Raw genomic sequence first — 83,878 nt, forward strand, 5'->3', positions numbered from 1 at the left:
ACGGATCGGTCACCTCAACCACCTGGTTGTCGACGGGGACCGAGTACGTAACACCGCCAGCAACAGGCTGGACGGGAGCTTCGGATCCGGGATCTGCAGCCAGCTCCAGCACCGGGGGCAAGGTGCGGGTTTCAGTGCGTCCCAGTGTATATCCCGGAGCGTCGAAGGCTATGCCTTCAACAGGGCCGATGACATCCAGACTATCGATCTCGACATGGTGCTCACCTTTGAGGAAACGAATCGAATTGTCCCCCGGCTTCAGATGAACTCTGGCGGTGGAGACGCCCCAGTGATTCCAGCCGGAATAGACAGCGTTCAGTCTGCCGCCGGAGCCGCCGTTCACGGACAAGATGAGGTGCGCTGTTCCGCCACTCGCCGAACCGTTGGCCGTGCGGGCGGACATCGTATAGAAGCCTTCGTTCTGTACATTGACGTTGAATTCGACAACATCTCCACCCTGATCGATAGGGGAGATCTTCATCCCGCCGGAAGCGGTGGCCTCCCTGCGGACGGAGGGGCCAGTTCCGCTGAGGGGATCCTTCACCAGCCTCGCTTGCTCGGCCTCATAACGCTGCCGCGATGGCTCGCCGGAGGGGATGGCGATCGGAGCATTGGGATCGACAGGCACGCCCAGGTTCGGTGTATCGTCTGCATTCCAGGTGAAGGCCTGAGCCCGGATGCTGCGGGTCCAGCCTGAGCTCTGCCAGCGTGCGGCGTGGTAGAGAAGCCAGTCCTCGCTGCCATCGGGCGAGGTAGTGAGGCTGTGATGGCCTGGCCCATAGACACCGTTGGCGGTAGAGAAGATCGGTTCGCTCTTCTTGTTCCAGGATGCGGGATCCATCAGATCATCACTGATGTCGGCCGTGATTAGTCCGAGGCAGTAGCTGTCCGTCCAGCTGCCGTTGGCCGAGTAGACCAGGTTAATGGTGTTGCCCCGGATATTGACCTGGGGACCTTCATTAATTCTGGCAGGGGAGCTCTCCCAGTCATATTCGGACTCCGAGATCAGCACGCGCTCCGAGCTGATCGTCCACGGGTTACTCATCTCGGCAATATAGAGATTCTGAAAGCTGCCGTCTGTGTTCTCCCAGCCGGACCAGAGGAAGTACAGCTGATCGGCTACCTCCAGCACGGTACCATCGATCGCCCAGCGATCGGATGGGTCGGTAATCTTGCCCTTGAAGGTCCAGGTACCGGTCAGCGGATTGTCGCTGTCATTTTCGAGGACGTACATGCGGTGGTTGGCATTGGTACCATTGTCGGCAGCGAAGTAAATGTACCATTTACCTTGGACATGATGAATTTCCGGCGCCCAAATGTTGGAGCTGTACATCGTGCCTCTGGGGGGTGTCCAGGCCACCATCCTGTCACCGCCCTCCAGGCCAGTAATGGTTTTGGAGCGCCAGAGTGTAACGTTACCGCCAGTTGTGTGCGTGTAATAATAGTAGCCGTCTGTGTGCTTGTAGACCCAGGGGTCGCCGCCGTTCTGAAAGAGAATATTATAGAAATTCGACACCCCGGGTGCATCCGCTGCCGCCACCGTTCCGCCCCATTGGGGCAGCATGAGTATCACAGCAAGACCTAGCAGCAGAGATCTGAATTTATTTCTCAACATGTACAATCCTCCCTGGAATCATGTCTTGTTTGGTTCAACTCCGATTGCCAAAAAATGTTCCACCTCCTTTAGCCTTAAGCGCCATTTAAACCGCTTTCATATTTCTTTGGACTCAGATGGGATAGGTTTACTGGCTATGGTGCTCATTCTACCTTTCGGATACATGATAAAAAATGTACGATCTTAAATTGTTTTTTGTATCCAGTTTAGGTCGAACTAAAGTGAGTACAAAGATCCATTTAAGATAATCCATTTTTATTGTGGAAGCGCAAGCGTAAACTTAGGTACGAAAGCACGCAACTGCCACTCGTCAGGAGAAGACACCCTATCGAACGAAAAAGGAGGATACTTGTGAAAGCGGTTCCCGAAACGTCCGTCGTCCGGACCAAACGAAAACGAAAGCTGTTCTCCAGCATCAGACGCGACGTGCTGCTCTACGTGCTGCTGCTGGTGCCATTGACGTATATCGCCATTTTCAGGTACGGCCCAATCTATGGTGTATTGATGGCTTTCCAGGATTACAACATCTTCCAGGGCATTAGCGGCAGTGAGTGGGTGGGTCTTGATGTCTTCCAGTTCATCTTCGAACAAAAGAGCTTCTACCGCGCCCTGAAGAATACGCTGGTACTGAATACGCTGGACCTGGTCGTCGGCTTCCCGGCACCGATCCTACTGGCCATTTTACTTAATGAGCTGTGGCACACCCGATTTAAGAAGCTTGCCCAGTCCGTGCTGTATCTGCCGCATTTTCTCTCCTGGGTTATTATTGGCGGGATGGTCTATCTGATCTTCTCCACTGGAGGGATCGCCAATAGTCTGGTAACGAGTCTGGGGTTGAACGAGATTGAATTTCTCTCCCGCAAGAACAATTGGATCGTCCTGTACGTCCTTGTCGGCGTCTGGCAGAATGTCGGTTGGGGCACGATCATCTACCTCGCAGCGCTGGTCGGTATCAATAAGGAACTGTATGAGGCGGCGGCAATCGACGGCTGCACCCGGATCCGCAAAATCTGGCATATCACGCTTCCGGGTATTAAGCCGACGATCATTATTCTGCTGATCCTACAGATCGGCCGGATGGTGTCGATTGGTTTTGATCGTCCGTATGTGTTGGGCAACTCGCTGGTCAGCGAATATTCCGACGTCATCAGTACCTATGTGTATCGGATCGGCATCGGGGCGGGGGACTTCTCCCAGGCGACGGCAGTCGGTTTGTTCCAGTCGGTGGTGGGACTGATCTTCCTGTTAACTGCCAATTACATCACCAAAAAAGTCGGGGAACAGGGCATATGGTAGGAGGCGAGCTATGTTAACTCATCGAAAAACCGGGCTGACGGATCTGGCCATCATTGGTTTTATATCTCTCGTAGCGCTGACTTGCCTAGTTCCATTCCTTTATATGATTGCGCTTTCTTTTAGTTCAAATAATGCAATCATATCGCAAAAGGTCGGGCTGTGGCCTGTTGAGTTCACCTTAGATACGTATAAAGCGATTTTTCGTGATGCCGAGATGCTCTACGCATTGGGGTATACAATTGTGCTAACCGCTTTGTTTACGCTCACGTGTATGGTTGTCACCATCTGCGCAGCGTACCCGCTCACCAAGAAACGGCTGAGGGGACGGACCTTCTTCCTGGCCATCATGGTCGTGACCATGTACTTCAGCGGCGGCCTGATCCCGGATTATATTCTGGTGAAGAACCTCCAATTAATGAATACGATGGGCAGTTTGATTCTGCCTGGGGCAATGAGTGTGTTCTACATGATTATTCTCAGAACGTTCTTCTCCTCCCTTCCTGACAGTCTGGAAGAGTCCGCAGCTATCGACGGCTGCAGTGAGCTGGGCATTCTGGTACGTATCGTCCTGCCGCTCTCGATGCCCGCGATTGCGACCTTGAGCTTGTTCTATGCGGTGGACCGCTGGAACGGTTTTCAGGATGCCCTCTTCTATATCACCGACAAAAATCTGTATCCGATGCAGTTGAAGCTGTACCAGATCATTACCGAGAGTCAGCAGCTAGACAACCAGCAGCAAGGGGAAGGAGGCTTCGGGGCTCATATCGTACCCGAGTCACTCAAGGCAGCCAGCGTAATCTTCGCAACCGTTCCGATTCTGCTGGTCTATCCGAAACTTCAGAAGTATTTTGTCGATGGCATGATGCTCGGAGCCATTAAAGGCTGAGTGTATACAACGAAACCTAAAGGAGAGGGTTATCCATGAAACGAAAATCTTGGTTATCTTACGTACTGGCATTGTCTTTAATGATGAGTCTGCTAGCCGCATGCAGCGGCAATACGGCCAATGAGCCGCAGTCTTCCAACACGCCGCAGACCTCGGATACGCCGTCGGAGCAGTCGGCAGAGCCGCCGGTGACGCTGACGGTTGGCATCTTCGACAGAGGGATCCAGGGGCAGCCGGATCTCAACAATAATACGTGGACGAGATACATTAACGAGAATTTCGGCAAAGCGAATAATGCGATCGTCAAATTCGTGTCCATTCCCCGGTCTCAGGAAGTCGACAAGTTGAACGTTCTGATGGCAGCCGATGAGGCGCCGGATGTGTCATTTACTTATGACGGTGCAACCGTATCAAGATACGCCAAGATCGACGGAATTATGGAGCTGGATGATCTGCTGGAGGAGCACGGCCAACAGCTTAAGGCATACCTGGGTGAAACGGTACTCGCCTACGGCGTATACAACGGCAAGCAGATGGCGATTCCCGCCAAGCGCACGGCGCTGGCCTGGAACGGACTGTTCATCCGCAAGGACTGGCTCGACAAGCTGGGCCTGCCGGCGCCGACCAACCAGGAGGAGCTCTATAATACGCTGGTGGCATTCCGCGATCAGAATCCAGGCGGCGTGGACGGCGTAATCCCTTGGGGCGTGGCGGCTACCGGTATGAACTACACCTTCGGCAACTTGGCGGAGTCCTTCTGGGAGGAGCAGACGGAGGAGGAGTTCGTGACGATCCCCGGCTGGCTGCGCCCGGGCAACAAGGACTATCTCCGGTTCCTTAACAAGCTCTATAACGAGAAGCTCATCAGCCCGGATTTTGCGCTGGACAAAACTGCGCAGCAGGCCGATGCGGACGTCACTAACGGCAAGGTCGGCTTCTTCGGTGCCAACTGGGATTACGCGCTCCGTCAGCATATTAGTGAGCCGCTGAAGGCCAATGTCCCGGAGGCGGAATTCCTGCCGATCGACACCTTCAAAAACTACGAGGGCAAATACAAAAAAGTCGCCTACAACGAAAATGGTATCAATGTGATCATTCCGAAAAGCAGCAAAAACGCCGAACTGGCGATCAAATATTTGAACTGGATGGCCGATCCCGAAGTGCTGTTCTTCCTGCAATTCGGTGAGGAAGGGATCAATCACGAGATGGTGGACGGCATCCCGCAGGCGGTCAATCAGACGGGCGACAACATGCAGACCAGCTATCTGAATCTCGATTATACGCTCGTGGTCAACGGCGTCGAGCTGGGCGATGAGGAGAAGAACGTCAAGGCGCTGGCGATCTCGGCGCCGGGGCTGGAAGGGCTCGCCGAGTTGTCCTACAAGATCAATACGACCGATACGTACACCCATTATTTCTATGAGACGCCCAACGAAGCCAGCATCAAATTCGGCAAAACGCTCGGTGATCTGAACAAGCAAATGACGGACCGCCTCATTGTCGCCAAGCCGGCCGAGTTCGATAGCCTGTACGATCAGTTGGTTGCCGAGTACATGGAAGCGGGCGGGCAGGCCGTTATGGAAGAGAACATCAAGCTGTATCAGGCGCAGGAGCAATCCAAAAGCTAGTAGCCAATGAGTCGCTGCCTTCAGCCAGAATCAGACGTTGGACCCCGCAGCATAGGCGTTGCGGGGTCTAACCCCTTTGAAGAGCACAAATAAATGATTGGGATGATATGGTAATGCGCGCGCAATGCGCGTAAAATGAAAAAGAGACATCCTGATTCTAGAAGGGGGTACTCATGTATCGTGTACTGATTGTCGATGATGAACCTTGGGCGATAAGAGGCATACGCAACGCCTTTAACTGGAGCAAATACGGGTTTGAAATTACGGGTGAGTTCACGAGCCCTCGCAAAGCCTTAGAAGCCATCTCCGAACAGAGTCCCGATCTGGTCATTACCGATATCCAGATGGGCGAGATGTCGGGGCTGGAGCTCATCCGTCTCACACGGGAGCAGGACATGGATGTTGGCTTCGTTGTTGTAAGCGGATACTCTGAGTTCGCCTACGCACAGGAAGCGTTGAGGCTAGGTGCGCTGGATTATTGCCTCAAGCCGATCGACATTGAGATGACAGATCGGTTGATCGACAAGCTGGCGCAGCAGCTCAGCCAGAAGCAAAGCATGCGAAATCATCTGATGCTGGAGGCGCTCACTGGGCCGGACAAAACGGAGCTTCGGCGGTTTACCACGTTTTTTGAAGACGAAGGGAATATCTTCTATCGCGTCGTTATGCTACATGCAGTGGGCGCTGAGCAGCCAAGCTCCGAGCTTGCCGGCTATGACCGGGAGAGAACGCTGGCCGTCGCTTTTGGTGCCAAGAAAGCGCTTTATATTCTAAAGAGCGAAGCTCGGGCCGAACTGGAGCGGGTCAATGAAGCTGCGCTTGCCGGCATGGTGTCGCGAGTGGCAGGAATCAGCAGTATCGGCGACAACAAGGAAGCGATAGCCAAGCTGATTAAGGAGGCGGATCTGGCCGCCTCGTGTTTATTTATTCACGAAGAACATGGAGTCTTCCCCTACGAATCGAGGCTGACGATGGTCAAGCCGTTTATCGACGAGCTCCCTTCGCTTATTCAAGAGAAGACGCAGGAGGATATCGATGCATTCGTCAACCGGCTCCAGGCGCACTTCAGACAGCATGGCTTGGGCATGGGCGAAGCGGTGTACTTGTGGAATCAGACCGTTGGCGTGCTGATGGGCTCCTACACCGAATTATTGGAGGACATGGAGCTAGAATTTTTGAATTATGTCGAGCTTCAGGAGCGTTTTGAGCATTTCGAGTCGCTGTGCGGCTTCATCTATGACGTGCTGGTCTATATCAAGCAGATGAGCCGACCGCTGGACCATGACGGTACCATTCAGTCGTGTTTCCTGCAGATGGTACAGCATATCGACCACAATTATCAGCAACGATTGTACCTGAAGGAGCTGGCTGCGCAGTTCCATGTGAACCAGGTGTATTGCTGCCAGCTGTTCAAGAAGCTGCTCGGCCAGACCTTCTCGGAGTATGTAACCGAGCTGAGAATCCGCAAAGCGTGCGAGTTGCTGGAGCAAAGTCCATTGTCCATTGAAGAAGTGGCGGCCAGGGCGGGGTACATCGATTATTATTATTTCAACAAAGTATTCAAAAAACAATGCGGGATTACACCGGCCAAATATCGAAAAAGACGCCTGGAGGGAGTCGCGTGCAGCTCAGCAAATTAAAACTGAAGCATCAGATTTTATTTATCTTTCTGCTCGCGATTTTCTTGTTTATGATGATGGAGATCTATTTCTACTACAGTTTTTATCATCTGACACAGAAGCGCGCGGCCAATTACGGTCATACCATTATTGAGCAGACGCGCCAGAAAATCGATTCGGTCTTCGATGATATCATTGTCAGCACAAATATTGTGGTGAGCAACAAGAAAATTCAGGAGTTCACGATTGCTGAGGATAATTACAAGCGGAACATCGAGATCGGCACATATGTCATCGATCTGATGGATTATATGCGTTCCTTTAATTCATACGTGAGTGGCATCATTATTAGTGACAGCAAGGGCAGACGTGTGTTCAGCTCGTCGCCCGCCAGCAGCGAGGTTTTTTTTTGAAGCCGTACGATGACTTCATGCGTCATTACAGCCAGCAGGAAGGCTCGGACGGCGGCATCTTCACACCGCTGCTCCGGCACGATCAGACGGAGGCGGAATATTTCTTCTATGTCACGCCGATTATCGAATCCATTGGCGGAGTTCATTTTTTGCAAAAAACCGGTTATTGCTCCGTCATGGTCAATACCAGCAAGCTTCAGGAGCTGGTGGAAAACACGGAGCTGACGCCAAACTCGACGTTGTCGATTCTGAACAGTCACAATGAAATCATTGCTTCCAACCGACCAGCGGAACATGACGGAATGGCCGATGAGCAGCAATGGAAAACGCAGGGCGGAGAGGATGTCATCGTCCAGCGATCCGATCTGGAGCTGGCAGACGGCTGGAGTATTGTGAGCCGGATCCCGGTGCGGGAGCTGACGACGGACATGCAAGCCATCAAGCGAGTCAGCATCATAGCTGGTATCGGTATGACGCTCAGCATGATGCTGCTCGGCTACTACTTCTTGAACAGTCTCACCCGGCCGGTCATGGGATTGGTGGCGGATATGCGCAAGATCGGCGCCCGAGAGCTGGGCTATCGGGTCAAGGTTCGCTCGACCAACGAAGTCGGTGCGCTGGCTTACGATATTAACCACATGATCGAAAATATGGAGATGATGACGCGTGATATCTTCCATACCCAGGCCCAACTCTATGAGTTGAAATTAAGTAAAAAACAGGCCGAATTCTCTGCCTTGCAGAGTCAGATTAATCCTCATTTCCTCTATAATACGCTGAATTGTATTAGCAGCATCGGACTCGAATACGGCAGCCGGGAGATTGCCCAGATCACCTCGTGCATGTCGAGGATCTTCCGATACAGCATCAAGCAGGATGAACTGGTGTCGATCCGTGAAGAGGTTGGGTGTGTCCAGGACTACATGCATATCATCTCCATCCGATATGAGAACCGGTATGCGATGGAGGTGCGGATGGATAAGGCCGTAGCGGAGCTGAAGACGCCGAAGATGATTCTCCAGCCTCTCGTTGAGAATGCCGTCTACCACGGGCTGGGCAGCAAGGAGTCGGGGGAAGGGGTACAGGTGATTGGGAGCTTCAATGAACAAGGTGATGTATGCTTCCGGATCATCGATTCCGGCAGAGGCATCGCCGATGAGGCACTGGCGAGTCTCAGAGCCAAGCTGGCGTCTGCTCCGGAAGCTTCGGAGAGCGCGTCCGGGAATAGCATCGGACTGAGCAATATCCACGCCCGAATCCGACTGCTCTTCGGAGACGCCTATGGCGTGAGTGTCGAGAGCCGACTTGGAGAAGGCACGACTGTCGTCGTCACTATTCCGAGCATTTAGCACGGCTGCGACGCGAGACGGTATCCATTCTATTATTTTGAGGTTCGGGAGCGCATGTCATCATCGCATCGGTCCGATGTGGCCATCTGCTTTCGGTATTCCTTCGGGGATCGGCCTTCCGTTTTGTTGAACACATATGTGAAGTAGTTGGAATCATTAAAGCCTACGGCTTCAGCGATTTCAAAAATCTTCATATCGGTGCTGCCTAGCAGGAGTTTCGCTTTTTGCATACGCAAGGTTTGAATGAATCCGGTGACGCTGTCGCCGGTTTCTTTCTTGAATAGGTTGCTAAAGTAACTGGGATTGAGATGAACATGAGCTGCTACCTCTGCCAAACCGCAGGTCTCCATATATTTCTCCTGCATAAACCGTATGGCTTGTTTGACGGGATTGTCGTTTTTGCTGGCAAGCCAATCCTGATGGGCATTCAGAAACTCGTGGATATAGACGTGTAGCCAACTTGTTAGTCTTTCGGATGTATCGCATACGTAGGCGCTTTCCCACTCGATGGAGCGAGAGGCCATTCGCCATTCGGGAAACTGTACCTGTACGAGCCGAACGAGGGCGGTTGCCAGGAGAATCGCTTGAATTTTGGCATGTTGCAGAGGCAACGCTTGGATGCGCATGGCTTGTTCCTGCAATCCTGTACTCAGTTTGGTGTTATCTCCCGACATGAGCCAAGAGACGATCTGGTTCTCTACTTCATGCAGGGCGGTTGGTTGGAGTATCGAACCATGTATAGATTGGGAATCCATATCTGCGCTCTGGATGGCTCCTACACCATATTGCTCGTATACCTGGTGCAGCTCCTTCGCAGTACGGGAACGTCCTTGCCCACTGCATACGATCGTCAGCTTCAAATAATAACGGACCGACTCGGAGAGGAGCTGCAGCCACGAGGGAGAGAGCGAGGCGGCAGCGCTTCGATCAACAATCAGAGCCCATTGGGAGACGTTCAAAGCAATCAGGCGATAGCCTTCACCAAACCATTGTTGAACATGCTCTCTTACAATATTAACGATGGCAAACTGCAAAAGGGGGATATCCTGAGCGCTGTACAGCTTATCCGGGGAGCTATAGGCGGCAACGGTAAGAAAATAAACCTCCCCCACCTTCATCCGGCCCAGCAAGGTCTCTACCTCGTCGGAATTGTACGAGGTACCGATTATGGCGGATCGCAGCTGACTGTCTTCATGCTGGTGCTTCCATTCCTCCATCAGCCGTTGCGACTGATGCTCTTCGAGTAGACGAATATAGGTCCTGTCGAGAAGGCTTAAGATATCGGCTTCGACGCAGGGCTTTGTAATGAAGTCGAGTACCCCGAATTTCAGGGCAGACTGCGCATAGGCAAAATCCTTGAACCCGGTAATGACAACAACTTTGGTTTTCCAGCCGCGGCTTCTGATTTCTTTGGTCAACTGCAGCCCATCCATACGGGGCATGCGGATATCAGTAATAAGCAAATCCGGAATAGAGCGCTCCATCTCCGACAGGGCCGCCTGACCATTGGCGGCCTCTCCGACCACGATCCACTCGGTGGACCGTTTGTCAGCAAGCTTCAGCAATCCTTTGCGGAAGTTAGGTTGGTCTTCAGCGATAAACAGCGTGCCTTTCATCCCATTTCCTCCCCTGTATCCTCTGACCGTGTCGTTTTCTTGGGAAGCATCATGCGGATGGTTGTCCCCTTCCCCAAGGTGCTGATAATATCTACCCCATAGGGAGCGCCGTAGACCAACTCAATGCGCCGCAGTACGCTTTGCATGCCGATCCCCGTGCGGGAGTTATCCGGTTGTTCTTCCTTGTTCAGCAAGGCATGACGCGTGCTTGCATCAATGCCGCTTCCATTGTCCGTTACTTCCAACAGCAGCAAGTCGTCCCGCAAGACAGCCTTAATAAGCAGCACGCGGTTGCTCTCCATGTCCCTAAAGGCATGTACGAACACATTCTCCACGACAGGAAGCAGCAAGCATCGCATCATCTGCAAAGACAATAAAGACTCCTCGACTTGAATATTCGTCTCAATTTCTCCGGTAAACAGCTCTGTCTGGATGGTCAGGTAATTACGGACCTGATGCAGCTCTTCTCCCAGTGTTGTATCGGTCTGGAGGGGCTGAAGGGAATACTTCAGCATTTCCGAGATGGCGTTAATCAGATGAGCGGATTCCAACTGATCGTCGCTGTACAGCTTCCAGTACAGTTCGTTGAACAGGTTATGCAGATAATGAGGATTCAACTGGGCCTGGATTGCCTTCAATTCCGACTCCCGCTGGCTGATCTGGGCCAGATAAACTCTATTAATGAGGGTACCCACCTGCTCCGCCATCTGATTAAAGCTCTCCCCGATATAGCCCAGCTCGTCGCCGGAGCGCACGTGGATTCTCGCCGAGAAATCGCCCCCGCGCAGCCTGCGCAGCCCCTGCATTAAATCGGCAAGGGGAGAGAGAAGGGTGCGGGAAGAAATCGTAATCAGCAAGGCGCTAAGCACGACGATGCCGATACCGGCCAAGGCGAAAATTTGAATAATATCTTTATTTTTTCTTTGAATCTCCTGCAAGGAAACGCCGCCGAGCAGCGTAAAGCCCGCCGACTCGAGACGATGGCGGACGAATAGATACGTAATTCCTTCCATCGAGGCATATTGGGGATCGGCAGTTCCTATCAGATCCATAAGCTGGTTGGTTTCCTCTGGATTGGTATTGGCATATAGCAGGCTCCCCTCAGGCTCGAGCAAGAGCACCTTGCCGTTTTTTTTCAGATCGGACAACACCTTGCTCACAAAGCTCTCCTCCAGTACCATCATCATGGTCCCATAGGGAACGAGCTTGTCATTGAGCATTCGTCTGGCGGCAATTAGAACCGTTCTGCGTCCGCCCGGATCGATCGTGCTGGGCAGACTGGCCCTGGCCCAGACCAGATTCCCCCGGTGGGCGTGCAGTCGGTCCATGATCTTGGACAGCTGTGCAGCGTCCGGCGTTTCGGAGGCGCCGCTTCTGGAGACAATCGCCAGGGCTTCATTTTCATTGAACAAATAGACGGCGCGAATTGACGGCGCATCCACTTGCAGCGTAGTCAGCTGCTCCTCCACATATTTGCGGTTTTTATATTGCGTAAACAGCTCATCTTCAAAGGAGACACTCTCTCGCACGAAGCTCTCAATCGAAGGGTTCAGGATGATGGACTGGGATACCCGGTTGACTTCCTGTATGGTCAGCTCCAATCGGGCCAACGCCTGCTCGTTGGCAATGGAGAACTGCTTGCTGATTTCATCCTCCATTAATTCTACATTCACCTTATACACCAGCCATCCTGCCAATGCAAAGGCAATGGTGACCATGCAGGAGAGCAGGACAATGAGTTTGATTTTAAAGCTTCCTCTGATGCTCTGAGCAACCGCTCTTGGCCAGCCCGCGGGATTCAACCCGAACACCCCCTCGATTTCATGACGTAAATATAAGCAATAAACTTGGCCCGGCGCATGCCGGACCAAGTTGTATCTGTGCTTATGTCTGGCAGGCGCCGGACTATTTCAGTTGCGAGCGTACCATCTCCAGCACATCCTTGCCCAGGAAGGCCGTGTCTTTATTTTCCTGATACCATTCGTCCATGAAGGCCTCGATCTGTTGGCCGCCGCCTTTTTCCCAAGCCGTCTGTGCATCGGCTATCGCCTGCTCGGCCGAATACTTGGCACCGCCAATGATTCCTTTCACCAGAATATCACTTACTTCTTTCCCTACATTCGTATTGATGACCACCAGCTCGCTTGGCAGGACCGGCATATGCTCATAGTGCGAGAGGGCGGGATATTCGGCTTCGGGATCAAGCAGGAATTGATCAGCTTCCCGCATCATTTCCAGACCTGCTTTCTGGTCGGGATCATTGATGTCGAACGCAGCTTCGGAGGTCAAATATTCATTTTGTGGCAGAGAGTAGAACATGGTATAGTCTGCGGCCCAGTCCACTTCTTTCATGTTCTTATCGTGATCAATGACTTTGAGACGGCCATCGGCTTCCTTGATCCAATGCTCGCCCTCCATGCCTTTTCTCAAGGTCAGTACGTTGTCCTTTTGAAGCATGAAGTTCAGATATTCCATCGCCGCCTGAGGATTTTTGGCAGCTGCATTGATGACGGTAGTCATCTGAATCGGATTGGTCACATGATGTACGAATTGTCCCATAGGCGATACCGGCTGCTTCATCGGGGCAATTTCTGCATCCGGCGCACTTTTCTTGATCGTCCTGATGTCCGTAACCGTTTGCTCGAACCAATTGGTGATTGCCGGGGGGAGATAGACCCCCATTTTGCCATTCAGGTAATCCTGCTTGGCCTTGGCGCCGTTCTGGTCCGCCAGATAATCACGGTCGACAAGTCCTTCCTCGAATAGCCGTTTCTTGAATTTCAACGCTTCGAGCGCATTGTCCCAACTGCGGACAACCCGATCATCTGCTGATATTTTCCACCCGTTTGAGCCGAACATGGAATCCACCATACCGCCTGAGGTATAGCTCATATTAATACCGTAGGTGTCTTTTTTGCCATTGCCGTCAGGGTCCTGTTCAACAAAGGCCTTTAGGACAGTGTACAGCTCTTCTGTGGTCTGGGGAATCTCCAGATTCAGTTTATTCAGCCAATCCATGCGGATAAAAGCTACGCTCTGCAAATGGGGCTCATTGATCTTGCCGATCTCGTAGAGCTTGCCATCCGGCTTGGTGCCCACTTGACGGAGCTGCGGATATTGCTCCAGCAGCTTTTCATATTCGGGAGCGTACTGAAGAAGATCATCCAGCGGCAGCAGCTGCTTCTGCTTATACAATGAGTCTCGGAAGCCGGTGTCATAATCATTGACAATATCCGGCGCAGTGCCCGAGGCGAACATGACGTTCAGCTTATTCACCGCCTCCGAACGGAGCACCGGCACGAATTTCACTTCTACTGGCGAATGCTCGTTCATCCAGGCTGTCCAGCGGTTGTCCTCCAGTGTACCTTCTGATGCGGGAATGTTGCCACGGTCATAGACGGAAGCCGTGATTTTGGGCTTTGCGTCGCTGGTCTGCGCGCCTTCTTTTGGCTGGCTGCAGCCTGCGACCACGCTCATTGCGAGCGCAACCGATACAACAGATGAGCCGATTTTTTTGTACCGTCTGAATGTTGGATTACTCATAGTACGAACACCCCTCGTTATGATATAGGAATACCTGTCTGTCATCCCTTAATGGAGCCAAGCATAATGCCTTTGACAAAATACTTCTGAAGGAACGGATACACGGCCAGCATCGGTACGACCATCACCATGACGCCAACGGCCTTCATCTTCTCGGAGATCAACTGCTGCTGCTGCACCATATCCATAGACATCATGTTGGACATGCTCTGCATTTGCAGCATGCTCTGAACGATGACGGGAAGATTTTGTAGTTCTGTCCGATTGATATACAGGATGACATTCATAAACATGTTCCAGTAACCAACGCCGTAGAACAACGTCAAGGTGGCCAGCATGGGCAGCGACAGGGGCAGCACGATGCGTACAAGCAGCTTAGTTTCGCCGCAGCCGTCCATTTGGGCCGACTCCAGGACTTCAACCGGGATGTTTTCAAAGTAGCTTTTCATAATTAGCATGTTGTAGGTGCTGACCAGTCCGACGAACCACAAGGACCAGAACGTGTTAGTTAAATGTAGGTTGTTCATGACCAGATACGTGGGAATCATGCCCCCGCTGAACAGCATTGTGAACAGAGCCGCCAGAGTGATGGGCTTACGTGCATACAGATAGCGCTTGGATAGCGGGTAAGCGGTCAACACCGTAACCAGCATACTCAAGGCCGTCCCTACCAAGGTGATGATTAAGCTGTTATTGAAGGCGCGCCATGCCGGTGTGTTCTCAAAAAAATAACGGTACGCTGTAAAATCGAGCCCCACCGGCCATAGCCATACACGTCCTAAGTCTACCGCTTGCCCCTCGCTTAAGGATAATGCGATCAAATGCAAGAAGGGAAGAATGCAGGTGAGCGAGATCACAATTAAAACGGTATGAATGAAGGTGCTGAGTAGGCGTTCGCCCATAGATTCTTTCACGACATGTTCCCTCCCCTAGAATAACCCTTGATCGAATTTTCGGGCCAGGGCATTGGCTGACAAGACAAGAATCAGCCCGACAAGAGATTCGAATAACCCCATTGCAGTCGTTAGGCTGAACTGGGCTTGCTGCAGCCCGACTTTGTATACGTAGGTACTGATAACTTCCGCTTTTTCCAGGACGGTGGGATTCTGCAGGTTATACACCTGATCGAACCCGACCTCCATCAGTCGTCCCATACCAAGAATCAGCAGCAGGATAATGGTCGGTCTCAGGCCAGGCAGTGTGATATGCCAGATCTGCCTTAGCTTCCCCGCGCCGTCCAATCCTGCGGATTCGTACAGACTCGGATCGATGGCGGAGAGGGCGGCCAGATAGATAATGGCGCCGAACCCCATTTCCTTCCACATGGCCGACCCGATAAAGATTGTAACCCAGGAATCCGTGCGGTACAGAAACGGGATGGGTTCAACCCCCCATTGCGCGAGCAGCTTGTTGAGGGTGCCGCCATCAATAGAGAACAAAGTGAGGACGATACCTGCTACGATGACCCAGGACAGAAAATGAGGCAGGTAGATAATGGTTTGAATCCAGCGCTTCAACCAGCTTTTCCTCACTTCATTAAGGGCAATGGCAATGATGATTGGCGCTGGAAAGCCGAAGATCAGGTTCAACACGCTCAGGTGAAGCGTATTCCAGATGATCTGCAGCGTGGCGCTGGACTGGAACAGAATCTCAAAATACTTGAGTCCCGCCCAGGGACTGGACAGAATGCCATCGTAAAAATTGTAATCCTTGAAAGCGATGACAAGTCCGCCCAGGGGCAGATACCGAAAGATGAGGTAATACAGAATTCCCGGGACAAGCATGAGAAACAGCGGCAGGTTTTGCCTGAACCGTTTTCTTTCGTAGAAGGCTTGTTTGGCTTGCGGTTCCCTGTCCGTATCGGCAACGGCAGGAGTAGGAGTCATGGTCTCCCCTTCTTCCTCTGGCGTATTTTGGTTGGGATGGAAACAATGTATCATGGACCTTCATAGGCAAACCTTAAGAATCTCTAGGTTTTTCTATAGTATTTTTGTTCTTGGTCTCAGTTGATGCGTCGGGATAGAGGTGTGCAAGTGGGCATGGGGGGAATGGTGCAAAAAAAAGGGGCAAACAAGAGAGATACGAGCTCCGGGGGCCCGGAGCCTTAGGTTTGTGGATGAAGCTTAACCCAGGGTGTTGACAATCACTTCCTCGAAGTGACGGATAAACAACCGATCAATGCTGCTGAGTTCGCCGTCGTGATAAGCGATGTACACCTGACCGGGCGGAAACGGATTGGGATCTACGTCGACCTGGACCAGGGAACCTTCGCGAAGCTCATTGCGCATATACAGCTCTGCCGAAAAATGCACCCCGCTGTTTCGCTGGATAAAGTATTTGATCATGCCCAGGTTATTGGTCTCGTATTTAACATGGAAAGGGAGATTATGCTGCGTGAGAATCATCTCCAGAATTCTGCGGTTTTCCGTGCTTTTCTGGTAAGTAATCATGGGTTCGCGCAGCGCTTCTTCTAACGGGATCATCTTGCGGGAGGCAAATGGATGCTTGGGAGAGACAAACAGCTTCATCTTATCCTGGTAGACGGGCTCGTAGATCAAATCGGGGCTATTGCTGGAGTAGCGGGTAATGCCTACTTGGAACGTACGGTTCTTCATCAACCGAACAAGCTCGGTGGAGCTGTAGCAGTAGATTTTGATAGAGACGTCGGGGTGCTTGCGTGTGAATGTATCGAGCACCTCGGGCATGATGCAGGAAGCGAACGAATTGTTGCAGCCGATGGCCAGCTTGCCGGAAGCGCCGCTTTTTACTTGATCGACCGCCTCTTGGCCCTCCCGCACTGCGCTGGAGACCATCCTAGCATAAGGCAGAAACGCTTTGCCCTCCTCCGTCAGACGAACGGCACCTTTACCGCGGATAAGCAGGGGGTTCCCCACTATTTTCTCTAGCTGATGAATGCGGTGCGACACAGTTGGCTGCGGCAGATACAGCTGACTGGCTGCTTCTTGAAAGCTTCCCACCTGGTAGACCTTCAAAAATGTCAGGATCTGATCCAGATTCATGATGTCTGCGCCTCCCATGGATATTATGTGTTATTTATAGGTTATAAAAACTAACATTAATCTTGCTGTGATAGCTCGTTTGTCTAATTGTATCATATAAAACATCCGCTTACATTCATATTTTTAATGTGGTCATTCAATACCGCTCATTTACGAGTCAGTTTATTTGACATAGTATTGACTCAAGCCAATACAAACCCATGAATAAAAGGAGCGGTTGCCATGACAGCACCAGGTTGGGAAAAGTTTATGACCGAAAGAGACAAGGTACACGATCAGGCACGGGGGAAGAAAGCGCCTTTTGGCTTTGGAAGCAAACCGGCGCTACTGTTGATTGATTTCTATGTAGGGGCACTCGGTTTGACGCGTCAACCGCTGATGGAACAAATCAAGACGCATCCGGGAGGCATGGGCCTGGAGGGATGGGAGGCGGTAGACCGGACCAAGACATTGCTTGAGGCAGCGCGCACCTACGGAATCCCTGTCATTCATGTGACCAAGTTGGATCGCGATAATGTGGTCGGTTGGGCAAGCCGCACCGGGCGCAACAAGCAGGTGGCGCAGTCGGAAGCGAAGATGCCGGAAGAGCTGAAGCGCCGTTCAGCAGAAATCGTATCCGAAGTGGCGCCGATCGACGGAGAGCTGGTTATTCGCAAGGCGGCACCCAGTGCCTTCAACGGCACGGTCCTCCCCTACATGCTCCAGAGCTGGGGCATTGATACCCTCATTGCATGCGGGGAGTCGACAAGCGGCTGTGTACGATCGACCGTTGTCGATGGAACGACACACAGCTTCAAGATGGGCGTGGTAGAGGAATGCACGTTTGACCGGACCGAGATGTCCCACTGGGTCAACCTGTTCGATCTGAATGCGAAATATGCAGATGTCGTCAAATTGAATGAAGCGGTGGCTTACTTTGAACAGGTGGCTGCGGCTCGCGAGGGCTCACTGGCAGGCGCTTAAACAAATTTCAGATCATATTGGGGGGCTGGACCATGCTAAACAAACGGATGGCACCACTAATGCTTTTGTTGCTGGTTGTCTTGGCGCTGTCTGCCTGCGCCTCGGATGGCGCGACGACGACAGGCAACACGACCTCTTCAACTGGGGAGGTTACCTCGACGGCGCCTCCCGCAGAGGGCGAGAAGGTGTTACGAATTCGATTCTACGATGACCCGGCGGGGTTTGATCCGGCGACCGTCTTTCGGGTAGAAAATGAAGCGATCGCCTTCAATGTGTTCAGCGGCTTGACGACCTACGATTCCGAGACTGGCGAGATTCTCCCGGATCTGGCCGAGAGCTGGGAGACACCTGACAATGTGACCTGGACCTTCAACTTGCGGAAAGGTGTGCAGTGGCAAAAAGGCTACGGTGAGTTCACATCCGCGGATGTCATCTACACCTACGAGCGTATTGTCGATCCGGATACCGCATCACCGTATGCTACAGACATGTCCAATATCAAGTCCGTTTCAGCGCCGGATGATTATACGGTGGTCTATGAATTGGAACAGGCCGATGCCAACTTTCTGCATGTGGTGGCGAATTACCATCAGGGGCAGATCGTCAAGCAGGAGGCTGTGGAGGAATTGGGGGACCAATTCCGTTGGAATCCTGTAGGAACCGGACCTTACGAACTGGAGAGCATCAGCACCAACTCCGAAATCGTACTTGCCCGGCATGAAGACTACTACAAGGGGCCAGCCCCCATCTCCAAGCTGCAATTTATCATTATAAAAGATGAAGAGACTGCGACGATCGCCTTGCAGAATGGGGAAGTAGATATCGCCATGCGCATCAATCGTGACGAAGCGCTCGCCCGACTCGAGCGGGACGGCTTCTCCATGAATGAGCGGTTTGATCGTTCCATTCAAGTGAAAGTGTTCAACACGACGCAGCCGCCATTCGATGATGTGCGCGTGCGGCAGGCTTGGGCGCATGCAGTAGATTACGCCAGTATATATGAGACCCTTCAACCGTACCTCGCTAGAGGCACAACGAACATTATGCCTTCCTGGATGGACGGCTACACCGATGATATCCCCGTCTATGATTACAATCCCGAACGGGCGAAGGAGCTGTTAGCAGAAGCGGGCTATCCTGACGGATTCACAGTTAAGCAACCGCTCGTCTCCTCCAACGGGGTCAGGGAGGGAGAGCAATTGGAACAGGAATATCTGCAAGCCGTCGGTATTCAGTTGGAGTTCGAGCTGGTCGATGCCCCTGTCTTCAATCAACGGCGCAATGATGGCGACTTCGCACTCTCATCCAGGGCGCTGCCAGCGATTAACCCGGACACGATTCTCTTCAGCTATCTGCACCCGGACAATAAAGCCCCGCGCGGATTAAATGGCGCAGGATACGACAATCCGGAATTAACTTCCAAGCTGGAGGCGGCGCGGATGGAATTGGACGAGACAGTACGTCTCCAATTGTACAAAGAGGTCCAGCAGATGGCGATGACCGATTTGCCATATCTGCCTACGCAGTCGCTGCACGGGTACTGGCCGAGTCACCCCTATGTGGTAGGTGTCCACTTGAACCCGCTCTCCAAAGTGAACTTCTACGAGGTCGACATCCAAAGATAGGAGGTATGCCTGAATGGCGGACTATGCTTGGCGCAAACTGCTGCAGCTTATCCCGACAGTTATCGGCGTGGTAACGCTGGTCTTCCTCGCCATGCGGATGATCCCCGGCAATGCGACGGGTTTCATGGCCGGTGACAACTTGTCGGGGGATGCCCTGGCAGCCATGACAGAGCGACTTGGACTGGGCATACCGATGTGGCAGCAATATGTCAATTACGTGACCGGACTGCTGCGCTTCGATCTGGGTACGACGATCGTGACCGGTCTGCCCGTATCCCAGCTCATTCTGGAGGCGTTGCCGATCACTGTGATGGTCGCGGTATTGACCGTGCTGATCTCCTGTGTCATTGCCGTTACGATCGGCACAATCGCAGCTTATCTGGCGAACAAAGGAAAGAAGTGGTTCGACCAGCTGATTACTTGGCTGACGATGCTTGTCGATTTGATGCCCTCGTTCTGGATGGCCTTGCTGCTGATGCTGACCTTCACCTTGACGCTTGGCTGGTTCCCCGCATCTGGCACAATCAATTTCAGTGATCCAGGACAGATGCTGCAACGGATCGCGCTACCTCTGATGGTCCTCTGTGCGGGTCAGATTGCGATGATCGCCCGGATTACAAGGACGGCTGTGCTGGAGGTGCTGGGAGAGGATTACATTCGTACCGCGAGAGCCTTCGGGCTCCCGCAACTGCGGGTCGTCTTCCGGCACGCGCTCAAAAATGCGGCGATGCCTGTCATCACGGTGGCCGGTCTGGCCTTTGGCAATCTGCTCAACGGGACGATCATCACCGAGTTCATCTTCTCCATCCCGGGCATCGGCACCTTGCTGATCAACGGCATTAATAGCCGGGATTATACGCTGGTTCAGAGCGTCATCCTCGTCTACGCGTTTCTGTTTATTCTAGTTAATATGCTGACTGATTTTATTTACAAGTACATCGACCCAAGAGTTCGGCTCTAAACGGAAAACTTTTAGAAGGGAGGCGTACGCATGAGACATCGTTTTGCAAACCTGACGTTGGCCTCGGTCAGTTATCCACTGCGCATGATGCCCGGTCTCGGCTGGCTACGGTCGCTGCTGGGCAACCGGATCGGCCTGATCGGCCTCTCTATTCTGGTGCCGGTGCTGCTGCTGGCGGTGCTGGTACCGGTGCTGCCCTTCGCGGATCCGTTCAAGACGAACGTTAGTGTCAGCTTGAATAGCCCGTCGCTGGAGCATCCGTTCGGGACGGATAAGCTGGGGCGGGATGTCTTCTCCCGAACCATGACAGGCTTACAGACCTCGCTATCCGTCGGTTTTCTGGTCGCAGGCATTACCTTGTCTTTCGGTCTGCTGTTCGGGACCTTGTCCGGTTTTTTCGGTGGCAAGCTGGATCGTCTAGTGATGGCGGGGGTGGACATCTTCCTGTCGTTCCCTTCGCTGCTGCTCGCCATCGGTCTGGTTGCCATCTTCGGCGCGGGATTCCTTCCGGTCGTGGTGGCAATTGCGATCGCCGACATTCCGCGGGCGATCCGTCTTCAGCGGTCGCTGGTCCTTGGTATCAAGAGCAGAGCCTTTATCGACGCGGCTCGTATGGTATCGGCTACGCCCGGCTGGCTGATGGCAAGACATCTGGTGCCCAACACGATTGCCCCGATGCTGGTAGCTGCCAGCATTACAGCAGCCAATGCGATCTTGACGGAGGCCTCACTCAGCTTTCTTGGACTGGGAATTACGCCGCCGGAGCCTTCGCTCGGCAATATTATTCGCGAAGGCCAGATGTATCTCCAGGAAGCCTGGTGGATCTCAACGCTGCCCGGGCTAGTCATCCTGTTGATTGCGATCAGCCTGCATCTTGTGTCCGACGGGATTCGTGAAGTGCTCGATCCACGGGCTCGCAAGTCATAATTCATCTACAGAGGAGCGTGGTGACATGACCCCAGGGACTCAAATGAATCCATTGCTGCAAGTCGATCAGCTGCGGACTTATTTTCATACGCGGGAGGGCGTGGTCAGAGCTGTCAACGACGTTTCATTCACGCTGAACAGTGGTGAACGAATGGCGGTGGTTGGCGAAAGTGGCTCAGGCAAAAGCGCGATGGCGATGTCGCTTCTGCAACTGCTCAGTTATCCGGGAAGCGTCGAGTCCGGCCGGGTGTTGCTGGAAGGACGTGACTTGCTTGGGATGAAGGAGGAGGAGTTGAACCACGTGCGCGGCGGCGAGATCGGGACGGTCTTCCAGGATCCGATGACCTCGCTTGATCCCATCATGTCAATTGGTGATCAACTCGTCTCCCATATGATTCGGCATCTCCGTCTGAACCCACGTCAAGCAAGGGAGAGAGCCGCGCAGTTGCTGACGCAGGTCGGAATTCCAGACAGCGAGGCCAGATTGCGCAGCTATCCTTATGAACTGAGCGGGGGTATGCGCCAGCGGGTATTGATTGCGATGGCTCTCTCTTGCAAGCCGAAGCTGATTCTTGCTGATGAGCCGACAACCGCATTGGACGTGACGATTCAGGCTCAGATCGTCGAGCTGCTGAAGGACATCTCTACCGAGACAGGCATGGCGCTGCTGTTTATCACGCATGATCTCGGACTGGTCGCGCGTTTTGCCCAGAAAGTCGCGGTCATGTACGCAGGAAGAATCGTCGAGTATGGCTCCGTGTATGATTTATTCGAGCGGCCGCAACATCCCTATACGCAGAGTCTGCTGCGTACCATTCCGAGCATCAAGGGGCCTCGTCCGAAGCGGTTGATGCAGATTGGCGGGTTTCCTCCGGATATGCGCCAGCCGATTGAGGGCTGTGCTTTTGCGGATCGTTGCCTGGCCGCTGTGCCGCAATGCCGTCTGGAGGCGCCTGAGCTGGAAGTGAAACACGGCAGACAGCAAGCGGCATGTCTCGTGGATGGGGGAATCGAGGCTGTGATCGGTCAGACGATGCCTCTGCACCGTGAAGGGGCAGAGCCTCTGCCACAAGATGAATTAAGGGTTGAGACCCGGCCGGTGCTAGAGCTGCAGCAACTGACCCGGCATTTCAAGACCGATGCCTCCCTCTTCAAGCGCGAGGGCCGGACGGTCCGCGCAGTCGATGAGATCGAGCTGTCGCTGGATCCGGGCCAGACGCTTGGCCTTGTCGGCGAAAGCGGCTGCGGCAAGAGCACAACCGCCCGCATGCTGCTGCGGCTGGATACGCCAACTGCTGGCGAGATCGTAGTGGAAGGGGTGGACATCGCCAAGCTGAAGGGGGAAGCGCTGAAGAGCTTCCGGCGCAAAGTGCAGATGGTTTTTCAAGACCCCTATTCCTCCTTCAACCCGAAGATGAAAATAAGGGATATCATCATGGAGCCGCTTCAGGTGATGGACATCGGCACCAGGGAAGATCGGGAGCTTAAGGTTCAGGATCTGATCCGTACGGTGGGGCTGGATACCGTCTATCTCGACCGTTACCCGAGCCAACTGAGTGGAGGCCAACGTCAACGCATCGGCATCGCACGCGCACTGGCGCTTGATCCGTCCATTATTATTGCAGATGAGCCGACATCGGCTCTGGATGTGTCCGTACGGGCACAGGTCATCAATCTGTTGGCCGATCTGCGTGAGCGGCTGGGTATCAGTATCTTGTTCATCTCGCACGATCTGTCCATCGTTCGTCATATCTCCGACAAGATTGCCGTCATGTATCTGGGCAAGATCGTCGAATACGGCAGTGCGGATGCTATCTTCGAGGATCCCAAGCATCCCTATACCCAAGCATTGTTATACGCTGCTCCCGTCCCTGATCCGGTCGCGGAGGAGAAGCGGACGATCCGGCTGATCGGGGGAGATCTGCCCAGCCCGTCGAATCCGCCGCCGGGCTGCCATTTCAGCACGCGCTGTCCGATGGTCACGGACCGCTGCAAGCAAGACCAGCCTGTACTTGAGCAGATGGCGGATACCAGAAAAGTCGCTTGCTTCCATGCTTCCTAACCCATCGGAGGAATTCTATGCAGCTGAAAACACTTAGCGTTGTCGGCGGCGGTATCCATTTTGCCATCATCGCCATTACCCAGCCTTTTTTCTCGCTCTACGCCGCAGAGCTCGGTGCATCCACGGCGCTGATCGGACTCATGGTCACGCTCAAGGCGTTGCTTCCTTTGTTCATTGCGATGCCCTCCGGGCAACTGATCGACCGGTTGGGCGCTCCGGTTATGCTAACCATCGGCAATGGCGTCACGGTAGCTTCACTTGCCTTGATGGTCTGGAGCCCCAATCTGACGGTACTGTCCCTCTCGCAAATTCTGGTCGGTGCCGGGACCTTGCTAATGGCAGCTTCGCTGCAGGTTCTTGTATCCGATGGGGAGAAGGCGGAGCGCGAGCGCGATATCGCAAGGTATTCGGCCTGGTCCTCGGCTGGCACGATGATCGGACCCGTTATCGGCGGGGTCATCATCACGCTATTCGCCGCGAGCCGATTGTCTGGCGAGGGGGCTATGGAGGGACAAGGATACAGGGCCGCCTTTCTGTTCTCTCTGCTACTGGCCATCGTCTTCATGATGGCAGTACTGTTCCGGACAACACGCACTCCGGGCGCTCGTCTATCGGTATCGGAGCTTGGCGGTATGCTGGGACCCAAGGCCGTCTTGCAGAGCTATACGAGCGGGGCGCATCTTATGAAGCACGCCGGCGTGCAATTTGGACTCGTCAGTACGTTTTTGATTCATTATCTACAAGCCATCTGGATGAGTTTTTTCCCGCTATATTTGGACACAATGGGCTACTCGGCCCTCGTCATCTCGCTGCTGGTAGCGCTTCGCGGGTTTGCCAGCTTTATTTCGCGTGCCTTCTTGCCCTGGATCATGAAGGGGCTGGCACAGACGCGGATCCTGATCTTCGCTGGATGCATCGCGGCCATATCCCTATCCATCCTGCCCCTGTTCGCCAGTCATGTCGTGTGGGTCGGACTCATCAGCTTCGTGCTGGGCTGCGCCGTTGGCGTGAACATGCCCGTCAGTACCATGATTATGGTCACCGATGAGAATCGTGGAGAACGCGGACGGATTATGGGCTTGCGGCTGTTCGTGAACCGCGTTTCACAAATTGTGGCTCCCGCCATGTTCGGCTTAGTCGGACAGGGGATTGGACTGGGCGCCGCTTTCTATGCCAGTGGGGGGGTGTTGTTCGCCGCGATAACGGGATTTGGCTATTGGAAACGGTCATCGCTTCAGGATTCGCCTAATCGGAAGACTGAGGCAGCCAAGGAGGCGAGAGAGACTCTTCAGGCATAGCCTATGCTTCCGAAGCAAGTTTTCCTTCGGAAAACTTAAGTCTATGCTTCCGAAGCAAGTTTTCCTACGGAAAACTTTTAGGGGGGATAATCATGTCCAGGTTCGGCACGAGTGTGTTGCTGTTTGTCCTGGCGGTCATGTATTGGATCGGATTCAGCATGGTGCGTCCCATGGTGTCCTTGTATTTTAACGATGCCGGTTATTCCGTCCCTGTGATCGGTTGGTTCATGGCTCTGCAAGCCGTCATCCCGGTTCTGCTTGCCATGCCAGCAGGCAGTGCCATCGACCGGATCGGCACGAGGCGGGCGACGCTTGTCGGGTCGGCCATGCTGCTTGGCAGCGGGCTGCTCTACTGGGCCGGGGGAGCTCTTGGCCTGGTGGCCTTCATCCTGGCCGGGCAGATCATCAGTGGTTTGGGCAGCTTGATGAGCTGGGGGGCGTTGCAAGCGGGCGCCGCCCAGACTGCTCGCGGTATGCCGGTGGAGCGGAGTAGAGATCGGATGCTGGCCAACTTTGCGTTTGCGAATTCGCTAGCTCAATTTGCAGGACCGATTACCGGTGGCTACCTTTCGGATCAGGGTGGATACGGCTTGGTGTTTCTCATCTTTGCTGGTCTCGCCGGGTCATCGCTTATGCTTAGCTTGTGGCTTCCTGCGCTTCCCATAGAGGGGAGGACAAGTCGAAGCAGCGGAGTGTGGACTAGTTATGCGAGTGGTTTTGGTCTGCTTCGGAGCAATCGCCCTTTTCTGATGGCTATTGCAGTCAACGGCATCTTGTTCGTACTGATTGACATGCAGAGCGCCTTCTTCCCGCTGTATTTATCAGGAGTGGGTCTTAGCAATACGGAAATCGGATGGATGCTGTCGATCGGCGCGATCGCCTCCATTGTAATCCGGCCTTTGGTCGGTTACCTGATTGAATGGCTGGGCCACCGGCGTATTGTCGTATATAGTATGATGCTCGGAGCCATCTGCTTGTTGTCGCTTGTGCTGACGCCGCCGCTTTGGGCACTGGGAATGATTGTTTTTCTGTGGGGCATTTGCTCCGGGATGAACCAACCGCTCGCACTCATCATGGTAGCCCGCACGGTCCGATCTAGCCAGCAGGGCATGGGGATGAGCCTTCGGACCATGTCTAACCGGATTGTCCAAGTGGCTAATCCTGTAGGTTTCGGAATTCTATCGGGCTGGCTTGGGCTAACCCTGGGGTTCGGCGCTGTAGGGTTCCTCATGCTTGGCGCCTCCGTCCTCGTTCAGCGGTTCTACCGTTCCACGACTTGATGCTGATTGTTAATGACAGGCCTACCAGCTGCTGGTTGGTCTTTTTTTATTGCCTGGCAGCCGGCTGGTCGGCCGCTGTAACGCACCTTTGTTCCTCTATTTGCTCGGCAACCCGCTGGTCGGCCGCTGTAACGCACCTTTGTTCCTCTATTTGTCTGGCAACCCGCTGGTCGGTCACTGTAACGCACCTTTGTTCCTTTATTTGTCTGGCAACCCGCTGGTCGGTTGCTGTAACGCACCTTTGTTCCTCTATTTGCTCGGCAACCCGCTGGTCGGCCGCTGTAACGCACCTTTGTTCCTCTATTTGTCTGGCAACCTGCTGGTCGGTCGTCAGAGTAAGGAGAGGGGTCTCTTAGCATCATTTGGCAGGCTCGCTGGAGATGAATCTGACAATCATCAGCCTTGTTCATATCCTGGAAACTTTCTGGATGCGTATTGAGCTTTTCCTTCGGATGGAGACATGGTAAGGTAGAGTACGGAAGAGACAGCAGAGACAGCAGAGATGCAACTACAGAATAATTGGAGGATTACCTGCATGACTACGAAAAAGACTGCGCATATCATCTCGCATACCCACTGGGACCGGGAATGGTATATGCCATATGAACATCATCATATGTTGTTGATTGAATTAATGGACAAGCTGCTGGATACGCTCGATCAGGATCCGGCGTACCGATATTTTCACTTGGACGGACAGACCATCATCCGCGAGGACTATTTGCAGGTTCGACCGGATCAGAGAGAGCGGCTGGATCGTTACATCCGCGAAGGACGCATTCATTTTGGGCCGTGGTACGTGCTCCAAGACGAGTTTCTGACTAGTGGAGAGGCCAATCTGCGCAATCTGTTGATCGGTCATCTGGATGCCAAGCCTTTCGGTGTGATTTCCAAAACGGGCTATTTCCCCGATTCCTTTGGCAATATGGGCCAGGCCCCTCAGATCCTGCAGCAGGCGGGGATAACCAATGCGATCTTCGGACGTGGTGTGAAGCCAACGGGCTTCAATAATACCGTCGGCGAGTCGGATAGCTACGAGTCGCCCTACTCCGAGATGATGTGGCGTTCGCCGGACGGCTCGGAGGTGCTGGGGGTGCTGTTCGCCAACTGGTACTGCAACGGAATGGAGGTTCCCGTTGACCCGGACGAGGCCAGGGCGTATTGGGACAAAAATCTCGCCAGCGCTGAGAAATACGCATCTACACCGCATTTGCTGTTCATGAACGGGTGCGACCATCAGCCGATCCAAACGGATCTGTCCCAGGCGATCCAAACGGCGGCTGCCCTGTACCCTGACATGGAGTTTGTACATTCTAACTTTGATGATTATCTCCAGGCGCTGGAAGCCAACCTTCCTGGGGATTTAGTAACTGTGGTCGGCGAGCTGCGCAGTCAGCATACCGACGGCTGGGGGACGCTGGTCAACACCGCTTCCGCGCGGGTGTATCTGAAGCAGCTTAATCAGGCCGGTCAGACCTTGCTTGAGAAGGTGGCGGAGCCGCTCGCTGCTTTTGCCGAGCTGGCGGGCGTGCAGACGTATCCGCATCATCTGCTTACCTATGCGTGGAAGACGCTCATGCAGAACCATCCGCATGACAGCATCTGCGGCTGCAGCGTCGATGAGGTACACCGTGAGATGGTGACGCGCTTCGCCAAGAGCAGCCAGATGGCAGAAGCGATCGCTGCGCAGAGCGCCGCACTCCTGGTAGATGCCATCGATATTGACAGTGTCGAGGCGTGGGGAGAAGCTGCCATTCCATTCACCGTGTTCAACACAAGCGGCTGGTGCAGAACTGGGAACGTAACGGTGGAGCTGATTACTGCCAAGACGTATTTTGTCCGGGGGCGCACGCCGCAATCGTTGGCAGTCGAGCTGAATGAAGCGCCGCTTGGTGATTTGCAGGTCGTGGATGAAGCGGGTACGGTCTATCCGGCTGAGGTGGAGGATCTTGGCGTCCAGTTCGGCTATGAGCTGCCCAAGGACCGTTTCCGTCAGCCGTACATGGCCCGCAAAGTACGGGTGACCTTCCTGGCGGCTGACGTCGCCGCTCTGGGGTACCGGACCTATGCGTTGGTAGCCGGGGCAGTGAAGCCGTCGATTGACGCGCTGCCGGATAAGGTGCAGGTGCAAGGCCATACGATGGAGAACGCCAAGCTGCATGTGTCGGTGGAGAGCAACGGGACGGTCACGGTGACTGACAAAGCGACAGGCACCGTCTATGCGGGGCTCAATGCCTATGAGAACACCGGGGATATCGGCAATGAATATGTCTATCGCCAGCCGGAGGGCGAAGCCGCGCTGACAACTGAGGAGCTGCAAGCTGAGATCCGCTGGATCGAGCAATCTGCCACCCGGGCGGTAGTAGAAGCCGTGCTCCGCTGGGAGATTCCTGTGAGCGCCGACGAGACCTTTGCCACTGAGAAGCGCGAGATGGTCGCCTTCCGTGAACGCCAGGCCCAGCGTTCCACGGTGATGGTACCGCTGGTCCTGACGACACGTTATACGCTCGAGGCAGGCAGCCGTATGCTCCAGGTCAGCACGAGCTTCGATAATCAGGCTCAGGATCACCGGCTGCGGGCTTTGTTCCCGACGGGGCTGGTCGCCGATCATCACTTTGCTGACTCGGTTTTTGAAGTAGCCAGACGCAGCAACAAGCCTGCGACGGAGTGGATCAACCCAAGCAATGCCCAGCATCAGCAGGTGTTCGCGAGTGTAGCGGATGGCGCCAATGGGCTGGCGATTGCCAATAAAGGCTTGAACGAGTATGAGGTGCTGCAGGACGGCAAGAACACGATTGCGGTGACGCTGCTGCGCGCCTGCTCCGAGCTCGGAGACTGGGGCGTGTTCGAGACGCCGGAGGCGCAGTGCCCAGGTCAGCAGCATGTCGAATATGCCATCATTCCGTATGCCGGAGACGGCGCAGTGTCCGGTGCTTACGCGGAGGCCTATCAGTATCAGATTCCGTGGACCGTTGTGCAGACCCAGGGTCCTGCAAGCGGCGTTGCTCCTTTGTCGACTGACGCTCAGAGCAAGCCGCGGGCCAAGCTGCCCGTATCCGGCCAGTGGCTTGGCTGGAACTCGGATGTGTCCCCACTCGCCTTCTCGACGCTCAAATTCTCGGAGGAGACGGGCGATCTGGTGGCCCGCTGGTACAACCTTGGCGAGGAAGCCGCGAACCTGCGCGTGAGCACGTTCTTTGAGACGGAGGCTGTCTATGCCAGTGATGTACTGGAGCGGCGCGTCGAACGGCACGAAGGGGAGACCTGCGAAGTGGCAGGCTACAAGATTTATACCCAGGCCTATCAAGTAAAACGAGACTAAGCGGTAGACACTGACACAGCATATAACAACACACCTCCAGTCACGTCCATCCTTATCCAGAATAAGGGGACGTGCTGGAGGTGTTTTTTGGTCTGGTGAAAACGACTGACTTGCGCCTACGAGTATTCACATGGGCCCGTTCTCCCGGAAATCGCTTGGATTTTTGATTTTACGACGCATATTTTCCGTTATTAGCCCGAAAAAGCGGCATGATAGCCATCCAACCAGGTTATAACGGAAAATAAGCTCCCTAACCTTATGAGGAACCGTCCTATTGCCCCGATAGCGGAAAAAAGAGGACGTATCCCTACCAAAGTTTTAATTGACTAATACCTTTTTAGGAGTTATTGTAGATATATTAAATCTTTAATAAGAGGGCGTTGACGACAATGAGCGAGATATTACTGAATCCCGGTGCATGGGAAAAGGCATGGCAAGAAGACCCGAACACAGCGGTACGCAAGATGCGGGCAGCGGGCATGGACCCGGCGCGATCCTTTGATAGCAAGGCAGAGACGTTTGACCGGGAAGTGTTCAGCGCGGAGGGGAGACGGCGAGCCAGACGCATTATTGGCTGGCTGGAGGATCAGGGGGTTGTACTGGAAGGCGCCAAGGTGCTGGATATTGGGGCGGCGTCGGGCGGATTTGCGGTACCGTTCGCTGAAAAAGGGGCCCAGGTGACAGCAGTGGAGACCTCTCCGCCACTGGTAGCCATGCTGGAGGCACGTCAGGCCGGTCTCTCCCGCGGCTCGATTGACATCGTTGCCGAACCATTCGAGGATCTTGATTTGCAGGCGAGAGGCTGGACGCAACAATTTGATCTCGTATTCGTCTCGATGTGCCCCGTCATTAACGATTGGGCCAGTGTCCAGCGAATTCTGAGCTGCGCCCGCGAGTTTTGTTACATGAGTATGTCTGTGGGCTCCCGGGAGCATAGCCTGTTGGATGAAGTATGGGCCCTGCTGACCGATCGTCCCCGCCGGAGCGAGCATCTGGAGATGGCTTATCTGATGAATCTGCTGCTGCTCCATGGCTACGCCTTTCACTCACTGGTCACTCGCGAGATGAAGACGACAATTCTCACAAAGGACGAAGCCTTGGCAGAGCTGCTGCCTTTATTGCGCATGTTCGGGACGGACGAAATGATGCGTGTACGTGGATTAGCCGAAGACTATCTGGAGCAGGGCTATCCCTCCGGCCAAGTGACAGTACAACAAGGTGGCCGCTTCGGCAAGGTGCTGGTCAAGCTGGGAGATCAGCAGATGTACAGTCGGGAGGAACGGTAATAGACGGACATGGCTGGTTCCACTTCAGCTTTCCCTTAGTTGCCTGTTCCGCTCGCGGAACAGCTCGTTATGCGAGGAGACATAGGCCATTCCGTCGGCTTCGGGCTCCAGGTAGCTTTTGGCACTGTTGACCGCGAGCACGGCGTCGTTGAATGCGCCAGCAATGAGGCGGACCTTGCCCGGGCGGATCGAACAGTCGCCGGCTGCATAAACGCCGGGTAGACTGGTGACGGCGTGCTCGTCGACACGCAGCATGCCGTCTTCGAGAGGTAGGCCCCAGCGGACCATCGTATCCTCGCTGCGGCTATAGCCGTGGCTGACGATGACATCGTCCACCTCAATCCGCTCCTCGCATCCGGTTGAGGTATGGAGAAGCGTAACGGCATGAACCCGATTCTGCTCCCCATGCAGTCTGACGATCCGGCAGGGCGTAAAAACCTGTACGGCCTGCCGCATCGCCCCGACATTGCGCTCCATCGCTCGGAACTCATCCTTCCGATGGACGACGGTCACGCGTGCACCGCGCTCGGCCAGCTCAAGCGCCCAATCGACCGCGCTGTTGCCGCCGCCAGAGATGAGCACCCGCTTGTCCCGAAACTGGTCCAGACGGGTCACCGTATAATGCAGGTTGGTCAACTCGTACCGTTCCGCCCCTTCGACATCCAATCGCATCAGCTCGGCCACGCCCCGCCCGACCGCAATCAGGACCGTACGCGTCAGATGGCGTGCGCCCGTATGTGTAAGCAGCTCAATCAGGCCATTCGGGTGACGAATCATGCCTTCTATCCGTTGATTGAAGACGAGTGTCGGATCGAAGGTGACGGCTTGTTCGGCTAATTGCTGGATTAAGGCTGCACAGCGGATGGGCGGGATGCCGCCAACATCCCAGATCATCTTCTCCGCATAGGTGTGCAAGAAGCCGCCGAGCTCGTCCTTGCCTTCAATTACTTTGACACGCATTTCCCGCATCCCCGCATAGAACGCAGCGTACATGCCCGCTGGACCGCCGCCGATTATGGTCAGATCATAGACCTGTTCGCCCGACATCGGACCTGTCACCGGCTTACGCATTGTTATCCTCGAAGACCTTCAGAATCGCATCGATTGCGTAGTCGTCCGCAAGCGGCGCCATGCCGACATTAAACCATTCTTTACCGCCGACCATATAGACATGTCCGTTCTGCACGGCCTTCATGTTCTTCCACAGGGAGCTGCTGGACATCTCATCAAAGGCGTTCTTCACTTCTTCATTCTCCTCGTCATCGAGTTGAACGATCAGATGGTCTGCGTCATAGTCGGGCAGAACCTCCAGGGAGATGGACAACGCCGATTCACTCTGCGGGAATGCCTCTAACGGCTTCAAGCCGAGCTGCTTGTGGACCAGGCTGCCACGGGAGATGTTCTCGCCATGAATCACAATTTCCTTGGCCATGATCCGCATATACAATACCGTCTCATCACCGACCAGTTCATCTAGTCGGGCTGTTGCTTGAGCTTCTTTATTCTTCAGATCCTCGATGACTTGCTCGGCCTGTTCGTCCTTACCCAGCACCCCGGCGATGTCCCGGAGCTCATCCTGCCATTCGTCCCGTTCCGGTAGCAGCACGGTCGGCGCAATTTTGGACAGCTGATCGTAATCCTTTTCCGCCCACCACTGTGGAGCAATAATCAGATCAGGCTCAGAGGAGAGGATCGCTTCGAAATTCGGGGTCTTGGCAATGCCTGTTTTGAGAACGTCACGGAAAGGCTCCTCGAGGTAGGCGGGGAAATCTTCATGATAGTTCTGGACCGCAACCGGGACAATATCCAGGGCATACAGCAGCTCGGGATAGACCACAGACAGACCGACAATCCGCTCGGGCTCTGCGGGAATCTCGACTTCGCCCATTACAGTATCGATAGTGCGAAGGGCGGGCGTTTCTGCTGCGGGTTCAGCCGCTTGTTCGTTCGCTACGGGTTCATCTGTCGCGCCACCGGAGGTCTCAGGGGTTGGCGATGCGCCGTTGTTATCTGCTGGGTCCCCGCCACCACAGGCTGTCAATAGTGCTGCAACCAGCACAATCACCGCTATTGTCCATCTGCTTCGTTTCATTGCTTTCTCCTCCTCCTACATCTGTAATGAATGAAAAATCTAATTAAGATTAATAATCATTTTCATTTAGATGTAGTATACGGGAAGCCCGTCCACGAGGAACAGTACCGATTCGGACTTTATTTTAGGTACAATCATGCCATAGCTTTCGTACTTCATCCAGCAACAAATCATGGGTAAAGGCCGTATAGTCATGGAGCAGTGTGGCATCCAGGGTGTTCACCCGCTGATAACGAACGGCAGTCAGCTGTTCCCACAGGGGGCTAATGGCGATGGCATGCCACCGTTCCTTGGCCTGCTCTTCCTCCCCCACGATGACCAGCAGCCGATCAACATTCAGCTCCGCAAGCTGTGGCAGCAGCATGTCCACCGGACCCTTGGACACAGCGAATTCTGCAGGCTTGGTCATCCCCAGATCACCATAGAAGACGTCAGCCATACTATAGTCGCCAGGGACCACCAGGCCGTGTGCAGTCACCTGCAGGAGGAGCAGGCTGTCCCCACCGATGGTAGGCGTGAGCTGTTCCCTGATGGTGGCCGCCTTCCGTTCATAGCGGGCAAGCCAGATATCTGCCATGCCATCCATTCCGAGATAATGGGCAGTCATACGCAGATGCGCTCGCCAATCGTTATTGTCCCATGAAATCTCGCAGATCCGAATATAAGACTGCAACTCCTGTCGCTCCTGCTCTGAAAACTGGCGGTCAATGGCGACAATTGCATCAGCCTCCGCGGTGCGGACCTCCATCAGCTTGGTTTCCGTATCATCGCTTAGCGGAGACACGCGATCCGTATGGTACTTGCGCCGGTAATAGGCTGTCCAGGGATGGGAGTCGGGAGCTGCGCAAGGAATCATCTGCAGGGCCAGCAGGATCCCGATGACCTGGGGATGGTAAGCGACAATCCGCTGACGGCTGTTGCGAATGAAGGCAGCGGGAGCAATGCCTGTGATTTGCCTGAATTTTCGCCGAAAATAACCTTCCTCGGGGTAGCCTACCAGACTGCCGATTTCTTTCAGAGGCGGCGGGGGCTCGTTCTTCATCAGGGTTTGAGCTTCCCGGATGCGATGAATGGCCAGATAGTCCATGGCACTGTAGCCGTAGCGTTTTTTGAATTGACGCATGAAATGCCGCTCACTCATCTGTGCTGCAGCAGCAAGGTCGCCGATGGCCAGCTTGTGCTGATAATGACGCTCCATGTAGGACTTGGCGGCTTCCAATGAGGCGCTCTCGTCGGTTGATGGCAGGCTTGCTTGGTGAAGGAGCTCATGAACCATTCCCTGAAACCGGGCCTGCGCGCCAAAGCGCTGCAGGGAGGAACCGCTCTGCCAGGACCGGTGAAGGTCCTCGCACAGCATGAGCAGCTTCCAGGGGGACTCCGCTACCATTTCCTCCGGCCAATGCGCATCCCGGGTCATCTCACGTCTGAATCCCGAACCGTCCTGCTCCTCTACATAGGTATCAAAGTGGATCACGTAGCAGCCCTGCTCGCTCATGCCATGTACATCGGCTTCCGTCAACTGACCAGGACCACATAAATACACTCTTCCAGTACGGAGAGGAATAAACCGACCGTCCAACATCAGCTTGCCTTGACCGCTTGCGATGTAGAGCAGCAGAGAAGATTCCAGAAATTGTGCTTGTAGCCTCCAGTGCCCCCGGGAATCGGTCAAGTGGTCAATGGATCTGAGCCGCAAGCTCAATTGTTCCAGGGCCGCAGGGTGACGGCTGTTGTTTCCCGCGCTTAACATCGCTTTCGATCTCCTTTCAAGCTCCGATAGAATACGGTTGATACCAGCTTACGGGTGATTCACTCGATTGACAAGCCCTGTGGCCTCTGAATGTCCTCGTAATCAACAGTGGACTGTTTGAAGTACCACGAATAGAGTATAATCGTTTCAAAGACCGCGCTTTTGATGGTAGGAGGAGCACCTGTGTTTAGATACATGATTGCCAACTATGCGCTGTTAACCGCCTTTTTGTTCTTTTTTAATTACCTGTTTCGACGCTACCTCTCGGATCGTCCCCTGTCGCTTGGCATCAAGCTAGTGATCGGGGTGCTCCATGGTGTGTGTGCTCTACTGCTACTCGTGTTTAGTGTTCGCGTCAATGAAGTGACGTTTCTTGACTTTCGGCACATCATCGTCATTTGTGCAGCCTATTACGGAGGCCTGCCGGCTTCTATGGTAACCGCTTTATTTGTCGTGTTTGGCCGGATTACGTTTTTCGGGTCGTTTACACCCTCACCTACCAGCATACTTCCGCTGATCTCCATCGCTTTGGCTGGCGTGGGCAGCGGACTAATTATGCAATCGGTGCAGGTGTACAGACGCAAGTGGTTGTTAGCCGTGGCGTGGAGCATGACGCTGATTCTGATTGTCACCTATACAAGGGGGTTCCGGCCGGAGAGCTTCTATTATATAGCGCTGGTTGGCTCCGGCGGGCTGTTTGCATCCGTACTGATTCGTTCCTTCCTCACGAATAATCAGCTGATTCGCCAGGTAGAGCACAGTGAACGGCAGTACCGCTCCCTGCATTCGCTGCAGGAAGCGATCTTCCAATCGGCAGTCGGCACCTCAATGATTGTGACGGACTGCAAGGGCCGCATCACGCATGCCAACAAAGGAACGGAGCACATGCTGGGGTATTCGGCTGAGGAGCTGATTGGAAAGGATGCACTCGCAGCCTATCATGACCCGGTGGAGGTAGAGGATTATGCCGGTGAGCTGTCCCGCAATCTGGGTACCGTCATTCCGCACGAGCAGCTCTTGATGCGCAGTGCCGACGCCGAGCACTTTGAAGGCAGGGAATGGAGCTTTATCCGCAAGGACGGGTCGCGGATGACGGCGCTGCTTACTGTCACCCCTTTGCTGCTGGATGGGGAGAAGGCAGGGGTCATCGGGATAGCAATTGATATTACCGAGCGTAAAAAAATGGAGGCCCAGCTCAAGCAGCTCTCCTTGCTGGATGGGCTGACGGGGATCGGCAACCGCCGCTTTTTCGATGAGATGCTGCATCAGGCGTGGACCCGCGCAGTGCGGGCTCAAGAGCCGGGTGGGCTGTCGCTGCTGCTGTTCGATGTGGATGCCTTCAAAGCCTACAATGATCATTATGGCCATCAGGCGGGGGACGAATGTCTGCGTAGTATAACCGGGCTTGCCAAGGCAGGTCTTAATCATCCGGAGGCTATCTTCGCCCGTTATGGCGGGGAAGAGTTTGCCGTCATTCTTCCAGGCGCGGATGCGAGCAGAGCTGCTTCACTGGCGGAAACTCTGCGGCTGTCCATCGAACGGGCGGCATTGCCGCATCTTCATTCGGTTACGGTACCGGTCGTTACGGTGAGTGTCGGCGTCTCGACATACGAGCCTGTCATGGTGAGGAGTAGCGAGGAGCTGATAGCCATGGCGGATCGGGCACTTTATCAGGCCAAGGCCAACGGACGAAATCAGGTGATGAGCTACGATGCCGCCGGGGAAGCCATCTTCGAGCACCGACAGGTCTAAATTTAAAGGAGGGGATGCCGGATGATTGCAATCAAGCCTTTCATGGCAAGTATTATGCGTACGTTGGAGGATCACCGGGCGTCGGATGGCGGCTATCGCCGGAGGAAGGCGGACCCGCCAGCTTCCGATCTCTACGGAACGGTAGATGCTGTTATCCTCATGTACACCTTAGACAAGCTGCCAGCGGAGGGAACCACGGCCCATGCTGAATTGGTACAGACCCTTCAGAGCTTCCAGCAGCCGGACGGTCTGTTTCCTGGCGACGGACATCCTCCAATTCACGGGACGGCATTTGCCATCTCAGCTCTGGAGCTCCTGGACGCCAAGCCGCTTCGACCGCTCGTTGCCCTGGATGCCCTTAAGAGCCGGGAGGGGCTCTATACATTTTTGGAAGCGTTGGATTGGAAGCGTCAGCCCTGGGGCGAATCGCTCAAAGGCGCGGGGCTGTATGCGGCTCTCGTGCTTGCCGGAGAAGTTGATAGCCAGTGGGAAAACGGGTATTTTGACTGGCTCTGGGAGGAGTCGGACCCGGTTACCGGGCTGTGGCGGCGTGGAGCCGTGCCCGTTGTAGCGGACCACAGCGGGGATGCGCCGTTATTTCATCATCTGGCAGGCTCGTTTCATTACTTGTTCAATCAAGAATACCGCAAGCGGCCGCTTCGCTACCCGGACCGGCTGGCAGATACGTGCCTTGCTTTGGATGAAGCTGGCGAGCTGCCCCGGACCACGGACAAGTTCTCATTCCAGGAGCTGGACGTCCTGTACCTGGTGAGTCGGGTGGCAATGCAGACAGATCATCGCAGAGCCGAGCTGTACGCGCTTATGCGCGGGATCGGTACCGGTCTTCTGGACTTCATCGAGAGCTTGCCGAAGGGGGAGGACGACGTGTTGACGGAGGATTTGCATGCCTTGTGCGGTACCGTATGCGCACTGGCGATCGTCCAGTTCGTGATGCCTGAGCAAGTCGATGCGGACGTAGAATTGCAGAGAGTGCTGGAGCGAAGACCGTTTATATGAAACGTAAGGACAGATGAAGGAGGGCGATAGCGATGACATCATATGCTCTGGTATCCGGAGCCGACCGGGGTTTGGGATTGGCATTAGTGAAAGCGCTATTAGATAAAGGCTATCATGTGTTCGCGGGACAGTACGGAGAGACGGCTGAAGCGCTGGAGGCATTGGATGAGCTGTCGGGCGGCCGCCTGCGGAGGATCCGTCTGGATATTGGCGATGGCGGCAGTGTGCAAGAGGCGGCCCGTGAAGTCGCCGGGACAACGGATCGGCTGGATTTGCTGATTAATAATGCGGCCATTCTGGGCAACATTACAGCAACGATTCAGGATGATCTGGATTTTGAAGGGATGGAGGAGGTCTATCGGATCAACACGCTAGGTTCACTCCGGCTGTCCAACGCGTTCATTGAACCGATTCTCCGAAGTGAAACCAAGCTGATCGTCAACATCTCCTCGGAAGCGGGCAGTATCGGCAATTGCAAGCGAACCAGCTGGTACGGCTACTGCATGTCCAAGGCGGCACTGAATATGCAATCGCAGCTGATCGACAACCAGATTCTTCCGCAAGGCGGGCGAGTACTGGTGCTGCATCCCGGTCATGTGCAGACGTATATGCAAGGCAAACTTGATGCCTCGGGACGACTCACACCTGCTGTCTCTGCAGCCCTGATTATAGGGATGATTGAACAGCGATTGGCTGATGGAGAGACTGACAAGCCACTGGCACTGAAGGATACGGAAGGGAAGGTGTGGTCATGGTGAATAACGGGAAGCTGACTCGACACAGGCGGCTCGTTGGGCGGCAGAAGCGAGTGTGGAATAAAGGACGGAAATGAAAAATATGTAAATCACCTTGTTTACTACCGAAAAGATATCTAGTATACTAACGGTATTAAATGATGGAGGTGACTTATGTTTAAACCAGGCGTAACGGTGTGGTACAGCGTAAAAAGCTTGCAGGGCAGCATAGCATTTTATAGGGACAAGCTCGGGTTTGAGGTGGTTTTTCACGATGAAGAGGGCGGCATGGCGATGGTGAACACAACGACGGCGGGCTGCATCATCGGCTTCTCGGAGGCACAGGAAGTCGTCCCTTCTACCTCTTCTACGGTCTTTGAAGTGTACGATATTGAAGCTGCGCGTCAGGCACTGGAGCAAAAAGGCGTGACCTTCCTCGGGGACATCGAGACAATTCCCGATATGGTCAAGCTGGCCACCTTCATCGATCCGGACGGCCACAGCCTCATGCTCTCCGAGGAGCTAACCCCGCTCTGAGTCCTGAAGAGCAGCGGGTCCTGCAGCTTGCCCAAGCGTTGTCCGGTCAATGGACCGTCCCGATTCTGCTGGCCATGGACCGCTGTCGCGGGCGGTTTACGCCGCTCCAGCATGAGCTGGGTATTGCCCCGGCACGCCTGAGCGACAACCTGAAGCGGATGGCGGCCAGCGGCTTGCTGCAGCATCTCGGTCCGCACGAACGCCGCCATCCCGCGCTGCCGGAATACGTCCTCACCGAACACGGCCTGCTGCTGCGCGAAGCCGCGCAGGCCCAGGAGCAAGCCGAGCAGCAGCTGGGGTTGGGCCGCTTATCTGCCAAAGCCTGGAGCATGCCGGTGCTGCTCGCGCTCCATTATCGTCACGAACGGTTTGGCCAGCTGGCGCAGGCCCTGCCGCCGGTGACCCCCCGCATGCTATCTGCAAGACTCGATGAGCTAAGCGGACTGGGGGCCGTCGACAAGCTGCTCGACGAGCAGCCGCGTCCGGCTTTTGTCTACCGGCTGCAGCACAGGGCTGAGCCGCCGCTCAGGCAATTGGCTGGAGATTTTGCCTCGATCATCTAACCTCGATATCATCCGCTTCGGCGCTCACTCGTGTGAGCGCCGTTTTGGGTTGCATGCTTGATCAAGATATCCTTTTTGCATTTCTTACAGTATCTATGCCGATCTACGAATAGCGGATGCCCAGCCTGAAATTTGATCAATAATCGTAAATGTTGTCTATATCCCTCCACGAGGGGCTCTGTTACCATACTAGGCAAGCTTGCACAGGAAGGTGCACGATGGGAAGGAGTTATTATGCAACCATTACTACGCATTGGCATGATTGGTCTGGACACCTCGCGAGCCCCTGCCTTCACGCGGTTGCTGCATGATGGGCGACACCCGCATCATGTAGCGGGCGGCAGGATTGTCGCCGGTTATCCTGGCGGATCAGCTGATTTTGACTTGAGCATCTCCCGTGTGGAGGGAATTACCGCGCAGCTCCGAGAGGACTATGGCGTACGGATTATGCCTACGCCGGAGGAGGTGGCCGAGCAGAGCGATGCGATAATTATTGAATCTTGTGATGGTCGATTGCATCTGGAAGAATTCCGTCGCATCGTTCCGTACCGCAAGCCCGTGTTTATCGACAAGCCGCTGGCAGTAACGAGCAGCGATGCGAGAGAGATTGCCCGACTGGCCGAAGTGTATGGCGTACCGGTGATGAGCTGTTCGGCGCTGCGCAGCGCCACCGCTCTGACCGAGGGCCTCCAAGCTATAGGTGGTGTATCGGCAGTGGCCGGGATGGACGGCTATGGACCTTTGCCGTTGGAGACGACACAGCCGGGCTGGTTCTGGTACGGCGTGCATACCGCTGATATGCTGTACCGGGCGATGGGGCGGGGGTGCAGGACAGTGACGGTGAGAGCAGGTATTGACCAGGAGTTCCTCGTAGGGGAATGGGAGGATGGCCGAATCGGTACATTGCGTGGCAACCGCATGGGCAACGATGCCTTTGGTGCAATGCTGCATACGGCTACGGGGACGCAGGCTATCGATATAGCTTCGCATGCGAAACCCTACCTGGCGGACGTGCTGGAAGAGATGCTGATCATGTTTCGGACGGGTAAGGGGAGCGTAGCCATCGAAGAGACCATCGAAATCATCCGTTTTCTCGAAGCCGCTAATGAGAGCCGATCGACGGGACACACGGTGAACTTGTAACTGAAGCCGAGGCTAAATAGGAGAGGAGCAGGACCATGCAACAACCACAAGAGCTGCGTGCAGCACTGCTGGGTGCGGGCATCATCGCTTCTTCACATCTGGAAGCTATCGCATCGGTAGGAGGTGTATCTGCCTGTGCTGTAGCGGACTTGGATCAGAGTAAGGCTGACGAGCTGGCCCAGCAATTCGGTCTGCGGAGCTACAGCGATTACCGGACAATGCTGCGGGAGGAACAGCCGGATATTGCGGTCATTGCGCTGCCGCATTTCCTGCACAAGGAAGCCTCTCTGGCGGCAATTGCCGAAGGTGCCCACCTGATGCTGGAGAAGCCAATGGCGCTGTCTACTCTCGAGTGCGACGAGATCATTGGAGCGGCGCAGCGCGCCAACGTGCGGGTCATGGTTGGTCATACGCAGCATTACATAGCTGAGAATATAGAAGCCAGAGCCTGGGTCCGCAGCGGGAAGCTGGGTCCCCTTATTATGATTCAGGACAACCGCCATCTGCCCTATTACCGGCCGTCACGACCCGCTTGGTTTCTGGACAAGGCCTTATCTGGCGGTGGTATCCTGGCGAATCTGGGCACGCATTCCATCGACAAGATCCAGTGGCTGACCGACAGCTCGGTCGCCAGAGTGAGTGCTGCGACCAGCTACTATGGAGACAGGGGCAATGTAGAAGGCAGCGGTATGATCTATTTGCGGCTGCAATCCGGAATTGCGGCGACGATTGTACAATCCGGCTACCCTGGCGAGATTCGGGACGAGACGGAGCTGATCTTTGCCGAGGGAATGCTGAAGCTGGCAACTGGACGTGGGTTATGGATCAGCCGCGGTGGCCCCTATGAGCCGCTGCCTGTACCGGCGACGGCAACGCCATTTGAGCGGCAATACCACGAGCTGACAACAGCCATCCGGGAAGGTCGGGAGACCGACTGTCCACCGGCTTATGCGCGGGGCGTCATCGGTGTCCTGGAAGCAGTCTATCGAGCGGCAGAGACAGGGGAAGAGCAATCCCTGGAGCTGCTCTCCGATTCCCCGAGCACACAACGAGAGGAGTACTGTTGATGAGATGGGAGGCGCTGGGTGTATTAACGGATGAGGTGTCAGAGAGCCTGGTCGAGGCACTGGACTGGGCAGTGGAAAATGAGTTGAAGCATGTGGAACTGAGAGTCGTGGATGGTGTCCACGTGATGGATATGAGCGATGAGGCGTTAACCGAGGCCCGGCGGCAGGTGGAACTGCGGGGACTGTTCATTTCGGCCATCGCTTCCCCTGTCTTCAAGTGTGCGCTGTCTCCGGAACGCCCGGTGTCGTCTGGAGACACGTTCGGGCAGCAGGAGGAGGACGTAGCTGCGCACTTCATCAAGCTGGAGCGGGCTCTGGACATTGCCTCTCTACTCGGCACCAGCCGCATCCGCATCTTCTCGTTCTGGCGAGAACAGAATCCGCAGCGCGAATGGGAGATGATTATCTCTCATCTGCGCGAGGCGGCGGCGCGTGCAGCAGGCCAGGGCGTGCAGCTGCTGCTGGAGAATGAGCCGTCCTGCAATGGCGGGTATGCGGAGGAAGTGGCAGAGCTGGTCGCTGCGGTAGCCTCCCCCGCGCTGCGGGCGCTATGGGATCCTGGCAACGAGGCATATGGCGGACGAACAGCCTATCCTGACGGCTACGCAGCGATTCGGGAGGCCATTGGACACGTTCACCTGAAGGATGCACGAATTCGGGAGAACGGTACACCCGAGTGTGTGCCGCTTGGCAGGGGAGCGGTCGCCCTGCGGGAACAACTGGCTGCATTGGAGGAGGACGGGTACGACGGACTCTACACGCTGGAAACCCATTACATCCCTCTGGGCGGCACCAAGCGCGAGGGCACGGACTTGACCTTGAAGGGGCTGCGCGAGCTGTTGGTGCCGCAGCAAGGAGGCGGAGAATGAAGATTGCGGCATTCAGCGGTGCATACAGTGCAGTCAGCTTCCGGGAAGCTGCCACTGCCGTCAGCCGGCTTGGCTTCGAAGGGATAGAGATTGCAGCCCGGGGCCAACATCTCTCACCAGCGTCTACAGCAGGTGAGGTACGTGAGGTGAAAGCCATTGCCGACGGAAACGGACTTGCGATACCGGTCATTGCAGGCTATGCCGGCGGCTTCTCTACCGCTGGGGATGCAGCATGCCGGCAGGCGTTCGAGGATGTCCAGCGGCTGCTGGCGATGACGGCCGAGCTCGGAGGCTGCGGACTCCGCGTGCAGCCCGGCGGCCCCAATGCTTTTCTGGCCGGGCCCGGTCATTACGAACAGGCGGCCTTATGGCTGGACCAGTGTGCCAAGGAGGCGCAGACCTACGGACTGCAGGTGCTCATTGAATTGCATAATGAAACCCTGGTAGAGTCAGCAGGTGATGCGGAGCGGCTGCTGGCGCTGCTGGGGGAGGACAATATCGGATGGATTCATGACGCTGGCAACATGTACATCGCGGATGCGGACTATGGCGCCGACTCCGTGCGTCAGCTGCAAACGCGGCTGTTTCATGTGCATATCAAGGATGAGCGGCGTGTTGCCCCTACAGCCAGAGCGCAGCCAGGCGAGTTCACGACGCATACTCGCTATGGCAGCGAGCGGTTCGTCCCTTGTCTGTTAGGTGAGGGTGAGGTCGATCATGGCGGACTGTTGGATGGGCTGTTGGAGATTGGCTACAAGGGATGGCTCACGCTGGAATGTCATGCCCCCTTGACGGCTGGTGAGCGGCTGGCTGCTGATCTGGACACCGTCCGGTCCCTGTGGCATAACAGGATAGAAAGAAGGAGAATTCAGTGACAAAACATGTGTTAAACGTGGGGCTCATCGGTCTCGGCCGCAGCGGCCGGGATATTCACGGCCAATTGCTCGTACAGCTGCCGGAGCTTTATAAGATTGCTGCGGCCGCTGACCCGCTTCCGGAGCGCCGGGAACGGGCAGAGGAGGAGTACGGCTGTCGGACGTATCATGACTGGCAGTCGATGGTGGACCAGGAGCAGCTTGATCTGATCGTCAATGCTTCGCCGAGTCACCAGCATGTGCCCATCACAATGGCGCTGCTGGAACAAGGTCATCACGTACTGTGTGAGAAGCCGCTAGCCCGTACTGTAGAAGAGGTGGATCAGCTGACGCAGGCGGCAGCCCGTTCCGGGAGCCGACTGGCGGTCTTTCAGCAGGCGCGCTACCAGCCGGCCTTCCGCAAGCTGCAGGAGGTAATCGCCTCGGGTGTGCTGGGTGAAATTGTGCAGATTGATCTGACGATCAGTGGGTTCAGCAGGCGCTGGGACTGGCAGACGCAGCAGAGTCATCATGGCGGCAGCCTAATGAACACCGGTCCCCACCCGCTCGATCAGGCTCTGCAGCTGTTCGGTGACGACGTGGAGCCCGACGTGTGGTGCCGTATGGAACGGACGCTGACGCTGGGCGATGCGGAGGATGACGTGAAGCTGATCCTGAGTGGTCCCGGCAAGCCGCTGATCGATATTGAGATTTCCTCTTGTGCCGCTTATTCACGGCCTGCTTACCGCGTCAAGGGAACCCAGGGCGGATTGCAGGGCGACGGCAGCCGGCTCACCTGGAAGCACTACAATCCGGAGGAGGCACCGGAGCAGCAGCTCGTGGAAGCCCCGCTGGCCAAGTCCGACGGAACGCCGGCTTACTGCAGCGAACAGCTGAATTGGGTAGAAGGAAGCTGGGACGCGCCGCCTCCGCCGAGTGATACCCCGTTCCACGAGATGACGGAGCGCCTGTATACGAACCTACACGAATCGCTCACGACCGGCGCGGCAACGGAGGTCACAGTTGCCCAGGTGCGCAGACAGCTGCAGATTATGGAGACCTGCCGCAGCCAGAACCCGCATCTCTACACGAAGTAGTTGCAGGTATGATGCCAAACAGGCGGACATAAAAAGCCCCGATTCCACATGGCGGAGTCGGGGTTTGCAGTCTGCCACCTTCTGATGAGCCTTCTCCCTTCCTACTCCAGAGATTGGTGCCGCCTGCGGTACTCGGTAGGCGTGAGTCCGGTATGCCGCTTGAAGGCGCGATTGAAGGGAGCCACCGTCAGATATCCGACAAGGGAGGCGATATCCTGAATTTTCAGATCGGTGCTCTGCAGCATCTCCATTGCCTTGCCCATCCGGAAGGTATGCGTGTATTCGCTCAGATTGATGCCGGTTTTCTCCTTAAAATAGGAAGAGAGATAGGAGTTCGTAATATTCAGCTTCTGCGACAACAGATCCAGCGAGATATCCTCCCCGTAGTGCCGCTCCACGTAATCCTTAACGAAGGAAATCATATAATCAGCCTCGGTCTCCTTGGCCTTGCTGCGCACCGCCTCCGCCAAAGCAGACAGGAAATCCTCGAAAAACACCTTGTAATCCTCTACCGTCCGGCAAGCCTTGAGCGCTTCGTAAGGCTGCTTGGGACTGGCGTAGCCCGGTACGGTTACATGCTTCGCGTACATCACCTTCAGTGCCTTTTCAATGATCTGCTTGCTCAGGGTAATGATCTGATGCGCGGGGGCACCAGCCTTATGCAACTGCTCGATCAGCCTGTGCACCAGCGGAATGCAGATGGCCTCGTTACCCGCATGCAGATTGGCTGTCAGCTCCTGCTCCTGGGCCAATGTCGGAAGAAGCGGCAGGGTGATCGGCTTCAGCTCACGGAACACCTGAATGTCTTCATCCAGCTGGCGTTGATTGATATATTCATGTACCTTGTCGTACGTCTCACTGAATTGCTCCGCCTGGGTGCGGGATGGGCTCATCCCAAGCGCAAACTGGAAATATAACGTCTCGGGGCGCAGCAGCTCAATGAGCGGCTCCAGCGCATCTCTTGCGTCTTGCTGCTGCGGGTGGTCAAAGAGAATTGTGAGAATCAGATCGTGCTCCACCTGGAATGTCAGCGAGTCTGGACAACGGCTGTGGAAATGCATGCGAATCAGCTCGGTAATCAGCGCATAGGACCGGCTAGGGTCCAGCTCTGTCCCCTCAAGTGCTTCTTCTTTGAGGGTCAGATGAACAAGAATCAGCCGGTATGGCCGATTGCTGTCGATGGCCATCTTGATATCGGTCAGATTGGCCGAGATCATCTTCAGCCGATTCAGGTACGCATACTGCTGGAGCAGCGAGTTTTTGGTGTCCAGATCGCGGTGAATCGTATGATTAATCCGGAACAGGTCATGCAGCTTCTCAGAGATAAGCTTGAACTCGGTGATCCGGCTTGGCTGCTGTGCAAGCGGCTGTCCCAGCTGCTCTACCGTTTGCAGAATACGCTGCAGCGGATTCTGGAACTTGCGAGCAATAATAAGCGCGATAATCAGACTCAGCACGCAGGAGGACAGCAGAATCAGCAGAAAAACCAGATTAAGCTGCTTGAACTGGCTGGTAACCGCATGAATGGGAATGACATCGACGTATAGGTAGCCTGTGTCCGGAGCCTGCTGATAGAAGTACATCGCATCCGCCTGCTCCACATACCCTTGTCCTGTAAGCGTGACTGGTGAAGGATCGTGATCTGTCGAGCGGCTGGAGGATGCGAAGATTGGCTGTCCATTCCGGTCAAAAATATAAAACCACCCGCTATCCGTCCGCTGGTGTAAATCCTGGTACATCGCCGTTCCGTTAAGCAGGGCGATGAGCCCGAATTGCGTCTCATACTCTTTCTTGGCGAGTACCGGCAACAGCGTACCGTGCTGTGTAATATTGAACGCCGTCCGTTCTTCAAAGGCGGTGCCGCCATAGATTTGGAAGCTCTGTGCCTTAGGCAGCTCCGCCTCCCAAAAGGCAGCATCATACCGGTCGCTGGCATAGAACTTGGCGAACATCGTCTCGAGGTCCCGGCTCCCGTCTTTATCGATCAATAGCTGCTTGTCTTTAAAATAGTAAACAATGTTCTCCAGGTACAGCCTGGAGCTGCTAAGCGTTCCCTTCAGATCCAGCTGAATCTTCAGCAGGGTCTGATATTCAACCGTCCGGCTCGTTGTATCCGAGACCGTCTGCACCTCTGTTTTGAACAGATGTGCCATCAAATTGCTCCTCAGCTGGACGAATTGCTTCTCGTAATTGGTGACCGTTGTATGGAGGTTGAGACTGTTGTTCTTAATAATCTCGCCCCGGATATTGTCACGGAAGACCGTATAGGACAAGAAGTTGAACGATGTGAGGAGTAAAATGATACCGCCAAAGCTGATACATAGCGCTGCGAATAGAGAAGTGTTTCCCGGTTTGGCGAGCTTCATCCTACGGCCCCCGATCACAAAATAAGTCCATTTTTATCCGCTAAAGTATAGCACAGGTGCCAAAAAGCCGACAAACATCACTTTTTTTCTTTCTTGACTTGGTTTGCACTAGGGATGCCCCAAACCGCTGTCATCCTAAGATTTATCAAGGTTTGCAAAAGGAAGTGATTTTGCACAGGCGTCAGATTTGTTACGCTGTGGATGTCAATTGGAAGCGGTTGTCGATAAGACCTGCATATCTTACATAAGGTTGGGGGAATGGCCGGATGCATCCTGCGGATCGAGCAATGCCTGTATTCAAGAAAGACAGCTTCGCCCGCAAATGGGGGCGAAGCAAATATTTGCTGCTGTTGTTTTTGCCCACGCTGTTGTACTTCATTTTGTTCAAGTATGTCCCGATGTTTGGAGTCGTGGTTTCTTTTAAGGACTACAATTTATTCCGCGGCATCTGGGAGAGCGACTGGGTCGGCTTGAAGTATTACCGAATGTTCTTTGAAAGTCCGGATTTTTTCAAGCTGATCCGCAACACATTCTTGCTGGGACTGTACAAGCTGGTTTTTGGCTTCCCGGCACCGATCATTCTGGCGCTGCTGATGAACGAGCTGCGGCACATGATGTTCAAACGATTTGTACAGACAGTCAGCTATCTGCCGCACTTCATCTCCAATGTCGTCGTCGTCAGTATGCTTACGCTGTTCCTGTCGCCATCGAGCGGATTGATCAATCAACTGATTGAGGGATTGGGCCTCGATGCCATTAACTTCATGGCTCGTGAAGACATGTTCCGCAGCATCTATGTGCTCTCGGAGATCTGGCAGCATGTCGGCTGGGAGACGATTATCTATCTGGCGGCCTTGACCGCCATTGACCCCCAGCTGTACGAAGCGGCACGCATGGATGGCGCGTCGCGCTGGAAGCAGATGCTGCATGTGACATTGCCAGGTATCCGGGCGGCTATCATTATTGTGTTGATTCTAAATGTAGGGAATGTGCTGGAGATCGGCTTTGAAAAGGTCTTCCTCATGCTGAACCCGGCCATCAACGGCACGGCGGATATCTTGAGCACCTTTGTCTACCGGACAGGGCTGACACAAGGCAACTTCAGTTATGCCACCTCTATCGACCTGTTCACCAGCCTGATCAACCTGGTCTTCATTCTGACGGCCAACTGGATCAGCCGCCGGGTGAGCGAGACCAGCTTATGGTAAAGGGGGACACACCAACATGAGAGCTAGACTATCTGTATTCGATCTCTTCCTGTTCGCGTTTATGGGCGGCATGATCGTCGCGACCTTGTATCCGTTCATCTATATGATTGCCGTCTCCTTGAGCAGCAGTGTCCCTGTGCTGCGGGGCGAGGTTTTCCTCTGGCCCAAAGGCTTCAATCTCGACGTCTACAAAATGGTGCTGCAGGACCCCAAAATCGTGCAAGCCTATATGAACACGATCGTTTATGCTGTACTTGGAACAACGATGTCACTTATCGTGACAGCAGCTGGCGCCTTTGCCATCTCCAAACGTGAAATGATGTTCCAGCGGGGCTTTATGATGATGATTGTCGTCACGATGTTCTTCAGCGGGGGCATGATTCCAACGTTCCTGGTCGTGCGCAGCTATGGTATTGTCGATACCATCTGGGCCATGGTGCTGCCGACGCTGGTCAGTACCTGGAATCTAATCATCATGCGCACCTTCTTCGCCGGGCTCCCCAAGGAGGTCGAGGAATCCGGCAAGATCGACGGCCTCAGCGATATCGGGGTATTCTTCCGTCTGGCGCTGCCGCTGTCCAAAGCCATCCTGGCCACCATCGGCCTGTTCTATGCCGTTGCGATCTGGAACAACTTCTTCTCTGCGATGCTCTACCTGCGCAATACCGAACTCTTCCCGCTGCAGGTCGTTCTCCGCAACCTTGTCCTCCAGGGGGCAGGCAATAACGCCGGCAGTGTCGGCGGCGACTCGATGCTCGTCGATGAGTCCATCAAGTATGCGACGATTATCGTCTCCACGCTGCCAATCCTTATGGTCTACCCGTTTCTGCAGAAGTATTTCGCCAAGGGCGCGCTGATCGGGTCGGTCAAAGGTTAACATATAGTCATGCTATCAATCATCTTGGGAGGGTTTAAGACAATGAAGAAGAAATGGGTATCCGCATCATTGGTATTGGTCATGGGAGCGTCGCTGCTGGCAGCATGCTCGAACAATGGGGGCGGCAATACACCGCCGGCAAACACCGGTGAGAACACTGGGACGCCAGAGGCACCTGCAAAACAAACGTTTACCTTCCTAAACTATAGCAATCCGAGCTGGCCGTACGATGAGAACTGGCCAATCTGGAGCTACCTGGAGGAGGCGACCGGGGTGACGCTGGACATTGAGACGCCGCCGGGCGGCTCGCTGGAAGATACGCTCGCCCTGACGGTCGCGTCAGGCAATCTGCCTGACCTTCTCTTCACGTTTACCAAGCCGCTGGCCGACAAGTACGGACAGCAGGGAGCGCTTGTCAATATCCTGGATTATGTGGATCAGATGCCGAATTTCAAGGCGTGGATGGAGGAGCACCCTGCGGCTGTACAAAGCGCTATCGCGTCCAATGGCGAGATGTATATCTTCCCCAATCAGGGAATCGGTGAGACCAACCGGATGATCTGGATGTACAGAGAGGACGTCTTCAGCGAGCACGGCCTGGAGCAGCCCGAGACCTGGGATGAACTCTACGAGACGCTCAAAGAGCTGAAACAGCTGTACCCGGACAGTTACCCGCTCACCTTCCGCAGCGGTCTGCGTTATCTGATGAACTTCGGCGCCTCCTTCGAAACCGTTGGTTCGATGAACGCTGATCTGTCTGCCGTGTACTATGACTTTGACAAGGAAGAGTGGGTATACGGGGCGACAGAGGACAACTTCAAGACGCTGGTCGAGTACATGAACAAATTCTACGCCGAGAAGCTGATCCCGCCGGACTTCCTGACGGTCGATACGAAGCTATGGCAGGATATGATGTCGACCAACCGGGCCTTCGTCACCTTGGACTATGTGGGCCGGATTGACTTCTTCAACTCGGCGCTGCGTGCCGAGAACCCAGACTTCAATCTGAACTTTATGGCGCCGCCTGCCGGATGGGACGGCGGTGCGCGCAAGAACGCCTTTACTCAGGTTTCGCAAGAGGGCTTCATGATCTCTTCCAAGACCAAGAAGATCGACGACATCATCAAATTCATGGATTTCTTCTACTCCGAGGAAGGCCGTACGCTTGTCAGCTGGGGCAAGGAAGGCGAGAGCTACAAAGAGGAAAATGGCGCCAAGCAATTCATCGAGACGTTCACGGACGTATCCGACATGCGTAAAAAAATGGGGCTATCTACCGACGGAACCTATATCTGGTTCGACTATGACGCGCATATCTCGCTTGCTTCGCCTGAGCTGAAGACGGCTTATGAGCAAGGACCGCAGTACGACAGCGAGCAGCAGCCCATTCCGGCTTTTACGGCCGAGGAGCAGGAGGTGCTCAGCACCGTCGGGGATGCCCTCAACAAAAATCGCGACGAGAATATCTCCAAGTTCATTATCGGCGAGCGCAGTCTTGCCGAGTGGGACAGCTATGTCGCTGAGCAGAACAAGCTGGGTGTCGACAAGATTGTAGACACATTTACCCAAGCGTATGACCGGACGATGAATGCAACCAACTAGGTCAGAGCTGACTGGGTGCTGTTTAAGGGAGGGTGTATGAGCGAGATCAAGTTGCTGCAACAGGTGGATTACGAGGAGAGCCTGCAGCTGGCGGAATTCGCTTTTCAGCGCAGCTTGTCGCCGGAGGATAAGGCGGTCAGGCTGGCGGCGATGCCGGGCGAGCAGATCTGGGGCTGGATGGAGGAGGGGCGGCTGGCCGCCCAGCTCTCCGTGCTCCCGCTGCAGTTCTGGATTGGCGGACAGATCTGGGACATGGGCGGCATCGCCTTTGTCTCCACCTGGCCAGAGTACCGCCGCAAAGGCATGATCGGCCGGTTGTTGGACGCCTCGCTGGCTACGATGCGCGAGCAAGGGATTGCCTGGTCAGCGCTGGCGCCGTTCTCCTATGCCTTCTATCGCAAGTACGGCTGGGAAGCCGGCATCGACTATATTCGGTATGAGGTGCCGTCCGAGCGACTGCCACGGCCGGCTGCGGCTGAGGGCAGCCGAATCCGCCAGGTACCCCAGGACAGCGTTGTCGTTCGCGAGCTGTACCTGCGGTATGCCCGGCAATTCAACGGCATGCTGGCACGTTCAGAGGATTGGTGGGCGACCCGCGTCTTTGGCAAGAAGCACGGGATTGTCAGTGTCTACTGGAGTCCGTCGGGAGGGGCGGAGGGGTACATCTTTTATCAGGTCAAGGAGACAGTGCTGACTGTGCATGAGATGATCTGCCTGTCCGAGGAAGCCCGCCGGGGAATCTGGCGTTACCTGTCCCAGCATGACTCGATGATCAGCCGTGTCGTCTGGCATGCGCCAATCGATGATCCGTGGACCTATTTGTTGGAGGAGCCACGAGTGGTTCAGGAGATCGTCCCTTACTTTATGGTGCGGATCGTCGATGTGGAGCGTGTGTTCGGAGAGTACGCGTTCGCGGAGGCGACGGATAGGGAGGAGAAGGCCTTCTATCTGCAGATAGAGGATAGTCACGCGACCTGGAATAGCGGATTGTACCGGTTGTCGCCCCAGCTTAAAGCGCGGGAGCGTGTCTCCAGACTGAGCGGAGAGGAGGTGCTGCCTGCCGATGCTGCGGTTCTCACCTGTGATATCCAGACGCTCTCCGCGCTCTTCATCGGCTACAAGACGGCTTCTCAGCTGCATGTGGCGGGCAAGCTGATCGGCGAGGCGGCGGAAGCTGACCGGCTGGAGCGCCACATCCCAGCGGCAACGCCATTTTTGGCAGATTACTTCTAGACCCAGCACAGACCAATCATACGTCGAACCGTCGCTGATTCAGCCATATCCATGCTCATATTAGAATCGTGGGAGGTTGTTACGGATGAAGACGAAGTTCATGATGGGGTTGCTTGTTCTCTTTTTGTTGGTAGGTACAGGTACAGCTCTGGGTGCTCCGAAGGTGAACACCTTCGAGAGACCGGCAGCCGGGATTGCGTATACGCTGAGCCAGTGGGGGCAGGATGGCTGGAGCGCCCCTTGGAGTGAGGGGATGAGCAACCGCTCGCTCATCGACACTCAGCACAGTTACAGAGGTGGCAAATCGCTTCGTATTTTTTATCCAAAAGGCAAATTTGATCCTTTGGAATCTGGGGCGTCGGCGCCGTTTGCGCTCACGCCTGGTAATGAGTATTATCTGTCGTACTGGATGAGACTGAGTGACGATTTCAGCTGGGGAACGACGCTGTATGCAGGCAAGCTGGGCTTAGGTCTGGCCGGCGGAGGCTCCTGTTCGGGAGGGATGGTGTGCGACGGCTACAATGGCTTCAGCTCCCGCATGATCTGGCTCAGCGGCGGCCGGGCGGCAATCTATTACTACCATATGGGTAACGCTGGCCAATATGGGGACTATGTGGAGCTGAAGAACAGCAGTGGCTCGACCATCGTCTATCCAAAAGGGCAATGGTTCAACATCGTGCAGCGGCTCAAGGTCAACACGGTTACGAACGGCCAGGCCAATCCTGACGGAGAGATCGAGATCTGGTACAATGGTCAACCGGCGGCGAAGAAAACGGGATTGCGCTTCGTGCGTAATGGCGACAAAATCGACAAGGCCTATTTTTCCTCGTTCTTCGGCGGTGCGACCGATGAGTTTGCTCCAGCCAACGATTCGTACGTCTGGTATGACGATCTGAAGGTATCAACGAGCCGCTCAGAGATCTGCGAGCTGGCCTCGGGAGGCTGCCACACCCGGAAGATCGAGGCGGAGGATTACACCTATATGTCCGGGGTGATGACCGAGCCGACGCCGGATACCGGTGGGGGTCTCAATGTTGGAGGAATCGACAGTCAGGATTGGATGGCCTACACAGGAATTAACATCCCGAGCGCAGGCGTGTACCAGATCGACTACCGGGTCTCTTCGATTAATAACGGCGGCCAGATCTCTCTGGATCTTAACGCCGGAGGCGGCAACGGGACGGTGCTCGGTACGATTAATGTTCCCAATACGGGAAGTTGGTCCTCCTACCGTACGATATCGCATACTGTGACGATCCCGGCAGGCACTCACCAGTTCGGCATTTATGCCGTGACTGGGGGCTTTGACCTCAACTGGTGGCGACTGACCAAGCTGTATTGATTGTTTAGAACAGCCTTTCAGGGGGGAGAGTCTCGCAGGAGGGTCTCCCCCCTTTCTATACTCGCTTAGCAAAAGGAGAGAAATCCATGAGATTCGTTCGCTTGAAAAGACTTCTGTCGATGTGTCTGGCCGTGCTGTTGGCCCTCAGCGCCCTCCAACTGTTCGTACCTGCCGGGCAGGCGCAGGCGGCACCGCAAACCGTACCGATTTCCTTGCAGCTGAACAATATGGATTCGCTGGCCAACAGCACCGGCGATACGGTCGGGACGGCTGGCATCGCCGTAGTGGCGAATAGCGATTCCGACTATATCCGTGAAGGCACGGGCTCGAAGAAGTGGCTGCTGGCCTTTAACGATGCCTCCGGCACGCTGACGGCAGGTGCTGCCCTCATCTATCCCAAGCATGCTCCGCAGGTCGATCTCAATGGCTTCGAGACGCTGAAGATATGGGCCTATTCGGTCAAAGCAAGGACGGGAGACCAGGCGGACAAGCCGATCCAGCTCCGGTTCTTCATGAAGGGAGATACGGCTAACTACTATTATTACCGACTGCCGCTGGATTGGACCGGCTGGAAAGAGATTGAAGTGCCGCTGGCCGTTGTACAGGCGCAGCGCAGCAGCGCCGACGTCAAACCCTGGGGGGCGCTCGACTATATCCGTTTCGACCAGGCCGGTGTCTCTGGCACGACGCTGGACGCCGGGCTGCAGGTGTATCTCGACGATATGCGCCTGACGAGCAACGGCGAGCTTCATCCTGTGGTTGCCGACAAGCCGGCCGGTGAATATACCAACGCGGTGACTGTCGCCTTGTCGACGCAGACACGTCCGGCAAGCCTTGCCGAGGTGTACTATAAACGCGCGGGGGTTGATGATGCATTCCTGCGCTACTCCACTCCGATTACGCTGACAGAAGATACGACGCTCCTGGTCAAAACCGTCCTTCACGGCGTGGAGAGCGAGGAGACGGCATACCCGTATACCATTGTCTACCGGGATGTGGTGGAGCCCGTTGAGGCCACGCCACGGCCAGGAACCTATGCAGAGTCCAAGACGGTTGCCTTGACCTCCACAACGGAGGATGCCTCGATTTTCTACAAAATCGAAGGTGTGGATTCCGACTTCAGGTTGTATGCAGAGCCGCTGCTGGTGGATACATCGCGTATCCTTACGACTTACGCGGTTGTAGGGGAGAAGGTCAGCGAGACGAGCAGCCACGCGTATACTATCGATCTCTCTGGAAGCGGCAGCTATCCGATCAGCGATATGGAAGGCTTTACGGGCTGGACCAATACGACGCTGGACTCGAAGCACCCCGTATTAGGTGAATTCTCTGGAAGATGGACGAACCCCGTAGCCGCCATCAACGTAACGGGCATTACGGCGCCGTGGGACGAGCACGACCAGATCGAATTCTGGCTGTATTCGGAGAAAGCGTCCAACAAGAAGATCTATTTTATCCTGCAGACACCGGACAATGACATTCCAGGCAATGAATATTTCATGTCGACCTTCTTCGTGGACTGGTCCGGCTGGAAGAAGATCGAGCTGCCATTCAACCGCATGCTGAACTCAAACGGCCATGCGGACTTCTCGAATTTCACCCAGCTTATTATTCATCCGCGATGGTATGGCTCGGACCCCGAGCCCGATCCAACAGACGTGCTCTATTTTGACGGGATGGCCCTGGCCAAAAACGCCATCGAGCCTTCAGTCAATCGAATCAATAAAAGCGCACTGCCGGGGGCAGAGCTGGAGTACACCTTCCTGCTGCGTAATATTGGCGGAACCGATACAGCCTATGGTATTGCTCCAAAAGTGCCGTTTGCAGCTGGCTACGAAGTTGACTACGAGGCGACTACAGACGTGGTGGCGGACGGAGAAGAGACGGAAGTGTCGTTCCGGGTACAGGTGCCTGAAGAAGCGCAAGCCGGCGACACGGCTCAAGCAATCTTTGCGGTCCGGCCACTACAGGGGGGCAAGGAAATCGCTATCGAACTGAACATTGCAGTCGGAGAGCGGGGGAACAACGTGAAGCAGCACCCGTATGTGATGACCTCAGTCGAGGAGCTTGAAGCGGCCAAAGCCAAACTACAGACGTATACATGGGCGCAGGACTACCTGGCAGCTGTGCGGGCGAAAGCGGATGACTGGGTGAATAAGACGATCTATTATCCCTCCAAGCCAGCCGGGGCGACGACCTGGTTCGTGTGTGGGGACGTGACGCTGGTCTATAATTACGACAGTCCGCATGCTCATCTTTGCCCGAGCGATGGTCAAATGCATACCGGCGAGCAGGTGGATGCAGGATGGCGGTTCACGACCCATACGCTGAACGTCCAGGCAGCGCGGAATCTGGCTATTGTGTACGCACTCACGGATGAGGTGAAATATGCGTCCAAGGCCAAGGAAATCCTCGTTAACTATGCCAAGTTGTATCCTGAATATCCTCTGCAGGCGCAGAACGGCCGGCTGTTCTATCAGTCGCTAGACGAAGCGGTGCAGATGATCGAGCTGGTGCACGCCTACGATCTCATCGAGTCCAGCGGCGTGCTAAGCGAAGCGGAGAAACAGGATATTGAGCAGAATCTCTTCGCGCCGTCAGCCCGCACGCTGCAGGCCTACGATGTGGGCAAATCGAATTGGCAGACCTGGCATAATGCAGCGATCGGCACAATCGGCGCTGTGCTGGAGGACGAGGCGTTGATGGAGCACTCGGTGAACGGACGCAGCGGCTTCCACTTCCAGATGACGAACAGCGTGTTGTCCGATGGTTTCTGGTACGAAGGCGCGATCGGCTATCATGTGTATGCCCAGTATGCACTGCTCCACCATGCGATCGGTCTACGCGGGATGGGGTATGACTTGTTCGCTAGCGAGCCGTTCAAGAAGACCTTCGATATGCCGCTAGACTACGCTTTCCCGGATCTGGGGATCATCAACAGCAACAATTCCAGCAAGTATCCGACCAGTCTAGCGGCGCCGGGCCGGGTGGTGCCGATGGATTATGAGGCGGTATATGCTCATTATAATGATCCCGTCTACGGCGCGCTCCTAGACAGGCTCTATGAGGAGAACGGCAGACCGCGGGGAGGCTATATCGTGGCGGGCGATCCGACATCGGGTATCGCAGGCGAGCAGGCGCTGTTCTTCGGGAAGCCCGTGATCGACAATGTCGGTGAGTGGCCTTCCGCCAGCCGCAACTTTGAAGGACTGGGTCATGCGGTGCTTCGTTCGGGCACCGGCAATGACCAGTTGTATGCCTTGGTGGATTACGGCAATCACGGCGGCTACCACGGACATTTCGACAAGCTGCATCTGGAGGTCTTTGGCCAAGGCGAGCGTCTCGCGCCGGACAAAGGCATCCCCGCGTACAGCAACTCCATGTTCGAGACCTATTATAAGAAAACCTTTGCTCATAATACGGTAACGGTTGATGGCGATACCCAGCAGATCCCGACCGAGAACGGAGCCGAGATCCATGAACCGACCAAGCTGTTCCTTCCGGGCGAAGCGTTCGGAATAATGACTAACAGCTCGACAAAGGCTTATGCCGGGATGCAGCGTTATGAACGAACGGTAGCCGTGACTGGCGATTACCTGATTGATCTGTTCACAGTGGCTTCTGATACCCCTCGCCAATATGACTGGCTGCTGCATGGCTTGGGTGAGTTTACGCCGGGCAGTGAGTTAACACCAATGGAGGAAGCGCTGGGAACGAAGGATGCCTATCCTTTCTTCCAAAACGGACAACAAGCGGAACTGGAGGAGGCATGGAGCGGAGAGTGGCGGCTGCCGAGCGGAAATGGACTGAAACTGCACAGTCTAACCAGCTCGCCGGAGCAATCATCCGTGATGATCGTAGGCGAAGCGCCAGGGCCGGCGAACGATACGAGCGCCTACTCAACGAGTGTCGTGAACCGGATTAAGGACCGGCAAGAAGCGCAATTCGTCAGTGTGATTGAACCGCTCTCCGGTGAGAGCGGGATCGAGAGTGTACGGCGCACAGCCAGCGACCAGATGGAGATTAAGCTGAAGGATGGCCGGACGCAGGTGTTTTATTTCAACGGAGCCCTTGAAACCGAGGGTGAGCTTCAATACTATTGGGCGGACGGCAACGGATACCAAGCGGCGGATGTAACCGTCGAAGCTGCTCTGGCAGGCACGGAGCTGCAGCTGACCGCTGGTACGCCGGCTGGTGTGAGCGGTGTGACGGCGATTGTCTACGCACCAGGGACAACACGGGTGTTATGGAATGGTGAGCAAGTGGACTATACGGAAGACAACGGATTCGTAAGAATTCAGTTTGAGACAGATCCCGGGGAGGAGCCGCCAGTGTTGCCACCCGGATGGTCAGGGCCTAGCTTCCCTCCAGTCAGTCAGAGCAGAGTGGAACGCTTCATACAACCGGCTGTGGCGGCAGAACTTGCCCTTGGGGATGCGATTCGCGTGTCGGTCCCTGTGGGCGCCATGGGCGAATCGACCCGGTATGTCATCGAGCAAGTGAAGGATGAGCAGCTGCTACAGCGGTTGTTCGAAGGTGGCTTGAAGCCGCTGAGCGGCATATTTGAGATTACAAAGGACAAGGAAGGGAACTTCCTGGTACCGATTCGGATCCGCCTGGCGTTCGATCCTTCCTTGTTGACAGAGGGACAGGAGCCTGCCATTCATTACTATGATGAGCAGCAGCAACAGTGGGTGGACATGGGCGGAACGGTGGCGGAATCTTTTATTGAGGTGACATCTAATCACTTAACGAAGTTTGTTGTACTGGCCGTGGACTCGGAATTGGCTGAACCGGAAGCATCCGGGGAACCGTCAGGGCCGGGTGAGCAGCTGACACTCTCCGATATCGGCGGGCACTGGGCCGAGGCGGAGATTCGCAAGGGGCTGCAAGCTGGTTATGTGAAGGGCTATCCAGACGGGACCTTCCAGCCATCGCGTCCGGTTACGCGGGCAGAGTTCGTCGTCATGCTCATGAATGCACTCCAGCCGCAGGGGCCATCTGCAGCGCTACCGGACTTCCGGGACGCGGGGACAGTCCCGGACTGGGCCAGGCCGTCGGTCTCGCAGGCGGTTCAGTCCGGGCTGGTGCAGGGCTATGAGGATGGGAGCTTCCGACCAGGTGCCCGCTTGACGCGAGCACAGCTTGCTGTCATCCTTGCAGGCGCGCTGGACTCGTCTGCAGAGGCTGGGGGTGCTGTGGCCTTCGCAGATGCCGCCGCCATTCCGGCCTGGGCGCTGCCCGCAGTCAGCCGTGTGCGTGAAGCGGGACTCATGCGAGGCAGAGACGGCAACCGGTTTGTGCCGCAGGCGGACATGAGCAGGGCTGAAGCGATTACTGTCATTGTACGATTGATGACATTCCTGGAGGAATAACGAACCATTGGAGGGCATCCAGTTATCAGTCTAGGCTGATGACTGGATGTTCTTTTTGGTCAACCTTCAACACCTATGTGAAATTCTTATGATGTTAAGCGCCTCTGATTGACGAGTAAATTAGACATGGCTATAATGAATTTTGAAATCGTTTTCAGGTACATTTTGGAAACCACGAGCGTATAGCCTGACGCATAACCATTGACATCCACACGGAGGAGGACATGGGATGAGAAGGATTGATACTGCGCTAATCACGCTGAATTATTCGGAGGAAATTGTGAAGCTGGTGAAGGATGCTTTGCATCCGGCCACCATTATTCAAGCGCACCCTAAGGATGCAGAAGCCATCGAAGCTGCTTTGGAGGTCGTTGACGTGGCGTTTCTGACAGGCGACCTGGATCAGCGATTTCTGCATGCGCCGAAGCTGCAGTGGGTTCATTGTGACCATGCGGGCTTGGAGCGGAGTGCCTGGCCGGAGCTGCTGGAGAAGGGAATTGCGGTCACCGGCTCGGCTGGACGTTCATCACCGGCGTTGGCAGAGCACGCTATCTTTTTCATGCTGGCGTTATGTTACCGGTATGCCGACTTGCTCGATGCGCAGCGAGCCCATCAATGGGGCGTTCCGCATTCTGAAGAACTCCGGAGCCTGTATGGCAGAACAGTCGGCATCATTGGTCTGGGCAACATCGGCTGCGAGCTGGCCGTCCGTGCCAAGGCGATGGGAATGAATGTACTGGGGTACCGTAGGAACTCGGCGCCCCTGCCACCGGGTGTGGACCGGTGCTATTACGGGGAAGAAGGCGACGGATTGCAGACGTTACTAACGGAGAGCGATGTGGTGGTTCTGGCTGTCCCGTTGACGGATGCGACGTACCATTTGATCAGCAGAGAAGAGCTGGCCATTATGAAGAACAGTGCCTTTATTATTAACATGGCCCGGGGCGCAGTCATTGACGAGGAAGCTTTAATTGAGGCTTTGTACGAAGGGCAGATTGGTGGGGCGGGTCTTGATACATTCACCCAGGAGCCACTGTCACCGGACAGCCGGCTGTGGGATGCACCGAACACGCTCATCACTCCGCATATGACGCCGCAAGTGCCCGACCGGACGATGCGCTCGATCAACATCATGATCGATAACATCCGCCGGTTTCGGGAGGAGGAGCCGCTCCACAACCAGCTGACGGAGAGGGAGCTGTTTACTGTACTGAGGAGCAACAAGGGATCGTAAGGTTAGTAGTGCCGGCTTCCCGGCTGTCAGACGTCTCGTGTCATCATTTATGATGCGAGACGTCTTTTTATTTATCTGAAACGGACCGGCATTCTGCCTGCTGGGGGCAGTGTATAGCGGGGCGGAACGGAAATTAGAGTTGTGCTATGGCGCATCATCATGAGGGGCCCCAATACTTTTGTCGGCCAAGCGCATCCGTTTTTTGGTAAACTAGAGGCAAGCTGGTTGCTCAATAGAGTAATTCAATAATGATAAAAAATTTTTTTTCAACGTTGTCGATTTAGTCGTCGATGGTTCGTCGTTCTAATAAGGGCCGATCATGACAGGGACATGGCCTACTTGAAAAGGGAGTGAGCGTAGATGAAATTCATGATGATTGTCAAAGCGACGGAAGATTCCGAGGCCGGAACGCCACCGAGTCCTGAGCTGTTCGAAGCGATGATGCGATACAATGAGGAATTGGCCAAAGCAGGCGTACTCCTGGCAGCAGACGGACTTCATCCGACCTCGGGGGCGATCCGCATCTCCTACGAGGAGCCAGGCGCCAAACCAACGATTACCGATGGTCCGTTCAGCGAATCCAAGGAAGTGATTGCCGGCTATACGCTGATTGAAGTGCGGTCCCGGGAGGAAGCGATTGAGTGGGCGCTCCGAATGCCGGATCCACATGGCAAGGGCGAGGGACGGATCGAATTGCGACAGGTGTTTGAAGGTTCGGAATTGACACAGGATGCCGATATGCTGGAGGCGCATGAGGCGATGACCGGGGAGCTGCAGCGGCGTAACCGGACATGACGAATGCCGCCAGCAGACGGGCGGTCGAAACGGTCTGGCGACTGGAATCCACCCGATTGATCGCTGGCCTGACACGGATGGTGCGAGATGTCGGATTGGCGGAGGATCTGGCGCAGGATGCGCTGGTTCTCGCGCTTCGTACCTGGCCTGAGTCGGGGATTCCCGACAAGCCCGGTGCCTGGCTAATGACAGCGGCCAAACGCCGGGCCATCGACGGGATGCGCAGACTCAAACTTCAGGATCAGAAGTATGCTGAAATCGGCCGCCATGCCGAGTCCACTGTTGAGGATGAGGCAGGCGAGGGGGTAGATAGTGAGATCAAAGACGATTTGCTGCGGCTGATCTTCATGACCTGCCATCCTGCCTTGTCCCGGGAAGCAAGGGTTGCGCTAACGCTGCGGTTGCTTGGCGGATTGTCGACCGATGAGATCGCGCATGCCTTTTTTGTCTCGGAGCCAACGATTGCGCAACGCATTGTTCGCGCCAAACGACGATTGCGGGAGGTGCGGGCCGAGTTCATCATCCCTGATGGCGATGAATGGAAGAGTCGGCTCGAGACGGTACTTGAAGTCATTTATTTGCTCTTCAATGAAGGCTATGCGGCTTCCTCCGGCACCAGTTGGATGCGTCCGCTGCTGTGCCAGGAAGCGATCCGTCTGGGACGAATTCTTGCCGGAATTGCCCCAGCCGAGCCGGAGGTTCAGGGCTTGCTAGCGCTAATGGAGATTCAAGCATCGCGGTTCCGGGCTCGCATCTCGGCAGCTGGCGAGCCGGTTCTACTTCAGGATCAGAATCGTGCGTTGTGGGATCATCTCCTAATCCGGCGCGGGTTGGTGGCGCTTGAGCGGGCCAAGTCGCTAGGTCGACCGCTGGGCCCCTATGTGCTGCAGGCCTCGATTGCGGCTTGTCATGCGGTCGCCCGGACGGCGGAGGAGACAGATTGGGTGAGAATCGCAGCCCTCTACGAAGCGCTGTGCCGCGTGATGCCATCACCGGTTGTAGAGTTGAATCGCGCAGTGGCGGTAGCGATGGCATTTGGTCCTGCCTTCGGTCTTCAGCTCGTTGAGCAACTGGAACGCTTGCCGTCGTTGGCGGCTTACCATCTGCTACCTAGTGTAAAAGGAGATTTCCTGGAGAAGCTTGGGCGTCGCCAGGAAGCACGGGAGGCCTTCGAGCACGCCGCATCGCTGACACGCAATGCGCAGGAGAAGGAACTGCTGTGGAGGCGAGCTGCTGCGTGTAATGCAGAACCACAGGAAAAAGCAGACCCGCAGAAAAAGGGAGGAGATCCGGGATGAAATTCATACTGCTAACCCGATCCAGCCGATATGCGGAGGCGGGAATTCAGGCAAGTACTGCAAGTCTCGCCGCAACCGAGGACTATCTGGAAGAGCTGGCGGCAGCGGGCGTGCTAGTTGCGACCGAGGTTTTGTCCCCGAGCTCGAGCGGATGGCTACTGTCTTATCCTGTGCCCGGCTGTGAGCCAGTACTTACACCTGGTCCGCTGGATGAGCCGCAGCAGTTGGTTGCAGGCTATACTGTCATCGAAGTGGAACATGAAGAGGAAGCAATGCAATGGGCCAGACGTATGCCCGACCCCAATGGATACGGGGAGGGAGCCGTCGAAGTACGCCGGATACGCGAAGGAAGCTTACCTACGCATCAGGGCTTCCAGCAAGTGATGGAAGACGAACTAAGAAGCCGTATCGGATTGCGGCTGCACGACCAACTACATGTAAGAATAGAGGAGAAATGATGATGAACCAGGAAGTGACCGACTTTATTGAAGCTGTAAAAGTACCTTGGCAAGGCGAATTGTGTGCAGCGCTCCGGGAGATTGTCCATACGGCGATTCCTGAGGTACAAGAGCGCATCCAATACAAGAAGCCGCATTTTCTCAAAAACGGCAAATATGCTGCCGTAATCTCGACCTCGAAAGATGCTGTAAGCTTTACCATTTTTAATACAAGTGAGCTCACTCTGCCGGAAGGGTTCGAAGGCCCACCAGAGCGCAAGACCATCAAGCTGCGTCAAGGTCAGGAAGCGGACAAACAAGCCTGGATTGCGCTCGTTACCCAGGCGTCAGCAGGACTGTCGTGAGCAGCATCATTTCAAAAGACGGTACCCGAATCGCCTACGACAAAGTGGGAACGGGTCCGGCGCTTATTCTCGTCGCGGGTGCATTCAGCTATCGCAAGTTTCCGGCACAGCTGCAGCTTGTGGAGCTGTTGTCCGATCAATATACCGTCTACAATTATGATCGCCGGGGGCGCGGAGACAGCGGGGACGCGACTTCCTATACGATTGCACGCGAAATCGAAGATTTGGAGGCCCTGATTGCCCAAGCCGGAGGTACGGCCTATGTGTGGGGCTTGTCCTCGGGGGCGGTTCTCGCCTTGCAGGCAGCAGCAGGCGGCGCCAATATTGCCAAGCTGGCTCTGCATGAGCCGCCCTTGGTCGTAAGTACGGAAGGCCACCGGCCGCCAGAAGATTTTCTTGCCCAGGTGACGAAGCTAATAGCCGCTAATGATCGGCCCGGGGCCATCAAATATTTTATGACAAAGGGAATGGGGGCGCCTGCATTCATCGTTACGATGATGCGTCTCATGCCTGGCGTGTGGCGCAATCTGATGGCGGTGGCGCACACGCTACCTTACGATGCAGCACTCATGGAGGGCTATATGGTTGGGAAACCGTTGCCAGCAGCATGGCAGGATTCTGTTATCATGCCGACCTTGGTTCTGGCGGGAGAAGAAAGTCCGATCGCCCTGCGCAACGGCGCCCGGGCGTTTGCTGATCTGCTTCCAAATGCAGAGCTGCGAAGCAAGCGGGGGCTCGGTCATACCAAGAAGCTGGATGCCCCGCGCATCGCAGCCGAGTTGAAAACATTTTTTGTGTAGGATTCGCAGACGCCACATAGACAAATAAAAGACATCCCGCCTCAACTTCCGGGATGTCTTTAATCGTACTATGATAGTGAAAAATGCTGAAGCAGCCGTCGTAGCATAACCACCGCTTGAGCGTTGGTTGCTGGCTGCTTGGGAGCAAATGCCCCGTCTGGCATGCCAATAATAATTTTGGCTGTATAGAGCTCATTAATGGCCGCTCTCGCCCAGAAGGCGATGTCCTCTGCGTCAGCCAATTGAGCAGCTACATCTGCCTGCGCCACACGCTCATTCGCTATGAGCCCCACAGCAGAACCATGCTCCTGGATAAAAGCCAGAGCACGAGCCATCATTACGGCCATTTCCTCGCGGGTCATGAGCATCTCCGGTCTGAAGGCGCCATCGTCGTATCCGCTGATTAATCCCGCTTCCCATGCTGCGTTGTATACTTTGATTAAAGGATCGGTTTCCTCCACATCATGGAATAATTGCAGCCCGGTCATTTCGGGAAGGCCAAGCGCCCGGACGAGCAGCGTGGTAAACGTTGCCCGGCTAACCGGTGCATCTGGGGCAAGGGAGTCCTCCTTGTCAATCTCCCATACCCGAGTTCCTGTGAGAAACCCGATATCAGGTCCTGCCCAGTGATGCTGCCAGTCTGTGAAGACAGACAAGGATTCTACGACTGTGAATACGCCAGATTGCAACGAGAAAAAGGAGATCTGATCTGCACCGTTCGGCAGTTCAGATGGTGTCCTATGCAGGTGCTGACCTTCTTCACCAATCCGTACAACGGAAAGGTGACTTGAAGTGTTAGGAGCATCCAAGGTTAGACGGTGGGCAATATAGCGGTCGCCATATACCCCAGCAGTAGCTCCATCCAGTAGAATGGACAGCTCTGCAATCTCCGACACGGGACGCAAGCCCAGACTGGATAACGTCTCCTTGGCTGCGGTCTCTTCTTCGTCTGTTAATTTGGCCAGACGCAGGGTCACGATCTCGCTGCTGCTATCCTGGCTAACTAGTGCTAGCGGCAGTGTGATACCGGCACCGTTTACGCGAATCTCAATCGTACCGTCAGGGAATGCTCGCCACATTCGTCGCAGTGTCGCAGCTGGCAGTTCAACAAGCACGATGGATTCGGCGCGGTCCATCTCGATGATTGCATGCCGGTCTCCCTCGAGCAAATTCAACATGGCTAGCACTTGAGCTTCATCAAATGTCAGCGTTGCAGCATAGCGGCCGTCAGTTGTTTGACTCGAAGTGAACGTGACTTGGGTGTCGGAGCCATTAACAGATACAAGTGTAGTCGATTGAGTCTGCGGCGCAGGAGGCATGACGGGCGGGTAATAAATGACGCCGCCATCGGTCTGCAATCTGGCCAGCTCGATGCGGCCTAACTCTAGCAAGGCTCCTGCCGTGATATCTACTGTCCTCGTGACCGGCTGGTAGCCGGGAGCAGTGATTTGAATCGAGACGGTAGCCGCTCTTAGATTCGTAATCTGAAACGTACCGTCAGAAGCAGTGACGACCATACTTTCTCCATCGACGGTCACAGCAGCCCCAGGTATCGGATTGCCCCCACTGTCGTGGACCGTGCCAGCAATAGACCCGGTAACAGGCGGTCTGGCTTGCACCGTCACTGTCACCTCTGCCGTGTGGCCACCATCCTGGGTCTCGACTGTTACCGTCGCCGTGCCGGGAGCAAGCGGCGTGATTTCGCCCGCCTGATTAACCATGGCTACCTCGGGATCCTCACTGCTCCAGCTAACCGCTTGGTTGTCGGCATTCGCCGGTTCGATAGTCACTGTGACCCGCTGCGGCGGATCGCCTGCAGTGAGCGTCAGATCTGCGGGTTCCACACGGATTCCCGTCACCCGGATCGCTGCCCGGATGTGCAACTCTTCTAACTGTATAGAGCTCCATGCCTGAATGAGTCCGCTGCCGTCTGTCACATACAGACTGAGATATTGGCCTGCCGCCACTCCCGTAATGTCCTCATCTGCCGTGTACGCTACCGCCTCAGCCGGGAGCGCCTCCCCCACCATTGGCCTTTCGAGGGCCACATCCGAAAGTAGATAAGCGAAACTATGAAGTGGCTCTACCCGTTCACCAGATGCCGCGACGCTCCCGATTACAGCTCCAGGGCGGACCTCGAAGGTGGCTATGTCGGGAGCCGGCTCAGGTACAGGCGGTCTGGCTTGCACCGTCACTGTCACCTCTGCCGTGTGGCCACCATCCATAGCCTCGGCTGTTACCTTTGCTGTGCCTGGGGTCAACGGCATGATCTCGCCCGCCTGATCAACCGTGACTATCTCGGGATCCTCACTGCTCCAGCTAACCGCTTCGTTATCGGCATTCGCTGGTTCGATAGTCGCCGTGACACGCTGCGGGGAATCGCCTGCAGTTAGCGTCAGCTCCGCGGGTTCCACACGGATTCCCGTCACCCGGATCGCTGCCCGGATGTGCGATTCTTCCAACTGTACAGAGCTCCATGCCTTAATGAGCCCGCTGCCGTCCGTTTCGTACAAGCTAAGGAATTTAGCTGCTGCTACACCCGTGATGTCATCGCCTGTCACGTAAGGCATCGCCTCAGCCGGAAGAGCATCCCCCACCATTGGCCTGTCGATAGCCACATCCGAGAGTAGATAAGCGAAATTGTGCAGCGAATCTGCCCGTTCACCGGATGCGACGACGCTCCCGATCACAGCTCCGGGGCGGACCTCGAAGGCGGCTATGTCTGGAGCTGACTCCGTTACGACAAGCTGCAGGGCAGCTTCTGCCGAGGCGGACCCGCTATCCTCTGCAGTGACGGAGACGACAAATGCTCCGCCTGTTTCCGGGATTCCCCGCAGCAAGCCGGAGGCTGTCAGTTCCAGGCCGTCCGGCAAGCTGGTGGCGTTCCACGTCAGACCTCCGCCAGCGCCGTCAAAAGCGGTCAGTTGAACCTCGTACTGTTCGCCCTTAAGTGCTTGAGGAAGCTCTTCCGTAAGGACGGCAGGCCGCAGATAAGGATAGCCGTCGTTGATATCCGGATGAATCACCCAGGTTGTAGCGAAGTCCCAACCGACGTAGGTCGATTGCTGGTGCATCTCGGCTGTGGTCTTCGCCATGGATACGGAGTTCGGTTCTGTAGCAACGCCGGTGGCTGCACCGGTCGTCATGGCATCGAAGAAAGATTGTTGGATGTCGCCATAGACAAAAAAATCTGCTGTCAGCCCACCATAATAGCTGAAGAGAGCGTTCGTGTTGGTAGACTGATCGATCGCCCCGGTTGCGTAGATGCGTGTACCTGTGCCGTTTACAATATTTCCCGAAACACCGGCGGAGCGCAACGCATAACGCTCGTTGTGAATCCGATTGGAGATTGAACCTCTTGCATAGGCATCTTCGATACTACTGTTGCCCATGCTCCCGACGAGACCGCCGGCATACATATTACCGGTAGCGCCGACGACGACATCGGCAGTTGAATAAGAACGAGTAACTAATCCGTAATTCACGAGTCCGACCAGTCCGCCCGCCAAGCTTAATCCTGCACCGGGTGACGATCCGCTTTCTACCGACCCCAACGAGTAGGAACGGTCGATGCTGCCTCCCTGTACTAGGCCTGCCAATATCCCGGCGTTGTGCCCTCCACGGATTTGACCTTCCACGCCGAGATTGCGGATAGTGCCACTGGAGCTGCCAAAGAAACCAGCAGACTCCAGTTCATTTCCGGTTACAGAAATGCCGGAAATAAGGAATCCATTCCCGTCGAATACGCCGTTGAAAGGAGGTATGCCATTTCCTCCAAATGGCTGCCAATCATATCCTGAGAGATCGACAGACGCGAGAAGCCGAATATTGGCTGTCAGATACTCTTCCTGGTTTTTGTTCATATAAATCAGATGCTCCCGGTGCGTCAACAATACCCATCCATCGCGTTCGGGCGGGCGCACATCATCCTCGGCCTGCACACTTGGAATCGGCAACGCCATCTGAATGACGAGCACCATAATTAATAGCCATGCGCTGCCGATGTTTAACTGTCTCAAACAATCCTCTCCCTCTAATTGTAAATACAAAGGTACATGTTCTTCCTTGCTTATCCTAGTTTAGTATAAAATGAATCTATCAGATGGTTCATAATTGTGTCATGTTAAGCCCGGGAGTGATGAACACATGGAGAAATCAGAGGAATCGGCCTATCATTCTGACGGGTTGTATCCCATTATAGGCATCGATCAGGAGTTGGAAAGTCTGGCTGAATGGATGAACGATCCGGATGCACAGCTTAAGCTTGTCTCGGTGACAGGTATTGGTGGGATCGGCAAAACGACGCTGCTATTAGAAACCGGTAAAAAAGCCATGCAAGGCGGAGCCATGACGTTATGGTTGGACGGTCAAAGCGAGCTGGTCTCACCTGCGGCTTTCTTGTCCGCGCTGGAGCTCGCGATGGAGAGCGAATACGGCATCCGCCGCCAGTCGGATGTGTCGCTGCTGCAGAGCATCGTCTTGCAGATCGGGAGCCGCAGGACCGTCCTGCTCATTGATAATTGCGAGGAGATCGGGCGACTGGAAGGGTGGCTGATGTCCAGTTTTCTGCCTGTCCTGGCCAATGCGCCTCTCATGCTTGTGTTTGCATCCCGGAGGGGACCTGCCCTCTCCTGGCGAACCAATCCAATGTGGGGCCCGCGCTTGCGGCATGTGCCGCTTCGGCCTTTCACGCGCAAGCAAGTCCTGGATTACGTACGGGGGGCCGGGCTCGAACCCTCGCTCCAAGAGCAGGTCGCCCATCTGACGGATGGACACCCGTTATCGCTCGCCTTAACCCTTGATTTGATGCGGTCCCGGGGGGCAGATCTGGCACGAGCACTGGACGAGCTGCCCTCTCTGCTCAGTGCCGAATTACTCCTGGAGGTTACCTCTCCGGCTCTGTATGAAGCGTTGGGGGCGTTGGCGGTGTTGCCCGCAGCTGACCAGTCATGGCTTGACCGATTGCTGCCGTCGCCGCTGTCCGCTGCAGACTATATAGCTCTGGGCCAGCTATCGTTTGTCCGCCTGACGTCCGGAGGCATGGTACTGCACCATGTCGTCGCGCGTCTGCTCCGAGAGGATCATGCGCAGCGGTGGCCGCAGCGATTCCAAACCATGCGCCACCGCACGCTGGAGTTGTTGGCCGATAAGTTCCACACCGTCGACCGGCGGATGCAGCTGCGCATTGCTGCACATGTGCTGGAGCTATACCGTGAGCTGTTGCCGGCTGCCAGCGCTTATGCAAACTTCGCTACACGTCTGGAGCCGGGAGAGGGCCGAATGGCAGGTGAAGCAGATATGCCGGTCCTACAACGGCTGCTCTCTGCCTCGAAGGAAAGACCTTTCTGGCAGTCCGAGTTGGTGAACCCGAATGACTATGAAGCGCTGTTATCTGCCATCTATCACAATTGTCCGGAAGGGATCGTCGCCGTGTATGACGACACTGGATCTCCGGTGGCATTTTGTGCCGGTCTGCGGCTGCACAAGGGAACGTTACCGCTCATGGACCGCTTTGCTCCGGGCTGGAGGGTTGTTTTTGCAGAGGAGTCGGAGTCGGAATTGGCGGAACGTCCGGCCGAGCTAGCGGACACCTTATTTGTGCTGCTCGCCGCCGTTGACGTGAGTCGCAGATTGTATGCCGCTGAGGAATTGGGCGCACTGCTGATGAGGCAATGGCTGATTACGTTGACCGAGGGCTTGCGGGGGATTGCTCTGACGGCCGATCCCCATCTTCATGCGCTGCTGCCCCAGCTGGGATTTCGCGAAGTCGCTGTTCCGCCAATAAGCCAACAATCGGGCGAGCCTCTCTCCAGTAAGGCATCCGTTTTGAAAGCTTGGGTGCTGGATTTCCGGCATGCAGCTTTTCATGAATGGGTAGAGCAGGTGATTCAACGCTCGGATGCCATAGCGGAGGGAGGAATAGTAGCCGGGGCGGCGGCTTTCACCGATGGGCAGTCTCAGGCAGCTGAAGTCATCAACGAGCAAGAGATGAAGCTTGCACTGGAGCACTTGTTTGAGGCAGAGAAATTGAGCGGCTTGACCTTGCTCCAGCGTTCGGGGATGACTGAGGGAAGGTTACGAGAAGTAATATGTGAGATGTTGCAAGCCACTGTTCCGGCGCCTCCGTTGTCACAGGTGGAACAACAGCTGCTCTACGATAGCTACATCCGTCGTGAAGCCAACAAGAATGAGCTCGCAGCAGCGTACCATTTAAGCAGATCCACGCTGTATCGCCATACCAAGGCAGCTATCCGCCATCTTGCTTCTGCGTTGTCGCAACGAATATTCACTTCATAGATGAAAACATGGGAATGTGGTATCCTGTACCTGACTCTAATGTAAGAAGAGGTGTAGTATGGAAGTTACAACAATCGTGCTGATTGTACTCGGCTTCATGATGGTCACCTCTGCGCTGATTCTGACGATCATTTTCCGGATGATTAAGGAGAAGCAGGGAGAAAAGAGGCAGCGTCAGATCATTCTGGCAGAAGGTGCTGCAGCTTCAGCTGTCGTCGAGTCGATTCAAATGACAAACGCTACAATGGACCAGCAGCCTGGTGTCATTCTGGAGGTGTCATTCGTTAAGCCGGACGGCGAGACGGCGAAGGCAGTCATCGATACGTTCATACCTGTGATCCACGTTCCTGCATTTCAACCAGGCAAGACGATTGAGATCCGGTATCTGGACGGCGAGACGATCCAGGCTGAAGCAGTGGAGGCGTATATCCCTTGAGGATGTGCGCCTTGCTTGTATGGAAGGCGAGTCTTAGCTTGCTTAACGTATTATTCTGGAAACCCACTCTTTTAAATTGTCATTGACAGCAAGCGGGGAGGGTGCTAATATTGGATACAACTAATTCTGAGTAAAACAATTGGCATTATAGGTTATTATGATGGCATTGACCATTCCAATGGAGATGTGGGCTTTTGCACTTGCCTGCTCCGGCATTGACCGGAGACAAGCATATGCACAAGCCGGCATCTTTTTTTGTTTTTTCATACAGAGGGAGGCAGAAATCGTGGTTAGAATCAGCAAATGGACCTTATTCATTCTTATCTTGGCCGTGGCCTTGGCAGGTTGCGGAGGGGGCAATAGCAACAACACGGCACCGCCAACCGAGCCACAACCTGCGGCAGAAGGCGGAGCGGCAGAATCAGAATCGCAGGAACCGGTAACCATTACATTCTGGAATTATGGCAATACGATTACCGATACGGAGTTTAACAAGCTCATCGTGGAACCAACCAAGGCGAAGTATCCTCACATTACGCTAGAGCGTATTAAGACGGATTCGGATACGACGCCGGAGGATTTGCTCTCAACCGGTCAAATTCCGGATATCATCTACACAAGCAGCGGCCCGTCTTACTACCGGTTCCTGGATCTGGGCGTGGTACAAGAGCTGGATGAACTGATTGAAAAGCATGGTGTTGACATCGACAGGATCAAGCCGGCAATCCTAGACTCCATCCGCAGCTTCACCCCCGACGGGAAGCTGATTGCCGTGCCATTATCCTTCAATCTATTTATTACCTACTATAATAAGGAAATCTTCGACAAGTTTAATGTCCCGTATCCGTCCGACGAGCCACAGACCTGGGAGGAGTGGTTAGAGCTGGGTCGCAGGCTGACGGTCCAAGATAGCGGCGTGCAATATATCGGGATCGATCTCGGCGGGCCAGGCAGCCTGGTCCGCAGTCTGGATCTGCCCAATGTAGATCCTGCTACCGGGCGCTCGACACTGGCAGACCCCCAATGGACGAATATATTTGATCTTCTGAAGTCGCAATATGAAATTCCCGGCTTTATCGGTGAGAATCAGGAAATCGGCTACGACCGCGTCACCTTCATGCAGGACCGCCGCTTGGCGATTCGCCCAGCCTTCCTGGCCAACATGGTTGGTCCGTTGGAGGAGCTGAGACAAGAGGGTATCGAGCTGGATTGGGATATCGCGCCGGCCCCGAGCTTTGGCGACAACAAGGTGGGCGGCAGTATCCATTCCGTCATTTTGTCTAACCAGAGCAAGCATTTAGATGATGCGTTCCTGGTTATCGCGAACATTCTATCGGATGAAACCCAGCGTCTCGTGTCGCGCAATGGTCGTGTACCGGCGATTATCAATCCTGAGCTGGAGCAGGAATTCGGAGCAGATATTGAAGTGCTGAAGGGCAAGAAGGTCGAAAATGTATTCAAGCTGGAAGCCAAGCCGAACAATCCCCCTCATGTTCTCGACAACCAGTTAGGGGATGTACTAGGCAAGGCGGCGGAGGAAATTGCTCTGCAAGGCAAGGATGTCAATTCGGCACTTCGCACAGCGGAAGAAGAGAGTAACCGAATTATCGAGACATGGGAGAAAACAGGCTCCTGACAACAGGACAGAAAAAATGGAGGCGTATCATATGAGCGGCGAAACAGCGGTTAAGCTGACAGCGGATGTGCTGGTCATCGGCGGTGGACCTGCAGGAGCATGGGCCGCGTGGAGTGCGGCATCCCAGGGGGCCAAGGTGGTTCTCGTCGACAAAGGCTATCTGGGCTCCAGCGGAGCGACCGCGCCAGGGGGCACGAACTTGCTCTATCTTCCTCCCGATCGTGAACTGCGGGAGAAAGCTGTACAGCAACGGATGGAATCCGGCGGTTTTCTCTCGGAAGCGGACTGGATCCACCGGGTGCTGGATCAGGTGTATATCAATCTGGAACTGGTGGAGAAGTGGGGTTATCCGTTCGTACGGGACGAAGATGGCGTGCCGCAACGTAATCATTTGCAGGGACCCGAATATATGGCGCTGATGCGCAAGGCAGTCAAAAAAGCGGGTGTCAAAGTACTGGATCACGCGCCTGCGCTGGAGCTGCTTGTGGATGAGCATGGCGTCGGCGGGGCCAGAGGCATCTTGCGCCAACAGAACAGAGACTGGGAAGTCGAGGCTGGGGCCGTGGTCATTGCGACCGGAGGCTGTGCCTTCCTCAGCAAAGGACTGGGCTGTAATGTCCTCACGGGTGACGGCTACCTGATGGGTGCGGAGGTCGGAGCGGAGTTGTCCGGCATGGAATTCTCCAGGCGGTATGCGCCAGCGCCAGCATTTAGCTCCAACACCCGGTCGCGATTGCTGGGCTGGGCGACCTATTACGACCAGGAAGGCAAGGAGCTGCAGGGGCGGCGAGACGGTGATTTTCTGGCGAAGTGTCTGCTGGAAGGGCCGGTCTACGCCATTATGAACAAGGCGGACACCCCGGAGAAACAGGCGATCTTGCGGTCCTCGCACGCAATCTTCTTCTTGCCTTACGACCGGGCGGGCATTGATGCCTTCACCCAGCCGTTTCCGCTGACACTCCGCTATGAGGGCACTGTGCGTGGCACGGGAGGACTGCGGATTGTCACTGACGATTGCGGCACGACTGTTCCTGGTCTGTACGCTGCAGGCGATGCTGCCACCCGCGAACGGATAACCGGTGCTGCTTCTGGCGGCGGCGCATTCAATGCGTCGTGGGCGATCTGCTCCGGCACATGGGCGGGAGCTGGCGCAGCCAAGCACGCCCGGACGGCTGGCGTGGGCAGCGTGCGGCGACTGCGGCCGGCGGGACGCTATGGCCTTGGCCGGCCTTCGGTCCAAGGCGATGGCCCCACGCCTGGGCAGATCGACACAAGGACGCTCATTCGGTCGATCCAAGCACAGGTGCTGCCGTTGGAGATCAATTATTTCCGCACCGAGAAAAGCATCGGTGAGGCGCTTGGCAAGCTGCATGCGCTGTGGCCCGAGGTGAATGCCCAGGCACCGGTCACGGTGCATGACCGGGTGCACGCCAGGGAGGCTGCCGCGATGGCTGCGACGGCGCGATGGATGTATACTGCTGCGCTTGCCCGCAAGGAGACACGCGGCGGCGGGTTACATGTGCTGCGGGAATATCCGGAGCTGGATCCGAATCAGCATCATCGCCTGCTTGTGTCCGGCCTGGAGCGCATTGAGGTGAAGCCGGACCGTTCGTTCCTGACTCCGCTGGCAGATCAGGCAGCACCTGCGCTGAAGGAGGCTGGAGCCCAATGATTGAGCTCGTTAGTGATGACCGTTGTATTGGCTGCAACCTGTGCGTCAAGGTATGTCCGACCAATGTGTTTGACAAAACCGCTCATGCCCCGGTGATTGCCCGCCAGGAGGATTGCCAAACCTGCTTCATCTGTGAGGCCTATTGTCCTGTGGATGCGCTCTATGTGTCCCCCTACACCGATGAAGCCGTAGACGTCGATGAAGAGACACTTGCTGCAGATGGTGTCCTCGGGAGCTGGCGGGCGACGCTTGGCTGGGGACCCGGCCGGACCAAACTGGCGGCGGTGGACCAGACGCCGTTCATTAATCGGATTTTGCCACCGCGGCCGGTGCGCGCAGCCGGAATCTCGGATGCCGGGTCACCAACCGGTTGACCCTGCAGCGGATTCTGTGTGCTGCCCGGATCGCGTGTCGTTTTTAGATAGCGATTGAGATGTAGTACCCCATCCCATCCAGGAAAGGATGATTGACATGAGTACCACTGCCCATCAAGCCGAAGATCAAGTCTGGCGTTCCCCGGAAGGTTACCGTCCCGAAGTGGCGGCTTCCCGTCTCCCTGAATTCCGTGTGCATCCGTTGATTCTGAATCGCTGGTCGCCGCGTGCTTACGCGGAGCAGCCGGTCAGTGATGAGCAACTGTATACTGTGCTGGAAGCGGCGCGCTGGGCCCCTTCATCCGGTAATGGTCAGCCCTGGCGCTTCTATGTTGCCGCAACGGAACCAGAGCGCGAGGTGTTCGGTCAGTTCCTGCGACCGCGCAACCGACTCTGGGCGTTAAAAGCACCGGTGCTGCTGCTGTTGGCTTCCTCCAAGGTCAAGGAGAGCGGGGAACCCAATGGCAGTCACGCTTTCGATGCGGGAGCGGCTTGGGCCACCCTTGCCATTCAGGCCAATTTGCTCGGTTTGTCCACTCGGGCCATCGGCGGATTTGATCAGGAAATTGCCCGCAAGCTGCTTGGTACACCGGATCATATCGCGCTGCATGCGGTTATCGCGCTAGGCTATCAAGGAGAGGCGGAACTGTTGGACGAATCATTCCGTGAGCTGGAGAAACCGAACAGCCGCAGAGCGCTGGCGGATACAATTTTGCCTGTTAATACTACATTCGAATCATAAGGAGGAACAGCAGATGAAACGAGCGGTGGAAATTAATGATGTGTGGCGGAAGCGAATTCTGGATCAGGTGGAAGGTCTGGCCTATGGCGTAGTACAAATTACGGTACATGACGGACAGATCGTGCAGATCGACCGTACCGAGCGAAGCCGCTTTGATGTGCCGAAGTGGTCGACCGGGGTTAAGCGCAATGAGCGCGCCAGCCGATGAGACGCTAAGTGCCGACGTCCTGGTCATCGGGGGCGGTCCTGCAGGTGCCTGGGCGGCGTGGAGTGCTGCTTCTCATGGCGCCCGCACCGTGCTCGCAGACAAAGGCTATCTCGGCACGAGCGGAGCAACCGCTCCGGGCGGGACCAACTTTCTGTATGTGGAGCCGGATGATGCGAAGCGTTCGCGGATGGTGGAGGAGCGTCTGGCCTCCGGCGGCGGGTTGTCAGAGGGGCCATGGATCTACCGTTTGATGGAGCAGGCCTATCTGAATATTCACCTCGTGGAGCAGTGGGGCTACCGCTTCCCGCTTGATGAGCATGGCAATCTCTACAAGGCTCACATGCAGGGCCCGGAGTACATGGAGTTGATGCGGCGTGTTGTGCGAAAAGCCGGCGTACACGTGCTGGATCAGCATCCGGCCTTGGAGCTGTTATCCGATGAGCATGGCGTTGGCGGCGCTCGTGGCGTCAACCGGCTGAATGGCCGGAGTTGGGAGGTCCGAGCTCATGCCGTCATTATCGCCACTGGTGGCTGCGCGTTTCTGAGCAAGGGGCTCGGTTGCAATGTCCAGACTGGCGACGGTCAACTGATGGCCTCCGAGCTGGGCGTGGAGATGTCGGGCATGGAGTTCAGCCGCCAGTATGCAACGACGGCGGCTTTTGGCACGATTACGCGCAATCGTCTGCTTTCTTTTGCCTCCTTCTATAATGAACAAGGTAAATTGGTCCATGAAGGTGGGCCGCGGGGTGACCATTTCTTCGCCGTCCAGTTGGATAAAGGCCCACTCTTCGCCCAGTTGACGCACGCGGATACTCCGGATAAACGCGAGATTCTTCGTGCCTCCACGCCACTTTGGTTCGTGCCTTTTGACCGGGCGGGCATTGATCCTTTCACACAAAAGTTTCCTATCGCCATGCGCTACGAAGGCACGATCCGCGGCACTGGCGGGATCCGGATCGTCGGCGAGGACTGCTCGACGGCGGTGCAAGGGCTGTATGCCGCAGGGGATGCGGCTTCGCGGGAGAAGACCGCTGGCGCCCGTTCCGGCGGCGGGGCATACAACGCGTCCTGGGCGATTGCTTCTGGTACCTGGGCTGGACAGGGAGCGGCACGCTATGCCGCTTCCCAGAAGGTGGAGGCCAGGCAACGCGAACTGCGTCCGGCTGGACGTCATGGACTGGAGCATACAGCGGTAACCACCGATCCGATTCCTGTACGGGAAGTGGTTAACCGGGTACAACAGGAGATGTTCCCGTTGCGAATCAATTATTTTCGCAGCGAGCCGGTGCTTGCCGCATCGCTGGAGCGGCTGAACCAGCTGTGGCCGCTCGTGCAGGGATCAGTATCACCTGGTGTCACCGCTGCTGTCCAGTCACGAGAAGCAGCTGCCATGGTCGTGAATGCACGCTGGATGTATACGGCAGCACTGCTGCGCAAGGAGACGCGGGGCATGCATACGATGGCAGAATACCCCGTGGCGGATGAGCGGCTCGCGCATCGGCTGCTGCTGTCAGGAACCGACCGGATCACCTATCGGCCGGAGTACGTGAAGGCGCGGGGCGGTTCGGTTTTGCCACCGGTCATCGTAAAGGAGGGACAGCCGATATGATTGAACTGGTCAGTGAAGACCGTTGCATCACGTGCGGTCTCTGTGTGCGCGTATGTCCGACCAATGTGTTTGATAGCGATGACAATGGCTTGCCTGTCATCGCCCGACAGGAGGACTGTCAGACCTGCTTCATGTGCGAAGCCCATTGTCCGGCGGATGCCCTGTATGTTGCTCATCATGCGGACGAGAAGGTGGAGGTGGAGGAAGCGGACCTGATTGCACGCGGATTGCTAGGGAGCTGGCGGGCGACGATCGGGTTTGGCAGCCATGGCGCCGTTTCGATGGCGGCTACCGATACCACCCCGATCCTGCGGACCATGCGGGCGTCGATTCAGTCGGAGCGATCCGTCTGAGCCAGAGCTAAACTCTGGTTAGGCAGGGAGGGCAAGGCACAGTACGAGGATAAGAGGGCTATCGCAGGGCGACCGCATCAGCGGAGGGAGAGGATCTCGCATGAGATCTGTCTCCTTTTTTTTATAGAGAGAGTTACCATCACGTATGAAAAAGGTGAAGAGATGAGACGACAAAACCAACTTGCACTATGGATGCTGGCGATGCTATTGCTGCTATCGGCCTGCGCCTCGGGCACGAACACTGCAGAGCAGTCTAACACAAGTGGGACGGACCAGAGCACACCAGCAGAACCGGTGACGGAGGGGAATACCAACGATGCTGCGGGTGCCCCGTTAGAGCCAATCGAATTGACGATTTTCAAATACGGCGGTGTTACGCTGACGCAGACTGAGGTGGCCACGTACTTCAAGCCGGTGGAAGAGAAATTTCCGCATATCACGATTAAGCTGCTGGACATCCCCGAAGGTGATCCGATCGAACCGTTGATTACAGCAGGTACGATTCCGGACCTTATCTTTGGCGGCAACTATGCCGAGCTGAAGGAAAAAGACCTGGTGGAGGATTTGACGCCATTGAAGGAGAAATTTGGCTATGACGAAAGTCGGCTGAAGCCGGAGGTGGTCAGTGCCATCCATCAGTCTTCGGAGGGGAATCAGTTTCCTTTTTCCATCAACCTGCCCGTCATCTACGTGAATAAAGACATCTTCGATCGTTTCAATGAACCCTATATTAATGAAGTGAAAACCTGGGATGAGATTCTGGACATTGCTTCCCGGCTCACGCGAACGGACGGCGGCGTCGATTACATCGGCATCGATCTGTCTCCTACCCGCCTTGGCAGCGGGCTGTCCCTGGATATTATCGATCCGGCGACTGGAGAAGCGGCGGTGACGAATGAATCGTGGTCCAAGGTGTTCCAAACGCTGGAGAAGCTGTACGCGATTCCGGGCTTCGTCAAGGGCGATGACTATCGTCATGATGACAAGGATGATGTGTTCTATGTGGACCAGAACCTGGCGCTATACTCGCATAATCTGGCCCAACTGGTCGGGCCGCTCGAGGAGCTGCGGCAGCAGGGCGTTACTCTGAATTGGGACTTCGCGCCGCACCCGAACTTTGAGGAAGCGCTTGGCTCCAGCATTGAGATTAATGTCCACCGCTTCGCTATCACGAAGGGCGGTCAGCATCAGGAGGAGGCCTATCAGGTACTCAATGAGCTGCTCTCGGACGAGGTACAGCGTCTGGTTAGCCGCAATGGCCGGGTGTCCGTCCTGAATGATCCGGCGCTGGAGGCGGAGTATGGTGCGGATATCGAAGTGCTGAAGGGCAAGACGATTGAAAATATTTTCAAGGCGGATCCACGCACGCTTAATGCAGAAAACGAGTATGAGCGCAAAATCTCCAAGCACCTGGGCGAAGCCGCCAAAGACCTCGCCATCGGCGGAGTCGACGTCAACACGGCTCTGCGAACCGCCGAGGAGCGCATTAATAAGGACCTGCAGACGCTCAAGAATACACAGTAGCGAGAGGATGCTGGAGAGTTCATGGCCCCGCATGGCATCGGTGGATGCTGGCGGGGTTTAAGTAACAAAGTGCACCTAATGTGAGGCGAATCGGCCAAACAGAGCAATCCAAGTAACAAAGTGCACCTAATGTATGGGGAATCGGGCAAACGGAGCGATCCAAGTAACAAAGTGCACCTAATGTATGGAGAACCGGGCAAACAGAGTGATTCAAGTAACAAAGTGCACCTAATGTGTGGGGAATCGGGCAAACGGAGCGATCCAAGTAACGAAGTGCACCTGAATGATGGGGGGAGTGGCGAGATCAGCTGGAATAAATGCCAAAGCGCAGTTGGATAAGGTGCGAGGGGAGAGATTAGCTGGAATAAATGCCAAACTGCAGTTGGATAAGGTGCGAGTGGCGAGAACAGCTAGAATAAATGCCAAACTGCAGTTGGATAAGGTGCGAGTGGCGAGAACAGCTAGAATAAATGCCAAACTGCAGTTGGATAGGGTGCGAGTGGCGAGATCAGCTGGAATAAATGACAAACTGCAGTTGGATAAAGTGCGAGTGGCGAGAACAACTGGAATAAATGCCAAAGCGCAGTTGGTTAGAGTGCGAGCGGTCTGGTCAGTTTATTTCACTCTCTCTTGTGCACTAAGAGCCCCGCCAGTTATCCCGGCGGGGCTCTTAAAATGGTGAGGTCGTTGCCCACCGTCATCACACGTGCTTATCGCTCATTCGGCTACCGTCCGGCGCATAGTGGCTATCAACCATTGTCCACTCACCACATACCACACAGTGACTATAACCATTGCCCACTCCCGCACTCCGTACAGTGCCCAACCTATCACACACGGTCTATCAAACTGTTGTCCGCTCACCGTCCTCTCACCATTAACCATCAATCATACACAATCTACTATCACTTCATGACCCGCCATGGTGAGCACTTGGCTACACCGGCACCGCATCATAGCGGACCGAGATATCGTCGAGGCCCCATAGTGCAATGCGGTGGAGCTGGGCCGGGTCTTGCTCGGGGTACTCGGCCAGGGTATGCATGGCGCGGGTTTCGCGGCGCTGCAGCGATGCGGTGTGCATCCAGCGCGCGGTGGCGGTCATCGCGGCCAGCTCGCGGGAACGCAGACGCTGCTGCAGCGAAGCCGCCTCCGCCGGGCGGCCAACCGTGGGCCAGAGTGCGTGCAGGCGCTGCAGCGAATCGCGCAGCCGGGACTCGCTGCGGAAATAATTGATATCGACCGAGACTTCGTGCTTGATTGCCTGAAGCAGCTCCGCATTGCTCGGTTGATCGCCGGATTGGCGCACCTGCCGACCGCCGCCAGCCTCTCCTTCAGAAGGCTCAAGTCCATAACGGCCGGCCGATTTCAAGTTGCGTGTGTGTGCGGCCTGCTTGTGAGACAGCGCATAAGCCGCTGCGGCTTCACCTGACCAGGTGCCGGAGCAAATGGCCCACGAAGCGTTGAATGCGCCGCCGCCAGACATGCCGCCCATCAGTCGCTCACGGGAGGCCGCATCCCCGGCCGCGTACAAGCCGGCCACCGAGGTTGAGCAGTCTTCTCCAGCCAGCCGGATGCCGCCTGTGCCACGCACGGTGCCTTCGCAACGCGTCGTCAGCGGGAATTTTTGCGTGAAAACGTCGATGCCTGCGCGGTCATAAGGGAGGAAGAAGATCGCATGGGATTTGCGCAAGATCGCCTGCTTCTCGGGGGTGTCCGCCTTGTTCATCATCGCATACACCGTACGACCTTCAATTGCTGCCCTCTGCAGGATTTGCCCCCGGTTGCCGTCGGCATTCAGCACATTCCCCGCCTCATCATAATAGGTGGCCCAGCCCAGCAAGCGTCCCCGCGTCACCGAGCCGAAGGCGGCGCTCGGGGCATAGGCACGGCTGAATTCCATACCGGACAATTCAGCTCCGAGCTCTGCAGCCATCAGCAGACCGTCGCCAGTCAGCACATTGCAGCCCAGCCCTTTGCTGAGGAAGGCACAGCCGCCGGTAGCTAGTACGACAGCATTAGCGCGGACTTCCCAGTCCTTGCCGTCGAGCCGGGAGATCCCACGTGCGCCTCCGACCCCATGCTCATCCGTCAATAACTCCAGGGCGGGGTGCTGGTCCAATACCTTCACTCCCGCCTTGAGCACCACTTTGCGCATCAAATTCATATATTCCAAGCCTTGCAAATGGCCACGCTGGGGCACTCCTTCCTCATCACGAACAAAGGGGTAGCCCCATTTCTCAATCCGTTCCAAATTGATATAGACTTGATCCAGCACGTGGTACGTCCATGAACGCTCCGAGAGGTAGCCGCCGCCCTGGTATCGCTGCTCTACGGCTTTATCCCTCAGCTCGCGATCTGGGGGGAGATACAGGAGATTCGTGCCGCCCGGCGCCGTAGCGCCGCTAGTGCCCAAGTAGCCTTTGTCGGCAAGAATTACGCGAGCACCTTGGGAAGCCGCACTCCACGCTGCCCATGCCGCTGCCGGTCCGCCGCCAAGGACTAGCACATCAGCTGTCAGCTTGTGTTCAATTGCGCTCATCGGTTTCGCTCCCTTCTTATTGAGGTTTGGTCGTTTTCAGTGTCTCCAAGTCCTTGCGAATGGCCTCTTCAGCGGTACGAATGGCAGTATTGACATCAATGCCAGCCAACGCAATATCTGCGAACGCCTGGGTGACATGCTTGGAGACATCGCCTTCCAGACGGTGCTGATGGAGGACAGGCGGTGTGGTTTTGAAGATATTCTCAATTTTCTTATCCTTGAGTACCTCGATGTCAGCGCCGAACTCCTTCTCCAGCTCCGGATTGTCGATCGCCGGTACCCGGCCATTGCGGGAGAGGACGCGCTGTACGTCATCGGACAGAATATTAGCCAACACTTGGAAAGCTTCTTCCTTGTGCTTGCTCACGCTGGAGATCGAAACGGAGTGGACATTGGCGACTTTGCCTTGTCCGAGATGATCCTCGAAGTTAGGGATGGGGGCCAGATCCCAATTCAGTGGCTTGCCTTCGGCACGCAGCTCTTCCAGCGGTCCAATAAGATTGGCGAGCAGGGTCGGACGAATGGCCAGGTTCTGGTCAAGAATAAAAGAGTCCCGATTGTATTCGTACCGGTCACCCTGGACATAGCCAGGGATCTGAACGCTCTTCTGCACGGTCTCGAATACCTTGCGCCACTCCGGCGACTGCAGCGTTGGTTCTCCGGTTTCCGGATCGAGGGCAAAGATACCGTAGCTGCCCTGCAGGGTGGCTGGACCGTTGTTCAGATCGGTGCCGATATAATGGACTCCTCCGTCTGAGCGCGTTAGAGACTGGGCAATCGTGATGAGCTGATCCCAGGTGATCTGTTCATCCGGCGGGTAAGCTACACCGAACTTGTCGAAGATGTCTTTGTTGTAGAATAGAGCGGCTACGTTAGAGGAGAAAGGCAGTGTGAACAGCTCGCCAGCCCGCGAGAAATTCAGCACAGACTCAAGAAGCACGGGCTTCAGGCGGCCTGTATCAAAATTAAATTGCTCTGCCAGCGGTGTCAGATCCGCCAAGGCATCCAGCTCCTGAAAAGCATAATAAGAGCCGCTTGTCTGGTAGATCAGGTCCGGAGCATCACTGGAGGTCAGGACCTGGGCAGGAGTGACGCCATCGGCAGGGACAAGCTTTTCAAGCGTAATGTGTGGGAATTTGGCCTTGGTTGGCTGCACGAAAAACAAATCAAATTCGGTATCCGTAAGCGTGCCGCCGCCTACATAGAACGTCAGGGTTAGCGGCTCCTGCTCGACAGCGGGCTCTGTTGGAGCAGCGACAGGATCGGTTTGAGCTGCTGGGGCGTCAGGTGTAGCTGGGCTGCTGTCGACCGTCTGGTTCGAGGAGCTGCCGCAAGCGGAGAGGACAATAGCCATGACTAACAGCAGGACAAAGAAAGGCAAGCGAGCGAATGATTTCATGAAACGGGGACTCCCTTCTTTTTAACAAGCGTAAGATGAATGAATCATGTTGAACGCGGGGGACGAGGGGGCAGGATACGGTTGATAAACTCGGTGGTATCGACGGAAGCCAGCCGCGTGCGGCCCGGGCCCCAGCCAATGGTTGCGCGCCAGCTGCCCAGAGCACCGGATGCTATTAATTCGTCTTCGTCTACATCGACCTGCTCGTCAGCAAAAGGCGAGACGTACAGGGCATCTACCGGACAATGGGCTTCGCAGACAAAGCAAGTCTGACAATCCTCTTGTCGGGCAATAAAGGGGAGGCCGTTGTCATCCTGGTCAAACACAAACGTTGGACATACTTTAACGCAGAGTCCGCAGGTGATGCACCGGTCTTCACTAACCAGTTCAATCATGTCCGGATGATTCTCCTTTCGTGTGGGCGCATAGTCACAAAAAAAGATGCGCCACTAAAGTGGGGCATCTCCGTTCATACGGTGGATTAGAGTCCAAAATACACTAAAAAGGTTTGTATACTTGGAATAAGCATATCTTACCTGCCCTTTGGCAGCAGGTCAAGCGTATTTTTCCGTAGGATGTCCTTCTCAAAATGAGGATTGACGAGATGGGGGAATCGTGATAACTTTAAACTTAAGTAATCCTATAAATTTAGTATGTATACTATATTGGACCGTTCAAACGGAGGTAGCCTCAGGTGTTGAGGCATAGCTCTGTTTTTTATTTTATAAAATAAAGGAGAGATTGCGTATGTCGAATCAAACAGTTGCTGCGGCGTCTTTTGAACTGGTGCTGTCGGACAAGTTGAAGGTGAAAGGCAGGGTGCGGACACTTGAGGATGGCAGAGCGAAGCCTGTGGTGGTGCTGGCTCATGGTTTTCGGGGCTTCCAGGACTGGGGCTTCTGGCCGGAAGTTGCAGAGCGCTTTGCTGCATTGGGCTATTATGCCATTACCTTTGATTACTCGCGGATTACGGCCTGGGAGGAAGGTATTGATGAAGCGACTGTAGCCGATGCAAGTACGGTGAGCCAGGACCAGCTGGATCTGTCAGCACTGCTCAGCGCATTGCATGAAGGCAAGCTCCCTTACCGGGAAGAAGCCGATGCCAATAAGACGGCACTGCTCGGCCATAGCCGCTCTGGCGGCAGCAGTATCATCTACGCGCACGAGCATCCGGAGCATGTGGCGGCGGTCATTGTCTGGAATGGCGGAGCATCCCCTGTGTCGGACTTGTCCGATCCGGATTTGACCCCCGTCCAGAGAGCCGTGGCTCTCGACCAACAGGCGAATAGCGAGCGGTACCAGATAGCCAGACATGTCGAAGCGTTGCAGCAGCAGCTATTGATTGTCCAAGGCGATCAGGATAGCGCACGTCTGCTGGAATTTGTCGGCCGATTACAGGAAACGTCCCCCCAACACACCTATGTGTCTGTTCCTGGGGGCAATCATACCTTTGGCGTGTCGCATCCTTACGAGGGCGCGACTCCAGAGTTGGACGCCGCCTTCGAAGCAACGGCAGCCTTCCTAGCGCAACAGTTCCAAGTTTCTTCGGAGAGTGAAGCTAGAGGGGCCTAGTTTTTGAAAATAGGATCCTACGGTCACGGATCGATCTTACATCTAGCGGTTGAAATCAGGGGCTGTCCAAAACGTCAGTGAAAGCTGATCGGTGGACGGCCCCTTTAAAAATCACTTCTGATCTAACGGCCATATAGTGACTGTCGATTTAATGTGAATAACTGCAAGCAAGAGTCTCATTCGCTATAATAGAGAAAAATCACCAACTTAGGAGTGAAGCTCAATGAAAACGAGTGTCCGTTACAAAACCTTTGACCAACTAAGCATTGCAGATCATATGGTCTATTCGAGGTTACCCCGGCACCCGTTTTGGAGCGCGATCGAAGAAAAGATTGATTTCACCTTTGCTGATGCACTATGCGCTTTTCTCTACTCAGGGCGTGGACAGCATCCCTACG

The 83,878-nt window shown here is 55.3% G+C and carries 64 protein-coding genes (1 of these 64 running past the window's edge); 49 read left to right on the forward strand and 15 right to left on the reverse strand.

What is annotated here, in order from left to right; translation table 11 throughout:
• Positions 1-1,615, reverse strand: the start of a protein-coding gene (locus tag F556_RS0128285) for a family 43 glycosylhydrolase (protein WP_020620366.1). Its footprint begins 2,996 nt before the window's first position; the window shows 1,615 of its 4,611 coding nt (coding positions 1-1,615); its start codon is at positions 1,613-1,615; its stop codon lies beyond the left edge, outside the window.
• 351 nt (positions 1,616-1,966) lie between these two features.
• Here F556_RS0128285 and F556_RS0128290 point away from each other — a divergent pair, with 351 nt between their 5' ends.
• The 6 genes from F556_RS0128290 to F556_RS35475 all read left to right on the forward strand — a co-directional run bounded on the left by F556_RS0128290 (position 1,967) and on the right by F556_RS35475 (position 8,806).
• Positions 1,967-2,911, forward strand: a complete 945-nt coding sequence (locus tag F556_RS0128290; protein ID WP_020620367.1) for an ABC transporter permease — start codon at positions 1,967-1,969, stop codon at positions 2,909-2,911.
• 10 nt (positions 2,912-2,921) lie between these two features.
• Positions 2,922-3,797, forward strand: coding sequence for a carbohydrate ABC transporter permease (locus F556_RS0128295; RefSeq protein WP_020620368.1), 876 nt, complete (start codon positions 2,922-2,924; stop codon positions 3,795-3,797).
• A gap of 35 nt (positions 3,798-3,832) precedes the next feature.
• Complete coding sequence (locus F556_RS0128300; protein ID WP_020620369.1) at positions 3,833-5,425, forward strand: extracellular solute-binding protein; 1,593 nt, start codon at positions 3,833-3,835, stop codon at positions 5,423-5,425.
• Between the two features lie 173 nt (positions 5,426-5,598).
• Entirely contained in the window at positions 5,599-7,065 is a 1,467-nt protein-coding gene (locus F556_RS0128305) for a response regulator transcription factor (RefSeq protein WP_020620370.1), read from the forward strand.
• A complete protein-coding gene (locus F556_RS38940; protein WP_020620371.1) occupies positions 7,047-7,457 on the forward strand; it encodes a CHASE3 domain-containing protein in 411 nt (136 codons plus the stop codon). The genes F556_RS0128305 and F556_RS38940 overlap by 19 nt, the downstream gene beginning before the upstream one ends.
• Positions 7,454-8,806, forward strand: a complete 1,353-nt coding sequence (locus F556_RS35475; protein WP_020620372.1) for a sensor histidine kinase — start codon at positions 7,454-7,456, stop codon at positions 8,804-8,806. Before F556_RS38940 ends, F556_RS35475 begins: the two co-directional genes overlap by 4 nt.
• A 32-nt stretch (positions 8,807-8,838) precedes the next feature.
• Here the strand turns inward: F556_RS35475 and F556_RS0128320 are convergent, their stop codons facing one another.
• The 6 genes from F556_RS0128320 to F556_RS0128345 all read right to left on the reverse strand — a co-directional run bounded on the left by F556_RS0128320 (position 8,839) and on the right by F556_RS0128345 (position 16,985).
• A complete protein-coding gene (locus F556_RS0128320) occupies positions 8,839-10,422 on the reverse strand; it encodes a response regulator transcription factor (protein WP_020620373.1) in 1,584 nt (527 codons plus the stop codon).
• Complete coding sequence (locus F556_RS0128325) at positions 10,419-12,224, reverse strand: sensor histidine kinase (RefSeq protein ID WP_020620374.1); 1,806 nt, start codon at positions 12,222-12,224, stop codon at positions 10,419-10,421. Before F556_RS0128325 ends, F556_RS0128320 begins: the two co-directional genes overlap by 4 nt.
• A gap of 103 nt (positions 12,225-12,327) precedes the next feature.
• Positions 12,328-13,965: an extracellular solute-binding protein gene (locus F556_RS0128330; RefSeq protein WP_020620375.1), complete on the reverse strand. Its 1,638-nt coding sequence runs from the start codon at positions 13,963-13,965 to the stop codon at positions 12,328-12,330.
• Positions 13,966-14,006: 41 nt separating this feature from the next.
• A complete protein-coding gene (locus tag F556_RS0128335; RefSeq protein WP_020620376.1) occupies positions 14,007-14,879 on the reverse strand; it encodes a carbohydrate ABC transporter permease in 873 nt (290 codons plus the stop codon).
• A gap of 15 nt (positions 14,880-14,894) precedes the next feature.
• The gene (locus F556_RS0128340; protein ID WP_020620377.1) at positions 14,895-15,851 is read right to left on the reverse strand and encodes an ABC transporter permease; all 957 of its coding nucleotides are present in this window, start codon (positions 15,849-15,851) and stop codon (positions 14,895-14,897) included.
• Positions 15,852-16,088: 237 nt separating this feature from the next.
• The gene (locus tag F556_RS0128345) at positions 16,089-16,985 is read right to left on the reverse strand and encodes a LysR family transcriptional regulator (RefSeq protein WP_020620378.1); all 897 of its coding nucleotides are present in this window, start codon (positions 16,983-16,985) and stop codon (positions 16,089-16,091) included.
• 222 nt (positions 16,986-17,207) lie between these two features.
• On the opposite strand from F556_RS0128345, the gene F556_RS35480 reads away from it, so the two are divergent.
• The 10 genes from F556_RS35480 to F556_RS0128395 all read left to right on the forward strand — a co-directional run bounded on the left by F556_RS35480 (position 17,208) and on the right by F556_RS0128395 (position 30,709).
• Positions 17,208-17,948 carry an isochorismatase family protein gene (locus F556_RS35480; protein ID WP_020620379.1) on the forward strand — a complete coding sequence of 247 codons (741 nt, stop codon included), beginning with the start codon at positions 17,208-17,210 and terminating at the stop codon, positions 17,946-17,948.
• 32 nt (positions 17,949-17,980) lie between these two features.
• Positions 17,981-19,573 (forward strand): ABC transporter substrate-binding protein, encoded by a 1,593-nt coding sequence (locus tag F556_RS0128355; protein ID WP_020620380.1) that lies wholly within the window; start codon positions 17,981-17,983, stop codon positions 19,571-19,573.
• A 13-nt stretch (positions 19,574-19,586) separates the two neighbouring features.
• Positions 19,587-20,534 (forward strand): ABC transporter permease, encoded by a 948-nt coding sequence (locus tag F556_RS0128360; RefSeq protein WP_020620381.1) that lies wholly within the window; start codon positions 19,587-19,589, stop codon positions 20,532-20,534.
• Positions 20,535-20,564: 30 nt separating this feature from the next.
• Positions 20,565-21,461, forward strand: coding sequence for an ABC transporter permease (locus F556_RS0128365; RefSeq protein WP_020620382.1), 897 nt, complete (start codon positions 20,565-20,567; stop codon positions 21,459-21,461).
• A gap of 25 nt (positions 21,462-21,486) precedes the next feature.
• Positions 21,487-23,523 carry a dipeptide ABC transporter ATP-binding protein gene (locus F556_RS0128370; RefSeq protein ID WP_020620383.1) on the forward strand — a complete coding sequence of 679 codons (2,037 nt, stop codon included), beginning with the start codon at positions 21,487-21,489 and terminating at the stop codon, positions 23,521-23,523.
• A gap of 17 nt (positions 23,524-23,540) precedes the next feature.
• Positions 23,541-24,821: an MFS transporter gene (locus tag F556_RS0128375; protein ID WP_020620384.1), complete on the forward strand. Its 1,281-nt coding sequence runs from the start codon at positions 23,541-23,543 to the stop codon at positions 24,819-24,821.
• Positions 24,822-24,913: 92 nt separating this feature from the next.
• Positions 24,914-26,101, forward strand: coding sequence for an MFS transporter (locus tag F556_RS0128380; protein WP_020620385.1), 1,188 nt, complete (start codon positions 24,914-24,916; stop codon positions 26,099-26,101).
• Between the two features lie 49 nt (positions 26,102-26,150).
• Positions 26,151-26,540, forward strand: coding sequence for a hypothetical protein (locus F556_RS38155; RefSeq protein WP_157272991.1), 390 nt, complete (start codon positions 26,151-26,153; stop codon positions 26,538-26,540).
• Positions 26,541-26,636: 96 nt separating this feature from the next.
• Positions 26,637-29,423, forward strand: a complete 2,787-nt coding sequence (locus F556_RS0128390) for an alpha-mannosidase (protein ID WP_020620387.1) — start codon at positions 26,637-26,639, stop codon at positions 29,421-29,423.
• Positions 29,424-29,812: 389 nt separating this feature from the next.
• Positions 29,813-30,709 (forward strand): class I SAM-dependent methyltransferase, encoded by an 897-nt coding sequence (locus F556_RS0128395; protein ID WP_020620388.1) that lies wholly within the window; start codon positions 29,813-29,815, stop codon positions 30,707-30,709.
• Positions 30,710-30,733: 24 nt separating this feature from the next.
• On the opposite strand, the gene F556_RS0128400 is transcribed toward F556_RS0128395, so the two are convergent.
• The 3 genes from F556_RS0128400 to F556_RS0128410 all read right to left on the reverse strand — a co-directional run bounded on the left by F556_RS0128400 (position 30,734) and on the right by F556_RS0128410 (position 34,551).
• Complete coding sequence (locus F556_RS0128400) at positions 30,734-31,780, reverse strand: NAD(P)/FAD-dependent oxidoreductase (protein WP_020620389.1); 1,047 nt, start codon at positions 31,778-31,780, stop codon at positions 30,734-30,736.
• A complete protein-coding gene (locus F556_RS0128405) occupies positions 31,773-32,801 on the reverse strand; it encodes an ABC transporter substrate-binding protein (RefSeq protein WP_020620390.1) in 1,029 nt (342 codons plus the stop codon). The genes F556_RS0128400 and F556_RS0128405 overlap by 8 nt, the downstream gene beginning before the upstream one ends.
• 124 nt (positions 32,802-32,925) lie before the next feature.
• Positions 32,926-34,551 (reverse strand): AraC family transcriptional regulator, encoded by a 1,626-nt coding sequence (locus F556_RS0128410; protein ID WP_020620391.1) that lies wholly within the window; start codon positions 34,549-34,551, stop codon positions 32,926-32,928.
• Between the two features lie 183 nt (positions 34,552-34,734).
• Here F556_RS0128410 and F556_RS0128415 point away from each other — a divergent pair, with 183 nt between their 5' ends.
• The 10 genes from F556_RS0128415 (at position 34,735) to F556_RS0128460 (ending at position 44,184) form a co-directional block, all read left to right on the forward strand.
• Positions 34,735-36,303 (forward strand): diguanylate cyclase, encoded by a 1,569-nt coding sequence (locus F556_RS0128415; protein WP_020620392.1) that lies wholly within the window; start codon positions 34,735-34,737, stop codon positions 36,301-36,303.
• A gap of 21 nt (positions 36,304-36,324) precedes the next feature.
• Positions 36,325-37,320, forward strand: a complete 996-nt coding sequence (locus F556_RS35485) for a prenyltransferase/squalene oxidase repeat-containing protein (protein ID WP_020620393.1) — start codon at positions 36,325-36,327, stop codon at positions 37,318-37,320.
• Between the two features lie 32 nt (positions 37,321-37,352).
• Positions 37,353-38,078 carry an SDR family NAD(P)-dependent oxidoreductase gene (locus tag F556_RS0128425; RefSeq protein ID WP_020620394.1) on the forward strand — a complete coding sequence of 242 codons (726 nt, stop codon included), beginning with the start codon at positions 37,353-37,355 and terminating at the stop codon, positions 38,076-38,078.
• 150 nt (positions 38,079-38,228) lie between these two features.
• A complete protein-coding gene (locus tag F556_RS0128430) occupies positions 38,229-38,591 on the forward strand; it encodes a VOC family protein (RefSeq protein WP_020620395.1) in 363 nt (120 codons plus the stop codon).
• 38 nt (positions 38,592-38,629) lie between these two features.
• The gene (locus tag F556_RS35490; protein ID WP_020620396.1) at positions 38,630-39,154 is read left to right on the forward strand and encodes a winged helix-turn-helix transcriptional regulator; all 525 of its coding nucleotides are present in this window, start codon (positions 38,630-38,632) and stop codon (positions 39,152-39,154) included.
• A 234-nt stretch (positions 39,155-39,388) separates the two neighbouring features.
• Entirely contained in the window at positions 39,389-40,297 is a 909-nt protein-coding gene (locus tag F556_RS0128440; protein WP_211222652.1) for a Gfo/Idh/MocA family protein, read from the forward strand.
• Positions 40,298-40,332: 35 nt separating this feature from the next.
• Positions 40,333-41,364 (forward strand): Gfo/Idh/MocA family protein, encoded by a 1,032-nt coding sequence (locus tag F556_RS0128445; RefSeq protein ID WP_020620398.1) that lies wholly within the window; start codon positions 40,333-40,335, stop codon positions 41,362-41,364.
• A complete protein-coding gene (locus F556_RS0128450) occupies positions 41,364-42,233 on the forward strand; it encodes a sugar phosphate isomerase/epimerase family protein (RefSeq protein ID WP_020620399.1) in 870 nt (289 codons plus the stop codon). Before F556_RS0128445 ends, F556_RS0128450 begins: the two co-directional genes overlap by 1 nt.
• Positions 42,230-43,108, forward strand: coding sequence for a sugar phosphate isomerase/epimerase family protein (locus F556_RS35495; RefSeq protein WP_020620400.1), 879 nt, complete (start codon positions 42,230-42,232; stop codon positions 43,106-43,108). Before F556_RS0128450 ends, F556_RS35495 begins: the two co-directional genes overlap by 4 nt.
• Positions 43,105-44,184 carry a Gfo/Idh/MocA family protein gene (locus tag F556_RS0128460; protein WP_020620401.1) on the forward strand — a complete coding sequence of 360 codons (1,080 nt, stop codon included), beginning with the start codon at positions 43,105-43,107 and terminating at the stop codon, positions 44,182-44,184. The genes F556_RS35495 and F556_RS0128460 overlap by 4 nt, the downstream gene beginning before the upstream one ends.
• A gap of 101 nt (positions 44,185-44,285) precedes the next feature.
• Here F556_RS0128460 and F556_RS0128465 read toward each other — a convergent pair whose 3' ends face one another.
• The gene (locus tag F556_RS0128465) at positions 44,286-46,550 is read right to left on the reverse strand and encodes an AraC family transcriptional regulator (RefSeq protein ID WP_020620402.1); all 2,265 of its coding nucleotides are present in this window, start codon (positions 46,548-46,550) and stop codon (positions 44,286-44,288) included.
• Between the two features lie 287 nt (positions 46,551-46,837).
• Here F556_RS0128465 and F556_RS0128470 point away from each other — a divergent pair, with 287 nt between their 5' ends.
• From F556_RS0128470 to F556_RS0128525, 12 genes are all read left to right on the forward strand, one after another.
• The gene (locus tag F556_RS0128470) at positions 46,838-47,758 is read left to right on the forward strand and encodes an ABC transporter permease (protein ID WP_040718772.1); all 921 of its coding nucleotides are present in this window, start codon (positions 46,838-46,840) and stop codon (positions 47,756-47,758) included.
• Positions 47,759-47,774: 16 nt separating this feature from the next.
• The gene (locus F556_RS0128475; RefSeq protein ID WP_020620404.1) at positions 47,775-48,635 is read left to right on the forward strand and encodes a carbohydrate ABC transporter permease; all 861 of its coding nucleotides are present in this window, start codon (positions 47,775-47,777) and stop codon (positions 48,633-48,635) included.
• Positions 48,636-48,677: 42 nt separating this feature from the next.
• On the forward strand, positions 48,678-50,237 hold the full coding sequence (locus F556_RS0128480) for an extracellular solute-binding protein (RefSeq protein ID WP_020620405.1): 1,560 nt from the start codon (positions 48,678-48,680) through the stop codon (positions 50,235-50,237).
• Between the two features lie 36 nt (positions 50,238-50,273).
• Positions 50,274-51,470: a GNAT family N-acetyltransferase gene (locus tag F556_RS0128485; protein ID WP_020620406.1), complete on the forward strand. Its 1,197-nt coding sequence runs from the start codon at positions 50,274-50,276 to the stop codon at positions 51,468-51,470.
• Positions 51,471-51,555: 85 nt separating this feature from the next.
• Positions 51,556-52,812, forward strand: a complete 1,257-nt coding sequence (locus F556_RS38665) for a carbohydrate-binding protein (protein ID WP_020620407.1) — start codon at positions 51,556-51,558, stop codon at positions 52,810-52,812.
• Positions 52,813-52,898: 86 nt separating this feature from the next.
• Complete coding sequence (locus F556_RS36715) at positions 52,899-58,187, forward strand: S-layer homology domain-containing protein (protein WP_020620408.1); 5,289 nt, start codon at positions 52,899-52,901, stop codon at positions 58,185-58,187.
• A 229-nt stretch (positions 58,188-58,416) separates the two neighbouring features.
• Positions 58,417-59,421, forward strand: coding sequence for a D-2-hydroxyacid dehydrogenase (locus F556_RS0128500; RefSeq protein ID WP_020620409.1), 1,005 nt, complete (start codon positions 58,417-58,419; stop codon positions 59,419-59,421).
• Positions 59,422-59,781: 360 nt separating this feature from the next.
• On the forward strand, positions 59,782-60,216 hold the full coding sequence (locus F556_RS0128505) for a YciI family protein (protein WP_020620410.1): 435 nt from the start codon (positions 59,782-59,784) through the stop codon (positions 60,214-60,216).
• Positions 60,213-61,514, forward strand: a complete 1,302-nt coding sequence (locus F556_RS0128510; RefSeq protein ID WP_020620411.1) for an RNA polymerase sigma factor — start codon at positions 60,213-60,215, stop codon at positions 61,512-61,514. The genes F556_RS0128505 and F556_RS0128510 overlap by 4 nt, the downstream gene beginning before the upstream one ends.
• Positions 61,511-61,972 (forward strand): YciI family protein, encoded by a 462-nt coding sequence (locus F556_RS0128515; RefSeq protein WP_020620412.1) that lies wholly within the window; start codon positions 61,511-61,513, stop codon positions 61,970-61,972. Before F556_RS0128510 ends, F556_RS0128515 begins: the two co-directional genes overlap by 4 nt.
• Positions 61,973-61,974: 2 nt before the next feature.
• Positions 61,975-62,316, forward strand: a complete 342-nt coding sequence (locus F556_RS0128520; RefSeq protein WP_020620413.1) for a DUF1801 domain-containing protein — start codon at positions 61,975-61,977, stop codon at positions 62,314-62,316.
• Positions 62,313-63,116 (forward strand): alpha/beta fold hydrolase, encoded by an 804-nt coding sequence (locus F556_RS0128525; protein WP_020620414.1) that lies wholly within the window; start codon positions 62,313-62,315, stop codon positions 63,114-63,116. Before F556_RS0128520 ends, F556_RS0128525 begins: the two co-directional genes overlap by 4 nt.
• Positions 63,117-63,184: 68 nt before the next feature.
• Here F556_RS0128525 and F556_RS0128530 read toward each other — a convergent pair whose 3' ends face one another.
• On the reverse strand, positions 63,185-67,135 hold the full coding sequence (locus F556_RS0128530) for an Ig-like domain-containing protein (protein WP_026297549.1): 3,951 nt from the start codon (positions 67,133-67,135) through the stop codon (positions 63,185-63,187).
• A gap of 127 nt (positions 67,136-67,262) precedes the next feature.
• Here F556_RS0128530 and F556_RS0128535 point away from each other — a divergent pair, with 127 nt between their 5' ends.
• The 10 genes from F556_RS0128535 to F556_RS0128580 all read left to right on the forward strand — a co-directional run bounded on the left by F556_RS0128535 (position 67,263) and on the right by F556_RS0128580 (position 77,967).
• Complete coding sequence (locus tag F556_RS0128535; RefSeq protein WP_020620415.1) at positions 67,263-69,413, forward strand: hypothetical protein; 2,151 nt, start codon at positions 67,263-67,265, stop codon at positions 69,411-69,413.
• 58 nt (positions 69,414-69,471) lie between these two features.
• Complete coding sequence (locus F556_RS0128540) at positions 69,472-69,849, forward strand: hypothetical protein (protein ID WP_020620416.1); 378 nt, start codon at positions 69,472-69,474, stop codon at positions 69,847-69,849.
• Positions 69,850-70,135: 286 nt separating this feature from the next.
• Positions 70,136-71,485, forward strand: a complete 1,350-nt coding sequence (locus tag F556_RS0128545; RefSeq protein WP_020620417.1) for an ABC transporter substrate-binding protein — start codon at positions 70,136-70,138, stop codon at positions 71,483-71,485.
• Between the two features lie 31 nt (positions 71,486-71,516).
• Positions 71,517-73,157, forward strand: coding sequence for an FAD-dependent oxidoreductase (locus F556_RS35510; RefSeq protein WP_020620418.1), 1,641 nt, complete (start codon positions 71,517-71,519; stop codon positions 73,155-73,157).
• Positions 73,154-73,531, forward strand: coding sequence for a 4Fe-4S dicluster domain-containing protein (locus F556_RS0128555; RefSeq protein WP_020620419.1), 378 nt, complete (start codon positions 73,154-73,156; stop codon positions 73,529-73,531). The genes F556_RS35510 and F556_RS0128555 overlap by 4 nt, the downstream gene beginning before the upstream one ends.
• Before the next feature lie 97 nt (positions 73,532-73,628).
• Entirely contained in the window at positions 73,629-74,273 is a 645-nt protein-coding gene (locus tag F556_RS0128560) for a nitroreductase family protein (protein WP_020620420.1), read from the forward strand.
• 13 nt (positions 74,274-74,286) lie between these two features.
• A complete protein-coding gene (locus F556_RS35515) occupies positions 74,287-74,481 on the forward strand; it encodes a YezD family protein (RefSeq protein WP_020620421.1) in 195 nt (64 codons plus the stop codon).
• Positions 74,462-76,090 (forward strand): FAD-dependent oxidoreductase, encoded by a 1,629-nt coding sequence (locus F556_RS0128570; RefSeq protein WP_020620422.1) that lies wholly within the window; start codon positions 74,462-74,464, stop codon positions 76,088-76,090. The genes F556_RS35515 and F556_RS0128570 overlap by 20 nt, the downstream gene beginning before the upstream one ends.
• Positions 76,087-76,443, forward strand: a complete 357-nt coding sequence (locus F556_RS0128575; protein ID WP_020620423.1) for a 4Fe-4S dicluster domain-containing protein — start codon at positions 76,087-76,089, stop codon at positions 76,441-76,443. The genes F556_RS0128570 and F556_RS0128575 overlap by 4 nt, the downstream gene beginning before the upstream one ends.
• A gap of 162 nt (positions 76,444-76,605) precedes the next feature.
• On the forward strand, positions 76,606-77,967 hold the full coding sequence (locus F556_RS0128580; RefSeq protein WP_026297551.1) for an ABC transporter substrate-binding protein: 1,362 nt from the start codon (positions 76,606-76,608) through the stop codon (positions 77,965-77,967).
• A gap of 937 nt (positions 77,968-78,904) precedes the next feature.
• Here the strand turns inward: F556_RS0128580 and F556_RS35520 are convergent.
• Genes F556_RS35520 through F556_RS0128600 form a run of 3 tightly spaced genes read right to left on the reverse strand, consistent with a single transcriptional unit; the run spans position 78,905 to position 82,303 of the window.
• Positions 78,905-80,509 carry an FAD-dependent oxidoreductase gene (locus tag F556_RS35520; protein WP_020620426.1) on the reverse strand — a complete coding sequence of 535 codons (1,605 nt, stop codon included), beginning with the start codon at positions 80,507-80,509 and terminating at the stop codon, positions 78,905-78,907.
• 16 nt (positions 80,510-80,525) lie between these two features.
• Entirely contained in the window at positions 80,526-81,908 is a 1,383-nt protein-coding gene (locus F556_RS0128595; RefSeq protein WP_020620427.1) for an ABC transporter substrate-binding protein, read from the reverse strand.
• 44 nt (positions 81,909-81,952) lie between these two features.
• Positions 81,953-82,303, reverse strand: coding sequence for a 4Fe-4S dicluster domain-containing protein (locus F556_RS0128600; protein WP_020620428.1), 351 nt, complete (start codon positions 82,301-82,303; stop codon positions 81,953-81,955).
• Positions 82,304-82,655: 352 nt separating this feature from the next.
• Here F556_RS0128600 and F556_RS0128605 point away from each other — a divergent pair, with 352 nt between their 5' ends.
• Positions 82,656-83,480 carry an alpha/beta hydrolase family protein gene (locus tag F556_RS0128605; protein WP_020620429.1) on the forward strand — a complete coding sequence of 275 codons (825 nt, stop codon included), beginning with the start codon at positions 82,656-82,658 and terminating at the stop codon, positions 83,478-83,480.
• Positions 83,481-83,878 lie beyond the last annotated feature (398 nt).

This window comes from Paenibacillus daejeonensis DSM 15491 (assembly GCF_000378385.1).
Taxonomy (GTDB): Bacteria; Bacillota; Bacilli; order Paenibacillales; family Paenibacillaceae; genus Paenibacillus_D; species Paenibacillus_D daejeonensis.

Excerpts from the sequence above, each read along its gene's own strand:
- F556_RS0128295 (WP_020620368.1), top strand. The coding sequence starts at position 2,922 with ATGTTAACTCATCGAAAAACCGGGCTGACGGATCTGGCCATCATTGGT.
- F556_RS0128300 (WP_020620369.1), top strand. The coding sequence starts at position 3,833 with ATGAAACGAAAATCTTGGTTATCTTACGTACTGGCATTGTCTTTAATG.
- F556_RS0128305 (WP_020620370.1), top strand. The coding sequence starts at position 5,599 with ATGTATCGTGTACTGATTGTCGATGATGAACCTTGGGCGATAAGAGGC.
- F556_RS0128320 (WP_020620373.1), bottom strand. The coding sequence starts at position 10,422 with ATGAAAGGCACGCTGTTTATCGCTGAAGACCAACCTAACTTCCGCAAA.
- F556_RS0128330 (WP_020620375.1), bottom strand. The coding sequence starts at position 13,965 with ATGAGTAATCCAACATTCAGACGGTACAAAAAAATCGGCTCATCTGTT.
- F556_RS0128340 (WP_020620377.1), bottom strand. The coding sequence starts at position 15,851 with ATGACTCCTACTCCTGCCGTTGCCGATACGGACAGGGAACCGCAAGCC.
- F556_RS0128345 (WP_020620378.1), bottom strand. The coding sequence starts at position 16,985 with ATGAATCTGGATCAGATCCTGACATTTTTGAAGGTCTACCAGGTGGGA.
- F556_RS35480 (WP_020620379.1), top strand. The coding sequence starts at position 17,208 with ATGACAGCACCAGGTTGGGAAAAGTTTATGACCGAAAGAGACAAGGTA.
- F556_RS0128355 (WP_020620380.1), top strand. The coding sequence starts at position 17,981 with ATGCTAAACAAACGGATGGCACCACTAATGCTTTTGTTGCTGGTTGTC.
- F556_RS0128360 (WP_020620381.1), top strand. The coding sequence starts at position 19,587 with ATGGCGGACTATGCTTGGCGCAAACTGCTGCAGCTTATCCCGACAGTT.
- F556_RS0128365 (WP_020620382.1), top strand. The coding sequence starts at position 20,565 with ATGAGACATCGTTTTGCAAACCTGACGTTGGCCTCGGTCAGTTATCCA.
- F556_RS0128370 (WP_020620383.1), top strand. The coding sequence starts at position 21,487 with ATGACCCCAGGGACTCAAATGAATCCATTGCTGCAAGTCGATCAGCTG.
- F556_RS0128375 (WP_020620384.1), top strand. The coding sequence starts at position 23,541 with ATGCAGCTGAAAACACTTAGCGTTGTCGGCGGCGGTATCCATTTTGCC.
- F556_RS0128380 (WP_020620385.1), top strand. The coding sequence starts at position 24,914 with ATGTCCAGGTTCGGCACGAGTGTGTTGCTGTTTGTCCTGGCGGTCATG.
- F556_RS0128390 (WP_020620387.1), top strand. The coding sequence starts at position 26,637 with ATGACTACGAAAAAGACTGCGCATATCATCTCGCATACCCACTGGGAC.
- F556_RS0128395 (WP_020620388.1), top strand. The coding sequence starts at position 29,813 with ATGAGCGAGATATTACTGAATCCCGGTGCATGGGAAAAGGCATGGCAA.
- F556_RS0128400 (WP_020620389.1), bottom strand. The coding sequence starts at position 31,780 with ATGCGTAAGCCGGTGACAGGTCCGATGTCGGGCGAACAGGTCTATGAT.
- F556_RS0128405 (WP_020620390.1), bottom strand. The coding sequence starts at position 32,801 with ATGAAACGAAGCAGATGGACAATAGCGGTGATTGTGCTGGTTGCAGCA.
- F556_RS0128410 (WP_020620391.1), bottom strand. The coding sequence starts at position 34,551 with ATGTTAAGCGCGGGAAACAACAGCCGTCACCCTGCGGCCCTGGAACAA.
- F556_RS35485 (WP_020620393.1), top strand. The coding sequence starts at position 36,325 with ATGATTGCAATCAAGCCTTTCATGGCAAGTATTATGCGTACGTTGGAG.
- F556_RS0128425 (WP_020620394.1), top strand. The coding sequence starts at position 37,353 with ATGACATCATATGCTCTGGTATCCGGAGCCGACCGGGGTTTGGGATTG.
- F556_RS0128430 (WP_020620395.1), top strand. The coding sequence starts at position 38,229 with ATGTTTAAACCAGGCGTAACGGTGTGGTACAGCGTAAAAAGCTTGCAG.
- F556_RS0128440 (WP_211222652.1), top strand. The coding sequence starts at position 39,389 with ATGCAACCATTACTACGCATTGGCATGATTGGTCTGGACACCTCGCGA.
- F556_RS0128445 (WP_020620398.1), top strand. The coding sequence starts at position 40,333 with ATGCAACAACCACAAGAGCTGCGTGCAGCACTGCTGGGTGCGGGCATC.
- F556_RS0128450 (WP_020620399.1), top strand. The coding sequence starts at position 41,364 with ATGAGATGGGAGGCGCTGGGTGTATTAACGGATGAGGTGTCAGAGAGC.
- F556_RS35495 (WP_020620400.1), top strand. The coding sequence starts at position 42,230 with ATGAAGATTGCGGCATTCAGCGGTGCATACAGTGCAGTCAGCTTCCGG.
- F556_RS0128465 (WP_020620402.1), bottom strand. The coding sequence starts at position 46,550 with ATGAAGCTCGCCAAACCGGGAAACACTTCTCTATTCGCAGCGCTATGT.
- F556_RS0128470 (WP_040718772.1), top strand. The coding sequence starts at position 46,838 with ATGCCTGTATTCAAGAAAGACAGCTTCGCCCGCAAATGGGGGCGAAGC.
- F556_RS0128475 (WP_020620404.1), top strand. The coding sequence starts at position 47,775 with ATGAGAGCTAGACTATCTGTATTCGATCTCTTCCTGTTCGCGTTTATG.
- F556_RS0128480 (WP_020620405.1), top strand. The coding sequence starts at position 48,678 with ATGAAGAAGAAATGGGTATCCGCATCATTGGTATTGGTCATGGGAGCG.
- F556_RS0128485 (WP_020620406.1), top strand. The coding sequence starts at position 50,274 with ATGAGCGAGATCAAGTTGCTGCAACAGGTGGATTACGAGGAGAGCCTG.
- F556_RS38665 (WP_020620407.1), top strand. The coding sequence starts at position 51,556 with ATGAAGACGAAGTTCATGATGGGGTTGCTTGTTCTCTTTTTGTTGGTA.
- F556_RS36715 (WP_020620408.1), top strand. The coding sequence starts at position 52,899 with ATGAGATTCGTTCGCTTGAAAAGACTTCTGTCGATGTGTCTGGCCGTG.
- F556_RS0128500 (WP_020620409.1), top strand. The coding sequence starts at position 58,417 with ATGAGAAGGATTGATACTGCGCTAATCACGCTGAATTATTCGGAGGAA.
- F556_RS0128505 (WP_020620410.1), top strand. The coding sequence starts at position 59,782 with ATGAAATTCATGATGATTGTCAAAGCGACGGAAGATTCCGAGGCCGGA.
- F556_RS0128510 (WP_020620411.1), top strand. The coding sequence starts at position 60,213 with ATGACGAATGCCGCCAGCAGACGGGCGGTCGAAACGGTCTGGCGACTG.
- F556_RS0128515 (WP_020620412.1), top strand. The coding sequence starts at position 61,511 with ATGAAATTCATACTGCTAACCCGATCCAGCCGATATGCGGAGGCGGGA.
- F556_RS0128520 (WP_020620413.1), top strand. The coding sequence starts at position 61,975 with ATGAACCAGGAAGTGACCGACTTTATTGAAGCTGTAAAAGTACCTTGG.
- F556_RS0128535 (WP_020620415.1), top strand. The coding sequence starts at position 67,263 with ATGGAGAAATCAGAGGAATCGGCCTATCATTCTGACGGGTTGTATCCC.
- F556_RS0128540 (WP_020620416.1), top strand. The coding sequence starts at position 69,472 with ATGGAAGTTACAACAATCGTGCTGATTGTACTCGGCTTCATGATGGTC.
- F556_RS35510 (WP_020620418.1), top strand. The coding sequence starts at position 71,517 with ATGAGCGGCGAAACAGCGGTTAAGCTGACAGCGGATGTGCTGGTCATC.
- F556_RS0128555 (WP_020620419.1), top strand. The coding sequence starts at position 73,154 with ATGATTGAGCTCGTTAGTGATGACCGTTGTATTGGCTGCAACCTGTGC.
- F556_RS0128560 (WP_020620420.1), top strand. The coding sequence starts at position 73,629 with ATGAGTACCACTGCCCATCAAGCCGAAGATCAAGTCTGGCGTTCCCCG.
- F556_RS35515 (WP_020620421.1), top strand. The coding sequence starts at position 74,287 with ATGAAACGAGCGGTGGAAATTAATGATGTGTGGCGGAAGCGAATTCTG.
- F556_RS0128570 (WP_020620422.1), top strand. The coding sequence starts at position 74,462 with ATGAGCGCGCCAGCCGATGAGACGCTAAGTGCCGACGTCCTGGTCATC.
- F556_RS0128575 (WP_020620423.1), top strand. The coding sequence starts at position 76,087 with ATGATTGAACTGGTCAGTGAAGACCGTTGCATCACGTGCGGTCTCTGT.
- F556_RS0128580 (WP_026297551.1), top strand. The coding sequence starts at position 76,606 with ATGAGACGACAAAACCAACTTGCACTATGGATGCTGGCGATGCTATTG.
- F556_RS35520 (WP_020620426.1), bottom strand. The coding sequence starts at position 80,509 with ATGAGCGCAATTGAACACAAGCTGACAGCTGATGTGCTAGTCCTTGGC.
- F556_RS0128595 (WP_020620427.1), bottom strand. The coding sequence starts at position 81,908 with ATGAAATCATTCGCTCGCTTGCCTTTCTTTGTCCTGCTGTTAGTCATG.
- F556_RS0128600 (WP_020620428.1), bottom strand. The coding sequence starts at position 82,303 with ATGATTGAACTGGTTAGTGAAGACCGGTGCATCACCTGCGGACTCTGC.
- F556_RS0128605 (WP_020620429.1), top strand. The coding sequence starts at position 82,656 with ATGTCGAATCAAACAGTTGCTGCGGCGTCTTTTGAACTGGTGCTGTCG.